The organism is Pseudomonas sp. P105, from assembly GCF_032614175.1.
Classification (GTDB): domain Bacteria; phylum Pseudomonadota; class Gammaproteobacteria; order Pseudomonadales; family Pseudomonadaceae; genus Aquipseudomonas; species Aquipseudomonas rhizophila.
Genome location: NZ_CP126693.1, coordinates 3,054,738 through 3,170,080 on the forward strand (window position 1 = coordinate 3,054,738; position 115,343 = coordinate 3,170,080).

Below are 115,343 nucleotides of genomic sequence, written 5' to 3' on the forward strand. Positions count from 1 at the left end.
CCTCCGGGGAATACACCACGTAACCGCTTTCAATCAGCGAACCACTGCCGGGTACTTCGGCCAGCAAGGTGACGATCTTGCCGGCGGTACAGGACTCGGCCGTCGTCAGGCGCAGCTCGTGTTCACGCAAGTAATCAACCAGGGAGCAAGCAATGGTCATGGCATACAGTCCTTCAGGGATGCTGATGGATTGACCCCGGCCGTATGGATTCATTCCCTCTGATCACGCCCCTCCTCAGGCACTCCAAATAAATGAACCCCCGACCGATCCTGTACCTCAAATCCGTATGGGCCTCACCAGAGGCTGTACTGATCAGGAGGTCGTCATGTCCGCCCCTTTCGTCAAACTGTTCACCCACCCCGAGTTTGCCTGGAAAGACATCCGCGAACAGGAACAAGCTCATCCGCGCCACTATCTGGCTCACCTGTTGTTGCTCGCCCTGATTCCCGTGGTGTGCCTGTTCATTGGGACCACCTGGACCGGCTGGAGCCTGGCTGAAAACGAAACGGTACGGCTCAGTACTGCCAGCGCACTTCAACTGAGTGTGCTGCTGTACCTGACCATCGTGGCCGGCGTGATGCTCATGGGGCTGTTCATCCGCTGGATGTCGCGCACCTTCGATGCCCGCCCTACGGTCAACCAGTGCATTGGTTTTGCCGCCTACACCGCCACGCCCTACTTCCTGGCCGGGATTTTCGGGCTCTACCCCAACCGCTGGCTGGCGGTGATCGCGCTGGCAATGGCGTCGGCCTACTCGACTTTTTTACTGTTTGTTGGCCTGCCCAAGTTCATGAATCTCAAGAAGGAACAAGGTCTGTTGTACTCGGCCAGCGTATGGGGCGTAGGGCTGTTGGTGCTGGTGACCATCCTGGTGGAAATGATTCTGCTGTGGTTCAACGTCCTGCAGCCGGAATATCTGCGCGTTCCGGTAAGTGGATGAGTCCGGGAGGCATCGAACCAAGCTATTTATCGGTCTTTTTCATACCAATGCGTCGACGCATGTCGGCGGTGATGCTTTGGCGGGTCTTCTTCAGGCCCGCCCAAGGCTCGTGACCCACTTGCGCCAAACGCTCATGGACGTTGTGCACGGTCCACAGGTTCGCGCCTTTGAGTTCGGCCACTTCCTCGCGAAAGATCGGCACCGACACCGGCAACCCTTCACGGGTACGGGCGGCATAGGCGCAGATGGTGGTGGCGCCCAGGCCGTTACGCAGGTAGTCGATGAAGATCCGCCCTACCCGGTTCTTTGGCCCGGAGACCGCCGAGAAGCGATCCGGCAACAGCTTGGCCATGTGGCTGACAATCGCATGACTGAAGCCCTTGACCTCGTCCCAACCCAACTTGCGGGTCAAGGGCACGACAATGTGGATGCCTTTGCCGCCGCTGGTCTTGAGAAACGCCTTGAGCCCTAGTTCATCGAGTACCGACAAGGTCAGATGCGTCGCTTCCACCATGCTTTTCCAAGGCAGGGCCGGATCCGGGTCAAGATCGAGAACAAAGCGATCAGGCTTGTCCAGGTTCACCGACGTGGCATTCCAGGTATGCAATTCCACCGTGCTCATCTGCACCGCGCCGATCAACGCTTCGGGATTGTTGATGATCATCACCGGCTGCCCGGTCAATGATTTGTCCAGGGTGGTGATACCAGGAATCGCCAGGCGCTCGGCGTTTTTCTGGAAAAACAACTCACCGGCAATGCCATCCGGTGCCCTGACCAGTGCCACCGGGCGGTCGGCCAGTTCCGGCAGGATGAACTCGGCGACGCTGGCGTAGTACTCGGCCAGTTGCAGCTTGGTCGTGCCGCTGCTGGGATCGATGACTCGCTCAGGGTGGGTGATGCGCACCTTACCGTCCATGGCTGGGGCCTGAGTGGTTTTGGTTTTGGTTTTGGCTTTGGTTTTTTCCGCAGTCTTTTTCACGGGTTTGGCCAGCTCCTGGGTGATCGCCTCGGCTGGTTTATCGTTGCGCAAACCATGAAACACGGCATGGCGCACCGAGCCTTCCTTGGTCATTTCGGCAAACGCCACTTCAGCCAGCAGCGTCGGTTCCAGCCAGTGCACACCTTTGGCGTCATATCCGGTGGGTGGGTTGACCACCGCAGCCTCTTTTCTTTCCAGGGGCAACAATTGCTGGTGAATGCTTGTGAGGGTTTGCTCGTTGAACCCTGTGCCGACCTTGCCGGCATAGCGCAGTTGCCCGCTGTCGGCATCGTGCAGCCCCAGCAACAAGGCGCCGAAGCCGTTGCGAGCACCCTTGGGCTCGCTGAAACCGACTACGACGAACTCCTGGCGATTCTTGCACTTGAGCTTGATCCAGTCGTTGCTGCGCCGGGAAACGTAGGCACTGCCCATCCGTTTGCCGATCAGTCCTTCCATCTGCATTTGGCAAGCACTGTTGAGCAAGGCTTCAGGGGTTTCTTCGAAGGCATCGGAGAAGCGCAACAGCGGATTCTTGTTGCTCGCAAGCACTGCCGCCAACGCGGCCCGCCGCTCTTGCACGGGCACTTCGCGCAGGTCCATGCCATTGAGGTAAGGCAGATCGAACAAGTAGTAGGCAATCTTGTTGCTGCTGCCGGCGTCGAAAGCGTTCTGCAGGGCCTGGAAGTCCGGTACGCCTTGCTCATTGGGCACCACCATTTCACCGTCCAGCCAGGCGGACTCCAGCCCTAATCCGGCCAGCGCTTCGGCCTGCTTGGGCAGCTTGTGGGTCCAGTCATGGCCATTGCGGGTGATCAGCCTGACATCGTCGTTTTCAATGCGGGCCATGACGCGGTAACCGTCGAACTTGATTTCATAGAGCCATTCGCCTTCAGGCGCGCGCTCTACCAACGTGGCCAATTCCGGTTTGAGCGTCTTGGGAATCGCCCCGGCCACCGCGCCGCTGAGGGTCGTGGTCGAAGTTTTTCTGGACGGTTTGGGCGTGGTGGCTTTTTTCGGTTGCTGCACTGCCTTGACCTGGGCGGCAGCCTTGCCACGGCGTTTGGGTACAAGGGTGCGCTCGCTGAGCACGCTGTCCGGCTCGGCCTGGACCACGTCGTACTCGCTTTCGGGACGTGCCGCTGCGTCCTGGTGCTTGATCAGGAACCACTGCTCCTGCTTGCCGGGCATGTGGGTGCGTACCAGGTTCCACAGGCCACTGAGTTTTTCCCCTTGCAGCTCGAACTTGAGCCGGCCTTTTTCATAGGCCTCATGGGCATCGCCCTGGGGAATCCACACGCCGCGGTCCCAGACAATGACGTCGCCAGCGCCATAATGGCCTTCGGGAATGCTGCCTTCGAAGGTCGCGTAATCCAGCGGATGGTCTTCGACATGCACCGCCAGGCGCTTGACCTTGGGGTCCAGGGACGGCCCCTTGGGCACCGCCCAACTCTTGAGCGCACCGTCCAGCTCCAGCCGGAAGTCATAATGCAGCCGTGAAGCGTCGTGCTTCTGAATGCAGAACTGCAAGGCATGGGCGGTTTTCGCCGATTTGCGTGAACGCTTGGCCGCCGGCTCCGGGGTGGCGGCGAAGTCACGCATCCGGTTGTAATCCTCCAGGGTCTTGCTGCTCATGGACCACCTGCCACTTGCAACAGTGACGGGTCGGCCACGGGCATCCCGGCGGTTTCCGCCAACAACTGATCAACCACCCTGCTCAAGGCGTGCTCGGTGGAGTCGCCCAGCAGCAGCCCTTGTTCGTACAGCACGATTTGCCGATCGGAACTGGTGCCTTCCTGGACGATACGACGTGCCTGCTTGAACACATCCTCAACGCCCAGTGCGGCGGCAGTCTCGCCGAAGGTCTGCTCCGCCAGCGTGATCCACTCACCGATCATCATCGGCTGCTCCTGCCCCTCCAGGATGAACTCGGCCAGGATTCCATGACGCTTGGCCCGCCAGCGATTTTCCTTGAGGATCCAGTGGGAGGTCAGGCTGAAGTGCGCGCCGGGCTTGGGTAGTGCAATAGCATGGGCCACCATCACCCGAAACAGCGAGACCAGGCACAGGACATCCTCAACACGCGGACAGGCATCGCATATTCGCAGCTCCAGCGTGGGATAACGCGACGAAGGCCGCATCACCCACCAGCAATCGCTGGGCTGGCGAATGGATCCGGTGCGCATGAGCATGTCCACGTAGCCGGCAAACGCCGACTCATCCTCGAAGAACTCCGGCACGCCCATGCGCGGCCATTCATCGCAAGCGACCTGACGGTAGCTGCTGAACCCGCTGTAGGCGCCGTTCCAGAACGGCGACGAAGCACTCAGCGCCAGGAACATCGGCAGCCAGGGCAGCACCTCGTTCATGACCCGGACACGGTCCTTATGGGCCGGCACCTCCACGTGCACATGCAGGCCCGAAAGCACGCTCCGTCTGGCCACCCGCTGGTAATCGTCGAACAGCTGCTGAAAGTGCAGTTCGTCGGTGGGCTGCAGACCCTGGGTCGCCATGGGATGCGAGCCGGCGCTGAGCAGGCCCAGGCCATGGGCGGCCAGGCGCTGGGTCAGGCCTGTGCGGACCTGGGCCAGGTAATCGGCCGCCTCGGGCAAGTTGCGGAAAATAGGCGACGCCATCTCGATCTGACACTGGAACATTTCATGGGCGAAATGCTTGCCCAGTAGCGCCTGGCACGCCGTGACAACCTCTGCTGAGGGTTGATCCGGCATACAACGGGTTTGCAGATCGGTGATGAAATACTCCTCTTCAATGCCGAACTTCAGTCGCCTGTTCATCGATAGTCCCTCCGATACCCGCGCCGATGCGGGTTACAACCAACGCCACCACGGCGATCCTTTCTACGTCCTGGTAACCCGGGGTGAGCAGTTCTTCACCAAACACGTCCGGGTCCAATTCCTTGTAAGTCCAGCCGAAGTCCGGCGAGTCGCGCCAAGGCTCAAGCGCCTCGAGAAACGGATCACGCCCATCGACCATCGCCACGCCGGTGTAGAGCACCAGCGAGCCACCGGGCGTGAGCCGTGGCAGGGCCTGTTCGACAATGCGCAGCGACAGCCCGGCGCCCAGTGCGCCACCGCCATGGCGGTAGGCCCGTTCGCTGGGGTCGGCCATGTACGGCGGATTGGCGACGATCAGGTCGAAGTCGCCCTCCACATCCTGGAGTACATCGCTGCGGGCGATCTCGACGTTGGACACCTCGGCCAGCGCCGCGTTGACCGCGCTCAGGCGCAGGGCCATCGGATTGATATCCACGGCCAGCACCTGTGCCTCGCGCCGGGCGCGGGCAATGACCAGCGCCCCGACACCGGCGCCACAGCCGATGTCCACGGCCCGATGTATTGCCGTGAAGTTCTGTTGCAGATAAGTATGGATCAGTTGGGCGAAACGATAGCTGTCGGGGCCGAAAAACACCGCGTCGTTGGCTTGGGTGGGAAATTGCGAATGAGCGAACAGCAGGCCGTCCAGGCTCGACCAGCGCACGCGGCTATGCAACAGGCCGTCGCGCGCTTGCAGCACCTCGGCTTCCTGCAACTGGCGCTGCTCATCGGCGCTGATCAGCCCCGGGGCAAACGGGCGCGACCAGCCGAACACATCCCTCAGGGTCCTGGAGCGTTCATTGCCAGGTCGTTGGTTGACGCGTTCGTGGGTCAGGGGTGTCGGGGTAATGAAGCGATAGCCGTCGGCTTGCAGGCGTCGGCCCAATTGCAATAGCGCCAGGTCAGTTTCGGATAGGCGTTCTTCCTGATTCATGCGGGCTCCTAGCGCAGCGCGGATTTGAGTTCGATGAAGCGACGAGTCGCCAGCAGTCCGGCCGGATGGCTGTGGCAGCGCGCCGAGAGCCAGGGCATCAGGGTCTGCATCTGCGCATCGGGCGTCTGGCCTCGCAGGGTCTGTTGCAGGCTCTGTACATCGGGGTCCTCGCTCGGCATCTGCGGCTCGCACGCTGCACCGTGGGCGCGGCGCGGGGTTTTCTTAGTGCCCTCCTGCGTCCAGTCACCGGCGATCCAGTCGTGCAGCAACTGTTTTTCATAGGGGCTGAACACCCCGAACATGGCCGCGCCCGCCCCTTCGATCAGTGTCCAGAACCGGCTGTTCTGCGGATCTTCATGGCGTTTGATCCAGCCCTTGTTTTGCAGGGCCGTCAGGAAGCCCTCCAGTTGTCCAGGCGCTGCCAGCCATTGATTGACGGTCTTGCCTTCGAACTTGCAGTAATCGGAATGCATGTGTTGGCCGAACGGACGTTTGCGTTCGAGCATGTCCAGCACTTCGCGATACAGGTCGAATGACTCGATGATGGTTCGGCTGCCTTGGCCCAGATCATTGAGGCGATAACCCAGGGTGACCCGGTGCCAGAACGCTTCGCGATCCGCCTCCATCGGCATCAGTTGCAGCAGCGACTGGATGGCCTTGTGGGCATGACCGGTGCTCGCGTTGTCAATCGTCACGTGGAGGGTGAAGTAATAAGGGTCGATGTCCAGCTCAGTCAGCTCATAAGCGCTGATCAACAGGTGCAGGGGCAGTTGTTCGTAACCCAGGTTGTAGCCGATCACTTCAGGCAGGTATTCATCGCCGCCATAGCCCAGGGCCAATTGCACGGCACCTTGCAGGTAGCGCTCGTCTTCAATGTCCGGCGCGTCCGACAGGTCGTGTTCGGCGAGCAGCTTGCGGTATATCACCACATGGTTTTGCGAGGGATTGCCGTCGCCCAACTCTTCCAGATAAGTGCTCAGCAGCCCTTCGAAACGGTGGTCGTGCCAATGCTTGAGCACGCCATACAGCCACGCGCCGTCCACCAGTTTGGTGGGCGCCACTGCCTGCAGGAAATACAAGGCGTGGGCCTTGCAAGTGAAAAACTCTCGTGGACCGGCGTTTTTGCGCCGCTCCAGATACTCGGCGTACTGGCGGGCTACACCGGCACTGTGTTGCTCGACCCAGGCTTGCAGAGCCGTGGGGGTGTCGGGCAGCTCCAGGGGCAGTGCCGCGGCCTGCCCCACGCATTGCTGAAGGAAGGCCTGGGCGACGGCTTGCTTGTCAGCATCGTCAGGGCCATGGAGCAGCCGTTCATAGCATTGGCGCACGCTCCCGGCATCCATGAATGAATGCACGGTGGCAGGCCGGGATTGGAGGGGTGTCAGCGCAGTCATAAGGGCCTCTTGGGTTCTCGGCAGGACGCTGAATCAACACGTCTCTACTTTGGCAGAGCGCCGGGAATGACGAAAAATTCCCTTGAGATGAAAGTCCTCCGGATAAACGGAGCCGTATCGCTTTGACGGAACCGGCGCTTGGCTCAGACCCTCGAATGAACGACAGGAGCCGGATACTGGCTTGACGGTGTCTGTTTCACTCGGGGCTGTGCCTGCGAGCTATGCCTACGAGCTATGCCTTCGAGCTATCCAAGGAGCAGCAATGATTTTCACAGTATGGGTAGCGGTGCTCGGCGCCGTATTGCTGACCTTGGCCCTGACGTCCTCCTACCTGCGCTGGATGCCGGTAACCACCTCGGCGATATGCCTGGGTTTGGGCGTTGCCATCGGGCCGGCGGGCCTGGAGTTGTTGAGGCTGGACATTGCCGATTCCTCAGCCTGGATGGAGCACCTCACCGAAGTCGCGGTAGTGTTTTCGCTGTTCGTCAGCGGCCTCAAGTTACGTTTGCCCCTCAAGGACCGTAGTTGGCGCGTGGCCTACACACTGGCCGGCCCGGTGATGATCCTGACCATCGCGGGCCTGACCTTGACCCTGCATTACCTGTTTGGTCTCGGTTGGGGCGTGTCGTTGTTGATTGGCGCAATCCTCGCGCCAACCGATCCGGTGCTCGCGGCGTTGGTGCAGGTCAACGATGCCCGGGATGATGACCAGGTACGGTTTGGCCTGTCGGGGGAAGCCGGCTTGAACGACGGCACGGCCTTCCCCTTTGTGATTCTGGGCTTGTTGTTGCTGCGCGAGGACGACCTTGGCTTTCTCGGTGACTGGATGCTGCAGGATGTGCTGTGGGCAGTGCCGGTCGGTTTGCTCACCGGTTACTGGATGGGCCGCGGTATCGGCTGGTTGACCCTGTCGATGCGCATCAAGAACGCCGACAGCACCCTTTCGCCCAACGATTACCTGGCCCTGGCGCTGATTGCCCTGGCCTACGTCGTGGCCGAAGCCCTCCAGGGTTATGGCTTTCTTTCGGTGTTTGCCGCTGGCCTGGGCCTGCGCCAGGCCGAGGTGCAATCGACGGATGAACACTCACTCCCGGCAGAACACCTGGTGCAACCGGTGGTGGGACACGAAGCGGTCACCCCCCGGGACGCGGTCCGGGGTGACGCCGAGACTATGGAAGAGGGTCAGGTGGCCGCGGGGGTCATGATGAGCGACATGCTCGCCTTCGGCAGTCTGGTGGAGCGTTCCATGGAAGTGTTTCTGGTGACGCTGTTGGGGGTGGCGCTTGCCACTCATTGGGACTGGCGGGCCTTGGTCATCGGTGGTCTGCTGTTTGCCGTGATTCGCCCGTTGAGCTTGCTGGTGATGCCTTGGGGACGGCTGCTGGACACGCCACAACGGTTGCTGATTGGCTGGTTCGGCATACGTGGCATCGGCAGTCTGTTTTATCTGTTCTATGCGGTGAACCATGATTTACAGCCAGAGATGGTCCAGTTGTGCATCAATATCACGCTGTCGGTGGTGGCCCTGAGCATTTTAGTCCATGGCTTGAGTACCCAACCCATACTGGCCTGGTATGAGCGCCACAAAAAATCGAGCTAAGGCTTCAGCCCCCTGGATCACTCACCTGGATATAAACCGAGTACGCCCCCAGCAAGACCCAGAACGCGGCAAAGATCCATGGCGTACGCACCGAAAACAGCAAGGACTTGCGATAGCCCTTGTGAGTCGATTCCTGCTCGCTGAATAGCGGGGATTCGTCGTAGGCCAGTCCCATCAACGGCTCTGCACGCAGCAACTCGCTTTGTTTGAAATGCCAATGATCGATGATCTCGTAAGCGGCGCGAATTCCTGGCCAGGCGTTGAGCGAGCTCAGGAAGCCCAGCAGAGCCAGGAACGGCGGGACGATCAATGTGAACAACTTGCCCCACTCCGGGTTCAGGTTGGCCATGCATGAGGCAAAGGCGATCACCAGGAAGGATTGGGCGGCCAGGTACGCATCGGTTCGATTGGCCAGGATGCTGGTTTCGTACTGGATCTCCCGGCGATAAAAATCCAGGCGTTCCTTGGGCGAGCCGAACAGCTTGGCATTGTGTTCCGTCAGTTCTTCATCCGGGGTATGGCTGGTGAGTATTCTGGGCATTGCGCAGGCTGCGCCTCGGGTGTGGGTTTGGGACTTGTTAGAAGAAATGAGGGACAGGCAAGTTCCGGCCACCGGACCAGAGGTGCGACCCGGGCTCAACGAAACGCTCACCGATCGTCACGGTCTCTAGATCACCGAAAGCTTTAGGAGGGCTCTGTGGATTATCTTGGATGGGTGCAATGGCCGGCGATGGTGGTGACGGTGCTGGCCGCCTGGCTGATCGGCTCACGTCAGCCCCGACGGCGGGTGGCCGGGTTCAGTTGTTTTATCGCGAGCAATATTCTATGGGTCATCTGGGGGCTGCATTCAGACGCCTATGCGTTGATCGTGCTGCAGTTCTGCCTGTGTGCGATGAACTTGCGAGGGTTCAGGAAAAATACTGAATGAACCTCTGGCAACGCCATGCCTGAAGTTACTTCATCGCCTGCCCAATGACCTGCACCAGGTCAATCTGCTTGAACGGCTTGGTCAGGCGCGGCAGTTGCGTGGCGAACCCTTCCAGGCGTTCGGCGTAGCCGGTGGCCAGGATGATGGGCAAGGTCGGATGACGATCACGCAACAGTTTCGCCAATTGCGCACCATCCATCTGCGGCATGGCCATGTCGGTGATCACCAGGTCGATGTCCGGATTGAGCTCATACATCTGTAGCGCCTGAGCCGCCGATGGGGCGCAAAGCACGCGGTGGCCCAGGTCTTCGATCAGCAGCCGGGTGCTGGTCAGTACCAGGCTGTCATCGTCCACGACCAACACCCGTAGCTCGTTCACCGAGGGTGTTGTCGTGGCCTGGGCCGGCACTTTGTCTGGCGCGGAGTTGTCGGCTATCGGCAACCACAGCTCAGCGGTAGTGCCCTCGCCTTTGCGGCTCTTGAGTATCAGGCGGCCACCCAATTGCTCGGCCAAGCCATGCACCATGGACAGGCCCAGGCCAGTGCCCTTGCCTACCCCTTTGGTGGTGAAAAACGGGTCCACGGCCGAAGCCAGCGTCGCCTCGTCCATGCCCTCGCCCTCGTCGGTGATGGACAGGCAAATGTATCGCCCGGGTGCCATCGGCGCGTCCTTGCCGGCCTCGGTATCGGAGCGTTCCTGGGCCGAGATCAGGATCCGCCCCCCCTGCGGCATGGCATCCCGAGCGTTGGTCGCCAGGTTCAGGATGGCCAGTTCCAGTTGGTTGACATCGGCCATCACCGGCGAAAGCGCCTGGGCAAAGTCGGTCTGAATGTGGATCGAAGGGCCGATGGAGCTTTGCAATAAACCACTGATGCCCTGCACCAGCGCCGACAGCTCGATCGATTCGGAGGACAGTTTCTGTCTGCGGGCGAACGCGAGCATCCGTTGCGTCAGCGAAACACCGCGCAGCGCGCCCTGGGTGGCGTTATCCAGCAATTGGATGAGTTTCGGATCGCTGGGCATGCGCTTGCGCACAATTTCCAGGTTGCCGAGGATCACCGTCAGCAGGTTATTGAAGTCATGGGCGATGCCACCGGTGAGCTGGCCGATGGCTTGCAGTTTCTGCGACTGGAACAGCGCTTCGCGAGCCTGTTCCAAGGCTTGTTGTGCTCGGGTGGCATCGGTGATGTCGCGGGTGATCTTGGCAAAACCCAGTAGCGCCCCCGTGTCGCTGCGAATCGCGTCAATGACCACGTGAGCCATGAAGCGGGTGCCATCCTTGCGTAACCGCCAGCCCCTTTTTTCAAAGCGCCCTTCACTGGCGGCGATGCTCAAGGCACGCTGAGGCTCACCGGCCTCACGGTCCTCAGGGGTATAGAACATCGAAAAATGCCGACCGATGGCTTCCGCCGGAAGATAGCCCTTGATCCGTTGCGCGCCCAGGTTCCAGTTGGTCACTTGGCCGTCTGGATCGAGCATGTAGATGGCGTAATCGGTGACGCTTTGCACCAACAGGCGAAACTGCTGTTCGCTTTGCTTGAGGGTTTCCTCGGCCATCTTGCGATCGGTCAGGTCCCGGGTGATCTTGGCAAAGCCAAGCAAGTCGCCGCTCTGGCTATCGATGATCGGGTCAATGACGACATGGGACCAGAACAACGTTCCATCCTTGCGCACCCGCCAGCCCTCGCCTTCGAAACGCCCCTCGCGCAAGGCCGTGTCCAGCGCCCGTTGCGGAAGACCGTCGGCGCGATCCTGGTCAGTGTAGAAGCGTGAGAAGTGCTGGCCTAGGATCTCGGATTCTTCATAGCCTTTGAAGCGCCTGGCACCGGAGTTCCAACTGGTAATGATGCCGGAGGGGTCGGTCATGTAGATGGCGTAGTCGACCACGGCGTCGATGAGCAGGCGAAAACGCTGTTCCTGATTGATGAGTGCGGTCTTGGGGGCGTCTTCGAGCATTTTTTTGGCCAAGGCATCCAGAAGGATTTTCGCGAAGTATGGAGCAAGTGCGGCATCGGAAATAGTGATTAAATCCGTGGGAATCAGCAGCTTGGTCGCGATATGAGATTCACCACAGATCCTTTGTGGGAGCAAGCTCAATCCCACAGCAGTTGTGCTGCTCTTGACTAACTGACCACCAACGCGGCAACAAGTGCTGCACCCTCGCCTCAGCAAATCGATCGTCGATCAACATCACCATCCCACGATCCTGCTGTGTACGAATGACACGCCCCGCAGCCTGCACCACTTTTTGCAGGCCGGGATACAGGTAAGTGTAGTCGTAGCCATCGCCGAAAATAGCCGCCATGCGCAGCTTCATCTGCTCGTTGACCGGGTTGAACTGCGCCAGCCCCAGGGTCGCGATGAACGCCCCGATCAGGCGCGAACCCGGTAAATCGATGCCCTCCCCGAATGCACCGCCCAACACCGCAAACCCAATCCCCTGGCTGTGTTCCATGAATCGTTCAAGGAACGCCTGCCGGGGTGCTTCGCCCATGCCGCGTGATTGCGACCAGGTGGCAATCTGCGGATGGCGCTCGGCAAACAGTCCGGCCACTTGCTGCAAGTAGTCAAAACTGCTGAAGAAGGCCAGGTAATTGCCCGGGCGCTCGCTGAACTGACGGGCCATCAACGCGACGATAGGTTCCAGGGACGCCTGGCGGTGGGCAAAGCGGGTGGAGATCCGGCTGACAACCTGTACATCAAGCTGTTGCGCCTGGAATGGCGACTCCACGTCGATCCAGACCGTGTCCGTCGGGGGGCCCAACAGGTCAGCATAATAATGCCGCGGGCTCAGGGTGGCGGAAAACAGCACGCTGCTGCGGGCCGCCGTCAGCCTGGGTCGCAGGAAAGCGGCCGGCACGACATTGCGCAGGCACAGGGTCGATGCGCTTCGCTGGCGGCCGTATTCACGCTTGTGTATGTCGAACAGAAAGTGCTCATCAAAGGACTCCGCCACCCGGGCAAACTGCAAGGCATCGAAGTAGAACGCCTGTAAAGCGCTGTCCAGGCCCTGGGGATGGTCATTGAGGTAGTCGCTGATAGCTGTGGTGCACAGCGACAGGGCCTGGAGCAGTTTCTCCGGTGGTTTTCCATACGCCTGATAGACCGCAACTTGGGGCTCATGCAGCGCGTTCCACTGGCGATTGACCCGCTGCAAGGCCTTCTTCAACGTCTCGGGCGCGGTTTTGCGCACTGCCGCCAAAGCGGACTGATCGAGGGTCGCGCTGTACATCTGCCGCCCTCGCTCCACCAGATTGTGGGCTTCGTCCACCAGGGTCGCGACGGTCCAGCCATTGGCCTGGGCCAGACCAAAGAGCAAGGCGCTGAAGTCAAAGTAATAGTTGTAGTCAGCGACCACCACGTCTGCCCAGCGGGCCATTTCCTGGCTCAGGTAGTACGGGCAGATATCATGGGCCAGAGCAATATCGCGCAACGCCGCCTGATCGAGCAGCGTGATCTGGCTCGCCGCCGCACGGGCGTGCGGCAGCCGATCGTAGAACCCGCGGGCCAACGGGCAGGCTTCGCCATGGCATGCCTTGTCCGGGTGCTCGCAGGCTTTGTCCCGGGCGATCATCTCCAGCACCCGCAACGGCATCGAGGGCGCGCTTTGGGTAATCACTCGGGCCGCATCCAGCGCCAGTTTGCGCCCTGGGGTCTTGGCCGTGAGGAAGAACACCTTGTCCAGTCGCTGTGGCGCCAGTGCCTTGAGCATCGGAAACAAGGTGCCAACGGTTTTGCCAATGCCGGTGGGCGCCTGGGCCATCAGGCAGCGGCCAGTGCTGATGGCCTTGAACACCGACTCAGCCAGGTGGCGTTGCCCGGTCCTGAAGCCGGCGTGAGGAAATGCCAGCGTCTGAGCGCCGAGGTTGCGCGCCTGTCGGTGAGCCATCTCCTGTTTGGCCCAGGCGAGGAACAGCGCGCACTGTTGTTCAAAGAAAACCTCAAGCTGCGCCGCTTCAAAGCTTTGCGTGAGGCAGGTTTCCTTTTCGCTGACGATGTCGAAGTAGACCAGCGCCACGTTGATCCGCGGCAGTTGCAACTTCTGGCACATCAGCCAGCCGTAGATTTTCGCCTGGGCCCAATGCAACTGGCGATGATTGGCCGGTTGCTTGTCCAGGTCGCCCCGGTAGGTCTTCACTTCTTCGATGCGGTTGCAGGCCGGGTCGTAGCCATCCGCCCGACCTTTGATCTTCAACGTCTGGTAGCGGCCCTCCAGGCTCACTTCGGCCTGGTAACCCTCGCTACGCCGCGAGGCCACGGTGCGATGGCCGACGATCCCTTCCATGGCCGTGGGTGACGGCGTGAAGCGCAGGTCCAGGTCGCCGGTCTTGGCGGTGAACTCGCACAGTGCCCGAACGGCGATGCTGTAGCCAGGTTCCTGGGTCATGCGCCCTGCTCCACCCACTGCACATAGCAGACGGCGACGGGCATCTGGTGTTCGTGACAGAACTCCAGCCAGCGCAGTTGATTGTCTTGCAGGCGGTCGCCGGGGCCTTTGACTTCGATCATGCGGTAGGTCTTGTGCTGCGGCCAGAACTGGATCAGGTCCGGCATGCCGGCGCGGTTGGCCTTGATATCCAGCAACAGGCGGCTGAACCAGTGCTTGAGGTGTTCGGCAGGCAGGCAGTCGAGGGCCTGATGGAGCAACTCTTCGGACAGCGCGCCCCAGAACACGAAAGGCGACTGCACGCCCCATTTTTCGGTGTAACGACGGACAATGGTGTCCCGGTAGCGGCCATCGTCGAGCTGCGCGAAACAGGCCGCGAACAGCTCGGCACGTCGGTGGTGAAAGTCTTCGTTGAGCAGGTCCACCGGCCCGCGCTGGAACGGGTGGAAAAACGCCCCCGGCAACGGCGCAAAAATCACCGGCCAGCACAGCAGGCCAAATAGCGAATTGATCAGGCTGTTCTCCACGTAGTGCACCGGCGCGGTTTCATCGTGCAGATGGGCCTGCACGTGATACTCCACCGACAAGGCCGGATCGACACGAGGCAGGTGCAGGTCCAGCCGCTCTACCTTGCGCGCCAGGGGCCGCGGCACCGGGGGGCCGCCCAACTTGCGGCGCAGCCGGGGCAGGATCCTGAGCAGAGCCTGGGTTTCGGCGGCGCTTTGCGGTGATTGTGCGGCCGCTTCACCCCATTCAAGGGCTTGGGCGTACTCGCCGATGCGCTCCAGCACCCGAATCATCCGCAGCCGTGCGCCGGGGTAGTTGCAATCCTGATAAATGCGCAAGGCCAGGGTGAAATCGCCGATGCGCTCAGCGTGCTGGCCGATCTGGAACAGCAGCTTGCCTCGGCGTCGCTCCAGCCACGGATTGTCCAGGCTCAGGGCATGGGCTTGGGCAACGATCTCTTCAAGAGGCTCGCCGGCTTCGAAACGCTGCTGACATTCGTGCAGGAAGAGGCAGGCATCCACATCCTGGCGGCTGCGCAGGCCACGGGATTGGGCACTGAACTCGACGGTTTCATAGGTGAAGATGCCCAGGTCCGCCAGCACGAACTCCGACCAGTCCTGATAGAGATTGCCGAAAAACAGCAACCGCAACCGATCGCAGAGGTTCATGATCGTCAGGCTGAAGAGTCGGTCTTCCAGCAACGGGCACCAGCTGCGAAAAGGCTGTGGTTGATTGAAATGATCCTGCAAGGACTCCAGCCACTGGCCCTTTGTCGCCTTGGGGTGTTCGATCAGGTGACCCAGGCACAGGATGATTTCCTGTTTGAGCAGCACCTCGAACAGCTCGCCAAGGCCAAGAGGCGCTTGATCCTCGACCCAGCCCCGCGCCAGCAACGGCTCGATGGCGCTGCCAATATCACCGATCTCAGGGTAATGCAGCTTGCTTTGGCGAAAATGCAGCCCCTTGCGCATCACCATGCGCACCAGCAATCCCTGGGATGCACGGGGCAAGCTGGCGAACTCGTCGATGAAGCGTTGCTCCTCAGGGCTGAGCACATCGGCATAGCGCGTTGCCAACCAGGCGAGCACCTGCTGAAAGTTGTTCAGGTAGTAGAAAGGGTCGTCGAGGGGGTTATTTGTCACGGAAAGAGGTGCCATGCCTGCTGGAATACTGGTTATGCGTACAGATATCAGCTGCGGCGGGCCCAGGCAACTGCAAAAGATGAGCGGTCGCCCGCATTCAGGAGGGAAATCCTGCAGTCGGCGATGAACTTTCCTACGGCAAGCGAGACCAATGGCGGTTAACTACAGTGATGGCGCGGTCTAATCAACTGAACCGCGTCTTTTTGATTGAGAGGTTACGGATATGAACATCAGGATTCTGGGTCTGCCCCTGGTCGCCGCTGCGTTCCTGGCTCTGGCCGGCTGCTCGTCACCCACGGTGGTGACCTTGCAGAACGGTACCCAGTATTTGACCAAGGATGCCCCTAACACCCGTACCGCCGACGGCTTCTACGAATTCGAAGACATTTCCGGCAAGAAAGTGCGGGTTCGCGCCGATGAAGTGGCGACAGTACGCAAGGAAGACTGAGTTTATTGAGGCCCTCTCCCTCGGAGAGGGCCTGATCTCATGTCATCGGCTCAATCCGATGTCCATCCCGGGTGTCGGACTACCCTCTTGGCAACTGATCAGCCCACCTTTTCGCCGCATCATCTGATCCCTCAATCGCAGGCAGCGGTTGTATTCCTGTTCAATAGCGTGATCGATGCTGATGTTTCCGGTCGTGGCCGGTTTGTTCACTTCCCCGAGACTCACCGATACCCAGGGCTTTTCTGCCTGCACGTCGAAGCGCGGTCGGGGCGACGTCGCCTCGACAGGGGCGCCTGCCTGGGCGGCGGGCAATTGCTCCGAGGTGACGCCGTAGCGGGTCAGAATCGATTGATCCGGCAATTCGGCCAAGGCGCCAGCCGAGGCCAGTCCCCACATCAGGCCGATGATTGAGGCTTGTTTACTGCTCACTGCTTCACTCCCTCTTGTGCCGAGGGGACACACGCATCCCCTCGGCACCACGTACTCAAAACAACCTTGGATCAGGCGAACACAAATTCGCCTCCTACCTGGCCCGGATTGACCCCCACCAGGGTCACGGAACTGTCACCGACCTCAAGCAGCGTGTCACTGCCGACCTGAGACAGGTGCTGGCGGTAGTCGAAACCTTCCCCGGCGCCCTGCACGCCAAGGAACACCAGTGTGTCGCCGGCATCATAACCGCTGATCTGGTCATGGCCGAACGCGCCATTGAAAACGAACGTGTCAGAGCCGCCGCCCGATTGCAGCCAGTCATTGCCCGAACCGCCGACAAAGGTGTCGTTACCCGCACCGCCCAACAGCACGTCGTTGCCGTCATGGCCGAACAGCCAGTCCCCCGATGATCGCGCGGTCAAGGTGTCGTCTGCCGAGGTGCCTGCGGTCGACGATGCATACGCCGTCAGCTTGTCCCCCGCCACCAAGCCGTTGGCCGTGACACTGTGGCTCACCTCGTCTTTGAGCAGGCCCCAGAACAAACCGGGCTCTTTGCTGACGAGCGTGTCGATGTCTCGGGTCATGCTGATTGCACCCTGGGCATCGCGCACGTACAAGGTCCCGGCGCCGTCCTGGACGAAGCTTGCATCTTTCACCGAGGACTGCAGCTGCAGGGTGTTGCTGCCCTGCCCGCCCAATATCACGTTGTACCCACCCTCGTCGCGAAAGGTGTCGTTGCCGGCGCGCCCCTCCAGATAGTCATTGCCCTGCCCGCCCTGGATCAGGTCATCACGCTCGCTGCCGATGATGAACGTGCTGCCGGTGTGGGTTTCAGCGTTGCGATTGAGGTCCTGGACCCACGTATTGCTGCGTGCGAGATCCGACAGGTTGGCGACGATGATGGTGGAGTCTTTCTCGGTGAGGTCGTAGAACGCCGAATCGAGGATCCGGCCCATGCCATCGCCGTAACCGGTGGGCAGGTGGGATATCCAGGTGGGAATGTTGAGGATGGAAAACGGCAACACGTTCCAGGCCGCCGAGGCATAGTGGTCGTTGAAGCTGACGATGTTGTTGGTAGCTGACTCCTGCGGAGCATCATGCACGCCCACCGACGCGGAGGTGAACGTGGAGCCGTCCAGGGCCCGGAACACCGGGTCGTTTTCATAACCGATGTTCAGCACTTTGTCGGTGCTGCTTTGGGTTGGCGAGGCATAGGCGATGTAATTGGCGCTGCTGTAGAACCCCGACCATTGGCTGGTGCTCAAGTCCGCCAGGCTGTTGACCGCCAGCCCACCGAGGCTGTGGCCACTGACCAGCACGTCCTGGCCCGTCAGGCCGTGGGCCTGGGCGAACGCCGCGACGTCCCCGAGCAAGTTGCCAAAAGCCTGGCCGACGTAGTTTTTCGCGTAGTCCTGGGGGCCGAAAGCCGCCATCAGATCGCTGATGACGTCACCAATGGAGTCGCTGATCAGCGTCTCCCGTGGGCCGCTGGTGCCACGAAACGACACCCCGATTTGCGTCAGCTGCCCATCGGCGTCGTACTTGCCGAGAATTTCCACCTGCGCGGTGGTGTAGCCGGCCTTCTCACCAAAAAACGTTCCACGCTCATCCACCTTGCCGGTGTAGCCCAGTTGCGATGCGCTGATCGGGGTCCAGCCGGCCTTTTGCACCGCCTCCAGGGCGAGTTGCTCCGAGTCGGGATTCCACGGCACACCGGGGATTACCCCTTGCGAATCGGTGCTGCCCAGCAGCGCCGTCACCAGCGTGGCGGGCAGTCCCGCGCCGAAGCCGTTCTGCTGGTAGCCGGCGGCAAAGCCGTGGTCCAGATTGTGGTAGGAATACAGCATGATCGCCATTGCATCGCTGACCAGCGCCTTGGACTCGGTGGTGCCGAGGTTTTTATAGTCGTAGATACCCATCGTGATGACCTCTTTTTTTGTTGTTGGAAAGGTTGTCGATACAGGCGAAGTTCTTGGGCACTGCCCGTCATTGCGTCAGCGCCGGGGCCACAAATGCCTCATCCACCTGGGCCAGGTCTTGCGCGCCCAAGGTGCCGGCGTAGTAGTGCAACTTTGTCCAGGCCATGAGGTAGTCATAACGGGCCTGGGCCAGGTCGCGTCGGGTGGTGTAGAGCTGTTCTTCGGCGTTCAGGGCATCGAGGTTGACCCGTTCGCCACCGAGGATGCTTTGCCGGGTCGACACCACCAGCGCCTCGGCAGCGCTGAGGGCTTTGCGGTATGCCCGCAATTTGTTCACCCCCGACAGGCAGGCGCTGAACTGTCGGCGCAGCTCGATCAGGGTTTCCCGGGTTTTGGCGTCCAGTTCATATTCGGCCCGCTCCATGTTGCGACTGGCCTGACGGGTCGACGCCGAGACCCCTCCACCGGCGTACAACGGCACGCTGATCTCAAGTCCAATGGTGTTGGTGTCGTAGCGCTGGTTGTAGGTGTTGCCGCTTTCCGACTCGTTCTGGCGCATCGTCGCGTAGGCGCTGACCTTGGGCAGGTGTCCGGCGCGGTTGCGTTCGACCTCGTAGCGCGCCACGTCCACGGCCTGGCGCTGGGATGCCAGGGTCGGGTTGTTGCTCACGGCCAGTTCGTGCCATGTCTGAAAACTGGCCGGTTGCAGGGTGAAGGTCTGGAACGTTTCGCTCAGGGGCGTCAGGTCGCCGATGTTCAGGGTCGGGACGCCAATCAACGAGCCAAGTTCGCGCAAGGATGCGTCCTGCTCGTTGCGGGCCTCGATCTCTTCGGCAATCGCCAACTCATAGCGCGACTCGGCTTCAAGGATGTCGGTGCGCGTACCTTCGCCTTGGGCAAACAGATGCTCGTTCTGATGAAACTGCTGTTCGAAAGCCTTCTTCCTGGCCTGGGCAATGTCGATCTGATCCTGGGCGAACAACGCCTGGGTGTAGGCGCTCAACACCCGCACCAGCAACTCCTGGCTCTTGCCACGAAAGTTTTCGTCGGCAAACAGCGCCTGGGCCACGCCTTTGCGATAGGCGGCGTAGGCCTCGTAGTCCAACAGCGGTTGTTGCAGGGTCAGGCTGGAGCCATAGCTGCTGTAGTTGCGGTCGTCATGCTGGCTGGCGCCGCGGTCGTTGAGGTAGGTGACCTTGGACTGGTTGCGGCCCTTGTTGTAGCTGTAGCCCAGGTGCGGCAGCAGCCCGGCGCGGCCAATGGCGCGGTTCTCCAGGCCGGCATCGCGCTCCTTGATCGCGCCCAGGTAGGCCGGGTCATTGCGCAGGGCTTGTTCATAGAACTCGAATGGGCCCATGGCCCAGGCACTGTTGCAGATAACCGCCGCTAGCGCGGCGAGCCAGTTACGTCCCTTCATACCCCCGAACATCCTCATTCTTCGGTCAACGCGGAGCCGGCTCGGTCGAGCAGCGGTTTGAACAGGTAGTTCATGAGCGAGCGCTCGCCGGTGCGCACGAACATTTGCGCCGGCATTCCGGGCTTGATCACCAGTCCGTTGAGTTTTTCCATCGCCACTTCGCTGACGCTGCTGCGCAGGACGTAATACGGCTCGGCGGTCTTGTCATCGATCATCTGGTCGGCGGAAATCAGGCTGACCTCCCCCGGCACCCTCGGCGTGCGGTTCTGGTTGAAGGCGGTGAAGAGGATGTCCACTGGCAAATGGGTGCCCACCTTGTCGATCAGGTTGACCGGCAGGCGCCCTTCCACTTCCAGTCGCGTGCCTTGGGGCACGATTTCCAGCAAGGTATCGCCTTGACGGACCACGGCGCCTTCGGTGTGTACGCCCAGGTTCACGGCGATGCCGTCGGCGGTGGCGAGGATCTCGCTGTGTTGCAGCTCGAACGCGGCAGACTTGAGTTGCTGTTGCAGGGTTTCGCTCTTGAGCTGCGCTTCGGCCAACTGACTGCGCACCTCCTTCTGGTATTCCTCGTTGTGTTGCTCAAGCGTGAGGCGGGACTCGACGATGCCCTGCTCCACCCGGCCGCTTTCGCCACTGTTCTGCGCCAGTTCCTGCTGCACTTGCGACAGTTGCCGTTGATAATCGAGCAGACGATTGCGCGGGATGTAGCCGTTGTCTGCCAACGGTTGCAGGTTGCTTAGCTGCTGGCGCAGGGACTGGGCCTGGGCATTGAGGTCATTGCGAGCCCGGCGCATGCCCGCCAGTTGCGCCGTGGCACCTTCGATATTGGCGCGCAACGCGGCCTGCTCCCGGGCCACCGCTTCGCGGCGGCTGCTGAACAACTGCCGCTGGCCTTCGAGCACCAGCGCCAGGCGCGGGTCGGGGTCGTGGCTCAGTTCGGCCGGAAAGCTGATCTGTGGGAGGTTGTCCCGCTCGCTTTGCCAACGTGCCAGGCTAGCCCAGGCCATGCGGTACTGGGCCTGCAGTGCTTGCACATCGGCGGCTGTCTGAGTCTGGTCCAGGCGGAACAGCGGCTGGCCCTGTTTCACTGCCTCGCCTTCACGCACCAGGATCCGGCTGATCACCCCGCTGCTCATCGATTGCACGGCCTTGCGCTTGCCGGACACCACCACGGTGCCTTGCACCGCAATACCTTGGTCCAGCGGCGCCAGGCTGGCCCAGGTGAAAAAACTGCCAGCGCCAATGAGCGCCAGTGTCCACCCCAGGCGGGTGAAGAAACGGGCATCGCGCTCGGGATGTTCGAGGTCTTGAGAGTGTTGCAGATTCATGTCGCTATCCTTGCTCATGCGCCGCTGGGTTTGCTGGCAGCCGAATACTGGCGACTCATGCTCAGTCCGTTGGGGGCTGCCTGGGGTTTGTCGCGTTGCGATGGCGGCAGGCCGGACAATGCCCGCAGCACCTCCTGACTTGGACCGAACGCTTGTAGGTGGCCTTCATTGAGCACCAGCAGCTTGTCGGCCTGAGCCAGCGCCGAGGAGCGATGGGTCACCAGCACGACCGTGGTGCCCTGGGCTTTCATCTGTGCGATGGCGCCGGCCAGTGCCGCTTCACCGACCGTGTCGAGATTGGAATTGGGTTCATCGAGCACCACCAGGCTCGGTTGGTCGTACATGGCCCGGGCCAGGGCGACGCGCTGTTTCTGGCCGCCGGACAAACCGCTGCCATCCTCTCCCAGCACGGTGTCGTAGCCTTGGGGCATGCGCAGGATCAGTTCATGCACGCCGGCCTGTTGCGCGGCGGCGACGACCTTTTGCGGATCGGCCTGGCGGAAACGGGCAATGTTCTCGGCAATGCTGCCGCTGAACAGCTCAATGTCCTGGGGCAGATAGCCGATGTGCGGGCCGAGCTGGTCGCGGTTCCAGCGATGGATGTCGGCCCCGTCGAGCCGCACTGTGCCTCCGAACGTAGGCCACACCCCCACCAGCACACGGGCCAGGGTCGATTTACCAGACCCCGACGCCCCCAGCACCCCGAGCACTTCCCCGGCGCTCAGGCTGAAACCGAGCTGATGCAGCGTCGCGTTGCGCTGCCCCGGCGGGCCGGCGCTGACCTGTTCGAAGCTCACCTGGCCCTTGGGCGACGGTAATGTCATCGCTTCGTCCTGGGCTGGGTAAGCCTGCAACAGCGCATCGAGACGGCGATAAGCCAGTTTGGCCCCGCTCCATTGCTTCCACACGGCGATCAACTGGTCGATGGGGCTTAGCACCCGGCCCATCAGGATCGAGCCGGCAATCATCATTCCGGCGGTCATGTCGCCCTTGATCACCAGCAACGCGCCCAACCCCAGCACCAGCGATTGCAGACACAGGCGCAGGGTCTTGCTCAGGGAACTGAGCACCGCGCCGGTATCACTGGCCTGGTTTTGCAGGCCGAGAAAGCGCGAATGCACGGCAAACCAGCGCCCGCGCAACGCGCCGAGCATGCCCATGGCCTGGATGGTCTCGGCGTTGTGCAAGTGGCTGGTCGCCAATTGGCTGGACTGTTGCGAGTAGACACTGGCCTGCCCCAGCGGTTTTTTGGTCATGGCTTCGTTCAGACAGGCCAAGCCAATGAGCAGCAAGGTGCCAACGCTGGCGAACACGCCGAGCCACACGTTGAACAGGTAGATCACCAGCAAATACACGGGAAACCACGGGGCGTCGAAGAATGCGAACAGCGCAGGTCCGGTGACGAACTGGCGGATGTGGGTAAGGTCACCCAGCGACTGCCCGGCGTTGCCCTCGCCCTGGCGCAGGTTGCGCTCGAACGCGGCCTTGTACACCTGAAGGTTCAAGCGCCTTTCCAGTTGGCTGCCGATACGGATGACAATGAAGCTGCGCACCATTTCCAGCAGCCCGATAAATACGAAGAAGCCCACCACCATCAACGACAACATCCACAGCGTGGTTTCGTTTTGTGATGACAGGCCCCGGTCATACACTTGGAGCATATAAATCGAAGGCGCCAACATCAGGACATTAATCAGTGCGGTAAAACAACCGACGCTGATCAGAATATTTTTATAGTCGCCCAGCGCTCTAAACAGCGGCACCGTCGCAGCGCGCCTTGTCATGTTCATGAAGATATCCTTGCTGTTGGCTTTGCCAGGTTATTCAACTTGCCAATCTTTAAATGATTTACATCGGGCCGCGGTGCGCTGCGCGCCTGTTTAAACAGGCGCGCCTGGGGCATTCGCAAACTGTACTAACGTGTTAAGGAATGGTTTGGGGTGGGCTCCGTTCGAGTGTCACTACCTGACCTGATTTCAAGGTGACTTGATAGTGTTGTTCTTGACGCAGTTGCAAGTGAATCCGGCTGTTCTGTTTGCCAATCAGTGACAGACCGTCTGGCTCGGTGAACCAATGGACCGGCTCATCGCCCAGCCACTGTCCCAGGCAGGCGGTTTGCCCGACCAGGGTTTGATCTGCCCTGAGCTCGACAAGGCAGATGCTGGACGGCGGGGTTTGCGCAGGCTCCTGCGGCCCCGACAGAACAGCCTGCCACTGACCGGCCAACTGGGAAGGTTCTGCTAACAACAGGCTGCGCGCCATGGCGGCTTCTCCGGTAAACATCATCAGCGTAGCGAGTAACCAGGCACTTGCCTGGACGCCTTGGGGCTGGGGATTTCTGCACATCTGTTCAATCCTGAAGGATCCCGCAAGAGCGCTGGCCGCTCCCACGGGATCGGGGACATCAGGCCACGATATCCGAGACAGCCGCCTGGCCGACGGTACTGACCAGGAAGTCAGCCACGCCGTGCCCGGAGAAGTCCACCGACAGCAGGCTGTTGCCACCCGATGTCGACAGCACCGCATCACCCGCCGCACCGGTGAACGCATTCACGAAGTGCAGGCCCGCGCCCTGGGTGATGCCGGTCAGGTCGATCTTGTCCAGACCGCTGACAAAATCGAGGATCTGATCGACCGCACCTGGTCGTGAGTCAGAACTGGCCGCGAACACGAAAGTGTCCGAGCCCGAACCGCCCCACAGTTTGTCGGCACCGCCCGCGCCCCAGAGGATGTCGTTGCCGGCGCCGCCCTTGAGTTCGTTGGCCACGGAGTTGCCGATGAGCAAGTCACTGCCCGAGCCGCCAATGGCATTCTCGATGGTCACCCCCTGAGCGATGGAAACGTTACCCACCATGCCGCCAACGTCGGAAAACGAGGCGCCATTGAGGTTGATCTTCTGGTTCTGCGTGAAGCCTGAAAAATCCAGGGTATCGCGGCCACCGGCGTCCCATACCGAGAACACCACTTTGTCCGAAGACGAGGATGCGCTGTAGAAGTCGCGACCGGTGTTGGAGTTGAAGCCGTAGGTCGAGTCGCCGGTCCGGGTGCTGGTGTTGGCACCGTAGAGCTTCTGAATGGCCGCAATGTCATCCATCAGCGGACCCGAGGCATAGGCTTCGACGCCGCCCTTGCTGAAGTCCTGGCTGGTGTTGGTTTCGCTCCAGTAACTCATGAGGCTGTAGCCACGGGTGTCCTGACCGTAGGTGGCGTCATCGTAGGTCGGGCTGCCTTCACCGGCGTTATAGTCGCCAGGATGCGCCAGGCCCAGGCTGTGACCGATTTCATGGGTCAGGGTCTGGCGGCCATAATTGTTCAGTTCCGGATTCTTGTTCTGGGTGTAGCGGCTGTTGATCAGGTACCAGGAGGTTCCGTCATAACCGGCGCCCGTGCCGGGCAGATAGGCAAATGCCGCGGCGCCGTCCTGGCCGCTGCTGTAGTTGCCGAAGGTCATGTGGCCGTCGCCACCGCTGGCCCTTTCAGTGAACGTGACATTGGCCACGTCCGCCCAGGACTGCATGGCCAGGACCGCCTGGCCTTTCTGTTGCGCGCTGAACTGGCTGAAACCGCTGATGCCGTGCTTGTTCATGGTGCTCGAGGAGGCAGAGGTCAGGAACGTGTAGGTCAGCTCGATCTTGCCGCTGGCGTCCCGGTCCTGGTAAGCCGCACCGTCGCGCAGCAACTGGGTGGCAGCTTCGTCCACCGAGTACGACGGTTTGCCATTGACGGTCAGGTTGCCACCCCGATCGTATTGGTGGCTGAAACTATTGATCTGATTGAATGCACTGCTGGCCGCCGCCAGTGACTGCGGCGCCCAGAGCATTTGTTCGGCAGAATCAATAGCGCTGGTTTTGACTTTCGACATAAACACACTTCCTTGTTTGCAATGGAACAGTTTTTGTCAGATAGAACAATCTCTGGCGAGAGCGTCCTATCACTCGCCCAATTGAGGACGCAAGAAAACTGACACAATTGGAAATCAAACGTCCAGCGAATTTTTTTGACCCTTTTACACACTCTCGCCTTCAACAACGGCAAAAGATACACGGCGCCCCGTTAGTACAGGTATTTCGCCGGCGACATTAAAGATTGTAGGACAAAACTCTATTTAAATATTAAATGAGGTTATCCACCTATTTGCCAATCACGTCGCACTTTTAGCAACTAAGTGCCAGCGAAACGCTACTAATTAATGGCCTCTAAATCTCTACGGTTTTGCCGGAACACACTTCCCGCAGACAACCACGAAACCAGCGGTGCACAGGATCTGCATCCATTCGGGGGTGCCAAAGCATGGAAATCGTGAATGTCGGCACCGCAAACGGCAGCGCAAAGCTGTGCATGCCGGCACGCAGGCGGGTGGTATAGCGCTCAGGCACGCTGGCGATCAGGTCGCTGGACCGGGCAAGGCCCAGCGCAGTGGAGAAGCCCGGGACGGTGATCGCGATCTGCCGTGTCAGGTTCAAGGACCGCAAGGCTTGATCGAGGGCGCTGTGGTCCAGGCCCCGCAAGGAAACGCCGATGTGCTCGCCCGCTGCATAACCGGCGGCACACACCTCGGCCTGGCTCAGCGGGTGATCCGCGCGCACCACGCCAATGAGGCGATCAGTGAACAACGCCTGGGTTCGTAGCTCCGGGCTGGTGTCCTTGTCCACGACCGCCGTTTCCAGGTCCACGGTGCCCTCTCGCAACGCCGTACTGTCCTTGTCGGCCTTGTCCAGGAAATGCAGGCGTACACCGGGCGCCTGTTCGCTGATACGGGCAATCAAGTCGATGGCGAAGTTTTCAACAAACCCTTCCCGGGTGCGCAGCGTGAAGGTGCGGCTCAGCCGGCGCAGATCCGGCACCTGGGACGGCCGCAGCGCCGCTTGGGCATCCTGCACCAGTTGGCTGACCTGCTCGCGTAACGCCAAGGCGCGGGGTGTGGGCACCAGGCCGCGCCCAGCCCGAACCAGCAGTGGATCACCCGTGGTTTCGCGCAACCGCGCCAGCGCCCGGCTCATGGCCGAGGGGCTGAGTCGCAGTCGCCGAGCGGCTCGGGCCACGCTGCCTTCCGCCAGCAAGACGTCGAGGGTAATCAGCAGATTGAGGTCGGGTGTGGACATGGCGCAGTCCTGGATTGGAATAGGTGGCGCTGCATGCAGTTATAAAGTGCAATCCATGCGTCTTCCGCCATGTTATGCCCGGGCGTACCGTTCTGACAGCTCCATTTTCAGAGCGTCAGAGTCAGGGGACATGATGAAACCAGCCAATACCCAATCCAGCCTGTCGAGCGCGACGGGCACCCAGCGGGTCTTTTCACCGCGCTGGGCCTTGGCCAGCCTGTCACTGTCGACCTTGCTGGCCTCCTTGGGCGCCAGCGTGGTGACGGTCGGTTTGCCGACGCTGGCCCATGCGTTCGAGGCCTCCTTCCAGCAGGTTCAGTGGGTCGTTCTCGCCTATTTACTGGCGATTACCACCTTGATTGTCAGCCTCGGAAAATTGGGCGATTTGCTCGGGCGTGGAAGGTTGCTATTGGCCGGGATCGTGCTGTTCACCCTCGCGTCGGCGTTTTGCGGCATGGCGCCCTCGCTTTGGCTGTTGGTCGCTGGTCGGGCGTTACAGGGCTTGGGAGCGGCGATCATGATGACGCTGACTTTGGCCCTGGTGGGTGAAACCGTCAGCGAGGAAAAGACCGGTAGCGCGATGGGGCTGTTGGGCACCCTATCTGCGGTGGGCACCGCCCTTGGCCCCTCTCTGGGTGGTGCACTTATCAGCGGTTTCGGTTGGCAGGCGCTATTTTTGATTAACGTTCCGCTTGGACTGCTGGCGTTCGGACTGGCCAGGCGTTCACTGCCGGCTCGGCAACCGGAGGGATCGGTCGCGCGCCCCCGCTTCGACACCCTGGGTACGCTGTTATTGGCGGCGACGCTTGCTGCCTATGCATTGGCCACGACGTTGGGCCGAGGCGACTTCGGCTGGCCGAACATTGCGCTGTTGCTGATGGCGATCCTGGGCGGCGGTCTGTTTGTCATGGCCCAACGGTGGGTCGCGTCGCCGTTGATTCCCTTGGGGGTGTTTGGGGACCGGTCGCTGGTTGCCGGGCTGGTGACCAGTGCTCTGGTGGCAACGGTCATGATGGCGACGCTGCTGGTGGGGCCTTTTTATCTATCCGTCGCCCTTGGGCTGCCTGCCGCGCTGGTGGGGTTGGTGTTGGCGGCAGGACCGTCGGTCGCTGCCCTGACGGGGGTGCCTGCCGGGCGCCTGGTGGACCGCTTTGGCGTGCGCCCCGTGCGACTCGTTGGGCTGCTGATCATGATTCTCGGCTGCCTGATGCTGTCGTTGATGTCACCGACCCTCGGTGTGGGCGGCTATGTCGCCGCTATCGCGGTAACGACCCTTGGCTATGCGCTGTTCCAGACGGCCAACAACACAACGGTGATGGCGGACGTGCCCGCGGGCAAGCGCGGCGTCATCTCAGGGCTGCTCAATCTGTCGCGTAATCTGGGTTTCTTTACCGGAGCATCGGCGCTCGGTGCGGTGTTTGCGCTCTCTGTACCGACGAATGGTATCGCCCAGGCAGCTCCCGAAGCAGTGGTAAATGGCTTGCATCTCACCTTCATCGTTGCCACGTGTTTGATGTTGCTGGCTTGGGTCGTTGTCTTGAAATGCCGTGAACCAGAGCCTCTGGATGGGCGTGATGACATCTTCGCCCATAGAAAGTGAGGCCAGGATCAAAACGGCATAAGTCGTGATGCAGATCAAAAAAAGTGAACCAATCGCCAAACGACCTGAAAAAAGCCACATGACATTCATTTTCAGGTGCTATTTTTAGTTCTCACTGGTAGAGCCATGATGGCTCTTCCTTCCTGACTATGAGCAAACGGAAGCGCTTGATGAAGAAGGTGGGCAACAGATGAATAGAGGATCTTTCAGCAAGGTTACGTTTCCCAACGCCTGCCAGTTGATGCGCTGGCATTTTCATCCCATGGGATTCGAGGCCAGCATGGACGCACCGGGCAGTATGGTCGCCCGGCTGTTTGACCGTGCCAGCGGCGAGACTATGATCGCGATTGCGGGCATCCCCTGCGCGACAGTGATGAACGCCCCTGACGTGGAGCGAATAATCGAAGCGGTGGAAGCCGAGCTGGAAGCTTTCGTGCCACCAGTTGGCTTGCGACGATTTGCCTCCTGAAAAATGAAGCCCACAGCAGTGGGCTTCTTTTTGCTTGACAGTTTTGTTCGTGCCCCGAAGTTCTCAACTGCGGGCGCGGCGATGATCGACAAAGAACGGTTTGCCGGTCCCTATCCGATCCGACGCCTTGGGCGCCTTGTTGACCTGGGTGTCCTGCCCATCGACATACCAATAGCAATGCTGCACCGCCCGGGTAATGCCGACATAGGCCAGGCGCAGAATCTCGTCTTTCTGTGCCGTGTCGTACGGCTCGGCATCGCCCTCCTGGCCAAGCCCGGCCATTCGGTAGACCTGATTCTTGTAGGGGGAACTGGTGGAGTGCTGGCAGTCACCGAGCAAAAACACCGCGTCGGCCTGAAGCCCCTTGGCGCTATGGTAGGTCATCTGCCGGAGGCGTCTCGCCGGGTATGGCAAGCTAGAATCCACATTAACTGTTGGTTGAATATGTTTTTCAATCAATAGCTTATCGCTGCTTTTTCGATAGAGCATCAAGATTGAATCGCCCTTGCGGTAGTGCTCGTCCAGGCGCTTGGCCAAGCCTTCGTCGTCTCTGTCCAACACATTGACCGGGCTCAAGGTTCGAGGCGTGCCGCTGGCCTTGGCCTTTTTGCCGGGAATCGCCGCAGCCGCACGCACCACGTGTTCGGCGGCGTCAATGATGTGCTGGTGGCTGCGGTAGTTATCGGTGAGCATGACCCGGGTGTTTGCCGGTGAAGGAAACTGTTTGTTGAACGCCATGAAATAACTGGGTGAACTGCCGCGCCAGCCATAGATCGATTGCCAGTCATCACCCACGCACAGCAAGGAGGAACGCTGGGCGCCTCGGCCGACATGCATGGCAGGGCCGCGGCTGCGCACTTCCCGCAGGCTGGCGCGAAGCCAGGAAACAATCTGCGGCGAGACATCCTGAAACTCGTCGATCATCAAGTGCGACAGAGGACGCAATGTCGCATCGCTCAGCAGCTTGAAGTTCTCGGGGGAGTGCTCACTGAACAACGCGAACATTCGGTTATAGGTCATGACGGGCGGCGACTGGTCAAGCAGGTGGTCTTCAAATGCTCGCCAGTAGCGACTCAGGGCCTCAAAGAAATAACGATCCGGGTCATCCTGGGCAAAACACATCCGGCCCACGGCGTCCGGGACGTCCAGACCCAGGTTCTCGATAAAGCCGGCAGCCGCAACGAAACAATCCAGCAACGGTGCCGAAGCCAGTTCGCCTTTTACCTTGTAGTCGAACCCAGGGCCTGCGCTGGCATCCCCGGCCAACACGCTCAGTACACGCTTTGACGCCTCATAACTATCTAGCCATATCAATGGCTTAGAGCAGAAAGCTTGAAACAGGGTGCGCTTTACTGCCCACTCTGCGCGGATACTCAGCTTGGCGCCGGGCCGGCTGATCCGGGCATCTTCCCGCGGGTCGAAACCCAGCATCACCCAGGCGTCCAGAGTTGGAACGTAGCCGTGGCAATGAAACGTCGCACCGTTGATCTGGAAGGTCTGACGCTTTGGCTCGATGCCCTTGATCGGCCAGGCACCGGCGCGAAACCACAGGTCTTCGATCGCATCGCACAACTCTTCATCGCGCTGGGCGGCCAGTTCGGTCACGGCCACCCGTTTCTGCACATCGGGATGGTCGCGTTCCAGCTCCCTGAGCTGCAAGGCGTGCCGGGACATCGGTTTGATCAGTTCGCGAAAACGCTCATCGCGTTGATAAAGACCGTGATAGCAGGCATTGAGCTGTTGGCGCTGAGCATCGTTGATGCGCAGCTCAAAGGGATTGCCCTGGGCGTCATCATCAGCCGTCTCGTTACGATGGCTCAGGGTTTCAAACGCCTGGAGCCGCTCAAACCCGGGCAGACTGCGCACCATGGGCAAGATGCGTGAATGGAAGGTCCGCACCAGATCGCGAGCTTCCTTGAGGCTGATTGTCCGCCCCCACAGGGCAAAAACTTCAATGAGCTTGTGAATGAAGTCCTTGCGCGATTCCCGCGTGAAGGTCACCACGGTCATCGAATCCAACTCAAAACCCAGGTAGTGGGACAGCAGCACAAGGCGTAGCACCAGGGTTGTGGATTTCCCGGCGCCTGCGCCCGCGACGACCGAGGTAGACGGCGTATCGCTCAGGATCATTTTCCACTGCGCGGCGCTCGGCTGGGCGTGAGCGGGAAGCAATCGGGCAACATCGGCCTTGATGCGCTTCTTGAGTTCGGCGGTCAACGGCAGGCGCCAGTCATCGAACAACAGCTCATCGGCTTTCGGTGCCGGGTGCTCGGTGCTTCGGAAATCTCGGATCAGCAGGACCTGCCGGCCCTCTTCCAGTCCATCGGCTTTGCCTTCCTTATAGCCGTAGTCAAAACCGGCGCTATGCCCGCTGCGAAAGCCATCGGCCTGGCCGTGTAGCCAGGAAGCCCGATGCTGGGCTCGAAGTCGCGTCAGGCCATGACCCAGAAAACGCGCGGCCAGGCGCTTGAGCAAAGGCATCTGGGCCAGGGGCAGAAGTTCGGGGGGAAGATCGGGAGTGTGTTGCGACACGCTGGGGGACTCCGGTGTTCAGAACCATGGCGGCTATGGTGTCTGTATTTGCCAGCGGATTCCACTCAAAAGCTTTTAAGTCATGGATTTAGGCGATGAAGTGAAAGTGCTGTCGCACATGGCCATCAGTGTCGCCCGACCCACCTTAAGCAGGCTCGCTCCCACAGAGGTCGGCGTGCACCGTAGCGCCAATGTGGGGCGAGCCTGCTCGCGATGGGTTTTGAATCACTGACTGGAAATGGCTCCATCGACCAATGCCTGCGCCTCGACCACCAATTGCTTGAGGTGCTCATCACCGATGAAGCTTTCGGCGTAGATCTTGTAGATGTCTTCAGTGCCTGATGGCCGCGCGGCGAACCAGCCGTTTTCAGTCATGACCTTCAGGCCGCCAATGGCCTGGTCATTGCCCGGTGCATGGCTGAGGATGTTCTGGATGGTCTCCCCGGCCAACTCAGTGGAGGCAACCTGCTCCGGTGCCAGCTTGCTCAGCAGCGCCTTTTGTTGCGGGCTGGCCTTGGCATCGACGCGCACGGAGAACGGCTCACCCAGTTCATCGGTCAGGGCACGGTAGGCCTGGCTTGGGTCGCGACCGGTGCGCGCGGTCATTTCGGCCGCCAGCAACGCCGGGATCAGGCCGTCCTTGTCGGTACTCCACACACCGCCGTCCTTGCGCAGGAACGAGGCGCCGGCGCTTTCTTCGCCACCAAAGCCCAAGGAACCGTCGAACAAGCCGTCGGCAAACCACTTGAAGCCTACCGGCACTTCATACAGACGCCGCCCCAGGCGCTGGGCCACGCGATCGATCAGACCACTGCTGACCACCGTCTTGCCCACGGCGGCATCGGCGCGCCACTGTGGCCGGTTCTGGAACAGGTAGTCGATGGACACCGCCAGATAGTTGTTCGGCGCCAGCAAGCCGCCGGACGGCGTCACGATGCCGTGGCGATCATGGTCCGGGTCGCAGGCGAAGGCCACATCGAAACGCTCTTTGAGGCCAATCAACCCCTGCATGGCATGGCTGGAGGACGGGTCCATGCGGATCTGTCCGTCCCAGTCGACGGTCATGAAGCGGAAGGTGGAATCCACCTGGGTGTTGACCACGTCCAGGTCCAGGCGGTAATGCTCGGCAATGGCGGGCCAGTAGCGCACCCCCGCTCCGCCCAGCGGGTCCACGCCCAGGCGCAAGCCGGCAGCGCGAATGGCATCGAAGTCGATGACATTGATCAGGTCCGCCACGTAGGTGTTGACGTAGTCGTGACGGTGAGTGGTGTCGGCCTTCAGGGCCTGCTCATAGCTGATGCGCTTAACGCCGGCCAACTGGCTTGCCAGCAGCTCGTTGGCCTTGGCTTCGATCCATTTGGTGATATGGGTATCGGCCGGGCCGCCGTTGGTGGGGTTGTACTTGTAGCCACCACTCTGCGGCGGATTGTGGGACGGGGTGATGACGATGCCGTCTGCCAGGCCGGTGGTGCGCCCACGGTTGTAGCAAAGAATGGCGTGGGAGATCGCCGGCGTGGGCGTGTATTCATCTGCCTCGGCGATCATCACTGTGACCCCGTTGGCAGCGAATACCTCCAGCGCGCTGGCGCCTGCCGGGGTAGACAGCGCATGGGTATCGATCCCCAGGAACAAGGGGCCGTTGATGCCCTGGGCTTCACGGTACAGGCAGATCGCTTGACTGATAGCCAGCACATGCCATTCGTTGAACCCCAGGTCGAAGGAACTGCCACGGTGACCGGAGGTGCCGAAAGCCACCCGTTGGGTCGAAACCGAGGCGTCGGGCCGGCCGGTGTAATAGGCCGTCACCAGTCGCGGGATATCGATCAACAACTCTGCCGGTGCCGGCTTGCCCGCAAATGGACTGACTGTCATGCAAAACCTCTGAATGGAGTGGCTCGATAAAATGGATGCAGTTTACTGACAGTTCGACCGTGGTGCGATGGGTTCGATCCATCGCCCTCCATTACGATTGCTCAAGTCTCAAGGCATCGGCCAGCGCACAGAGTGCAGTATCCAGATCGTGTGAACCGCTCAAGGCGTGGGTCAGGCGCAGATGTTGTGCGTACAGCCCTTGCAAACTGAACAGTTCCCCCGGCGCAATGACGATTCGTTGCGCAAGCAGCCGCTGGAACACCCGTCGCAGATCGACGCGTCGCGAAGATCGGGTCCAGATCGTTGCGCCCCCTTGGGGCTCCAGCCATTGCAGGCTGTCCCCCAGCCGCTCGCGCAGCATTTGCGTTGTCGAGAGCGCACCTTCACGCAACAATCGTCGCAGCACCAGCAAGTGCTGATCGATCCGTCCGTTGCTGTACAAACGGGCAATGGCCTTCTGGCGAATCGGTGACAGACGAAACGCGCGTAGCAGGAAATGTCGCTGCAACTCCAGCGTCAGCTGTCGCGACAACACATAGCCGTAGGGGGCCTCGGGGCCGATGGTTTTTTCGAAAGTGGAATAGACGATCAGCCGGTCCGGGTCGAGCAAGTCTCGAAAAGGCGTCACCCCGGCTTCGAACGCCAGGTCTGTATAGCTGTCGTTCTCCAGCACCCATGTGCCGTGCAGATCCAGCAAGCGCGCGACGGCGCGACGGTTGTTTTCAGGAACGAGCGTGCCCCTGGGCATGTTCAGGACCGAGGACAGGATGACCAGGCGGACCGCTTTACTCGTCAGTAATTGTTCCAGTTGCTCGACATTGATCTCCCCATCCGCCAGCAGTGGCAGTTCGATTACGTCGATATCGGCCGCCTGCAGCAAGCGCAGGACGGTCCAGTCGCAGGGTGATTCGATCAGCACCGTGGCGCCCTTGAGCGCCAGCACGGCGATCAGAATCTCCAATACACCGCGCAGATCAGCGCCGATATAAACATCGTCGGCGTTCCAGCACCGGGCCGGCGAAGACGTGTAGCGAGCCGCCAGCGCGGTGCGCAGTTCCAGCTCGCCCCAAGGCTGCGAGGGCATTTGTGAGGAGCGCGGATACTGACGCAGCAGCTCACGCTCCAGTAACAACAGCGGGCTGTCCAGCGGTTGCATCGACGCAGGCTCGTCAGCGCTGAGTACCAGCATTCCCGGTCGTCGTGCATTGACATACAGGGTCTCGAGCAAATCATCACCGCCGCCCAGCGTCGCGACGCAGGGTACTGGCAACGCGTAATAACCGGATTTGGCGACCGAATAGACCCGCCCTTCCTTCTCCAGCAACGAATAAGCGTACTGGATGGTAGAGATCGACACGTTCAGGCGCTCGGCCAGTTGCCGTAACGACGGCAAACGCACTCGGGCGTCGGCGCCCAGTTCGTTGATCAGGGTGGTGAGGTAACGATAAACCGCCTGATACGCGAAGTCTGTTTCCCGGCAACCTTTCATGGGGTTGGGCCAGGCGACGTGGCGAATGAATCCGTCAAATCCTGCCCCTCAATGCCGTGCCGCACGTTCGCGCATGGCATCGTCGCCCTGCCCGGCTTCTTCAATGTCGATGTCATCGACAGGTTGCTGCGCATCCATCCCCGACGCCTGCTCCTGCTCCGGCGGCGTGATACTCGCCCGATACAGCTTGCCGAGCATATCGATGGACAGGCCACTGACGTCGACCATCCATTGCGCCACCTGATCGGCAATGGCCGCGCCCTGCATGGCCTTGTGCAGATCGGGCATCGCCACCAGCATGCCGGGATGACAGCAGCGCAGGAAGTGCTCCAGGCCAGCGCCTTGCTCCACGAAGGGCGCGAACAACATGCACACCAGTTGCGTTTCGTTGAGCCCCAGGGTCTTGTGCGCGTCGCTGGCGGCCTGGGCGCGCCGCTCGGGGATGGCCGTGGGTGGGCCGAACAGCATGCGTGCCTGCTCGCAGACGTGCTCGGGCAACTGCTTGCGATGCATGATCATGATCGCCCGTTGTACATAGTCGCCATAACCTGCCTCATAGCTGCGCCCCTGCAGATAGCAGGCCTGCAGGCCATGCAGGTGAGCTGACAGCAGTGGGCTCAGGTATTCGTTTTCCGGCGCCGATGCGACGAGTTCATCGGTCCGCACCCGAAGGAATTCACTGAACAGCGGCCAGTTGGTTTCTTGCGAACTGTCGACGATCAGGTCGTCGATACCGATGTGACTCACGCGCCGACACGCCTCGAAGTGCCCCTCGGGTTTCCACGCGCCCTCGTGGTCCTGACCATAGAAGCCCAGGTAGGGACTAGCGCCCAAGGTATCGAGTTGCGCGAAGAGACTGTCGAAACCGCTGGACGGGTCAGTCGCCAGGCCGACCTTGCGAGCGGCACGTCGAAGGCCCGACATGAACTGTTTTTGCTCGCGAGGCGTATCACTGCTGACTAACGAGTCCACGCCGCGCTCCCAGCGAGCCATATGCCGATAGAACTCCGCCATCGCCAGGTAACCGTGATCGCCTACTTCCAAGGGGCTGTCGATCGAGCGAAGGTGGCCCAGAACCAGCGTGTCCATGCGATTGGCCTCATGCCCGGCCGCCGACAATGGCTGCTTGTGATTGAACGGCACCACCTCGCGGTTATCCGCCATCAGCAGTTCCACCCGGGGGTCGTCGTAGACGAACAGCGCGCTGTAACAGCGGTGGATGTTTTCCAGGGTCGCCTGGGTGGTTTCGCTCAGGCGTGGCGTGGCGACACGCAAGTCGAAGGTCACCGGATGCCTGCCGGCGATGCTCAACTGTGCGGCCCGCAAGGCGGTCAGGACATAAAAACTGTCCCGGCTGCCGTTCTGGACCGTCAACACACGATAGTCGCCGATCCGGTCGATGCCGCCAGCGGCGACAATTAAACGCTGGATCAAAAGCTGCAACGCCGTCCGTTCCGCGCGGGAATAAAAACCTGACAGTCGCTGCAATATCTGTTGATACACGTGATTCATTGCCTGCTCATGAATTGAACTCATAGCCATATACCTGGAAATTCAAATATCGGCGTCGCACTGGCATAGCGTGACCGGGCGACGGGTTGATCTGGAAGGTTGTTCTAGTACTGCAAAGAGTATTGGTAATACGCTCAAGCTTTGCTTGTCGTAATTATTTGATACATAAGCTGGGGAGTTCGCCCGCTTCGCCTCGGTACGTGTCTGCAAGCCGCTGAGGCATTGGGTTTCAGCGATTCCGCCCTGCGTCCTAGGAAGATTCCGACAGCATCCTTCAGACAATGAGTACGAAAAACAAAGAACATGCCTAACTTCAATTGTCCCCCTGCCCCAGTCAGTTTTTCCCACAGTCGATTGATGGCGTTAAAACAATTAACGCTTGATGCACCTTTGCCCGAAGGATGACGATTCTCTAGAAACTTGTACTGCGCCACGACTTCTTCCTTGAGATGGAAATCAGCGTTCAATTATCAGGACTTAAATAACGATTAGAAGATACAGATTGAGGGCAAAAACCAGTTCAGTTCTCTGGGGATTAAACGCTTTTTGGGTGTTGAGTGAACTGGACCGCCCAGGCGAAGGCGTGATTGCCGCGCACCAGGGCGTCATTGCCGAACGGAGCGGCAATGGCAGAAGAAAGGAAGGAAAGCAGGTTCAGGCCGAAGGCAGCGCAAGAGTCGCCATGCTGACTCTTGCGCGGAGGAGGAATCAGGCGGGGTCGACTACCTGAAGGGCAACGCGTTCACGGCAGGGGCATTCGCCCATGTAACGGTGGGCTTCGACAAACTCGGAGAATGGAAACACCCGGGTCTTGAGCGGCAACAGCACGCGATCGGCGGTCAGTTGATTGATATCACGCAGCGCCCGCTGCAATGCAACCTGATCCTGGATGATGCCCAGTTCCGGCTTGCCGGTAAAATTGCCGATGCAGTGCACAAAGAACTGAATGTTCTTCTGGAACGCCGCACAGGCCGGGAACGGCGTCTGGTTGCCGCCTTGCAAGCCATACAGCACCAGGCTGCCCCGCGGCGCCAGCACATCACCGAGCAGCGACATTTGCGGCCCGCCGAGGCCATCGAACACCACATCGACGCCACGGTTATCAGTGAGCTTGTTGATTTGCATCAGCAAGTCCTGCTCTTCGGTGACGATGACTTTTTCGGCGCCGAGCGACAGCAGGTACTCACGCTCATCAGCGGTCTTGGTGGCCGCGATCACCCGTACACCCAAGGCCTTGCCCAGTTGCACGAAGGATGGTCCGGCGCAATGACTGGCATCAGTGACCAGGGCAAACTGCCCCGGCTTGACCCGTGCCAGGTCCACGTAGGCGAAATAGGCGATCAGCAGTGGCGTGTAGTGCACAGCGGCTTCGATCGGGGTGAGCACGTCGGGATAACGGGTCAGCGCGGTACGCGGCAACACGATGATCTCACCGTACACCGGGTAATCGTTAGGGCTCTCGGCAGGGAAACTGGCAACTTTGTCGCCTAGAGCCAGGTCGTCGACACCGTCTCCGACAGCCGTCACCACCCCAGCCATTTCATGACCAAGGCCCGACGGCAGGCGCGCCTGGGACGACGCCAGATTCTGGCGCCACAGGGTGTCATACCAGCTGATGCCGATCGCTTCGACACGGACCTGCACTTCTCCTGGCGCAGGAAGAGCCGCCGCATGCTCTTCGCATTTGAGCACCTCGGCACCACCAAACTTGTGAAAACGGATCGTGCGGGACATCGCAAACCTCGTCAAAGTAACCTCTAATGCCATGAACTCTATCCGGGCTTTGTACCCAAGACCATCAGTGGCTATTAATAGTCGACATGCCTGTCATTGATTCCGCAGCAAGAAAATGAACCCAGTCTTGTAGGGCCTATCCCTAAGAAAAAGCAATTAGCCGGTGCAGAGTACCAGTCTTTCCCCGTAAGATTCATGCCGGTCATTGTTCTCATATGGCCGCTCACGTCAAGCTTGCTGAATCTGCCAGGACCCCAGATGAATCGTAATGACCTGCGTCGTGTCGACCTGAACCTGTTGATCGTGTTCGAAACATTGATGCATGAACGCAGTGTGACCCGAGCCGCCGAGAAGCTGTTCCTCGGCCAGCCAGCCATCAGTGCCGCGCTGTCACGCCTGCGCAACCTGTTTGATGACCCGCTGTTCGTGCGCACCGGTCGCAGCATGGAACCGTCGGCCCGGGCGGTCGAAATCTTCGCCCTGCTCTCCCCAGCCTTGGATTCGATCTCCACGGCGGTCAGCCGCGCGGCGGAGTTCGACCCGGCCACCAGCACCTCGGTGTTCCGCATCGGCCTGTCGGACGACGCCGAGTTCGCGCTGTTGCCGATGCTGCTCAAGCGCCTGCGGGCCGAAGCTCCGGGGATTGTCCTGGTCGTGCGCCGGGTCAACTACATTCTGATGCCGGGCTTGCTGGCGTCCGGTGAAATCTCCATCGGCGTCAGCTACACCGAGGATCTGCCGGCCAACGCCAAGCGTAAAGTCTTGCGGCGCAGCATGCCCAAAGTGCTGCGGGCCGACACCGCGCCGGGCCGGCTGACCCTGGACGAATTCTGTGCCCGGCCCCATGCGCTGGTGTCCTTCGCCGGGGACCTGAGCGGTTTCATCGATGAAGAACTGGAGAAACTGGACCGCAAGCGTCACGTGGTATTGGCCGTACCGCAGTTCAATGGCCTGAGCACGTTGCTGGCGGGCACTGACATTATCGCCATCGTGCCCGACTACACCGCCGACGCACTGACCGCCGCTGGCGGCGTTCGCGCCGAAGATCCACCGATTCCGGTGCGCAGCTTCGAACTGCACATGGCCTGGCGCGGCTCCCAGGACAACGACCCGGGTGAGCGCTGGTTGCGTTCGCGGATTCAGATGTTTTTTGGCGATCCGGATAGCTTGTAGAAACTCCGGGCTGCTGTCACCACCCAGTCCCTCACAGGCACTCGCCATAGACCAACCAATCCTGACCTGTGCCCGCTCGACCTGCCCTTCTCATGCCTGGGAAACAGAAGCAAGGCGCACGTGATCAAAGCGGCAATACCGGGGGCATCTCGAATCCAGCTTCAGAAGACGCCCCCGTCCAACTAGAACCAGGTTTCCATCTGTATGCCGTATTGCCACACGCCGCCTGCGTTGAAGTCAGCCTTGCCGAAGGAGTCGGAGGCGCTGTATCTGTCCAGATCCGAGGACCAGTTCATGACGCTGGCGAACACCCGCAGTTCGGGGCGTGTGAGAAGGTCTCCAAAATCAGGTTTGAAGGTCGGGGCGACCGTGAACTTCCAGAAGTTGCCGTCGACTGCATTGCGTTGCAGGTAACCCTTGGGATCGAGGTCCATGGTTTGCCAGCTCATCTCGTAGGCCATCTCGAAATTGCTGTTGATTTCATTGGCCAGGCGCACGTTCAGCGTCATCCAGCGGTAGTCGTCGCCCTTGACGTACCGGTCCTTGCTCTGTTCGGCCAGTAGACTGGGACCGATGCGCCAGCCGGGAGCGATGGGCGTCTCACCATAGAGCGCCAGACGCAAAGCGCGGGCGTCGTCGATCAGTTCGCCGTCCGAGCCGATGTTCTTGACCTCTGCCCCCAGGCCTTGCCCATAGAGCAACGCCGTTTTGAAGAAGCCTTCCCTGCCGAAAAAGTTCTTCTGGTGATTGGCCACCATGCTGTGCAGGCCGGAGTCCGCAGGTGTCAGGCCCACCTCATTGTTGCGGGTGCCGATGTCGTTTTCTTTAGCGCCAATGGCGTTGAACATCCACTGCCACTGCCCATTGTCGAAGAACTGGTTGGAGGTCAGGATGTAGCTTTCAACATCGGCATTGACGCCGCCGTCACTGAACTCCCCGTAATTTCGCCCGATCAACGAGTAATTCGAGCGCCAGTTCTTGTTCATCTGCACGTCGTAGATGCCACCGCCGGTGCCAGCCAGGTAGACGACGTCCGAGTCCAACCAGTGGATATCGAAATTGTCCCGGTCAAACCGCTTGCCTGCCCAGAGGGTGGAATTCTCAAACACCGAGTTCCCCTTGAACGCCGCAATGTGGTCCAGTTCGGTAAACACCTGGCGCACGTTCAGGTTGCTTTCGTCGGCCGTCCAGTCGTTGGAGCTTTCTACGCCATCGGCAATGGACACGGTGAATTTTGAGCGGGTGCCGTTCTGCGCGTATTGCTCTTTCGACAGGTCGATCCGCATATAGGTGTCGTCCTCGTTACCGAGTCGCCCCACGGCACCGCCGACGGAACCGGCCGGGGTTGTATAAGGGCCGCCACGACCACCACCCAGACCGTCATTGACCAGCAACCCCGAGCGGGCGTAGCCCTTGAAGCTGAATCCGTCTGTGAGGGATGCGCCACTGTCTTGTTTTTCCAGGCTTTGTTGCCGGGCTTCGAGTTTTGCCAGCCGCGTGTCCAGCGTCGGCGTGGCAACGTTTGCAGTGGATGCCACCGGTTGGAGCGCGGGAGCGGCGAGTTTGAGTTGTTGCAGTTCCCTGGCCAGGGCCTGGGTTTGCTGTTCGGCAGCCGCAGCGCGTTTTTCCGCGGCGCTGGCACGGGCCTCGAACGCAGCCATGCGTTCTTCCAGCGTCGCAGCGTGAGAGGTGGCCGCCGCGGTGCCGAGCACGCCTGCGAGAAGCCAGCTTGATGCTTTCTGCATGTGGATTTCCCTGTTTTGTTTTTATTTTTGTGTTCGCGCAATGGTCTTTTTTCTTCGGCTTTTGAATTGTCAAAAACCGTGAAAAAAAGGATGCCTCATCGCTAATACGCTGCTACATTTGGCAATGTTAACGTTAACTTTTCTAAAAACAAAAATAAAGAGGGCTTTATGAAACAGCTCAAATCGCTCCTTCCTGCTGCGCTGCTCGGCCTTTGTGTCGGGCTTCCATCCCTCTCGACTGCCGCCAATCTGACGATCTCCTGCGGTGCGGTGGGTGCTGAATTGCAGCTGTGCAAGGAGGCTGTCGAAGCGTGGTCCAAGCAGACCGGCAACAGCGTCGAAGTGGTTTCCACGCCTAACTCGGCCACCGAAAGATTGTCGTTCTACCAACAAATCCTGAGTGCCCGATCCAGCGACATCGACATCATTCAAATCGATATGGTATGGCCGGGGATGCTGGCCAACCATCTGATGGACCTGCGCGAGGTGCTCCCTGCCAACGCGACCGAGGGCTACTTCCAGGCCCAGGTGGATAACGCCACGGTGAACGGCCGGCTGGTGACGATGCCCTGGTTCACCGATTCGGGGCTGCTGTATTACCGCAAGGACTTGCTCGAGAAGTACCACAAACAGGTGCCGCAGACCTGGGCGCAAATGACTGCAACCGCCCGGGAAGTCCAACAGGCTGAGCGCAGCGCCGGGAACGCCAATGCCTGGGGGTACGTCTTTCAGGGCCGCGCCTACGAAGGTCTGACGTGTAATGCACTGGAGTGGATCAGCAGCCAGCCGCAAGGTGGGTTGGTCAACCCACAGGGTGACATCGTGGTCAACAGTCCGGCCGCAAGAACCGCGCTGACGTTGGCCAAGAGCTGGGTAGGAGACATCTCCCCACGTGGCGTACTCAACTACACCGAGGAAGAAGGACGAGGTGTATTCCAGTCGGGCAATGCGCTGTTCATGCGTAACTGGCCGTATGTCTGGGCCCTGGTACAAAGCCCGGACAGTGTCGTAAAAGACAAGGTCGGCGTGGCGCCCCTGCCCCGCGGTGGCGAGACCGGCACCCACGCCTCCACCCTGGGTGGCTGGGGCCTGGCGGTGTCGCGTTACAGCGCCAATCCAAAGCTTGCCGCGCAGCTGGTGAGCTACCTGAGCAGTGCTCAGCAGCAGAAACATCGTGCCCTGGTCGGCGCCTATAACCCGGTGATCGAGTCACTTTATCAAGACCCCGAGCTGCTCGCGGCGATGCCTTATTACAGTCAACTGCGCAGCATTCTCAAGGATGGGGTCATGCGCCCCGCCTCGATTACCGCCGATCGCTATCCACGTGTCTCCAATGCCTTCTTCGATCAAGTGCATGGCGTGCTGGCCGGCGAGGTGCCGGTCGATCAGGCGCTGGCGGAGCTGGAAAGCGAACTGACACGCATCAAGCGCCGGAACTGGTAAGCCACAAGGAAGGAAATTCACCATGTCTGTCTCCACTACCCTGGCGTCCGGTGACGAGCTGCTGCCCGCCCTGGAAACGCCGGTACAACGCCGCCGGGTTCGCGCCGCCTGGCTGTTCCTGACTCCGATGCTGCTGTGTCTGGCCCTGGTGGCGGCCTGGCCGCTGCTGCGTACATTCTGGTTCAGCCTGACCGACGCCAGCCTGGCGGACACCGGTGACGCAAGTTTTATCGGCCTGAGCAATTATCTGCTGCACAGCAGCACCGGTTGGTCAGGCATCCTGGTCGATCCACAATGGTGGAACGCGGTGCGCAACACCCTGCATTTCACTGTGGTCTCAGTGGGGTTGGAAATGGTGCTGGGGCTGTTGGTGGCGCTGCTGCTGAACGTCAAGTTCACCGGGCGCGCCTTGGTGCGGGCATTGATTCTGATTCCCTGGGCGATCCCCACCATTGTCTCGGCGAAAATCTGGTCTTGGATGCTCAACGACCAGTTCGGCATCATCAATCATCTGATGCTGGGTGTCGGCCTGATTGACGCGCCCCTGGCCTGGACGGCAGACGCCGACTTGTCGATGTGGGCCGTGATCATCGTCGACGTCTGGAAGACCGTCCCGTTCGTCACGCTGCTGATGCTGGCGGCCTTGCAGATGTTGCCGGGCGATTGCTACGAAGCCGCCCGCGTCGATGGCATTCACCCGCTGAAGGTGTTCTGGCGAGTCACCCTGCCGCTGCTGATGCCTGCGCTGCTGGTGGCGGCGATTTTCCGCATCCTCGATTCGTTGCGGGTGTTTGACGTCATCTATGTGCTGACCTCCAACTCGTCGAGCACCATGAGCATGTCGGTGTACGCCCGCCAGCATCTGATGGAGTTTCAGGACGTCGGCTACGGCAGCGCGGCCTCGACCTTGCTGTTTCTGGTCGTCGCAGTCATCGCCATGATTTATCTGTACCTCGGACGCCGTAAAATGGAGGTTCGCTCATGAGCCCGCGCCTACTGAAAAAAGCGCTGTTGCGCGTCGGATTCTGGTGCCTGATCGCGATTTTGCTGCTGTATGCGGTGTTCCCTTTCTACTACGCCATCGTGACGTCGCTGAAGCCGTCCAGTGCCTTGTTCCAGGTGAGCTACTGGGTCGACAACCCCGACTTCTCCAACTATGCCGCCGTGCTCCACCAGGCCTCGTTCCTGCGGGCAATCGGTAACTCGCTGGTGGTTGCCCTGAGTGTGGTCGCGCTGGCGCTGTTCCTCAGCCTGACCGCCGCCTATGCCTTGGGCCGGGTGAAGTTTCGTGGACGCGGCGCGGTGTTGATAATGGTTCTGGGCGTGTCGATGTTTCCCCAGGTCGCGGTGCTGTCAGGGCTGTTCGAGGTGATCCGTGCCCTGGGCCTGTACAACACGCCCTGGGCGCTGATCCTGAGCTACACGATCTTCACCCTGCCCTTCACCGTCTGGGTGCTGACCACGTTCATGGGCCAACTGCCCCATGAGCTGGAGGAGGCGGCGATCATGGACGGTGCTTCGCCCTGGGTCACCCTGACCCGCGTGTTATTGCCGCTGCTCTGGCCTGCGCTGGTCACCACCGGCCTGCTGGCTTTCATTGCTGCGTGGAACGAGTTCCTGTTTGCCCTGACCTTCACCCTCACCGACACGCAGCGCACGGTGCCGGTAGCCATCGCCCTGATTTCCGGCGGCAGCTCCCATGAGTTGCCTTGGGGGCTGTTGATGGCCGCTTCGGTGCTGGTCACCGTCCCACTGGTGATTCTGGTGCTGATCTTCCAGCGCCGAATCGTTTCCGGTCTCACTACCGGTGCGTTAAAGGGTTGATGCCCAACAAAGACAAGGAACAGCATCGTGATCAAGTTGAAGCTAGACAACGTGAACAAACAATTGGGCGGCATGCGCATTCTTCGCGACGTCAGCCTGGAAATCGCCGCCGGTGAATTCGTGGTGTTCGTCGGCCCCTCGGGCTGCGGAAAATCCACCCTGTTGCGACTGATCGCCGGGCTGGATTCCATCTGCGCCGGCGACCTGTTGATCGACGGGCGCCGGGTCAATGACCTGGAGCCGCGCGAGCGTGGCGTCGGCATGGTGTTTCAGTCCTATGCCCTCTACCCGCACATGAACGTCTACGACAACATCAGTTTTGGTCTCAAGTTGGCCAAGACCGAAAAAACCAGCCTGCGCGAGCGCGTGCTGAAAACCGCGCAAATCCTGCAGTTGGACAAACTGCTGCAACGCAAACCCAAGGAATTATCGGGTGGCCAACGTCAGCGGGTGGCCATGGGCAGGGCTATGGCACGGGAACCGGACATCTTGTTGTTCGATGAGCCGCTGTCCAATCTGGACGCCTCTTTGCGCGTGCAAATGCGCAATGAAATCGCCAGGCTGCATGCCCGACTGGGCACGACCATGATCTACGTGACCCACGATCAGGTTGAAGCGATGACCCTGGCCGACAAGATTGTCGTGCTCAATGGCGGACGTATCGAGCAGGTTGGCTCGCCGCGAGAACTCTACGAACGCCCGGCGACTCGTTTTGTCGCCGGTTTCCTCGGCTCGCCAAGGATGAACTTTCTTGCAGCGTTCCTGCATACGCCAGGCGCAAGCAGCCTGGTGGAAAGCCTGGTATTGGGCAGGACCACCCTGCCCTTTGACAGCTCAAGCCTGGCGGCGAACAGCCAACTGAGCCTGGGGATTCGACCGGAACATGTAGCACTCAAGGCGGCACAGGGCACAGCCGGCATCGCCGTGATCGGGGTCGAATACCTGGGCAGCGAAACCTATGTGCACCTCGATACCGGTCAGGATGAGCCGATGATCTGTCGCTGTGAGGTCCACGCCGGGTGGCGAGTGGGTGATCGGGTCGAACTGCAGGTAGAGATCGACAATCTGCACCTGTTCGATGCCGACGGCACGGCCTTGAGGCGCCACCCACAATCCCTCGAAACCCCGTTGGATGACATTGCCCAGCGCTCGGTACGAGCAGGCGCCCTATGACCGTGTGTGTGAATCCCATGAACGCTCCAATGTCCGCGACCCTTGAGCTTGCACAACAGGCGCTGAGCGCCGGCCTGTCTCGCGTCACCGATGACTATCGCCCCGACTATCATCTTGCCCCGCCCGCAGGCTGGATGAACGACCCTAACGGAGTGGTGTACTTTCGCGGCGAGTATCACGTGTTTTATCAACATCACCCCTTCGACGCGAAATGGGGCCCGATGTATTGGGGGCATGCCAAGAGTGCTGACCTGGTCCATTGGCAGCACCTGCCCATCGCACTGGCGCCAGGCGATGACTTTGACCGCGACGGGTGTTTTTCCGGCAGTGCGGTGGTGTGTGGCGACACGTTGGCGTTGATCTACACCGGGCACACCTGGCTGGGGGAAGTGGGTGACGAACGCCAGATTCGCCAGGTCCAGTGTCTTGCCACCAGCGTCGACGGCGTCCGGTTCGTCAAGCAGGGTGTCGTCATCGAGACCGCACCGCAAGACACGATCATGCATTTTCGTGATCCCAAGGTCTGGAAGGACAACGACTATTGGTACCTGATTGCCGGCGCACGCCTGGGCGATACGCCTTTACTCCCCTTGTACCGCTCCATCGATCTGCGCGCCTGGGAGTTCCTTGACTATGTAGCCCGCGGCAACGAGGGCGATGGCTATATGTGGGAGTGCCCGGACCTGTTTCGCCTCGATGGGCGCGACGTGCTGCTGTACTCCCCCCAGGGCATGCGCCCCGAGGGTTACGAGCGGCTCAACAAGTACCAGACCGGTTATCGCGTGGGGCAACTCGACAGCCAATGGCACTTCAGCGGCGACCCGTTTATCGAGCTGGATAACGGCCATGACTTCTATGCTGCGCAAACGCTGGTGGCTGCTGACGGTCGGCGCCTGGTGTGGGCGTGGCTCGACATGTGGGAAAGTCCGATGCCGAGCCAGGCCCATCACTGGTGCGGCATGCTCGGCCTACCCCGGGAACTGCAGTTGCATGCCGACCGCCTCAGGGTGTTTCCGGCCCGGGAATTGACCGCTTTACGCAAGGCACCGCTGCCGCACACCTCTGCGTGGGTTGGACCGGGCTACGAATGGGTGCCACAGGTCAATGGCGACAGGCTCGAGCTCCATGTGCATCTGGATTTGCTCGGCTGCGCCGAAGGTCACCTGGGTATCGCCTTGCGTTGCAGTGCCGAGGGCGACGAACAAACCCTGCTCTATTACGACGCTTCGCTGCAGCGCCTGGTACTGGATCGCAGTCGTTCGGGCGCGCAGGTGAGCGGTCAGCGCAGCGTGGCGATAGACCACGCCCAGAAGTCCTTGCACCTGCGGGTGTTTCTGGATCGTTCGTCCATCGAGGTGTTTGAGCAAGACGGCCGCTTCAGCCTCAGCAGCCGCGTCTATCCGCGGCCCGACAGCCTGGGGGTAAAACTATTGGCAAGCGGGGCTGGCGGACGCGTCTCCATTGGTAATGCATGGCCGCTGGCTTCCGCATGGCTATGAGCAATGTCATTCGAGTCGCGACAAGCGCGGAGCCTGTGTCATGATTCGGCGTCAACCTGACTGGCCGCACCTCGCATGACTTCAGTGAAAGACGTTGCACAGCTGGCCGGCGTGTCCCTGATGACGGTTTCTCGAGCGCTCAACAATCCGGAAAAACTGAGCCCCGAAACCCTTCAGCGGGTGCGTCGCGCCATTGACGAACTGCAATTCGTACCGAGCCTTTCGGCGCGCAGGATGCGCGGGGACAATCTCCAGGCGCGAACCATCGGTGTGTTCGCACTGGATACCGCGACCACACCTTTCGCAGTCGAGCTGTTGCTGTCCATCGAGCAGACCGCGCAGCAAGCCGGTTGGAATGTGTTTATCCTCAACCTGTTGAGCAACCCGCCCACCGACCAGAACATCGACCTGATGATGTCGCACCGTCCCGACGGGTTGATCTTCAGTGCCATGGGATTGCGCCAGGTGAGCATCCCCGAGCGCCTGAAAAGCAAACCACTGGTACTCGCCAATTGCCTGGCCGATGACACTCGCCTGGTCAGCTATGTGCCCGACGATGAAACGGGGCAGCATCGAGCGGTGCATCACGCCTTGAGCCAAGGCTATCGGCGCCCTCTGTGTATCAATCTGCCAAAACAGAGCCTTGCCTGGAGCCTGCGACAAGAAGGTTTGCAACGTGCCTGCCAGGCCTTTGGGCTGGCGCCTGAAGCACTTCTGCAATACGACCTTTCCGATCACGATGCCTACGGTGAAACCGCAGCCATTCTCGACCGGCACATCATCGAGGGGCGTCCGCAGTTCGACATTCTGATCTGCGGTAACGACCGTATCGCCTTCTGTGCCTATCAGTTGTTGTTGGGCCGTGGCCTGAAGATTCCCAGCGATGTTGCGGTGCTCGGCTATGACAACATGATCGGCATCGCCGAGCTGTTCATGCCGCCACTGACCACGGTCCAACTGCCGTACTACGAGATCGGTCGCAGGGCTGCCCGGCACCTGATCGAGAACCTCGATGTGTCGGGCGCCCAGCCGGTAGATTGCCCATTGGTGATCAGAGCGTCGTTATAGACTCAGTAGGAAAATCTCACCTCGGGCCTTTACTTCTATCACTTGGCAAAGAGCTGGCTCATATCCTTGAACGCCTTGAATTCAAGCGCGTTACCGCAAGGGTCGAACAGGAACATCGTCGCCTGCTCACCCACCTGCCCCTTGAAGCGAATGTAGGGTTCAATCACAAACTGGGTACCGAAGGACTTCAAGCGTTCGGCCAGTGCTTCCCATTCCTCCCAGCCCAAAATAACGCCGAAATGAGGAACAGGTACGTCATGGCCGTCCACCGGGTTGCTGTGAACGCTTTCCTGAGCCGCGGTTTTTGGCTGCTCATGGATCACCAACTGGTGGCCGTAAAAGTTGAAATCGACCCACTGGGCGCTGGAGCGCCCCTCTTGCAGTCCAAACACTTCACCATAAAAGGTGCGTGCGCCAGCGAGGTCGTAAACCGGGATTGCCAAGTGGAAGGGAGAGAGGTTCATCAGGACTCCTTTTTTGTGCTTTTTGGGTGAGGCCATCGTAGAGCGGCGCTACAGGCGGAAAAATCAATATATATTGCTTAGAAACACAATTAATATTTGTGAATGATTAAAGAACTCAAGACGCTCCTCGCCGTCGCACGGGAAGGCACTTTCGCTGCGGCCGGGAACAGGATCGGCCTCACACAGGCCGCCGTGAGCGCGCAAATCCAGCGTCTGGAGGCGCAGCTTGGCTTCGAAATATTCGACAGGAAAGGACGCTCGGCGCACCTCAACCGCAAGGGGCACCAAGTGCTCTTGCAGGCACAAGAGTTGCTGCGCCTCTACGACAATCTGGGCTGTGGCACCGCCGAACTTGCGACCAATGTCCTGGTGAACATCGGCGCCATTGCGTCCGTTCAGCGTTCCTATTTGCCGGACGCTTTGGCCAGGTTCCATCAGCAATGCCCTCAGTGCCGTACTCGGGTGCTGCCGGGGCTGTCGATGGAGCTGGTCAATCTGGTGGACGCTGGCGAAATCGACATGGCGGCCATCATCCGTCCGCCCTTCTCGCTTCAGAGCGACCTGCGCTGGACGACCCTGACACTTGAGCCGTATCGATTGATCGTTGCCCGCGAAGTGCCGGGGGAAGATTGGGCGACACTCCTTTCCAGCCTTCCATTCATTCGATATGACCGTGCTTCATTCGGTGGCCGGCAGGTGGATCGTTTCCTGCGGCAAATGCATTTCACCGTGCGCGAGGTGTGTGAACTGGATGAACTGGAGGCCATCATCAAGCTGGTTGAAAACGGTGTGGGAGTGGCATTGGTCCCGCAAACATCGGCCCATGACTGGCCGGCGGGTGTCAGAGCCCTGGACCTTGGTCAGCACACCTTCCATCGGGATATCGGACTGGTGCATCGGTCGGGACAAAGCCTCACCGAACCGGTGCGGACTTTGGCTCAACTGATTGCCGAACAAGCCAGTACCGGTTCTGAGTAAAAAAGCTTTTGTCGACCGAATGATCTATACCTTCAGATACACGCAGTCAGGCCGACAGCGTTGATAGGCAATAATAAAAAAGCCGTGGTGAACATCGCAGGATGATGTTTCTGGCGCCGTGGGTTTGGAATGGCGCATCACTTTCAATGCCTGAAGTATCGATCATGAGCCGGATCAAACGCGTATTGGAAGGCCGTACCAAAGCACTCTCGCGCCTATGCCTGGTGCTGCCGACGCTGATTGTCTGTAGCGCCTACGCCGCACCTTTGACGATTGAACTGCACATTCTGGACGCGCCGCCGTTGACGTTTGTCGATGACCCCAAGGGGCACGGAATTGTCGGCGATGTTGCTGTAGCGGCCATGACCAAGGCCGGGTATACCGTGCAGTTCCATATCCTTCCCTGGGCCCGCTCACAGAAGCACGTCAGCGAACAGCGCAATCACCTGATCGCGCCCCTGTCGCGCACGCCGGAACGCGAGGATCGCTTTACCTGGATCGCTTCGGTCATGCCCATGGAACGCGCCTTCTTCACCCTCGACCGGCAAGTGAGCAGTTTCGCCGAAGCCCGGCAAACGTACCGCAAGATTGGCGTCGGCCTGGGAAGTGCGCAGCAGGAGATCCTGCGCACCGAAGGGTTCAGCGATGAGCAGATCTACCCGCTGGTCATTGGCGACAACCCCGCCCAGATGCTCTTGATGGGACGTATCGACGCTTGGTTCAACGGCGTCCCTGAGAGTCGGTATATCTGGCCCAAGGTGTCCAAGCGCGAACTGCTCATGAGCCCGGTCAATAGCAGTGCCGATCTCTATCTGGCCTGCTCCAAACGGTGCTCCCCGAAAATGGTCAAGAAGCTGCGGGCGGCCGTTGAAAGCCTTCGCGCCAGCGGCGAAATCCAGCGCATCCATGACCGCTATCTGCCGCAGTAGCGTTCTTCACGCAGGTAATTCGGTGCATCTGGCAACCTGAAGGGACATCAACGCAATTGATAGCCGCCTAACGAAAGCCCTCAGCTAGAGCGCTGGGCGATGTCTTATATCATTCCGAATGATAGTTACCTTTGCTTCATTCGATTCGTGCCTCACCGCCTCCCCACGCATCATCCGCCCATCTCAATACTCTTGGCGGATGCTATCCATGGAATATTCACTTTCAAAATTGCGCTTTCCCCTGGCACTGATGGCGGTGCTGGTGATGAGTGCATGCGGCAAGACCCCAGATACGGCGGCTTCCATGCCGGCGGCCAAAGTCAGTGTGGCCAAGGTGCTGGAGCAGCCGGTCAACGAGTGGGACGAATTCACCGGGCGCCTCGAGGCACCTGAAACCGTTGAGATCCGACCCCGCGTTTCAGGACAGATCGATAACGTAGCGTTCACCGAAGGCGCTCTGGTCAAGAAAGGCGACCTGTTGTTCCAGATCGATCCGCGTCCCTTCCAGGCTGAAGTGCGTCGCCTCGAAGCCCAGTTGTCCCAGGCCCGAGCGACGGCTACCCGTAGCGAGAACGAAGCCAAGCGTGGCGAGCGCCTGCGCTTGAGCAATGCCATTTCCGCCGAGCTGGCAGATTCGCGTACCAGTGCTGCCCAGGAAGCCCGCGCTGCCGCTGCGGCGATCCAGGCACAACTGGACCTGGCCAAACTGAACCTGAGCTTCACCCGGGTCACTTCGCCTATCAGCGGTCGCGTCAGCCGGGCGGACATCACCGCCGGCAACCTGGTGACCGCCGATGTCACGCCGCTCACCAGCGTGGTGTCCACCGACAAGGTCTACGCCTACTTCGATGCCGACGAGCGCGTCTTCCTCAAGTACACCCGCCTCGCCCGCGAAGGCCAGCGTGGTCAGGCCACTCCGGTCTACATGGGCCTGTCCAACGAGGAAGGTAATCCGCACCTGGGCCATATGAATTTCATCGACAACCAGGTCAATCCACAGACCGGTACCATTCGTGGTCGCGCGGTGTTCGACAACAAGGATGGCGCCTACACCCCTGGGCTGTATGCCCGGCTGAAACTGGTGGGCAGCGGCACTTACTCGGCCGTGCTGATCAACGACGAAGCCGTCGGCACCGACCTTGGCAAGAAATTCGTGCTGGTGATGGACGCCGACAATAAGCCGGCCTACCGCGCTGTCGAGCTGGGACCGAAGATCGAAGGCCTGCGCATCGTGCGCAACGGCTTGAGCAAGGACGACACCATCATCGTCAAGGGCCTGCAACGCGCTCGCCCCGGTACACCGGTCACGCCTGAAACCGTGCCGATGGCCAGCGAAGAAACCATTGCCGCCCTGGCACAACAACGAAAAGCGCTCGAAGCCAGCAACCTGCCCCAAGTCGCGCCTGCCAAGGCTGCTTCCGGATCGGCAGGCAAACTGGCCGCAGCGACCCCACGCGGTTAAGGGACTGAACTCAAGATGAAATTTTCCCAGTTCTTCATTTCGCGGCCGATCTTCGCAGCGGTGCTTTCGCTGCTGATCCTGATCGCCGGCGCCATCTCACTGTTCCAGTTGCCGATCAGCGAGTACCCGGAAGTCGTGCCGCCGACTGTAGTCGTGCGCGCCAACTTCCCGGGTGCCAACCCCAAGGTCATCGGCGAAACCGTAGCCGCGCCCCTGGAGCAAGCCATCACCGGCGTCGAGAACATGCTGTACATGTCCTCGCAATCCACCGCCGATGGCAAGATCACCCTGACCATCACCTTCGCGCTGGGCACCGACCTGGACAACGCCCAAGTGCAGGTGCAGAACCGCGTCACGCGGACTGAACCCAAGTTGCCGGAAGAAGTCACCCGGATCGGCATCACGGTGGATAAGGCATCGCCCGACCTGACCATGGTTGTGCACTTGACCTCGCCGGACCAGCGCTACGACATGCTTTACCTGTCCAACTATGCCCTGCTCAATATCAAGGATGAGCTGGCGCGCCTGGGCGGTGTGGGTGATGTGCAGCTATTCGGCATGGGGGACTATTCCCTGCGGGTCTGGCTTGATCCGAACAAGACTGCTTCGCGCAACCTGACCGCCACCGACGTGGTCACCGCCATCCGCGAACAGAACCGTCAGGTCGCCGCCGGGGCCCTGGGCGCGCCTCCGGCACCCAATGCCCAGGCATTCCAGCTCTCGATCAACACCCAGGGACGCCTGGTGAATGAGGAAGAGTTCGAAAACATCATCATCCGTTCCGGCGAGAACGGTGAAATCACCCGTCTCAAAGACATCGCACGAGTGGAGTTGGGCTCCAGTCAATACGCCCTGCGCTCATTGCTCGACAACCAGCCGGCGGTGGCGATCCCTATCTTCCAGCGCCCCGGCTCCAACGCCATCCAGATTTCCAACGATGTTCGCGCCAAGATGGACGAACTCAAGCAGAACTTCCCTGCGGGGATGGACTACAGCATCGTCTATGACCCGACGATCTTCGTGCGCGGCTCCATCGAGGCGGTGGTTCACACCCTCTTCGAAGCGCTGATCCTCGTGGTGCTGGTGGTGATCCTGTTCCTGCAGACCTGGCGCGCCTCGATCATTCCGCTGGTGGCCGTGCCGGTGTCGCTTATCGGTACGTTTGCCGTGATGCATCTGTTCGGCTTCTCGCTGAACGCGCTCTCGCTGTTCGGGCTGGTACTGGCGATCGGTATCGTGGTGGACGACGCCATCGTGGTGGTGGAGAACGTCGAACGCAACATCGGCTTGGGACTGACTCCGGTGGAAGCCACCAAACGCGCCATGGGCGAAGTGACCGGCCCGATCATCGCTACCGCCCTGGTGTTGTGCGCGGTATTCGTACCGGCGGCGTTCATCAGTGGCTTGACCGGGCAGTTCTATAAGCAGTTTGCTTTGACCATTGCCATTTCCACGGTGATCTCGGCATTCAACTCCCTGACCCTGTCGCCAGCCCTGGCCGCAGTGCTGCTCAAGAGTCATGACGCGCCCAAGGACCGTTTTTCCAGGTTTCTGGACAAGATATTCGGTGGCTGGCTGTTCCGTCCGTTCAACCGCTTCTTCGACCGTGCCAGTCACAGCTACGTGGGCACAGTTGGCCGCGTGATCCGCAGCAGCGGTATCGCCCTGCTGGTGTACGCAGGCCTGATGGTGCTGACGTTCTTCGGATTCTCCAACACCCCGACCGGTTTCGTACCCGGCCAGGACAAGCAATACCTGGTGGCCTTTGCCCAACTGCCGGATGCCGCGAGCCTGGACCGCACCGAAGACGTGATCAAGCGCATGTCGGACATGGCCCTCAAGCAGCCGGGCGTCGAAAGCGCTGTGGCCTTTCCTGGCCTGTCGATCAACGGCTTCACCAATAGCCCGAACGCCGGCATCGTGTTCGTGACCCTCAAGCCCTTCGACGAGCGCAAGGACCCCAGCATGTCTGCCGGGGCCATTGCCGGGGCCTTGAACGGCCAGTACTCGGAAATCCAGGAAGCCTACATGGCGATCTTCCCGCCGCCGCCGGTACAGGGCCTGGGCACGATCGGTGGTTTCCGTCTGCAAATCGAAGACCGGGGCAACCTGGGCTACGACGAGCTGTACAAAGAAACCATGAACATCATCACCAAGAGCCACAACGTGCCGGAACTGGCCGGGCTGTTCACCAGCTACACGGTGAACGTGCCGCAGGTCGATGCCGCCATCGATCGTGAAAAAGCCAAGACCCACGGCGTGGCCGTCAGTGACATCTTCGACACCCTGCAGATCTACCTGGGCTCGCTGTATGCCAACGACTTCAACCGCTTTGGCCGCACCTATCAGGTCAACGTTCAGGCCGAGCAACAGTTCCGCCTGGAGTCGGACCAGATTGGCCAGCTCAAGGTGCGCAACAACCGTGGCGAGATGATCCCGCTGGCGACCTTCATCAAGGTCAGCGACACCTCGGGACCTGACCGCGTAATGCACTACAACGGCTTCATCACTGCGGAAATCAACGGTGCCGCTGCCCCGGGCTACAGTTCCGGCCAGGCTGAAAAAGCCATCGAGAAACTGCTCAAGGACGAATTGCCCAACGGCATGACTTACGAGTGGACCGACCTGACGTACCAGCAGATTCTCTCGGGCAACACCGCGCTGTTCGTGTTCCCGCTCTGTGTCCTGCTGGCGTTCCTGGTGCTGGCGGCACAGTACGAAAGCTGGAGCTTGCCGCTGGCGGTGATCCTGATCGTACCGATGACCCTGCTGTCGGCCATTACCGGGGTAATTCTTTCCGGCGGCGACAACAACATCTTTACCCAGATCGGATTGATCGTACTGGTGGGGCTTGCCTGTAAGAACGCCATTCTGATCGTTGAGTTCGCCAAGGATAAACAGCTTGAGGGCATGAACCCCCTGGCTGCGGTGCTGGAGGCCTGCCGCCTGCGTCTGCGGCCGATCCTGATGACCTCCTTCGCGTTCATCATGGGCGTGGTGCCGTTGGTCTTCTCCAGCGGTGCAGGTGCTGAAATGCGCCATGCCATGGGTGTCGCGGTGTTCTCGGGCATGCTCGGGGTGACCTTCTTCGGTCTGCTGCTCACGCCAGTGTTCTATGTACTGATCCGCAACTTCGTCGAGCGCAGCGAGGCCCGCAAAGCGGCCCGGGCGTTGAAACTGGAGGCGCAACAATGAGTTTGAAAGTGTTTGTGCCGAGCCTGCTGGTACTGGCCTTGAGTGCTTGCGCCGTAGGCCCGGACTACAAGGCACCGCAAACGGAGGCGGCGAACATCACCACCGCCACCGACGGTGCCGCCGGCCAGAAGAATTTCGACCGTGCCCGTTTCGAAGGGATCTGGTGGCAGCAGTTCGAAGACCCGACGCTCAACGCACTGGTCACCCGTTCCCTGGAGGGCAACCGCGAGTTACGCGTGGCGTTCGCCCGTTTGCGAGCAGCCCGAGCGATACGCGACGACGCCAGCAATGACGTCATGCCGACCATCACCAGCCGCGCCAGCAGCAACCTGGGCAAAGGCCAGATTCCGGGGCAGACCACCGACCGGGTCAGCACCGAACGCTATGACCTGGGCCTGGACATGGCCTGGGAGCTGGATCTGTTCGGACGCATCCAGCGCAACCTGGAAGCCACCGATGCCGATCAGCAGGCGGTCGAAGCCGATCTCTATCAGTTGCAGGTGACAATGATCGCCGAACTGGTGGACGCCTACGGTCAACTGCGCGGCGCCCAACTGCGGGAAAAAATCGCCCTGGCGAACCTTGAGAACCAGCAGGCGTCGCGCAAGATCACCGAAAGCCTGCGCGATGCCGGCGTCGGCGACCAGCTCGACGTGGTCCGCGCCGATGCGCGCCTGGCCTCGGTCGAAGCCAGCGTGCCGCAGTTGCAGGCCGAACAGGTACGCCAGCGCAACCGCATCGCTACCTTGCTGGGTGAGCGCCCGGACAAACTGAGTGTGGACCTGAGTCCCAAACAGCTGCCGGCCATCGCCAAGGCCCTGCCGATTGGCGATCCGGGTGAACTGTTGCAACGTCGCCCGGACATTCTCAGCGCCGAGCGCCAACTCGCTGCCGCCACCGCGCGCATTGGCGTGGCCAAGGCCGATCTGTTCCCACGGGTCAGCCTCAGCGGTTTCCTGGGCTTTACCGCCGGGCGCGGTTCGCAGATCGGCTCATCGGCGGCCAATGCCTGGGCGCTGGGGCCAAGCATTACCTGGGCTGCCTTCGATTTGGGCAGTGTGCGGGCGCGTCTGCGCGGTGCCGACGCTGAGGCGGACGGCGCCTTGGCGACCTACGAACAGCAAGTGCTGCTGGCCCTGGAGGAATCGGAAAATGCCTTCAGCGACTACGGCAAGCGCCAACAACGCCTGATTTCGCTGATCCGGCAGAGCGAATCGAGTCGAGCCGCCGCTGACTTGGCCGAAATCCGCTACCGCGAAGGCACAGAGGATTTCCTCGTCCTGTTGGATGCCCAACGTGAGCGCCTGGCCGCCGAGGACACTCAGGCCCAGGCCGAAGTGGACCTGTATCGCGGCATTGTCGCGATCTACAAGGCCCTGGGCGGCGGCTGGCAACCGGAAGCCGTAGCCAGCAACTGACCGACCTTATTCAACCGAGCTCCTTTGGTTGGCCGCAACCAACCAAATTTTCGCCCCGCCTCCCATGTTGGACGCGGGGCTTTTTTTGCCTGCCGCAAACGCCTGGTGGGAGCGAGCCTGCTCGCGATGGCGCTGGGTCAGTCAACTCAAATGCCAACTGATATACCGCTATCGCGAGCAGGCTCGCTCCCACCGCGTTATCTGCAGATTCTTTCAAGGTTTGACTCAAGCCCGCACCTGACCGAAGCTTGCGGCATTTCACGCTTCCTGGTTATGGACTACCTGCATGCCCTCGCCTCGCCGCTATCTGTTGCTCAGCCTGTCTGTCCTGTTGGTAATCGGTCTAGTCGCAATGTGGCTACGCAGCACCACGCCGCAAATTCCCGAGGCAATCAAGCGTGGCTACAGTGAAGCCCTTGAGCACGCACGCAATGGGCAGCCAGGGGCGGCGCGGATGCTCTATCAGCAATTGGGTCGCCCGGACCTGTCGCCCAAGCGCCGGGTATGGCTGCACGCAGAGCTGGCGAACTACCCAAGCCCCCAAGCCCTGAAACTGGCGGACGCGGACCTGCACAGCGAGTCGCCGGATGTGCGTCGAGCGGCCATTGGCAGCATCAGCGGGCTGGTGCCAACCGGCCAACGCAGCCTGTTGCTGGGGCCGTTGCTCGAAGATCAAGACCCAAGCGTCCGCTTCGCCGCAGTGAACGCGTTGCTGGGCTTATCGCCCGATGAGCTTGGTTTGTACTTCGGGCCTATGCAGCTTGTCATCGGCATGTGGGAGCAGATGCTTGAAGACGGTCCACCAACCGCCGAGTCCCACTATCAGCTGGCCCGGCTGCACCTGCATAACGCCGAACTGAAAAAGGCTCAGTTGGCGCTGGAACAAGTCCTGCGCCTGCAACCGGACAACCTGCCAGCGCTGGTCATGCAGATCGACGTGCTGGACAAACAGGGCCAGGCCGACGCTGCACGTCAGTTGCTTGCCCAACAGTTGAAAAACCAGCCGGAGTCGGCTTATCTGCAACATGCATTGGGTCTGTGGCTGCTGCACCATGGCCAGGCGGAGTACGCGCTGCTTGGTTTGGCAAAAGCCGTGGAGCTTGAGCCCGAAAACCGACATTACCGTTATGACCTGGCAACCACCTTGTATGCCGAACAGGAACTGGAAGCGGCGCAGAAACAGTTACAGGAAATCGTCCAGCGCTACCCGGCTGATCGCAGGGCGCGGGTGCTGCTGATCAACTACTGGAAGGAGTCCGGGCAGTTGCAGAATGTGCAGATCCTGTTGGCGCAACTGGAGCAACTCAACCCCGATGATCCGGCGCTGCAGCAAGGCCTGTAGGCGTTTCCCCGATGCCAGAAAATTGAGCAGTACACCTCGTTTTATCAACGAAAGCGGAACCGTGATCACGGCAAAAGGTCAAGTGTTCAGGCAGTTCATTTTCAGGCGTACTCCAGCCTGCTGCCCACTTCCCTAGTCATGAGAGGGCTTTTTTTGTCTACATCTAACGAGTTGATCAGCGCTAAAGCCGCCACCGGTATCGAAGGGCTGGATGACATCCTTTCCGGTGGCTTGTCCCGCGGCCATGTGTTCCTGCTGGAAGGGGAACCCGGGACCGGCAAGACCACGGTCGCGTTGCAATTCCTCTTGGCCGGTGCCCAGGCCGGCGAACGTTCGTTGTACATCACCCTGTCGGAAACCGAGCGTGAGTTGCGCCAGGGCGCGGCGTCCCACGGTTGGATGATCGACGAAAACGTGCATATCTTCGAGCTTACCCCTCCTGAGAGCCTGCTCAACGCCGAGCATCAGCAAAGCCTGCTGTACTCCTCGGACCTGGAGCTGGGGGAAGCGACCCGGCAGATTTTCGAGGTGGTCGAGCGGGTCAAGCCGACCCGGGTGGTGCTCGACAGCCTGTCGGAGATCCGCCTGCTGGCGCAAAGCTCACTGCGCTATCGCCGGCAGATCCTGGCGATCAAGCATTACTTTGTGCGCTACGACGCCACGGTGCTGCTGCTTGATGACCTGACCACCGAATCCCTGGACAAGACCGTGCACAGCGTCGCCCATGGGGTGATTCGCCTGGAAGAACTGACACCCAATTATGGCGCCGAGCGGCGACGCATTCGGGTGGTCAAGTATCGCGGGCAGAAATACCGTGGCGGCTTTCACGACTTCACCATCATGGGCGACGGCATTCATGTCTTCCCACGCCTGGTAGCCGCCGAACACCGCGGGCAATACCTGCGCCAACAACTGTCCAGCGGCCTCGATGGCGTGGACGCCTTGCTGGGCGGCGGCATCGAGACAGGCTCCAGCACTTTGATCCTGGGCCCGGCCGGCACCGGCAAGTCGCTGATTTCGATGATTTTCGCTGCAGCCGCCGTGCAGCGTGGCGAAAAAGCCGCGCTGTTCATCTTCGATGAAGAATTGGGCTTGCTGTTCGAGCGCATGAGGAACGTCGGTATCGACCTGGAAGCGCTGAGACGAACCGGCAACCTGGTGATCGAACAGGTGGACGCCGCTGAGCTGTCTCCCGGTGAGTTCTCCCATCGGGTACGCCGTTGCGTCGATGAAGGTAACATCAAGACGGTCGTGATCGACAGTATCAATGGCTACCAGGCCGCCATGCCGGAAGAAAACGCCTTGGTGCTGCACGTACATGAACTGCTGCTCTACCTGAACCGCAGGGGCGCTGCGACCTTCATGACCGTTGCGCAACACGGTCTGGTGGGCGATATGCAGGCCCCGGTGGACATTACCTACCTGGCCGACACGGTGATTCTGTTGCGTTATTTCGAAGCGCTGGGCAAAGTTCGTCGAGCGATCTCCATCATCAAGAAACGCACCGGCAGCCATGAATCCACTATTCGCGAATACCGCATCAGCAGCGAGGGCATGACCATCGGCGAGCCGCTGGAAGCATTCCAGGGGGTATTGCGTGGGGTGCCGAACTATATGGGAGCGGATAATCCGTTGCTCAAGGATGATCAACAGTGACGCTGGTCGAGCCCCTGTCGGAGCGGGCGTTGATCCTCGCACCGCTGGGGCGCGACAGCCAGATCGCCCTGATGATCCTGCGCGAAGCCGGCTTCGGCGGCCTTATCTGCCAGCATCTGGGCCACTTGTGCGAAGAGCTGGAGCACGGCGCCGGCCTGTTGGTGATTTCCTCCGAAGCCCTGGTCGGGCCGGAGCTGGAAACGCTGTTGTCACATATCGAAGAGCAACCGGCCTGGTCGGATTTGCCAATCGTATTGTTGACCCACCACGGCGGGCCGGAACAGAACCCGGCGGCGCGTATCGGCACTCAGTTGGGCAACGTAACGTTCCTCGAGCGCCCTTTTCACCCGATAACCCTGGTCAGCGTGGTCACCACCGCCCTGCGGGGCCGGCGCAGGCAATATGAAGCACGAGACCGGCTGATCGACCTGAGCAACAGCGAGCTGCGCCTGCAAACCACCCTGGAGACCCTTGAGCAACAAGTGGAAGAACGCACGGCCCAACTGCGCCACAACGAAGAGGCCTTGCGCCAGTCGCAAAAAATGGAGGCGGTCGGGCAACTCACGGGGGGGATCGCCCATGACTTCAACAACATGCTCACCGGGATCATCGGCAGCCTCGAACTGTTGCGCCGGCGCCTGGCCCGAGGCCGCACCGAAGATCTGGACAGCCTGATCGACCTGGGGGTGACATCGGCCAATCGCGCAGCCGGCCTGACGCATCGTTTGCTGGCCTTCTCCCGCCGCCAATCGCTGGACTCAAAAGCGGTGCAGATGAATACCCTGGTGCTGTCCATGGGCGAGCTGCTGCAGCGCAGCCTCAACGAGAGTATCCGGCTGGACATGGAACTGGACGACCAGCTCTGGATCGCCGAAGCCGACCCAAACCAACTGGAAAGCGCCCTACTCAACCTGGTACTCAATGCTCGGGACGCAATGCCCGACGGTGGGCAACTGGTGGTCAAGACGCTCAATCAACACCTGGATGCCGACTTCACCCAGGCTTATACCAACCTGGAGCCGGGCGATTACGTCGTGCTGAGTGTGCAGGATTCCGGTTGCGGAATGCCCGAAGCGGTCATCAATCGTGCGTTCGACCCGTTTTTCACCACCAAGCCGATCGGCCAGGGCACCGGGCTGGGCTTGTCGATGATCTATGGGTTCAGCAAGCAGTCGCGTGGTCACGTGACGATTGACAGTGAAGTCGGCAAAGGCACAACCGTGAGCCTTTATCTGCCGCGTTTCGTCGGTGAAGAGGTTCACGAACCACGGGTCGATACACAACACGCCCCGGACGCACAAGACGGTGAGACCGTGCTGATCGTCGAGGACGACCCGGCGGTGCGGGTGCTGGTCAGCGCCGTACTGAGCGAGCTGGGTTATGCCTTCGTCGAGGCAGCCGATGCTGACGGCGCGGTGCCGATCCTTCAGTCAAGCCAGCGCATCGATCTGCTGATCAGTGACGTGGGCCTGCCAGGGATGAACGGCAGGCAACTGGCGGAAATCGGCCGGCAGATCCGCCCGGACCTGCGGGTACTGTTCATCACCGGGTATGCTGAGCATGCGGCGGTGCGCGGCGGCTTCCTGGACCCAGGCATGCAGATGATCACCAAACCGTTCACTTTTGACCTATTGACGGCCAAGGTGCGGGAGATGATCAAGGTTTGAGGCAATGCCCGGATATCAGCCGACCGTGCGCCCGTGATCAAGGATTTTGTGGCAGCAAAGCCTGCTCCCACAAAATCCCGGCCTGCACCCTGCTTTTACAGGCCTAGGACAACATCGTCCGCATCATGTCCTGCAACACATCCAGGTCGAACGGTTTGCCCAGGATCGGCGCCTTGCGGGTGATGGGGCTGTCGGTGTCGCGCACTTCCTGAGCATAACCGCTGATAAAGATGACTTTCAGGTCGGGTCGCAACCGGACCGCCGGTTCAGCGATCTGCACGCCGGTGATACCACCGGGCAGGCGGAAGTCGGTGATCATCATGTCCAGGTGGGGCTTGCTGGCGAGGATCTCGAACGCCTGCTCACCGTTTTCGGCCTGCAGCACTCGATACCCCTCGCCCGACAGGTAGGCCGACAATACCATCAGGATCGACGGGTCATCCTCGACGATCAGTACAACGTCTTGCGCATCTTCACTCATGAGAAGCCTTTGTTCGATCAATAGCTGCTGATACGACCGTAGGGTCACTCAGAGGTTGCGTCTGTTCGACGGTTTTGACCAGGACCGTTTTCTGCAAAGGCAGGCAGACGCGAAACAACGCCCCTTCATTGAGGCGGCTATTGACCGTAATAGTACCGCCATGGGCGGTCACAATCTGCTCGGAGATGAATAGCCCCAGGCCCAGACCGGATGCGACTGCTTTGGACGACACCCGCTCGAACTGCTGGAAGATGCGCTGCTGGTTTTCCTCGCTGATGCCGATACCGTGATCCTGGACTTCGACGCAAGCATGGTCAGGCGTTTTGTAGACGCGCACCTCGATCGGGCTTTTCCCGCCGTAGCGCAAGGCGTTGGTCAGCAGGTTCGACACCACTTGTTCGATACGAAACTCATCCCATTGTCCCTCCACCGACGGCTCGGTCGAGCACGTCAATGTGCATTCGGCCGCCGCGATCTGCGGCTGGAAGTTGCGCAGCAGGTTTTCAACCAGTGTCGTCAGGTTGAAGCGGCTTGGTCGAATGGACAATTTGCCAGTACGAATCCGCGACACGTCGAGCATGTCCTCGATCAGCCGGATCAGGCTCTTGATCTGGCGCTCGTCGCGCTCGACCATCGCTTGCACCTTATCCAGGCTGAAGGCGGCGGCGTTGTCCCGGGCCAGGTGCATCTTGCGCAGTTGCGTCTCGAGAATCAGGCCGTTGAGAGGCGTACGGACCTCGTGGGCAACGATCGACATGAAGTCATCACGCATGCGAACCGCCTGTTCCAGCTCGCTGCGAGTAGCCTGCAACTGCTGCAACAAGGCCTCCTGCTCGCGGCGGCTCTCCTGCAATGCAATGACCTGCTCCTTCATCGCCTTTCTCTGGCGATACAGCTCGACGAACACATTGACCTTGCTTTTGACGGCGTGGTTGTCCAGCGGCTTGTGCAGGAAGTCCACCGCGCCACTTTCATAGCCGGTGAAGGCATAGTTGCGCTCACGGCCGGCGGCGCTGACAAAGATGATAGGAATGCTACGGGTCTTCTCCGTGCCGCGCATCAGCTCGGCCAGTTCAAAGCCGTTCATTCCCGGCATCTGTACATCGATGATGGCCAGGGCAAAGTCGTGTTGCAGCAGCAAGGACAGCGCCTCATCGGCCGACAGCGCTTTGAAAACCTGGCGGCCGTCGAGTTTGATCAGCGCTTCCAGGGCCAACAGATTTTCTGGCAGATCGTCGACGATCAGCAGTTTGGCTTGAATATCTCTTGGCATGTGGTTCATTCCAGAGCGGCCAACAATTGGCCGATGCCTTGCAAAGTGAGGATATGGTCGGGCTCTTGCAGGGCAAGTGCTGCTTCGGGCATGGTCGAAACCTGGGCTTCGCCGGGGTCCTGGACCACCGTAATTCCACCCAGCTCCCGGACCTTGGCCAGGCCCTGGGCACCGTCGTTGTTGGCGCCGGTCAGCACGACCGCCAGCAGGTTCGGACCGAAGGCGTCGGCGGCGGATTCGAACAGCACATCTATCGACGGCCGCGAATGGTGCACCGGTTCCTCCAGGCTCAACGAAAGACTGCGGTCGGCCTCGACCGACAGGTGATAGCCGGGTGTGGCTACATACAAAGTGCCCGGTTGAATGTTCTGCTTGTCCTGAGCTTCCTGCACCGGTATCGCCAGACGATGGCCGAAGACCTGGGCCATCTGGCTGTCACGCTCATCGGGCAGATGCAACACGACCAGAATGGGTACGCCGAAGCCCTTTGGCAGTTGCCCGAAGACTTTGAGCAGCGCTTCGACGCCGCCGGCGGATGCACCGACGACAATGGCTTGAATGGGCGATCTGGATCTGTGCATCGTCTGATTCATAACTTGCGATAGATCCGTTCCTGTTTGACCAACGGCTCGAATTGCTTGCCGAAAGACGAAAAATCCAGTGTCTCTTTACTGCCCAGTACCAGGAAACCACGGTGACAGAGGGACTCATGGAACAATCCGAACGCGCGATCTTGCAGCTTTTTGTTAAAATATATCAAGACGTTACGACATGAAATTAACTGAGTTTCTGAGAATACGCTATCAGTCGCCAGGCTGTGATCGGCAAAGGTCACGTTCTCGCGCAGGGTTTTGTCGAACATCGCGTAATCGTAGGCGGCGGTGTAGTAATCGGCAAATGATCGCCGCCCTCCCGCGCGCTGATAATTCTGGGTGTAGGCCCGTACGTTCTCGAGCGAAAAAATGCCCTGCTTGGCTTTTTCCAGGGACCGCGGATTGATGTCGGTGGCATAAATCAGCGTGCGGTCCAGCAGCCCTTCCTCGCGCAGCAGGATCGCCATGGAATAGACCTCCTCCCCGGTGCTGCAACCAGCGATCCAGATTTTGATCGAAGGATAGGTCTTGAGCAGCGGCACCACTTCTTCGCGGATCGCCAGGAAATGCAACGGGTCGCGAAACATCTCACTGACAGGGATCGTCAACAGTTGCAGCAGTTGCATGAACATGCCCGGGTCGTGCAACACGCGCTCCTGCAGTGCCGAGATGGTCTTGCACTCGAACTGGCTCAGCGCGTGCTGGACCCGACGCTTGATGGAGGCGCCGGAATAGTCCCGAAAATCGTAGCTGTACTTGAGGTAGATCGCGTCGATCAACAAACGGATTTCAATGTCAGTGTTACGTTCCACTAAATTCTTTCCATATTCGGCAACCACACGCGAATCAGCGAGAACAGACGATCCAGATCGATCGGCTTGGCCAGGTAATCGTTGGAACCGGCCGCCAGGCAGCGCTCCTGATCATCCTTCATGGCCTTGGCCGTCACGGCAATGATGGGCAGCTTGCGCCAGCGCGGGTCCTTGCGGATCAGCGCGGTGGCCTCGAAACCGTCCATCTCCGGCATCATCACATCCATCAGCACCAGGTCGATGTCGTCGACTTCGTTCAGACGCTCGATCGCTTCATAGCCGTTACGGCCGATGACGACGATCGCCCCCTTGGCCTCCAGGGCACTGGTCAGGGCGAAAATGTTGCGCACATCATCGTCCACCAGCAGCACTTTACGGCCCTCGAAAACCTTGTCGCGGCTGCGGGCGGTCCTGAGCATCCGCTGCCGTTCATGGGACAACCGGGATTCGACTTTGTGCAGAAAAAGTGTCACTTCGTCCAGCAACCGCTCCGGCGAACGGGCGCCCTTGATGATGATCGAGCGTGAATACTTGCGCAGTTCGGCTTCTTCATCGCGGGTCAGGTTGCGTCCGGTGTAGACGATCACGGGCGGGAATGAGCAGATATCTTCGGTGGACATGCGCTTGAGCAGGTCATTGCCCAGCATGTCAGGCAGCTTCAGGTCGATGATCATGCAGTCGTAGGCGTTGCTTCGCAGCAGGTCCAGGGCTTGCTGCGCCAGGCCGACAGCGGTGATCTCGATGTCATCGTCACCGATCAGCCGGGTGATGCTGTCGCGTTGCAAATCATCGTCCTCCACCAGCAGCACCCGCTTGACCTTCTGGGTCAGCTTGGCTTCCAGGCGGGCGAATACCTCCTTGAGTTCTTCGCGAGAGGTCGGCTTGACCGCATAGCCGACGGCGCCCATGTGCATCGCGGCTTCTACACGATCCTCGACGGAAATCACGTGTACCGGGATGTGCCGGGTTCCAGGTTGCTCCTTGAGCCGCTGCAACACCGTCAATCCGGAGTGATCCGGCAGGCGCATGTCCAGCAGGATTGCATCGGGGCTCAATTGCGAAGCCAGGTCGAAGCCTTCATCGGCACCTTGGGCCACCAGGCATTGGTAACCGAGTTCGTGGGCCAGGTCGAACAGGATCCGGGCAAAGCTGGGCTCGTCTTCGATCACCAGAATGCAGCGGGTGTTGAACGGTGCCTTGTCGCGGTCATCGGCGAAGGGGGCGACGGGCACATCGACCTGGGCGATCAGCGGAGCGCTGACGGGTTCAGGGGGCGCGGGTGGCGCCATTGTGGTGGTCGCAGTGAATATCCCCGGTTCTACCAGCGGCTCACCCGACTCGACATAGCGTTCTGGCAATACCAGCGTAAACACACTGCCCTGCCCCGGTTCGCTGGAGACAGAAATCGAGCCGCCGAGCAAGGTGGCCAGGTCACGGGAAATCGACAGGCCCAAACCGGTCCCACCGTACCGGCGATTCGTAGTGCCATCGGCCTGGCGGAAGGCTTCAAAGATGCTTTGTTGCTGATCGGCGGCGATGCCGATTCCTGAGTCCCGCACCATGAACGCGATGCCCGCCCCGGCCTGGCCGGCCACCGTCAGGCATACCGTGCCTTTCTCGGTGAACTTGATGGCGTTGGACAGCAGGTTCTTGAGTACCTGTTCCAGGCGCTGACGGTCGGTGTACAGCATGGCCGGGGCGTCGGGCAGCAGTTGCACCTCGAAGCTCAGGCCTTTTTCCGTCGCCAGGGGCATGAACATGTCACGCAAGCCTTCCACCAGGCGCGTCACGCCGGTGTTCTCCGGACGCACTTCCAGTTTCCCGGCCTCGACCTTGGAAATGTCGAGAATGTCATTGATCAAGTTCAGCAGATCGTTACCGGCGGAATAGATCGACTCGGCAAATTTCACCTGTTCTTCGTTGAGGTTCTGCTGCGGATTCTCCGCCAGCAGCTTGGACAGGATCAGTGAGCTGTTGAGCGGTGTACGCAGTTCATGGGACATGTTCGCCAGGAACTCGGACTTGTATTTGCTCGAACGCTGCAACTCTTCGGCGCGTTCCTGCAACTGGATCTGCGCCAGGTTCAGCTCGCTGTTCTTCTGGTCCATGGCATCGCGTTGTTCAGCCAGTTGCTCGTTGGTCTGCTCCAGTTCCTGTTGTTGGGCTTCCAGATGCGCCTGGGACTCCTTGAGGATGCGTGACTGCTCTTCCAGCTCTTCGTTGGCGGTCCGGAGTTCTTCCTGCTGAACTTGCAGCTCTTCGTTCAGCTGCTGGGTTTCGGCGAGGACTTCCTGCAAACGCTGCCGGTAACGGGCCGCTTCGATGGAGGTGCCAATATTGCCGGCCACCAGTTCCAGCAGTTCGATATCGCGATCGGTCACAGGTCGCAGGAAGCCCAGTTCGACAACGCCGTTGATCCGGTCATCGTCACTGGTGGGCATGACCAGTACGCTGTTGGGCAACCCCTGGCCCAACCCCGAACTGACTTTCAGGTAGTCGTCGGGCACGTCATCCAGGCGGATGAGTCGCGCCTGTTGGACCGCCTGGCCAGCGATGCCTTCGCCGACAACGATCACCTGTTGCTGTTGCTCTTCGTCCTCTCGGGACATGCCGTAGGTGGCGACACGCCTGAGCAGGCCGCTTTCTTCCCGCGCATACAGTGCGGCCACGACAGCGCCCATGTATTGGGCACAGAACTGCAGGATGTTGCGTCCCAGCAGGTTCAACGTCAGTTGCCCCAGAACCTGCTCGGCCAGTAGCGTCTGGCCATTGCGCAGCCAGGCCTGTTTTTCCAGATGCAAAGCACTCTGCTGCTGGACCTTCAGGCTGGCGCTGTAATTGTTGGACAGCCCCAACAGATCCCGGCGCCCGACATAGGCCAGCAAGCCGCTGACGGCGGCCACGAACAACAGGTACAGAGCGATGCTCCAGAGGGTGGTGGTGCGCACCTGGTCGTTGCGTTCTGCGCGCAGCTGCTGCTCGGATTCGACGATATCCTCGTAGGTCTTGCGTATTTCATCGGTCAAGCGCTTGCCACGCCCGGCCTTCACCGCTCCCCGGTAATCGCCACTGCTGCGTTGCAGGTCGATCATGCTTTGCGCGTAGTTGGCCCACTCCACCTGGAGCGCTTGCACTTTATGCAGGCGGTCGGTCTGGATCGGGTTGTCGGCTGTCAATTCCAACAATGTCTCCAGGGCGACGGCGATACGCGGCTTGGCCACTTCATAAGGGTCGAGGAAATGCTCGTCGCCCGTCAGGAGGTAGCCGCGCATGCCGGTTTCCAGATCCACGCTCAGCTTGAGCGCTTCATTGGCATTATTGATCACCCGATCGGTATGCCCGACCCATTGGATCACCGACAGGAGATAGGTGATCAGCACAATGAAAAACACCGCGCTGAGGGCGCCCATGCCCAGTGGCAGGCTGATATTGCGGCTCAGGAGCTTGCGAAAACTTTGCTCGTCAACCGAAGACGAAGGAGTCATGGAATAAGCCTTGGTGGACAGTTGAAAACCGTGGAGTTTGCCGAAAAATACCGGTTGGATCCACATTCTGACGGGGCAAAGGCGCAAACTCCACGAAAAGCCTGAGGAAGCGACGATCCTTGTCAGCTCTTGTACTATAGATCCTTTCTTGTACAACCCAGGGAACTTGTGCCCCCTCGCTACTTACTCATGCATAAGGCCGTTTTTTGGCACACCTCCCCAACCCAATCCCCTGAGAATGTCTACCATGCACAACCCCGCTCCTGATACCCAGCCAACCATTCTGGTAGTCGAAGACGACGACATCGTACGTATGTTGATTGTCGACGTGCTGGAAGAGCTGGAATACCAGGTACTGGAAGCGGACGGCTGCGAACAGGCCTTGGCGTATCTGCGTAACGATGCGCAGCCCATCGCCCTGATGATGACCGATGTCGGCCTGCCGGTGATGGACGGTCGCGAGCTGGCCAAGCAGGCCCGATCGGCTCGGCCTCAGCTACCCATTCTGTTTGCCAGCGGTTACGCCGAAAGCATCGATGTGCCGGAAGGCATGGCGGTGATTGGCAAGCCTTTTTCCATCGATCAGTTGCGCGACAAGGTCAACGGCATTCTTTCTTGAGCCTGACGCAATTGTTGGTCACTATCGGCGCCCCGCGCTGATAGCGCCCACGTCGATTCGTTCCAAGGAAGCACCCGCTCATGCGTCAACCCACCGCCACCAAGGTCCTGGTTATCGGCTATGTCTGGCCCGAGCCGCGTTCATCGGCTGCCAGCGGGCACGTCATGCAGATCCTCGAAGCCTTCCTTGGGCAAGGGTGGGACATCACCTTCAGCAGTCCCGCGGGCCCTGGCGAGAACCGTGCCGACCTGATCGCGCTGGGGATCGGCGAAGTGCCGATCGAGCTCAACAGCAGCAGTTTCGATACATTCATCGCTGAACTGGCCCCGGATATCGTGTTGTTCGACCAGTTCATGATGGAAGAACAGTTCGGCTGGCGGGTCGAGAAACACTGCCCCGGCGCCCTTCGGGTGCTGGAGACGTCCGATTTGCAAAGCCTGCGCCACGCCCGGCATCAGCGGCTCAAGGATCGGTTGAAGAAGGATGACGTTTCCCAGGATTTCAGCGATCTGTTTGCGCAGGACCTGCCTCAAGCGTTCGAGTTGATGGCCGGCACCGACCTGGCCAAGCGGGAAATCGCCGCCCTGTACCGGTGCGACCTGAGCCTGATGGTGTCCGAAGTCGAGATCGAGTTGCTGGTAGAGCACTTCAAACTGCCCCGCAACCTCTTGCATTGGTGCCCACTGATGCTGGACCTGCCGAGCGAAGCACGCGTGCCGTTCGCAGACCGGGCGCATTTCCTCAGCATCGGCAATTTCCGCCACGCGCCGAACTGGGACGCCGTGCTCTGGATGAAAAACGCCATTTGGCCATTGATCCGCCAACAGCTGCCTGATGCGCAACTGCACCTGTATGGCGCCTACACCCCGCCTAAGGCTGCGGCGCTGCACAACGCGGCCCAAGGGTTTCACATCATGAATTGGGCCGAGGATGCGCTGCAGGTCATGTCGGCGGCACGTGTCTGTCTGGCGCCGTTGCGTTTCGGTGCCGGCATCAAGGGCAAGCTGATCGATGCCATGCTGTGCGGCACACCCAATGTCACCACACCCATCGGCGCAGAAGCCATGCACGGTGAAATGCCCTGGCCCGGAGCGATTGCCCAAAGCGCCGAAGATATCGCCCACGCCGCTGTGCAGTTGTACCGCGAGCAGAGCCTTTGGACCCGCGCCCGGGATAACGGCCTGGCGCTGCTGGCGGACCGTTACCGCCGACAGGTCCACGCCCAGGCGCTGATCGATTGCCTCGAAGCCTGTCGCGCCGACCTTGAGCAACGGCGCCGGGATAACTTCACCGGCAGCATGTTGCGTCATCACCAGCACAAGAGCACTCAATACATGTCCCAGTGGATTGAGGAGAAGAACCGCAACAGTCAGGCCGGAAGCGTTACGGGGTAGCACCCGTGCGGCGAAGGGGGCATTATCCAGCGGCAATAACAATAAAAGCGCCAGGCCATGACCCGAACTGCAAGAGTCACCGACCCTTCCTATGAGCTGATGGACGACCATAACGGGCTGTCCATCATCTATCGCCAGCACGGTTTCCCGTGCCCGCTGGTGCGCTGGCATTTCCATAAGGAATACGAGTTGCACCTGATCGTCGCCAGCTCCGGCAAGGTATTCATCGGTGACTATATCGGCAACTTTTACCCGCAATCGCTGTTTCTCACCGGCCCCAACCTGCCCCACAACTGGATCAGCCAGGTCGCCGAGGACGAAGTGGTGCCCAAGCGTGACATGCTGGTGAATTTTACCGACGAGCTGTTCGAGAGCGGCCATCAGGTGTTTGCCGAGCTCAAGACCGTCGCGCCATTGCTGGAGCGCGCCCAGTACGGCATCGAATTTCGCTGCAAGCGCACTATCCGCCAGGCCATGATCCTGATGCAGCGCATCGCCGATTCCCAAGGCATGAGCCGCCTGGGGCATTTTTTCATCCTGATGGAGCTGCTGGCCGCAACCGATGACTATCAGTTGCTTTCCGGGGCCACCGCTGCGCAACCGGCGGACGAGCACAGCGTTGACCGTACCAACCGCGCGGTGGATTACATCTTTGCCCATTACGCACGGGAACTGTCCCTGGAAGAAGTGGCCGAACATCTGGGCATGAAACCGACGTACTTCAGCCGCGTCTTCAAACAAGCCACCGGCCGCTGTTTCATCGAGTTCGTCAATCGCCTGCGTATCAGCAAGTCCTGCGAGTTGTTGGCCGACGGCGACAAACCGGTGACGGACGTGTGTTTTGAATCGGGCTTCAACAACATATCCAACTTCAACCGGCGCTTTCAGCAGCTCAAGGGCATGACCCCTTCCCATTACCGGCGCCTGGCGGTGCAGCGGTTGACCGAACAGAACCAGGGCTGACAATCCCAGGTTATCCTTGTGGCGGGAATTTATGTGGGAGCAAAGCTTGCTCGCGATGCAGGCGCCTCGGTTCTCCGGAAGACCGCGTCATCCTCATCGCGGGCAAGCTTTGCTCCCACACAGCGGGGATAAATCCCCTCGCCACAGCTAACCCCTTCTCAGACCAAATCCCATCCAGTGCAAAAAAGTATCAGCGCAAGTGCGACGGATGATTTGTCTCGCCGGCGATTGAGGGCTGTAATCAGCGCACATTCTTCCCTTCATCCGGAAGACACAAAAACAATAACTGTCCTTCCGCAGCCCTTGGGGGCGGAAAAGGAGTGCGCGATGAAACCTTCGGTAAAAGCTCTGCTTGTCTCCACCTGCATGACCCTCAGCAGCGTCAGTTTCGGCGCACAGACCCTCACCATTGCCACCGTCAACAACAGCGACATGATCCGCATGCAAAAGCTCTCGAAGACCTTCGAGGCTGAGCACCCGGACATCAAGCTCAATTGGGTGGTGCTCGAAGAAAACGTCCTGCGCCAGCGCTTGACCACCGACATCGCCACCCAGGGCGGGCAGTTCGACGTGCTGACCATCGGCATGTACGAAGCCGCACTCTGGGGGGCCAAGGGTTGGCTGGAGCCGATGAAGGATTTGCCGGCCAGTTATGCCCTGGATGATATTTTTCCGTCCGTGCGTGAAGGCCTATCGGTCAAGGGCACGCTCTACGCCCTGCCGTTCTATGCCGAAAGCTCGATCACCTACTACCGCACCGACCTGTTCAAGGACGCCGGGCTGACCATGCCCGAACACCCGACCTGGACCCAGATCGGTGAGTTCGCGGAAAAACTCACTGACAAGACCAAGGAGCAATATGGCCTGTGTCTGCGAGGCAAGGCTGGTTGGGGCGAAAACATGGCGCTGATCACGACCCTGGCCAACGGTTTTGGCGCGCGCTGGTTCGATGAGAAGTGGCAGCCGCAGTTCAATGGCCCCGAGTGGAAGAATGCCCTGAACTTCTACGTCGACAACATGAAGAAATCCGGCCCGCCGGGCGCTTCCAGCAACGGTTTCAACGAGAACCTGGCGCTGTTCAACAGCGGCAAATGTGCAATCTGGGTCGATGCCAGCGTCGCCGGTTCGTTCGTCACCGATAAGACCCAAAGCAAGGTGGCCGATCACGTCGGATTCACCTTCGCCCCCCATGAAACGACTGACAAAGGCACCTCGTGGATGTACTCCTGGTCGCTGGCCATCCCCGCCAGTTCCAAAGCCAAGGAAGCGGCCAAGGTCTTTACCATGTGGGCGACGTCCAAGGAATACAGCCAATTGGTCGCCAAGACCGATGGCGTTGCCAACGTACCGCCAGGCACACGTACCTCGACCTATAGCGACGACTACATGAAGGCCGCGCCGTTTGCCAAGGTGACCCTGGAGTCGTTGAAAGTCGCTGACCCGAAAGCCCCCACTCTCAAGCCTGTGCCCTATATCGGTATCCAGTTGGTGACCATTCCTGAGTTCCAGGCCATCGGCACCCAGGTCGGCAAGTTCTTTTCGGGCGCGTTGACCGGCCAGCAGACCGTGGACCAGGCGTTGACCGCAGCGCAGTCCACCACGGAACGCGAGATGAAACGCGCAGGTTATCCCAAGTAACCCCGACGTCAATGTGGGAGCGAGCCTGCTCGCGATGAGGCCGGCACATTCAACATCTATGTTGCCTGACCCTGCGCTATCGCGAGCAGGCTCGCTCCCACAATGGATTTTTGTAGGCCCGCACAAATCGGTTCAATGCCATGAATAGTTCAACGACAACCGCCAAAGCACCCAGTGAGATTGCCCCACCGGTTCGCAAAAGCCGCTTGGCCAATCCAGGCTGGTTTCTGGTCAGCCCCTCGGTGGGGTTGCTGCTGCTGTGGATGATCGTGCCACTGGGCATGACCGTCTACTTCTCGCTGATCCGCTACAACCTGCTTTACCCCGGCGAGAACGAATTTGTCGGGCTGGAGAATTTCACTTACTTCCTGACCGATTCGGGCTTCGTCCCCGGGGCGACCAACACTCTGCTGCTGGTGGGCAGCGTGTTGCTGATCAGCATCGTGTTCGGGGTGTTGATCAGTGCGCTGCTGGAGGCCAGCGAGTTTTTCGGCCGGGGCATCGTGCGGGTATTGCTGATTTCACCGTTCTTCATCATGCCCACGGTGGGCGCGCTGATCTGGAAGAACCTGATTTTCCACCCGGTCTCGGGAATTCTCGCCTCGGTGTGGAAACTGTTCGGCGCGCAGCCGGTGGACTGGCTGGCCCATTACCCGCTGCTGTCGATCATCATCATTGTGTCCTGGCAATGGTTGCCCTTCGCGATCCTGATCCTGATGACGGCCATGCAGTCCCTCGATCAGGAACAGAAAGAAGCCGCCCGCCTGGATGGCGCGGGGCCCATCGCGATTTTCTGGCATCTGACCCTGCCCCATCTGGCGCGCCCGATTGCGGTGGTGCTGATGATTGAAACCATTTTCCTGCTGTCGGTGTTCGCCGAGATTTTCACCACGACCAACGGCGGCCCCGGCTACGCCTCGACCAACCTCGCCTACCTGATCTACAACCAGGCGCTGGTGCAGTTCGACGTCGGCATGGCTTCGGCCGGCGGCTTGATTGCCGTGGTGATTGCCAATATCGCCGCCATCATCCTGGTCCGGATGATCGGCAAAAACCTCACCGACAAGAACTGAGGCCGCAGCCATGACACTTCAACAATCCCGTCGCCTGCAAAGCCTGCTGCTGGGGACGCTGGCCTGGGCCATCGCGATCCTGATCTTCTTCCCGATCTTCTGGATGGTGCTGACCAGCTTCAAGACCGAAATCGACGCGTTCGCCACGCCGCCGCAGTTCATCTTCGCGCCGACGCTGGAGAACTACCTGCACATCAACGAGCGCAGCAACTACTTCAGCTTCGCCTGGAACTCGGTGGTGATTTCCTTCAGCGCCACCGCCCTTTGCCTGCTGATTGCGGTGCCGGCGGCCTACTCCATGGCGTTCTATGAAACCCAGCGCACCAAGGGCACGTTGCTGTGGATGCTCTCCACCAAAATGTTGCCACCGGTGGGCGTGCTGATGCCGATCTACCTGCTGGCCAAGAGCTTTGGCCTGCTGGACACGCGGACTGCGTTGATCATCATCTACACGCTGATCAACCTGCCGATCGTGGTCTGGATGATTTACACCTACTTCAAGGACATTCCCCGCGACATCCTTGAAGCCGCGCGTCTGGATGGCGCCACGCTGTGGCAGGAAATGGTTCGCGTCCTGTTGCCCATCGCCAAGGGTGGCCTGGCCTCCACCGTACTGCTGTCGCTGATCCTGTGCTGGAACGAGGCGTTCTGGTCGCTGAACCTCACCTCGTCCAAAGCCGCGCCGCTGACGGCCCTGATCGCGTCCTACTCCAGCCCCGAAGGCTTGTTCTGGGCCAAGTTGTCGGCCGTATCGACCCTGGCCTGCGCACCGATCCTGATTTTTGGCTGGATCAGCCAGAAACAGCTGGTACGCGGTTTGTCCTTCGGCGCCGTGAAATAACGCGCCTTACACCATTATCAGAAGTGGAGGCCCATCATCATGGCCAACCTGAAAATCAAGAATCTGCAAAAAGGCTTCGAAGGTTTCTCCATCATCAAGGGCATCGACCTTGAAGTGAACGACCGTGAGTTCGTGGTCTTTGTCGGCCCGTCGGGTTGTGGCAAGTCCACGCTGCTGCGGTTGATCGCCGGCCTGGAAGAAGTCAGCGACGGCACCATCGAACTGGACGGCCGGGACATCACCGAAGTCAGTCCGGCCAAGCGCGACCTGGCGATGGTGTTCCAGACCTACGCGCTTTACCCGCACATGAGTGTGCGCAAGAACATGTCCTTCGCCCTGGACCTGGCCGGCGTGCCCAAGGCCGAGGTCGAGAAAAAGGTCAACGAAGCGGCGCGCATCCTCGAATTGGGGCCGATGCTTGAACGCAAGCCCAAGCAGTTGTCCGGCGGCCAGCGCCAGCGTGTGGCGATTGGCCGGGCCATCGTGCGCAACCCGAAGATTTTCCTGTTCGACGAGCCGCTGTCCAACCTCGACGCCGCCCTGCGCGTGCAGATGCGCCTGGAGCTGGCGCGCCTGCACAAGGAGCTGCAGGCAACGATGATCTACGTCACCCACGATCAGGTCGAAGCCATGACCCTGGCCGACAAGGTGGTGGTGCTCAACAGCGGGCGCGTCGAACAGATCGGCTCGCCGCTGGAGCTGTATCACCAGCCGGCCAACCTGTTTGTCGCCGGGTTCCTCGGTACGCCAAAAATGGGCTTTCTCAAAGGCAAAGTCACACGGCTGGAGAACCAGGGTTGTGAGGTCCTGCTGGACGCCGGCACCCGGATCAGCCTGCCCCTGAGTGGGGCCAGCCTGAGCGTCGGCGGCGCGGTGACCCTGGGGATTCGCCCGGAGCATTTGAACCTGGCACAACCGGGCGATTGCACGCTGCAAGTCACCGCCGATGTCAGCGAACGTCTGGGCAGCGACACCTTCTGTCACGTCGTCACCGCCTCCGGTGAAGCCTTGACCATGCGCGTGCGCGGCGACCTGGCGAGCCGTTTCGGTGAGCAACTGAACCTGCACCTGGATGCTGAACACTGCCACTTATTCGATGCCGAGGGCGTGGCGGTCACCCGTGCGCTGCGCATCGCCGCCTGATTACCGAGACTTGTGATGAAACTCAATCGACAGAACCTGCACAACCTCAGCCCTGAGGTCGCCCTGCCCGCTTATTCCTTGAGCGAGATCAGCCAGGGCATCGCCCACATCGGCGTCGGCGGCTTCCACCGCGCGCACCAGGCTTACTACACTGATGCGCTGATGAACACCGGCACCGACCTGGACTGGGCCATCTGCGGCGTGGGCTTGCGGGCCGAAGATCGCCGCGCCCGGGATGACCTGGCCAGCCAGGACTACCTGTTTACCCTGTACGAGCTGGGGGACACCGACGACACCGAAATCCGGGTGATCGGAGCCATCAATGACATGCTGCTGGCCGAAGACGGCGCCCAGGCCCTGATCGACAAACTGGCCGACCCGCAAATCCGCATCGTCTCGCTGACCATTACCGAGGGCGGCTATTGCATCGACGACAGTAACGGCGAGTTCATGGCCCACCTGCCGCAGGTCCAGCACGATCTGGCCCATCCTGACGAGCCGAAAACCGTCTTCGGTTTCCTTTGCGCAGCCTTGGCCAAGCGCCGGGCCGCCGGCACCCCGGCGTTCACCCTGATGTCCTGCGATAACCTGCCGCACAACGGTGCCGTGACCCGCAAGGCGCTGCTGGCATTCGCCGCGTTGCGCGACGCCGAGCTGGGCCAATGGATCGATCGCCACGTGAGCTTCCCCAACGCCATGGTTGACCGCATCACGCCCATGACCAGCGTCGCCCACCGGCTGCAACTGCATGACGAGCATGGGGTCGACGATGCCTGGCCGGTGGTCTGCGAGCCTTTCGTGCAGTGGGTCCTGGAAGACAAATTCGTCAACGGTCGCCCGGCCTGGGAAAAGGTCGGCGTGCAGTTCACCGATGACGTCTCGCCCTATGAAGAAATGAAAATCAAATTGCTCAACGGCAGTCACCTGGCGCTGACCTACCTGGGTTTTCTCAAGGGTTATCGCTTCGTCCACGAAACCATGAACGACCCGCTGTTCGTGCGTTACATGCGTGCCTACATGGACCTGGACGTGACCCCGCAACTGGCACCCGTGCCAGGGATCGACCTGACCGACTACAAGAACACGCTGGTGGAGCGTTTTTCCAACCAGGCAATTGCCGACCAGTTGGAGCGGGTGTGTTCGGACGGCTCGTCGAAGTTTCCCAAATTCACCGTGCCGACGATCAACCGCTTGATTGCCGACGGCGGCCAAACCCGTCGCGCGGCGCTGGTGGTGGCGGCCTGGGCCGTGTACCTGAAGGGCGTGGATGAGAACGGCGTGACGTATTCGATCCCGGACCCGCGGGCGGCGTTCTGCCAGGCGCTGGTGGCCGACGATGCGTTGGTGACCCAGCGCCTGCTGGAGGTCGAAGAGATTTTCGGTACGGCCATTCCCCACTCGCCCGAGTTCGTGGCAGCCTTCGAGTGGTGCTGCAACAGCTTGCGCGAACACGGGGTCACGCGGACGCTTGAGCGAGTGTTGGCTGACGCGGACTAAACTGCGCACGCAATCCGCTTCTGTGACGAGGGGATTTAGCGAAACGTCGCACCGCCCCGTTGGGTCGCGAAGCGGCCCCCAGACGTGCTGCCTACACCGAAGCCGCAGATACATTGGGCCCGCTTCGCAGCCCAGCGGGGATAAATCCCCTCGCCACAGGTATTCCCTGGCCACAAGTTCTGTGTTTTGTTCTTTGATCCGAGGGTTTTTATGGCAAACCAACAACTGTTCCTGGGCATCGACTGCGGCACCCAAGGCACCAAGGCACTGATCCTGGATACGCTCAGCGGCCAGGTGCTCGGCCAGGGTGCCGCTGCCCACAGCATGATCAGCGGGGCCAACGGTCGCCGTGAACAAGACACCCAGCAATGGCTCGATGCATTCACCCAGGCGACTCACCAAGCCCTGGCCGCCGCCGGGGTCGATGGCCAGGCGATCCTCGGCATCGGCGTGTCCGGCCAGCAACACGGCTTGGTGCTGCTTGACGACCAGGGCCAGGTCTTGCGCCCGGCCAAGCTGTGGTGCGACACCGAGACGACGCCGGAAAACGATCGGCTTTTGGCCTACCTGGGGGGTGAAGACGGCAGTCTCGCACGCCTCGGCGTGGTGATCGCGCCGGGCTACACGGTTTCCAAACTGCTCTGGACGCGGGAGCAGCATCCCCAGGTTTTCGAACGCATCGCCAGCATCCTGCTGCCCCACGACTTTCTCAATCACTGGCTCACCGGCCGCCATTGCAGCGAATACGGCGACGCCTCGGGCACCGGCTATTTCAACGTACGCACCCGTCAATGGGACGCGCGGTTGCTGCAGCACATCGATCCCAGCGGTCGGCTGCAATCGGCATTACCGGAGCTGATCGAGGCCCATCAGCCGGTCGGGCGGATCCTGCCGGCCGTTGCCGCGCACCTGGGCATCAATCCCGACGCGCTGGTGGCCAGCGGAGGTGGCGACAACATGATGGGCGCTATCGGCACCGGCAACATCCAGCCCGGCGTGATCACCATGAGCCTGGGCTCCTCCGGCACGGTCTACGCCTATGCCGCCGAACCTGCGGTCAGTCCGCAGCCGTCGGTGGCAACCTTCTGCTCATCCAGCGGCGGCTGGCTGCCGCTGATCTGCACCATGAACCTGACCAACGCCACCGGGGCCATGCGCGAGCTGCTGGAGCTGGACATCGACGCCTTCAACGCCTTGGTGGCAAGGGCCCCGATAGGCGCCGAAGGCGTGTGCATGCTGCCGTTTCTCAACGGCGAGCGAGTTCCCGCCCTGCCCCATGCCACCGGCAGCCTTTTCGGGCTGACCACCACCAACCTGACCCGGGCCAATCTGTGCCGGGCGGTGGTCGAAGGCACCACCTTCGGTTTGCGCTATGGCCTGGACCTGCTGCGCGCCAACGGGCTCGAGGCCCAGAGCATCCGCTTGATCGGCGGTGGTTCGAAAAGCCCGGTTTGGCGGCAGATCGTCGCCGACATCATGGATACCACGGTCATTTGCACTGAACAGAGCGAAGCGGCCGCCCTGGGTGCGGCGATTCAGGCGGCGTGGTGCCATGCAGGCTCACAGCAAAGCCTGGCCGATCTGTGCGAGCGCTGTGTCAAGCTCGACCCAGCCAGCGAAACCCGGCCCATTACCGAGCAGGTCGCAGCATCGCAAAAAGCTTATGCCAACTATCAAGAACGTATCGCAACCCTTTGAGATAAAAGAACTATGTATTTGGTATGTGGTGAAGCACTGTTTGATTTTTTCAGCGAAAACGAGATGGGCGGTCAGGCGTCGCAGGTCAACTTCAAAGCCATCGCGGGCGGCTCGCCGTTCAACGTGGCAGTCGGGTTGCGACGCCTGGGCGTGGAATCGGCACTGTTTGGCGGGCTGTCCACGGACTACCTGGGCCGACGCTTGCATCAGGTCCTGGCTGCCGAAGGTGTCAGCACCGAGTACGCACTGGACTTCGACGCGCCTACGACCCTGGCAATGGTGGCGGTCGGTGCCAACGGTTCGCCCCACTATAGCTTTCGCGGTGAAGGATGCGCGGACCGGCAACTAGGCCTGGACCACCTACCGGTGCTCGGTGAGCACGTACGGGGGCTGCATGTCGGCTCCTTCTCTCTTGTGGTGCAGCCGATTGCCGACACCCTACTGGCCTTGGTGCGACGCGAGAGCGGTAAACGCCTGGTCAGCCTGGATCCGAACGTGCGACTCAACCCGCAACCGGACATCGAACTGTGGCGCTCGCGAATCGCAACGCTGGTCGAATATGCCGATTTGATCAAAGTCAGCGACGAAGACCTGAGTCTTCTTTATCCCGACCAACCGCCACAGACCATCATCGAGCGTTGGATGGAGCACCGTTGCCAATTGGTGTTCCTTACCCGTGGCAGTCAAGGCGCGACGGTATTCAGCCGCCAGCACGGTTCCTGGTCAATGCCGGCATGTTCGGTGCAGATCGCCGATACCGTGGGCGCAGGAGACACTTTCCAGGCGGCGTTGATTACCTGGCTGACCGAGCACCAACTGGATTCGGTGGAAGGCCTGCATACCCTGACCCGTGAGCAGGTGAGCGAGATGCTCGCTTTTGCCATGCGCGCAGCTGCGCTGACATGCGGCCGGACCGGACCGGATCTGCCTTACCGGCAACAATTGGATTGAGCTGTTTGGGAAAAAGCACGGCACCGGGTTCGGACAATGACCGAACCCGGAGGTGATTCCTGGGAAGACAAGGCCGTGATCAGCGCCCGGTCATGCGGTGTTGCTGATGGAAGTGATTACCGGTGTGGTGATTTTGGTCGAGTTCGGAGCGCAACTCGGCGATCAGGTCGTTGATTGCCCGGCAGCCATTGAGTTTATTGGCATCGATATCGGTTTTGATCAATGCCACACGATCGGTTTCATGATCGTCATAGATCTTGATTGTCATCGACAAATCAGGTGACAACGTGCATTGCGAGCGCTTGGGCAGCAAGCTGCTTTCAATGATGTTTCGCATTTCGAGGGCAGATAAAAACATGGCGACTCTCTCCTGTTGAGGCGGCCAATTTATGTTCACGACGGCGGTATTTTCGTCCGTTCTTCCCTGCGGACTGGGACTACGAATGCCGTGCCGTTCGTTCGTTCTTGGCGTTTTCTAATTAATGAGCCCGTGCAGCGACTCCCTAATCATCCCGCAAAAAATATGCCTGCTTTAAAGAAAATCCCGATTGATCCAAATCAACTACTTAGCGTCCAGGACTGTGAGAGCGCGCGTGCAAATTGCAAGGAAGCGGGATTTTCCTCATGCAAACTGCAATCGCCAGTGATCCTGTCGCAAGCTAGATTAGACCCTATTGCGCAGGGGTGAGTGGGCACCCGTCGGCTGCTTCGAAAAAAGTGTGACGTCGCGTAAAAAACGTCAAATGACTTCGGCGCCAGCCCGCTCTGCCACATGGCGCAGGCTATCGAAGTTGATATTCGCGCCGGAATCGATTGCCACCAGTGTTTGGCCTCGCGCGCCGGTCTGGGCGACGTACTGCTTGATGCCGGCGACCGCCAAGGCGCCCGAGGGCTCGGTTATCGACCGGGTATCGTCATAGATGTCTCGGATGGCTGCGCACAATTGGTCGTCAGTGACGGTGATCACGTCATCAACGCAGAAACGGCAGATGTCGAAGCCGTAGGCCCCTATTTGTGCGACAGCCACGCCATCGGCAAAGGTTCCCACGCTCGCCAGACTGACCCGTTCACCGACTGCCAGCGCCGCCTGGAGACAGGCGGAATGTTGTGACTCCACCCCGACAATGCGAACCTCCGGGCGCAGGTACTTGACGTAGGCCGCGACCCCGGCAATCAGCCCCCCGCCACCGACCGGGACAAAAATCGCGTCCAGGCTGCCTGGGTGTTGACGCAGGATTTCCATGGCGACGGTGCCCTGCCCGGCGATCACGTCCGGATCATCGAAGGGCGAAACGAACTCTCGTCCGGTCTGTCGGGCCAGCTCCAGTGCGTATTCCAAGGCAAAGGGAAAGCTCTCCCCGTGCAGCACTGCTTCGGCGCCCCGGTTGCGCACGCCCAGCACCTTGAGCTGCGGTGTGGTGAGTGGCATGACGATGCTGGCCGATATGCCCAGCTCCCGCGCGGCCAGCGCCACGCCCTGGGCATGATTGCCCGCTGAAGCGGTGATGACACCGCGAGCCCGTTGCTCGGCGGTCAGTTGCACCAGTTTGTTGTAGGCGCCACGGATCTTGAAAGAAAAAGTCGGCTGCAGGTCTTCACGCTTGAGAAGGATCCGGTTGCCCAAGGCTTCGGACAGTCCGGTGGCCGCTTGCAACGGCGTGCGTACGGCCAGTTCGTACACCGGCGCGGCCAGGATCTTCTTGACGTAATGTTCTAGCAGGGCTTGCTCGGGGCGGGTGGTAGGCATGGCGGTCTCCTGGTTTGGACAAAACTCCGGAGACAGAAAGAAAAAACCCGCCTCGGAGGCGGGTTGGGTGCAGTCGTCAGCTAGCCCGCCAAATAAGGAATGGCGGTAATAATGCTTGGCTGGCTACGCAATACGGTGCTGGTCATGCCTGGAAATTAGCCTGCCGCTGGCTGGCAAGTCAATGGGCACTGTTGCGAATCACTTGAGCCCGACTTTATAGAGCGCCCCATCGTCATCATCTGTCAGTACGTACAGGAAACCATCCGGCCCCTGGCGCACGTCGCGGATGCGCTCGCCAAGCTCACCCAGCAGGCGTTCTTCGTGCACGACCTTGTCACCCTCCAGTTCCAGGCGGATCAGATTCCGGGACACCAGCGCACCGATGAACACGCTGTGTTGCCAGGCCTTGAAGCGGTCACTGTCATAGAACGCCATGCCGCTCAGCCCGGGTGACACTTCCCATACATGAAAAGGGCCAAGCGTGCCTTCGGCGGTCTTGCCGCCGGCTTCCGGGATCGGCGCCCCAGAGTAGTTGATGCCGTGAGTCGCCAGCGGCCAGCCGTAATTTTTGCTGCGTTCGATGATATTCAGCTCATCGCCGCCCCTGGGACCGTGCTCGTTCTCCCACAACGTACCGTTCCAGGGATTGAGCGCCGCCCCTTGGGGGTTGCGAACGCCGTAGGACCAGATCTCGGGGCGTACGTTTGCCTGACCGACAAACGGATTATCGTCCGGCACCTTGCCGTCGGGGTAGATGCGCACGATCTTGCCCTGGAGCTTGTCCAGGTCCTGGGCCGTGGGCCGCTCGTTGTTTTCCCCCAGGGTGATGAACAGATAGCCGTCCCGGTCGAACACCAGGCGCGACCCAAAGTGGTTCCCGGTGGAAAGCTTGGGCTGCTGGCGGAAAATCACATTGAAATTCTTCAGGCTCTGCAGGTCTTCGGACAATTGCCCACGGCCCACGGCGGTGCCTGCCTTGCCGTCATCGCCGGCCTCGGCGTAAGACAGGTAGACCGTGCGGTCCTGCTTGAAGTCCGGCGACAGCACGACGTCCAGCAAACCGCCCTGGCCTCTGGCCCAGACCTCAGGTACGCCGTTCAATGGTGCCGAGAGCTGGCCGTCAGGGCTGACCCGACGCAGGTTGCCCGCTCGCTCTGTCACCAACATGCCCTGTTGATCAGGCAGGAAAGCCACGGACCAGGGATGTTCGAGCCCCTTGACCACGGTGGTCACCTCCACCGTGCCCTCCTCGCTCTTGAGTTGCCGGCTTTGCGCGGCAGACGCCGGGGTGGCGAGAGTCAGTACAGCGCTGGCGCAGAATGCGGCCAGGAGTGTTTTACGCAACATGCACACTTCCTTCTGTGGTGTGAATAAAGACTGCCAGGGCTCGGCACTCAGCGAATGTCGTTTGAGGTGTCCCTCGGCGGTGGATTGGGCTTGATGGTAGGCCGTGGCGAGCCGGCAGGCTGACCGGAACGGGGATACCCGTTGCCGATACCGCCATTTTCCAGCGTGGGTGGCCGGGGAACGGGAACGGTCGGGTTGTTATGGATCATCGGCACGTTGGGCCGGGTGCCCTGCATGCTGTTGGGATTGGCCCGGCGGATCGGGCTGTTATAGGGATTGTTGTTACCTGGCAGGTTCTGGGCCAGGACCATGGCCCCGCAGTCGGGCGTTGCCGAGTGGGCGGCGGTGGTCAGCAACAGCGTCATGAGAGCGAGTAGCAGCCTGTTCATCGGAGCACCTCTTGGATTCAGGCATATCGAAAGCACGCTACGCCGCCGGTTCGCCGTTGTTAAGGGAAATGTCCGTCCGAAGATGTAACCAAGCGTCTCGAAGGCAATGCGGGGCGGTCAACCGGCGCTCCATGGAAACTTTTGCGAACGCCGCAAGGTCACCTGAATGACTCATTCATCGGCAAGGAAACCCCTCCATGGCACGGGCAATCTGGAAAGGCGCAATCAGCTTCGGACTGGTCCACATTCCTGTGGCGCTGGTGTCGGCCACGTCCTCCCAGGGGGTGGATTTCGACTGGCTGGACAAGCGCAGCATGGACCCGGTTGGCTATAAGCGAGTGAACAAGGTCACCGGCAAGGAGGTGACCAAGGAAAATATCGTCAAGGGTGTGCAATACCAGAAGGGCCAATACGTCCTGCTGAGCGAAGAGGAGATTCGCTCTGCCCACCCCAAGTCCACCCAGACCATCGATATTTTTTCTTTCGTCGACAGCGACAAAATTCCCCTGCAAAACATCGACACGCCCTACTTCCTGGCGCCAGACAAACGCGGCGGCAAGGTCTACGCCCTGCTGCGCGAAACCCTGATCAAGACCAACAAGGTGGCGCTGGCCCATGTCGTGCTGCATACCCGCCAGCATCTGGCAGCGCTGATGCCGCTGGAGTCTGCGCTGGTGCTGGTGATGCTGCGCTGGCCCGCCGAAGTGCGCGAACTCGACATCCTGGAACTGGGCGATGAAGTCATCAAGCCAACCCTGGCCAAGGGGGAGCTGGAAATGGCCAAGCGGCTGGTGCAGGACATGAGCGCCGATTGGGAACCGCAAGAGTACCGGGACAGCTTCGAAGACAAGATCATGGAACTGGTGGAGAAAAAGGCCAAAGAAGGCCGCCTGGAGGCGGTGGAAACCGATCCGGGTGAAGAGCAACGCAAGAGCGCCGATGTCATCGACCTTACCGAACTGCTCAAACGCAGCCTGGGCGGCAAGGGCAAGGCGCCAGAAAAGCCTGCCGGAAAAACCGCTGCAAAGCCCGCAAAGACCAGCAAGTCCGCTCCCGCGAAAAAAGCCACCAAGGCCTCCCGGGGCTAATCCCCGGGCGCCAGCAATACAAGGGAATCCGTCATGGCCAAGGCCGAGAGTGAATACGCCCGTTTGTCCGGTGCCGAGCCGGAGCACAAGCACAGCCGCAAGCGCACCCGGCAGAGCCAGACCGGTAGCAGTGCCCTTCCCGAGCGCTTGTTGCCGCAACGCGCCACCCCCGTTGAGCAGCCCCCGGCCGGTGAATGGCGTTATGAAGTCCAGTTCGATGGCTATCGCCTGATGGCCCGCATTGAAGCGGGTCAAGTGCGATTGCTCAGCCGCAATCAACAGGACTGGACCGACCGACTGCAATTGCACGCCGATGCGTTGTCTGAGCTGAATCTGGGTGACAGCTGGCTCGACGGCGGCCTCGTTTCGCTCGATAACGACGGCCACTCTGACTTTGTGGCCCTGCGACAGTCGTTCGAGATTGGCCGCACGGTAGACCTGGTGTACGTCCTGTTTGATGCGCCTTTTTTAAATGGCGTCGATCTGCGCCAGGCGCCGGTTGAAAAACGCCGGGCAGCCCTCAAGAAGGCGCTGAAGAACAATGCCAGCAAGCGCCTGCGCTTCTCTGAGTCGTTTTCCGCCAACCAGCACGACATTTTTGAAAGTGCCAACGCCCTCGCACTCGATGGCGTGATCGGCAAACGCCTGGGCAGCCCCTATGTGTCGCGCCGCAGCGCCGACTGGATCAAACTCAAGTGCCGTCTGCGCCAGCCGTTCGTGATCGTCGGCTTCACCCGCCCCAAAGGTCGGCGCAATGGTTTCGGTGCACTGTTGCTGGCGGTCAACGGGCCCGAGGGATTGATGTATGCCGGCCGTGTCGGCACAGGGTTCGCACAAGCCCGGCTCAAACAACTGCACGAGCAACTCTGTAGCCTGGAGCGGGACGATTCGCCACTGGTCGCACCGGTCAGCAGCGCGCAAAGCCGCGGCGTGCATTGGGTAGAGCCAACCGAGGTCTGTGAAGTCGAGTTCGCTGATTGGACCCGCGACGGCCTGGTGCGCCAGGCGGTGTTCCTGGATCTACAGAACGACATACCGGCAAGCAAGGTTGTGCGTCAGCAGCCAGTTCCGATAAAACCCCTGTCCGCCAAAACCACGCCTCGCGGCAAAGCCCGTAGCGTACAGGTCTCAGGGGTGGAGATTTCCCACCCTGAGCGCGTCATCGACAGTGTCAGCGGCGTGCAGAAAGTCGAACTGGCGCAGTACTACGAGGACATCGCTCCCTGGATTCTGCCGCACCTGAAGCAGCGCCCGGTTGCCCTGCTCAGGGCGCCAGAGGGAATCGGCGAAGAGCAGTTCTTTCAGAAACACGCCGATCGCCTGGACATTCCCCACATCAAACAGCTGGATCCGCGACTGGATCCCGGGCATGCCGCGCTGATGGAAATCGACAGTGTGCAGTCGCTGGTCAGCGCGGCCCAAATGGGCACGGTGGAGTTGCACACATGGGCCGCCACGCATGATCGGATCGAGACGCCGGACCTGTTCGTTCTTGATCTGGACCCCGACCCGTCGCTGCCCTGGAGCGCGATGATCGAGGCGACTCGCCTGACCCTCTCGGTGCTCGACGAACTGGGTTTGCAGGCCTTCCTCAAAACCAGCGGAGGCAAAGGCATGCATGTCATCGTGCCGCTGGCGCGCAGTGAAGGCTGGGACATTACCAAGGCTTTCGCCAAGGCCATCTCCCTGTTCATGACCCGGCAGATGCCGCAGCGGATCACCGCGACCATGGGGCCGAAGAATCGTGTCGGGAAGATATTTGTCGACTACCTGCGTAACGCCCGGGGCGCCAGCACCGTCAGCGCCTATTCCGTGCGCGCTCGGCCAGGTCTGCCGGTATCCGTGCCGATTGCCCGGGCCGAGCTTGACGGTCTGCGTAACGCCCAGCAGTGGGACATCTATACGGCCCTGGAACGGGCCAGAAACCTGGGCGCCGATCCTTGGGAGGGGTACAACCATCGCCAGCGAATCACGGCCAGGATGTGGGAGCAACTGGATGCGCAAAAACCTGGGGAATGACGCAGGTACGGAGAGTCACCCGCTCATATCCAGATGAAGACCGCCAGCAGACCGCCGAAGAACGCCCACTTCTGCAAGTAATACAGCTTGCGGTTGCGCTTCTTCAGCGCCTTGCCTTGCAGGCGAATCCTGTAAAGCCTGGAAAACGCCCGGTTCAGGCCGCCGGTTTTGTCTCCGGCGTCATTGGGCGCTCCGGCGGCCGCCATCACGGTGCGGCTGAACCAGCGGTTGAAGGCACTGGCCCAGCGAAATCTCATGGGGCGTTCCACGTCGCAAAAGAGAATGATGCGATTGTGAGGCGTGGTGTTCTGGGCGTAATGAATGAACGTCTCGTCGAATATCACCGCCTCGCCATCACGCCAATGGTAATGCTCACCATCGACATTGATGTAGCAGCCGGCATCGTTGGGCGTTTCCAGACCCAGGTGATACCGGTAGGACCCGGCATACGGGTCGCGATGACGAACCAGCTTGGAGCCCGGTGGCAGTTCGGCGAACATCGCCGCCTTGATTGAACCGATGCTCTGCACCAGTTCAGTGGTGCGCGGACACAGCTTCATGGCCGAGGGATGACTGTCGGCGTACCACTTCAGGTAGAAACGCTTCCAGCCGGTCTTGAAGAACGAATTGAAGCCCACATCGTCGTACTGGTTGGAACGCTTGATCTCCCCCGCTCGCAGCAAATTCAGGCCTTCGGCACGGATCTCCTGCCAATGGGCCTGCAACGGGCTCAGGTCGGGAAACTGCGCCGGGTTCAGGAAAGGCTTGTTGGGCAGTTTCGAGCATAGGTAAAGCAGGCAGTTGATCGGCGCAAGGAAGGACGAGTGGTCGCTCAACTGGCGTCCGAGCTTGTGCCGAACGCGCCCGCGCAGGTGCACATAACCGATAGAGAGAAGATAGATCGCGGCAATGATGAGTTTCACAGTATCCGCACACATCAAAAGTGGACAGGCTGCCACTTCCCGCACAGCCGAACAGCGTGGGGAATGGCGTAAGTGAGACGGCAATTTAGCCACAACTCGTAACCAAAGGTTATCCCTGCGTTGTGAAAAACTGTCTTGCCTGGGTTACACCCTATCGTTAACGCGGCCAGATCAGTACAATTGCCGCCAAACATTACGCGCCCCCTTTTTGGCCGATACCGGATTCCGGCTTCGGCGTACGTCTATTTGGGTCAAGCGCTCCGTATGCTGCTGTCCTCTTATGCCGGATGGACCCTTGCGCTTGCGACCGCGAAGCTTTCGCGCGGTCGGGACCTGCGCAAACAGGTACTGAACAGGTACTGCCGCACCCTTAGCTACTCTGAATGTTCCGCAGGATAAACCTTTGATCTCTACAGCTAACATCACGATGCAGTTCGGCGCCAAGCCACTGTTCGAAAACGTCTCTGTCAAGTTCGGCGCGGGTAACCGCTACGGTCTGATTGGCGCCAACGGTTGCGGCAAGTCGACCTTCATGAAGATCCTCGGCGGCGACCTCGAACCGTCCGGCGGCCAGGTCATGCTTGAGCCGAACGTGCGCCTGGGTAAATTGCGCCAGGACCAGTTCGCCTACGAAGAATTCACCGTGATCGACACCGTGATCATGGGCCACGAAGAGTTGTGGAAGGTCAAGGCCGAGCGCGACCGCATCTATTCGCTGCCGGAAATGACCGAAGAAGACGGCATGGCCGTGGCCGAGCTGGAAACCGAATTCGCCGAGATGGACGGCTACACCGCCGAGTCCCGTGCCGGTGAACTGCTGCTGGGCCTGGGAATTGGCATCGAGCAGCATTTCGGCCCGATGAGCGAAGTGTCGCCCGGCTGGAAACTGCGGGTACTGCTGGCCCAGGCGTTGTTCTCCGACCCGGAAGTGCTGCTGCTGGACGAGCCGACCAACCACCTGGATATCAACACCATCCGCTGGCTGGAAAACGTGCTGACCCAGCGTTCGAGCCTGATGATCATCATCTCCCACGACCGTCACTTCCTGAACAGTGTCTGCACCCACATGGCGGACCTGGACTACGGCGAGCTGCGCCTGTTCCCGGGCAACTACGACGAGTACATGACCGTGGCGACCCAGTCCCGCGAGCAACTGCTGTCGGACAACGCCAAGAAGAAAGCGCAAATTTCCGAACTGCAATCGTTCGTCAGCCGCTTCTCGGCCAACGCCTCGAAGGCCAAGCAAGCCACCTCCCGTGCCAAGCAGATCGACAAGATCCAATTGGCCGAGGTCAAGCCATCGAGCCGTGTCAGCCCGTTCATTCGCTTCGAACAGACCAAGAAGCTGCACCGTCAGGCGGTCATTGTCGAAGGCATGGCCAAAGGGTTTGACGGCAAGCCGTTGTTCAAGGACTTCAGCTTCACCGTCGAAGCCGGCGAGCGCGTGGCGATCATTGGCCCGAACGGCATCGGCAAGACCACGTTGCTGCGCACCCTGGTCAATGAACTGGAGCCGGACGCCGGTACTGTGAAATGGACCGACGCCGCGGAACTGGGTTACTACGCCCAGGACCACGCCCACGACTTCGAAGACGACGTCAACCTGTTCGACTGGATGGGCCAGTGGACCCAGGGCGGCGAACAACTGGTTCGTGGCACCTTGGGCCGCATGCTGTTTTCCAACGACGAGATCCTCAAGTCGGTCAAAGTCATTTCCGGTGGTGAACAGGGTCGCATGCTGTTCGGCAAGCTGATCCTGCAAAAGCCGAACGTGCTGGTGATGGACGAACCGACCAACCACTTGGACATGGAATCCATCGAGGCGCTGAACCTGGCGCTGGAAAACTACCCGGGCACGCTGATCTTCGTCAGCCACGACCGTGAGTTCGTATCGTCCCTGGCCACCCGCATCATCGAGTTGAGCGCCGATGGCGTGATCGACTTCAGCGGCACCTATGACGATTACCTGCGCAGCCAGGGTGTGCTGATTTAAGAGCAGCGTCGAGTTGTAAGCTTCAAGCTGCAAGTGAAAAGCCCTGTCCGTTGTGACGGGGCTTTTTGTTTTCAAGGTAGAACCGCTTGTGGGAGCACAGCTTGCTTGCGATTTGGCCGTTTCAGTCGACTTGGTATTGGCCGACCTACCGTCATCGCGAGCAGGCTCGCTCCCACAAGGAACCGATGTTCTTCCAAGCCCTGCGGCCAGTGTGGGAGCGAGCCTGCTCGCGATAGCGTCGGCACTATCACCACCCGGGCAAACCGTTAGCCTGCTTTCTTTTATTCCCGCCGCGCGCCATGATGAGCCCCTCTTACCGCTGCCCGCGAACGAGCCTCATGCCAACACACCCATCCACCCCCAGTTCCCTGTCGATCACCTGGCAGATCATCTCCATCGTCTTCTATACCTTCATCGCCTTTCTCTGCATCGGCCTGCCGATTGCCGTGTTGCCGGGCTATGTCCACGAACAGTTGGGCTTCAGTGCCGTGGTGGCCGGGCTGACCATCGGCTCCCAGTATCTGGCGACGCTGCTCAGTCGGCCCATGGCCGGGCGGCTGTCGGACAGTATCGGCACCAAGCGGGCGATCGTTTATGGGCTGTACGGGATCGTCCTCAGTGGTTTGCTGACGTTGCTTTCGACGCTGCTGCAAAGCTTTCCACTGCTGAGCCTGTTGATCCTGATCGCCGGGCGTTTGCTGCTCGGGGTGGCTCAGGGCCTGATTGGCGTGGGCACCATCAGTTGGTGCATGGGCCAGGTGGGGGTCGAACACACGGCCCGCTCGATCTCATGGAACGGCATCGCGTCTTATGGGGCCATTGCCATCGGCGCGCCGCTGGGAGTGGTAATGGTCAGTGAGCTGGGCTTTGTCAGCCTGGGGATCGCCTTGTCGCTGCTGGCCGGCGCGGCGCTGCTGTTGATACGCAACAAGCCATCGGTGCCGGTCATTCGTGGCGAGCGCCTGCCCTTTTGGGCGGTGTTCGGGCGTATTGCACCGTACGGGACGAGCCTGTGCCTGGCGTCGATCGGCTACGGTACGCTCACCACCTTCATCACGTTGTTTTATGTCAGTCGCGGCTGGACGGGTGCAGCCTGGTGCCTGACGGTGTTTGGCGTCTGTTTCATCCTGTCGCGCTTGTTGTTCATTTCCAGCATCGCCCGCTTCGGAGGCTTCAGGACGGCCATTGCCTGTATGTGTATAGAAACCCTGGGGCTGGTGTTGCTATGGCTGGCGCCTTCTACCGCGTTCGCGCTGATTGGCGCGGGGCTGGCCGGTTTCGGGCTGTCGCTGGTGTATCCGGCGTTGGGTGTGGAAGCCATCAAACAAGTACCGAATACCAGCCGTGGCGCAGGACTGAGCGCCTATGCGGTGTTCTTCGATCTGGCGCTGGCGATTGCCGGCCCCTTGATGGGCGCGGTGGCGTTGAATCTGGGGTATTCCTCGATCTTTTTCAGTGCGGCACTGCTGTCGATCATCGGACTGGGGCTGACTTTACTGCTGCGGCGCCGTACCGAAACAGCCGCTTATTGATCGACCTTGTGCAAACCCACCAGGCCGGTTCGCCCAGGCCTGGTGTTTTTTGCGCGGTCTTTAAGCTGCGGCGAATTGCTCGCTGATCTGCAGCTTGGCTTCGCTTATGGCTTTGCTGCGCATTTCGTCACCGTAAGCCAGGCCCTCGGCGCGAACGAACTCGATGTCGGTAATGCCGAGGAAACCGAACATGACCTTCAGATACTCCTCATGCGCCACGCCGCTTGGCTGGCCGGCATGCAGGCCACCAGAGGTGGAAACGATCACCAGTTTCTTGCCACCACACAGGCCTTCGGGGCCGGCTTCGGTGTAGCGGAAGGTTTGGCCGGCCACGGCGATACGGTCGATCCAGGCCTTGAGTTGAGTCGGAATGGTGAAGTTATACATCGGCGCTGCGATGACCACCGCGTCCGCCGCCAGGAATTCGGCCATGGTCGAGGCGCTGAGGTCAGTCTCGTGCTTCTGGGCGGCGTCGCGCAGTTCAGCGCTGGTGCCGGCGGCGATCAGGGTCTGGGCGGAAAAGTGGCTGATGGCATCGGCCGCCAGGTCGCGGTAGGTCACGACGACGTCCGCTTCGGCAGCTTTCCAGGCCTCAACCACGTCACGGCTCAGTTGGCGGGACGCGGAATTGTCGCCCAGGATGCTCGAGTCGATGTGCAACAGTTTCATATGAGTGCTCTCCAAGTGAGGATCGCGACCAAGCGATCAATTGAGAACAATCCTATCGATGAAGCCAATAGCCGATAAGTCAGTATTAATGCGATAGTTCGTTCCACTGACAGGACAATAGAACTCGATATGCAAGACCTCAATGATCTGTACTACTTCGCCAAAGTGGTCGAAGCCGGTGGTTTCGCCGCGGCCGGACGCCTGTTGGGTATTCCCAAGTCGCGGCTGTCACGGCGTATCGCTGAACTGGAAGAGCGCCTTGGCGCCCGACTGCTGCAACGTACCACCCGCCAGTTGAAGCTCACGGCCGTTGGCGAGCGTTATCTGCGCCATTGCCAAGCCATGCTGCTGGAAGCCGAGATGGCCGATGAAGCCGTGGCGAGCATGTCCACTGAGCCACGCGGGCGCCTGCGGGTTTCCAGTCCGGTGGGTTTGGCTCATCAGATGCTGGGCGGGGTGATCGCCAGCTTTCTGGAAAAATTCCCTCAAGTGCAGCTGGAAATGATGCTGGTCAATCGGCGGGTAGACCTGGTGAGCGAAGGCATCGACGTGGCATTGCGCGTGCGCGATCTGGGGGACGAAGACCCGCTGCTGATGACGCGACGGCTGCGTCAGGCGCGGCTGATCATGGTCGCCAGCCCAGCGTTCGTCGCAGGACGGCAGATCAATACCCCGGAGGATCTCAAGAAACTGCCGATACTCGGGGCGCTGGACGCCGATCGCCTGGTCCATCTGCGCCTGCTCAAGGCCAACGCAGAGCCCGTCGAACTGGCCCTGGAAGCCCGGCTGGGCATCGACGACTTCATTGTGCGCCGCGCCTGCGTCCTCGCCGGCCTGGGTTTCACCTTGTTGCCGAGCATGTATTGCGAGGAGGAACTGCAGGACGGCACACTGGTGGAATTGTTGCCCGAGTGGTCGCTGCCGGACGGCTGGCTGCAGGCAGTCTATCCGCATCGACGCGGCATGTTGCCAGCGGTGCGCGCGTGGATCGACCACTTGGTAGAAGCATTCGATGGCTGTGGAGATAGAAAAATATGAGCTTGAGCGAAGAGGATGTCGCGCAGTTCTGCCTGGGTTTGCCGGGCGCCAGGGAGGACTACAAATGGGGCGGCGTGCGGGTATTTTCCATTGCCGGCAACAAGATGTTCGCCCTGCAGAACCTGCGGGGCGAATCACTGGCGTTCAAGGTGGACAAGGATCTGTTCCTGGGGCATTGCGACCGCCCGGGGATCCACCCGGCGCCCTATCTGGCGCGGGCTCAGTGGGTCATCATGCAGACGCCCTACCCGCTGGGCGCCGATGAACTGCGTGGCCTGCTGCAGCGCTCCCACCAACTGGTGGTGAGCAAGCTGCCCAAGCGCACCCAGGTGGGTTTGCTGCTGTCGTGAAGCTCAGAAAAGCATCAGCAGATGACTGCCCAGGAATAACTGGTCGATCCAGAACACCTGGTGCAGCAACACGATGAACCAGAACACCACCTGAAACGACACCTTGCGAGTCTTGTGGCGAAACACTTGCTGAGCCAACAACGCCCCGGGCCAGCCCCCGGCCAGCTCCACGGCGTGCAATACGTTTTCCGGGGTGCGCCAGGCGTCAGCGCGGGCCTTGCGCTTGTCGCTCCAGTACAACAGAAACGCCACCACGCTGACGAGCCCGTAGGCCGTCAGCGGCACCCAGGACACCGCACGCAACCCGAGCAAAAGTGACCCGAGCAGCGGCAAGGCGCACACCAGCGCAAATACCACGAGCTTGAGCCGCAAACTCTGCACGGCTGGGCCCGGCTCACGGCCTGGACGGCTCATGGCTGGGCCGCCGTCCAGTCCACCCAACCGAATTGCCAGGTGGCCAGGATCAACAGGCCGAAAGCGATCCGGTACCAGGCAAATACGGCGTAACTGTGGCTGGCGATGAACAGCAACAAGCCCCTGACCGCGATCATGGCGAAAATGAACGCCGTGACGAAGCCGATGGCGAACACCGGAAAATCCGCCGGCACAAACAGCTCGCGATATTTATAGCCGGAGTAGACCGCCGCGCCGACCATGGTTGGCATCGCCAGGAAGAATGAAAACTCGGTCGCGGTCTTGCGCGACAGCCCGAACAGCAAGCCACCGATGATGGTCGAACCTGAGCGGGAGGTGCCGGGAATCATCGCAAGGCACTGGGCGAAGCCGACTTTTAGTGCATCCTTCCAGGTGATGTCGTCTACCGTTTCGGCGTGCACTGTGTGCTGGCGCTTCTCGGCCCAGAGCATCACGAAACCGCCCAGCACCAACGCCATGGCCACCGTGATCGGGTTGAACAGGTATTCATGGATCAGGTCTGCAAACAACACGCCCAATACCACAGCGGGCATGAAGGCAATCAGCAGGTTGGCCGTAAACCGACGAGCGCTGGGCTGGGTGCGCAAACCCAGTACCACGTCGAAGATCTTGCGCCGAAACTCCCACACCACCGCCAGGATCGCCCCGAGCTGGATGATGATGTTGAACGCCATCGCGCGCTCGCCGCCGAACTCGAGCAAGTCCGCGACAATGATCTGGTGCCCCGTACTGGAGATCGGCAGGAACTCCGTCAAGCCTTCTACCACGCCAAGAATCAGTGCCTGAAAGGCGGTCCACAAATCCATTCATCCCCCAAAAGACTATGCTTGCGCACGTCTCATCAAAATTTAAGCGTTATGCAGGTGTAAACAGCAGGCGCACGGTGACTGCGATTTCTCAAAAAAACCAATGAAAAAACCGGAACAGGCTCAGGTTTTGCGCCGCGGGGCCGAAATCCTATCAGACAAGCCCTGATAACGCTGCCGCGTTATGACTCAGGACACAAAGGCATACCCGCCTGACGCCAGACTCAGGCGGTCGCAGATGACAAGAATAAGAAACCGGAGTGACAGCGTATGAATAGCTTGCGCAGTGTGTCGATCAGCCGACGCTTGTGGCTCATCTTGGTCGTGTCCATCGTGATGTTGTTCACGTTAGGCGCGTTCATGCTTAAGCAGATCCACACCGACCTGTATCAGGCCAAGGTGCAGAAAACCCAGCATGTGGTCCAGACTGCCAGCGGCGTGCTGAGCTACTACCATGGTCTGGAAACGGCTGGCACCCTGACTCGCGAGGTTGCGCAGAAGCAGGCCCTTAGCGCGGTGCGCGGCTTGCGCTATGACCAGAGTGATTACTTCTGGATCAATGACCTGACGCCTGTGATGGTCATGCACCCGACCAACCCGAAACTCGAAGGTCAGAACCTCTCGGCGATTCGCGACCCGAATGGTTTTGCGCTGTTCAACGAGATGGTCGCCATTGCCAAGGCCAAGGGCGCCGGGATGGTGGATTACCTCTGGCCGAAACCGGGCGCCGAGGCGCCGGTGGCGAAAACCTCTTACGTCAAACTGTTCGAGCCGTGGGGCTGGATCATCGGTTCAGGCGTGTATGTGGATGACGTGGAGGCCGAATTCCGCTCTCAAGTGATCAAGGCTTCGCTGATCGGCCTGGCGATCACCCTGCTCATGGGCCTGCTCCTGACCCTGATCGTGCGCAGCATCGTTCGGCCGCTGCAGGAAACGGTCAATGCCATGGCCAACATTGCCAGCGGTGAAAGCGACCTGACCCGCACCCTCGACACCCACGGCCAGGATGAAGTGACGCAACTGGCCCGGCATTTCAATGCCTTTACCGCCAAACTGCGCGAAGTAGTCAGCCAGTTGCAGGACTCGGCCAGGGCCCTGGGGCAATCGTCCAACGACCTGGGTAACGACGCCGCCCAAGCCCAGGAGCGCAGCCAGCAACAATCGCAACAGATGGAACTGGTGGCGACTGCGATCAACGAAGTGACCTACGGCGTGCAAGACGTCGCCAAGAATGCCGAACACGCCGCCAGCGAAATGCGCGACGCCGAATCCCAGGCCCAGCAGGGCCAGGTGAATATCGATGGCAGCTTGCAGCAGATTGACCGACTGTCCCAGACCATTGATCAGGCGGTCGAGGTGATTCGTACCCTGGCCAGCGAAAGCACCCAGATCGGCAGTGTGCTGGAGGTGATCCGCTCCATTGCCGAGCAGACCAACCTGCTGGCCCTCAACGCCGCGATCGAAGCGGCCCGCGCCGGTGAACAAGGTCGGGGCTTTGCCGTGGTGGCCGATGAAGTGCGGCTGCTGGCCCAGCGTACGCAGAAGTCCACCGCCGAGATCCAGGCGATGATCGAACGCTTGCAGAACCACTCCGAAGCGGCGGTGAAAGTCATCAGCGACAGCAGCCGTGCTTCGCAATTGACCATTGAGCAAGCCGGGCTGGCCGGCGCCAGCCTCAACGCCATCGGCCAGGCCCTGCGCAATCTCAACAGCCTGAACGCCTCCATCGCCAGCGCCACGCTGCAACAGGCCCATGTGGTGGAAGACATCAACCAGAACGTGACCCAGGCCGCCGGCCTCTCCCACAGCACCGCCCTGGCGGCTGAACAATCGAGCCTGGCGAGTACCCGTCTCAAGTCGCTGAGTGAGCAATTGAACGGGTTGCTGAAGCAGTTCAGGGTCTAGTGGCCTGGCCACTAGCGCCTGATCGATACTCGCTGGGCGTCTGGTGCATCTCGATGCGAAAGTGCCGATTGAAGTTGGACAGGTTGTTGTAACCCACCTCAAAACAGATATCGGTCACCGGCATTTCACTGTGCAACAGCAACCGGCAGGCTCGCTGGACTCGGAGCTTGCGCATCAGGTCAATGAAACCGTGTCCGGTGATGCGTTTGAAGAAACGCGAAAAACCGGGCTCGCTCATGCCCAGTTGCCGAGCAATCACCGACAGGCGCAGGTCACCCGTGAGTTCAGTCTGCAGGTACTCGAAGGCCTTGTGGATGCGTTCGGAACTGCGGGCATCCAGGCTGGGTGCATAACAAGGGCTGGCCAGGCATTGGGCCTGCTCCTGCGGGGCGAGATTGAGTGTGTTGAGCAGTTGGAGAAACAATGCCAGCCGCCCGAGTCCCTGGGCCGGGCCGATGCTCTCCAACAGCCTTGCGGCGTTCACCGCGGTGTCGTCGCTGAAGACCAGACCTCGTCGTGCCCTTTCGAACAGCGGCTGTAAATCCCCGAGTTCAGGTAGCGTCCGGCGCAGGCTCAACAGCGTTGCGCCATCGAATTGCAGCACCACGTCCCTTCCAGCCAAGTACTCGCCCGGGGCCAGGTCGCCCATCCAATCGTGGGGCAAGCCCGGGCCGATCATCGCCACGTGGCCGGGGCCGAATGGACCAATATAATCGCCCGCCAGCAATTTACCGCTGCCCCGACGAATGAGATGGATCTCGAATTCGGGATGGTGGTTCCAGCGCGCCAGCGGATACGGATAGTCGTGCTCATACCAGCGAAAACTGTGCTCGGGCTCAGGCAGGATGACTTCAAGTTCGGCGGGTGGCTGCTCGAACAGGGGCGTTGGGTGATCAGGCATGTCGCGCGTCTCTATCGCTGTAGGCAGCACCTTACGCTCGGCGCGCGTCGGTTCACCAGCCCTGACCTGATCGTCCACCGATACTTTTTTAACCCGGCCAAGGGACACGTCACGGCGTTAAAAAAGTACCAGCCGATGATCCCTCCCGCGTTTGTCCGGCGCCAATGGCGCTGCTGTAATCGGCACGTCATTGATGGTGAGCCGCGCTCCCCTGCTGTTTATTTTGTCATTCGAGACAGGACAACCCATGAAACGACTGGAAGGAAAAAGCGCGCTGGTCACCGGTGCTGCCCGTGGTATTGGCAGAACGTTCGCCCAGGCCTATATCAACGAAGGGGCTACTGTGGCGATTGCCGATATCGATCTTGGAAGCGCCCAAGCCACCGCCGCCGAACTGGGCGACAGCGCCTACGCGGTCAAAATGGACGTCACTGAACAAGCTTCGATTGACCAGGCCATCGAGGCGGTCGTGGCCCGGACGGGCAAGCTCGATATCCTCGTCAATAACGCAGCGCTTTTCGACCTGGCGCCTATCGTGGAGATTACGCGCCAAAGCTACGAACGGCTGTTTTGCATCAATGTCGCCGGCACACTGTTCACGCTGCAGGCCGCCGCCCGGCAGATGATCCGCCAGGGGCATGGCGGCAAAATCATCAACATGGCCAGCCAGGCCGGCCGGCGTGGAGAAGCCCTGGTGGCGGTGTATTGCGCCACCAAGGCTGCGGTGATCAGTCTGACCCAGTCGGCCGGCCTTGATTTGATCAAGCATCGAATCAACGTCAACGCCATTGCCCCTGGTGTGGTGGAGGGTGAGCACTGGGATGGTGTGGATGCGCTGTTCGCCCATCATGAAAACCTGCCCCTGGGAGAGAAAAAGCGTCAGGTCGGCGCGCAAGTGCCCTATGGCCGGATGGGCACCGCGCAGGATCTGGTGGGGATGGCGATATTCCTGGCCTCGGCGGAGAGCGAATATGTGGTAGCACAGACTTATAACGTCGATGGCGGGAACTGGATGAGCTGATAATTCGCAAGTTTTGCCCTTGAATCGACGGAGATGGACTTATTTGCCTGAAAATTGATCCCACTACTTGAGGATTGTCCCAAACGGTACCCAACGGTGCCGTTGCAAGGGATTTCAAGAGAGCGTGAATACCGTTGCCCCAGCCGGGCAAAAATTGCGCATCATAGGCGCCGTCCGCTCAAGGGAGATTTACATGCGTGCCATTTCATCCGTCATGCGTCTTATCGGGCTGTCGCTGGGGCTGGCCTTCGCCACCAGTGTCCTGGCCACCGAAGAGACGCAACTGGTCGAGTCCATCAACCTTTATCGCAGTCAGTCGCAAAGTTGTGCGGATCAGGCCTCTCTGGAGCTACCGCCGCTGGCCATGGATTCGCGGCTGATCCTGTCGGCCAACGGCATTGGTGACCTGCAGCAGGCGTTGGCCCGCACGGCCTACCCGATGGTCAACGTACAGGCCATCAGCCTGTCCGGGCCACGGGACGCGCAAGCCGCGATGAAGGCCGTGCAGGAAAGCTTCTGCCAGGTGGTGCTGGATCCACAGTTCGTCGACATCGGCGTCAGTCGCCTGGATCGCGAATGGCGCATCGTGTTGGCGCGCCCGCTATTGTCGGCGCGTCTGGGAGACTGGCAAGCCGAAGGTCAGAAGCTACTGAAGCTGATCAACAGTGCGCGTGCCCAACCGCGCCGCTGCGGCACCGAAGCCTTCACGGCGACGACGCCGCTGGCCTGGAACGCTACGTTGGCCCTGGCCGCCGTGAACCACACTCGGGCCATGGCCAACAACAACTTCTTTGACCACAAGGATCGCGACAGCCGTATGCCGGGCGACCGCGCCGAGTTGGCCGGTTACCTCGGCCAATTGATCGGTGAGAACATCGCCGCCGGACAGGATACGGCCCTCAAAGTGGTGGACGGCTGGCTGGCAAGCCCCGGTCATTGCGCCAATCTGATGAACCCGCAGTTCAAGGAACTGGGCGCCGGCTATGCGGTGGATCCGAAGAGCGATGCGGGGATTTATTGGACCGCGATGTTTGGCACCCAATAGCGTTTGATCAGATCGCTTGGCACTGGCGGCAATCCCGCTATCGCGAGCAGGCTCGCTCCCACAAGGGTTCTACACACTGTGGGAGCGAGCCTGCTCGCGATGACCATGGAACTGTCATTGCTGACGCAGCGTCTGCCGCAAATGCTGCATGAACTGGCTCAACGACGGCGACTGGGCCACTGGCTTGCGTTGCAACAGGCCGATCGAACGCTTGCCGGGCTGGTCGATGGCAATCACCTCGCATTGCTCGCCAATATTGAACACCGCCGTGCAACTGGCCGGCAGCAGGGAAAATCCCAACCCTTCGCGTACAAGCGCAGTGGCGGTACTCATGTGCGCCACCTCCCAAGCCGGCTCAGGCTCGACATTCAGGTAGCGCAACGCTGCGTCGGCCAAGGGCCGGATGCTCGTGTCGGGAGTCAGGGCAATGTAGGGCCTGCGTTTCCAGTCGTCCAGACTGTCGCGCTGATGATCCTTGTGGGTCAGCAACACCAGATTGTCATCCAACAGGCGCACGAAGCTCAGCCCGGACAGGTCGTCGGGTAACGAGGTAATGCCCGCGTCCACCTCACCGCGCTGCACCCACCCCATGATCTCCCCGGCCCGACCATCCAGTACGCTCACCCTTACACCCGGGTGTTTGCGCTGGAACGAAGCGATGACCACAGGCAGGAACGAAGCGGCGGCCGTGGGCAGTGCCGCCAGGCGAAGGGAGCCACGACTCAGGCTGAGGGTGTCACGGGCGTCCCGTACGGCATCGTCCATGTCCCTGAGCATGCGCCTGGCCTGGGGCAGAAAGTGTTCGCCGGCCAGCGTCAGCTCGACACTGCGGGTGTTACGCGCCAGCAACTGCAGACCCATGGTCTCCTCCAGTTTGCGGATGCTGTAGCTCAGCGCTGGCTGGGACAGGTGAAGCTGTTCAGCAGTGCGCGTGAAGCTTGAGGTTTCAGCGATCAGGATAAAGGCACGAAGCTGTCGGAAAGAAACGTTCATGGCCGCACTTATAAAGATAATGGATCAATTGATTCTACCTTTAAAATTCACAGAACAATCCATGGCCGCCACTATGGGCCATCCCATCAGTGGAAACGGACATGACAAAAACAATTCTCGTCGGATGCGGCGCCGGTTTTGCCAATGATCGCCCGGACGCCGCCTTGCGCCTGGCCCAGGACCTGGCGCAACGAAACGGCCAGCGCTACATCATGCTGGAGTTGCTGGCCGAACGGACGCTGGCCGAAGCGCAACTGCGCAGGGGCCTCGATCCTCAAGCCGGATACGCCTCTCGCCTGTTCGATTTCCTCGAGCCGATGCTGGATGTGTGTATCGACGCCGGCATCCCCATCATTACCAATGGGGGGGCAGCCAATCCCAGAGCCGCCGCGCAGCGCCTGCGAGCAACACTGGCAGGACGCTATCCGAGTTTGAAAATTGCCTGCGTACTGGGCGATGACCTGCTGGAAGAATCCACACCGCGCTTCAAGCAATGGCTGCCCGTGGCCCCGGCAGACGTGGTTTCGGTCAACGTCTACACCGGTGCCGACGGCATTCATACGGCGCTGCAAGAAGGTGCCGGTATCGTGCTGTGCGGGCGAGTGGCCGACCCTTCGCTGGCGGTGGGCGCGATTCGCCATGGGCTGGGCTGGGCCGCCGACGATTGGCAGAAAATGGCCATCGCCACCGCGACTGGGCATTTGCTGGAGTGCTGCACCCAGGTCACCGGCGGGTACTTTGCCCACCCTGGGATCAAAGAGATCCCGGCCCCGGCGAACCTCGGTTGCCCCATTGCCGAAATCCATGAGGATGGGCGTTTGATCATCGGCAAAACCCAGGGCTGCGGGGGCCGCGTCAGCGAGCAAACGGTCAAGGAACAATTGCTTTACGAGGTGCATGATCCGCGCCGCTACCTGACCCCGGACGTGGTGCTGGACCTGGGGCAGGCCCGCGTCCGGGACCTGGGTGAAGACCGCGTTGAGATCAGCGGCCTGCTGGGCCATCCGCGCCCCGATACGCTCAAGGGCCTGGCCGGTGTGCGTGGGCTCTGGTTCGGCGAGGCGGAAATTTCCTATGCCGGCCCCGGTGCCGTGGCCCGTGCCGCCCTGGCCCGGGAAATTCTGCTGCAACGTTTTGACCGATTGGCGCCAGGCGTACAGCCCTGGATCGATTTGTCGGGTGTCGCCAGTCTGTTCAATGATCACGGTGGCCGCTATCTGCAACAACGACTGGCCCTGGCGCCGGCCCTTGATGATGTGCGTGTGCGCGTCGGCCTGACCCATACCGACCAGGCAACAGTCCAGATCCTGTTGGCTGAGGTGGAGTCGCTTTACACCAACGGTCCGGCCGGCGGTGGCGGCGTGCGCCGGCACCTCGCTGAAGCCGTCACCACCCGCAGCTTCCTGCTGCCGCGCAGCGAAATCCACACGACCCTGGAGTGGTACTGATGAACCTGGTCACCCTCGCCGACTTCGCCCACGCTCGTGCCGGAGACAAAGGCAACATCCTCAGCATTGCGGTATTCCCCCTCGATCCGGCGCACTACCCATGGTTGCTGCGCGAACTGACTTGCGAACGAGTCGCCGAACAATTCGCCACGCGCCGGCCTGCCAAGGTGCATCGCTATGAACTGCCGAACCTGCATGCGCTGAATTTCGTCCTCGAAGACGCCCTGGAAGGCGGCGTAAACCTCAGTTGCGGCCTGGACCGCCACGGCAAGAGTTTGAGTTATCTGCTGCTGTCCCTGCGCCTGCCCCAACCACAGGGCTGAAGGATTCACGCGCCCGTACCGTCGACAACAATAAAAAGAGAGGCTGCACCATGATTACAACGTTGGGTTTTTTGATGATGCTGGTCATCATCGGGCTGATATTGCTGCGCAGGATCAGCCCCGTCGTCGCCTTCACCACCCTCCCCGTCGCCGCTTGCCTGCTGGCCGGTTTCAACCCCGGACAGATCGGCGAGTTCATCAAGGCCGGGCTGATCACCGTGGCGCCCACCGCCGCGCTGTTTCTGTTTGCCATTCTGTTCTTCGGGATCATGCGTGATCGCGGGCTGTTCGACCCGCTGGTCAACCTGCTGATCCGCAGTACCGGTGGCAAGCCGCTGGCTGTGGCGCTGGTCACGGTGCTGGTGACGTCAGTGGTGCATCTGGACGGGGTGGGCGCCGCGACATTTTTACTGACCATTCCGGCGCTGTTGCCGTTGTACAAGCGCCTGAACATGAGCCCGGCCATGCTGTTGTGCCTGGTGGGCACCACCGCCGGGGTCATCAACATGGTGCCTTGGGGTGGCACCACCGCTCGGGCTGCCGCAGTTTCCGGGCTGGACGCCACGGAGCTTTGGCTAGGTTTACTGCCGGTGCAGTTGGTGGGGCTGGTCTGCATGTTGCTGGTGGCCACCGTGCTGGGCTCGCGAGCCCAGCGTCGCCGGCCAATGTCACTGGGAGCGGCCGCCAGCGTCGATCTGGACAGTCTGTCCACCGAAGGTCGCGAGTTCGGCCTCTCGCCCCGCAACCTGCGGTACTGGCTGAACGTGGCCCTGACCGGCGCGATCCTGGCTTGCCTGTTCACCGGTATCTTTCCGCTCTATGCCTGTTTCATGGTGGGATTGGGCATTGCCCTGCCGCTGAACTTCCCTTCCCTGGATACCCAGGCCGAACGTCTCAAGGCCCACGCATCCGATGCCCTGCAAATGGTGCTGGTGATGATGGCCGCCGCCGTGTTGCTGGGGGTGCTGTCCGGGGCAAAAATGTCCGACGGCATGGCCTTGGCGCTGATCGACTTTCTGCCTGGCGGATCCGCTCAGTACCTGCATGTGATCGTCGGATTCTTTGGCGTTCCCCTGGGGATGATCTTTTCGCCGGACGCCTACTACTTTGCCCTGTTGCCGGTGATCAGGGATGTGGCCGCCGCCGCGGGCGTTCCCCTGGAAGCGGTGGCCCGGGCCATGCTGATCGGTGAAAACACCGGTTTCTCCATCAGCCCGGTGGTGCCCAGCGTGTATCTGGCCCTGGCGTTGTCCGGCGTCGAGTTGCGCAAACACATGGCCTACACCTTTTTCTGGGCCTGGGGCGTCAGCCTGGTGATGCTCGCCTTCGCCGTGGCGACCGGGGCGGTACAGGTTTAGGGTTCAGCGCGGGGATCGGGTTTTCAGTGTGCGCCGAAGATCAACGATCGGTGCACGCCCGATCCCGCCCGCACACCATCGCCCACCGACAGTGCCACCGAGCCGAACGGCATGGCCGCATCACCACAGGCAAACACTCCCGGCACGCTGGTTTCGCGGGTCATGTCAGTCTGGATGAAGGCACCGAGCGGGCCGTCCTCGAACTCACACCCCAGAGATGCGGCCAACGAGCTGCCCACGCGGGTACGGGGCAAGACGAACAGACCATCGATGGCAACTACGCGCCCCCCTTCCAGGACCACATTGGCCCGCTCGCCTTCAATGCGTTCGACCGGTTCGGCTACCAGCGTCACCCCACGTAGTTCCAGGCTGGCCCGCTGCTCCGGGTCGGGCTCGAATACGCCATTGGTGAAGAACGTCGTCGGCCCCCAGTCGGGAAGCATCAAGGCGTGGTGCAGCGACATTGGCGACGTCGCCAGCACGCCTATCGGCCCTTGGTCCAACTCATAGCCGTGGCAGTAAGGACAGTGGAAAACGCTTTTGCCCCAGCGCTCAGCCAGGCCTTGCACCGCCGGCAAATCATCGACCACTCCGGTGGCCAGCAGCAGGCGTTGGGCTTGGAAATGTTGCCCACGGGCAGTTTCCAGGGTGAAGCCGCCCTCCTCCTTGCGCGCCTGGACCACGGTGTCCGACACCCACTCCACCGTCGGATAAGCCATGAGCTGGGCGCGGGCATCCTCGGCGATGTCAGCGGGTGCGCGGCCATCCTGGCCAAGAAACCCATGGGAAGTCGCGGCGAACCGGTTACGGCGTTGCCCCCCATCGATCACCAGCACCTTTCGCCGAGCCCGTGCCAGTTGAAGTCCTGCCGACATACCCGCGTAGCTGCCGCCTGTAATGATGACGTCGTAGCCCATGATCTTTCTCCAAGGGTGGTTTTCGAAGGACCGCTAAAGTCTCGACACATCGTAAGTTCCTTGAAAAGCGCCTGTCAACGATCTCGTAACTTTTGCAATTACAGGCGATACTCCACCCCGTCTCAACCACAGAACAACGCCGTTACCATGAGAAACGACACGCGCCTGTCCCGCATGCTTCATGTACTCATCCACATGGACCGTCACCAGCAATCCGCCACCTCCGACACCATCGCGCAGATGCTCGGCACCAACCCAGTGGTGGTGCGCCGGACCATGGCGCTGCTCAAGGAACAGGGCTATGTCACGTCAGAGAAAGGCCATCGCGGCGGCTGGACGTTGAGCAAATCCCTGGCAGAGATGACCCTGCTCGACATCCATCAGGCCTTGGGTAGCACGTCGATTTTTGCCATCGGCCTGTCCACCGATCACCCGCAGTGCCTGGTGGAACAAGCGGTGAATGCGGCGCTGACGGATGCGTTCGATGAGGCTCAGGCGTTGCTGCTCAAGCGTTTGGGCAGCATCACTCTGGCGCAGTTAGCGGAGGATTTTGATCAGCGTTTTAGGGAGGGGCACGGCTGAGTGGTGGGAAGCGGGCCTGATCAGGCATCGAGATCGGCATTCCATCGACGCTGGATGTGCCGTGCTTGGAACCGGCCCGCTTCACTTTATTGAGACATCGCCGTCTTCAACGACGACAGGCGTTCACCGCAGGCACCCGGCCACGCCACGGCTGGGCGCGTTCCAATTGCGCGGCCAGGGCCAGCAGGGTGCTTTCTTCGCCAAAGCGACCGGCGAAGTGCGCGCCCATCGGCAGGCCGTTGCTGCTCCAGGACAACGGCACGGACATCGCCGGCTGACCGCTGGCATTGAACAGCGCGGTGAATGGCGAGTAGCTGTGGTAACGCTCCAGCAGTTGATCGAGGCTCATGCACACGTCCTCAACGTCCAGCTCGCCAATCGGTACCGGTTCACGGGTCAGGACCGGGGTGAGGATCAGGTCGTAATCGTGCATGAACGTCGCCAGTTGCCGGCCCAGGGTATGAATCCACTCCACTGCAGCCGCGTACTGGGCGCCGCTGACGTTGCCCTTGTCCCGCAGGATGATCCGGGTGCGCACCTCCAGCTCCTCGGCCTGTACCGCGAACCCGCGCATCTGGCCCAACAGGTCAACGTAATGGCGAGTGCTTGCGCCGATGATGGTGAAGACCTGATCGAGAAACTCCGGTAATACCACCGGCAGGTTTACTGGTTCGACACGGTGGCCGAGGGACTCACACAACCGCGCCGCCTCGCCTACGGCCTGCAGGCTCTGTGGCGATGTTGGCCAGGGACCGAGTTGCTCCACCAGGGCAATGCGAAACGGTTGCGGATCGCGCTGCAACGCCGTCACATAGGGCAACGTCTGGACCGGCGCGGCATAGGGCGCTCCCAGGTCCATTCCGGCGGTGGCGTCCAACAGTGCGGCGCTGTCGCGCACCGACAAGGTGATCGCATGGGGCGTGCCCATCCCCGCCCACCCCTCGCCGATCATCGGCCCTGACGGCAGCAGGCCACGGCTTGGCTTGAACCCGAAGACGCCACAGCAAGACGCCGGCACGCGCAACGACCCGCCGCCATCGTTGCCGTGGGCGAACGGCACGACCCGGGCCGCCACCAGCGCTGCCGCGCCACCGCTGGAACCACCGGCGCTATGCCGGGTGCTCCAAGGGTTTCGGGTGGCGCCAAACCGCGAAGATTCGGTGGAGTACGACGTGCCAAACTCCGGTGAAGTGCTGGTGCCCATTACCTGACACCCCGCACGGCGCAAGCGGGTGACGACTTCGGATTCGAAATCCGCGCGAAAATCGCCCAATGAGCGTGAACCGTTGGTCATTGCCGCCCCCGCAACGGGCGAAAACAGGTCCTTGATCAACGTCGGCACGCCCGCCAACAGACCTTGCCCGACCTCAGGCGTGTCGGCCGCTTCCCGCGCCGAATCGTATAACCGCTCGGCCACCGCATTGAGCTGCGGTTCGACCCGTTCAAGACGTTCGATGGCCGCCTCCAGCAGTTCGCCGGGGCGGATCTCGCCGCGCCTGACCCACTCGGCCAGTGCGCTGGCGTCTTCGTTGTCCATCAAGTGATGGATGTCTTGCATGCCCATGCTTCAGATTCCTTGTTTCATGACGATTGACGGGAGCCGAGAGTGGTCGCCTGACCATGGCCTCGAGTACGCAGACCGACAGCGATCCACAGCAGCGCGGCGGCAAAACTGGCGACTGCCAGCCATTGGATCGACTGGCGCAGATCGCTGGCGAAGGCGCCCACAGAGGCCACCACCAGCGGACTGACGAACTGGCCGATATACAGAAACGAGGTGAACCCACCCAGACCACGGCCGCGGGTGCTGGCAGTCAAGGCATTCATCACGGGAGCCATCACGTTGGGCACCAGCAATCCGGAACCCAGGCCCTGAATGAAGACCGCCACCAGCACGGCGTTGTAGCTCTGGGCGCGCATCAGCAGCCAGAGCCCAAGCCCTATCAGACTCAGCAACAGCGCGTTGCAACCGGCAATGCCGAAGCGACGGCGCAGCAAGGGCCACATCAACGAACCGCCCAGGGTCGCCAGCAGACTCAAGCCTGCCGCCATGCCGATCAGCGTGCTGGAGGTGATGCCCAGGCTGACCAACAGCGTCGGCGCCTGGATCGGCACGATGAAGGTCAGCACCATGCCGCCCAGAATCATCAGGTAACCGATCACCAGCGACCGTACCGCGACCTTGGCCGGACCCGATTCGTCCGCTTGCTGCTCGGCCCTTGGCCGCTTGGCCATCGACGGCTCCCACAGCACCTTCATCATGGCGGGCACCAGCAACAATGGCAGCAGGTACAAAAGGAACGGCGAGCGCCACGAATGCTCCCCGAGCGCCCCACCCACCACAAAAAACAGCGCTCCCACCAGGCCGATGGTCACCACTTGCCGGTTGACGTAGCGCAAGCGCTCTTCGCCGTGCCAGTAGTCAGCAATGAGGGCCGCGCAACAGGTCATTACCGCCGCTTCGGCGCAGCCGAACAGCAGCCGGGTGCCGACAATCGCCGGCAGGTTATCGAGCATCGCCGGCAGCGCGCCGAGCACTGCGTAGAGCAACGTGGCAATCACCAGCAGCGCCTTGCGCCCGACCCGGTCCGCCAGCCAACCGGCCAACGGCGCGCACAGGGCAATGGTCAGGGCCGGCCCGGTGATCGCCAGCGGCACCAGCAGATCGGCTCGCGGCTCCATGGGACCGAATTCGGCGCCCAAACGGGGCAAGATGGGTGCGACCATCACTGAGCCCATGATGGTCAGGCTGCTGCCGAGCATCAGCACCAGCCCTTCACGCCGACCCGTGGCCTGGCGTGACGGGGCTGCGGCCGTTGATACGGAACTTGATTGGTTCATGGGAGCCCCTTTAGAAACTGTGAGAAATGCGCAGCGCCGTGGTGTAGCCCTCGGCACGGTTACGCGCGTCGAACTCCTTGTAGACGTGCAGCCATACCGGCGGCATCCCGGGCTTGAAGTAGCTCACCGCCGGCCCGACGGCCATCACCCGGGCGCGATTGCCCGATTGCAGCCCTGGCGCATCGTCATCGCTGAACTGGCGGTAGTAATACCCGCCCACGCCCACCGTCCAGGGCCCGACGTGTTGGCCCACCGCGAATTCGTGGCGGTACTCGACGCCGCTCTTGTAATCAGTGGCCGGGTTGCGTGTGTTGATGTCGACTTCGAAACTGGAAGACACTTCGAAGCCGCTGTCGGAGATGTAAGTGGCGTTGAGGATCGGCGAAAAGGTCCAGTGGTTGAGCCCCGGTGAAATCAGCCGGTTCTTGTCATAGTCGCCAGTCGGTGCCTGGATCTGGAACTGGGTGTTGACGAACAGGTTGGGCGAGAGGGTCCATTGCAGGATCAGCGGCAACAACTGGATGTCGGCCATGCGAAACGGATCGGCCGCAAGGTCCAGCGGACCGATTGGCGTCTGCACCTGTACCGAAGCGTCCATCTGGAAGAACGGCACCACGGCGCCGAAGCCATATTTGGCGCCCAGCACGGTGTAATCGGTCATGCGCATATAGGCGACGCCGATGGACAGCACATCCAGAGAGAAATTGTTGTCCACGGACTTGCCGTGGCGGTCCTTCTGCACGTTGGCCGAATAGAACGCGGTGCGCAGGCCGACGGTGCCAAAGGGCGTGGCCGGCGGCATCATGCCCGCGCCGAAATCATAGACCCCGACCGCCGTGGTCGGCGCACCGTTTTCGGTGCCATGGGCAGCGCCCCCCATACCGATCAGCCCCAAGGTCAACCAAGTACAGCGCCAGGCGTTTGCTTTTTTATTTTGATTCATCGAATGCCCCTCCAACCTTGTGGTGTTGGGGTCATCCTAGGGAGCCGGCCGGTCAGCCGTTATCCGTTTTCAGCACAGATGCGTGCGACGCAGGGTTTGGGAAGGTGTCTCGCCGAACAGCACCCGATAATCGCTGGAAAAGCGGCTCAAGTGCCAGAAGCCCCAGCGTGCCGCCACCTCCTGGACGCCCAGGGCCTGATCCCCGTTGCGCAGTTCACGGCGCACGGCATTGAGGCGCAACGCTCGTAAATAGGCCACCGGATTGATACCCAGGGTTTCCTGGAAGCAATACTGCAGTTTGCGTCGGCTGGCCCCGATGTGGTTGCACAGGTCGAGGATCGACAGCGGCTCATCGACATGGGTCAAGGCGTACTCCCGGGCGCGGTCGACCATGCGCTTGCGCGCCGTGGGGCTGAGCGGCGGCGCCTCGTCCGGTGCCACCAGTTCCAGTATGTGCAGCATCACCGTGTCACGCAGGCCACGACGAATCGACTCGTAACCCAGCAACGAGTCACGCCCCTGCTCGCCCCCTTCAAGCTCATCGAATAACGCCGCAAGCTCGGCGGGCAGCGTCGAGTTGCCGAGACGGTAACACTTGGGAAGATCGGTAATTCGAAAGCGGCTGCCTTGACGTTCCAGCACATGCTCCAACGCCTGCTCGTCGATGGCGACACCGAGCAGATCCAGATGTTGGGGCGTGCGCAGCTCGGGCAGGTTATGCCCACGGGCGACCAACAGGCTGGGCTCGACAATCGGGTGCCCGGAACAAAAGACCGGCCCGTCCGCACTCAGCGGCACGCTGAAGGTGATGGCGCCCTCCCAGGCCGTGCCTTGCTTGGTCAGGGCCTGATTAGAGCGGTCGCGCACCAGTTGCATCCACTCCGAGCGGAACTCGATCAACTCGCCGTCGAAGCGCCCGGGGGTCAACTGGTCGTAGCAAACCTGCCAACCGCCCATGTTCCGGGCGTGCTCGTCGATGTCTGTGGTGCGGAACCGATTGATCGGCAGCATCGGCAGTCCCTCCGACGAGACCGCTGGTTGCGCCATGTTGTCATTGTTCATTGACCCGACCTTTGATGATTCCAGGGCTTATGGATCAAAGCTCAGGCAAGTTCCATTCCGCTGGGTAGGCCATTCGTTCAATTGTGCCGAAAACGGATAGACTCTTTCACCGGCCCTGACAAACACCCCGCGCGAAACGATCATGAACGAGATGACCCTGGATGTCGGCCTCGCCGCCGAGTCCATTTCCCAACCGCGCACCCTGGTATTCCTGGCCTATCCGCAAATGGGCTTGCTGGACCTGACCGGCGCCCAAACAGTGTTCTGGGCGGCCACCAAGGCCATGACCGAACGCGGCCTGCCCGGCTACGCCATGCACACCGCCAGTCTGGCAGGCGGATTGATGCAAAGCGCCGAAGGCCTGGTCGTGGATACCCGTGCCCTGCGGGAGCTCGACGGGACGCTCATCGATACGCTGATTGTCCCCGGCGCACCGGACATTCGGCAGGCGATGATCGACTGTGTCGATCTGGTGCAATGGCTGCGCATTGCCTCGGTCCAGGCCAGGCGCACCGCATCGGTGTGCAGCGGCACTTTCCTCATGGCCCAGGCCGGCTTGCTGGACGGACGCCGGGCCGCCACCCATTGGGCCATGTGCGAGATGCTCAAGAGTGGTTTCCCGTCGGTTGAGGTGGATCTTGATGCGATCTTCATCCAGCAGGACAACGTCTGGACCTCGGCCGGTGTCAGCGCGGGCATCGACATGGCCCTGGCATTGGTCGAAGCCGATTGCGGTCGCGACGTGGCCCTGCAGGTGGCCCGTGAGCTGGTGGTGTTTCTCAAACGCCCCGGCGGTCAGGCGCAGTTCAGCCAACTGTTGCAATTGCAGATGCAGGAGAGCGCCGGCTTCGATGAACTGCACGTGTGGATTTGCGCACATCTGGACGACAACAACCTCACCGTCGAGCGACTGGCCCGCGAGGCCAGGATGAGCCCGCGCAATTTTGCCCGGGTCTACAAACGCCAGACCGGCCGCACCCCGGCCAAAGCCATCGAGATGTTCCGCCTTGAGGCGGCGCGGCGAATGCTGGAAGACTCTCAGCGCAACATCGACCAGATCGCCCGCGCCTGCGGTTTCGGTGACGAGGAACGAATGCGTCACACATTTCAGCGTCACCTGTCGATTTCCCCCCGCGAGTATCGCAGCCGGTTTTCCCGTTAAGCGCGAAACTTGCGCTACTGGCCTGTCAGGCCACTTTCCAGGATCGCGCCTGCGAGTCGCCCTGCTCAGCCAGGAGTGCGCTGCAACGGGAGCGCAGCCAACGCTCCCCCGGATCATTGTGCGAAGCACCGCGCCAGACCATGGAAAGCTCGTGCTGGGGCAAACAGATCGGGGCCGCTTGAGCCCGCATGCCAGCCAGCACGGCCATCGCCAGGGCAACGTAATCCGGCACGATAGCAATCATGTCGCTCCCGGCCAACAGCACGGGCAAGGCGCTGAACTGCGGCACGGTCAACACCACCCGGCGCTGTCGGCCCATCAGGCATAACGCCCGGTCCGAATCATCGATGACATTGCCCATGGACGACACGACGGCATGGGGCCGACGGCAGAATTCATCCAGGGTCAGTTCGCCGGGCTGCGAATCGGCGCGCAGCAGCATCGGTCGAATCGGCCGCAGCGTCTTGCGCCGGGCATTGGCCGGCAGCTCCAGGGTCGGGCTGATGCCCAGGGATATCTCGCCGCTGGTCAACAGCTGGGACACCTGCCATTGATCGGCCCGGCGCACCACCAAGGTGGTGCCCGGTGCCTCGATCCGCAGGCGCCGCAACAACTCCGGCAGCAGTGCGTACTCGACGTCATCGCAAAGGCCGATATGGAAGGTCGCCTCGCTGGTGGCTGGCTCGAACGCCTGGCAGCGGCTCAAGGCTGCGGCGATGCCGTCCAGCGCCGGTGACAGATTGGAGAAGATTTCCCGCGCCCGGGAGGTCGGCTCCATCAGCCGCCCCGAACGGATGAACAAGGGATCATCGAACATCAACCGCAGGCGTGCCAAGGCACTGCTGATCGTTGGCTGGCCGAGGAACAGCTTTTCGCTGACGCGGGTCACGTTTCGCTCGTGCATCATGGTTTCGAAGACCACCAGCAAATTGATGTCAGCACGACGCAGGTCATTTCTGTTCATCATCGTCGTCGCCCCAGGCGCCAGGCCATTGAGTCAGGAGTGGACAAGATCATCGCCTGCGCCCTCCATCAAGGCCTACGGCGACGAGGTGTTGAAAGCGTAATCCCCGAGGCAAGCCAGTGTCTGTTGTACGTGGGGACACTCCACCCACCCTTTGGGCGGCTTCATCGATACTTCGGTATATACCAAGCCCTGTGGCGAACACTGCCTTTGTGGCGAGGGGATTTATCCCCGTTGGGCTGCGCAGCAGCCCTAAAGCAGTGAACTCAATCTTCCTGGCACACCGAGTTGCCTGGTTTGGGGGCCGCTGCGCAGCCCAGCGGGGATAAATCCCCTCGCCACAAATAAAGTATTGGCACGGCCTGGCGGAATTTCAGGGTTTTATGTCCTACCTCAGCCCAAGCGGCGCTTCTAAGATACGAACCGATGCTCTGTTCCCCGACATCCCAGAGCGAGACCACGTAAAAACAAAAGGTCTGCCAGCGTGCCCCTACCCTCCGCGATGCTCAAGAACGTCTATGACAGCCTGCGATACACCCCGTGCCAGAGGAGGCCGCGACTGTCGATGGGAATCAGTACCCATCCGCTGGTCAACGCCCTCGGCTGGCTGGTAGGCCTGGTGGTGGCTTGCGGGATTGTCATCATCAACTCCGAGACCCATTCCGACCTGGCGCCGACCCTGCTGTACATCACCTTGTTATTGATGGCTGCCAACCTGTTCTCCATCAATCTGGTGATCACCGTCGCGCTGATGTGCATGGGCTTGCTCACCGCGATGTTCTTGTACAACGGCGGCTATCACCGCTGGGAATCGACCACCGGTTTCTTCCGCTGCCTGACCGCGCTGTCCGCCATTGCGTTCCTGGCGCTGCGCAGCAAGCAGGCTTCCGACAGCCTGCGGCACAACGAGGCTTACCTGATCGGCGCCCAGCGCCTGAGCCAGACCGGCAGCGTGGGCTTTCGCGGCGATCGACAAGCGTTGAGCTGGTCAGAGGAATCGGCACGGATTTTCGAGTACTCGCCCAACAAGACACCGACGGTGTCGATGATGCTGGCGCGCACTCACCCTGAAGACCTGGAGTTGGCACGCGGGGTTTTCCAACAGGCCGCCGCTGGTGAACCGCAGATCGAGGTCAAGCTGCGCCTGCTGATGCCTGATGGGCGCATCAAGCACATCCACATGAACGCCAGCCCCCTGCTCGTCCAGCATGGCCGTTTCCAGTACTTGGGCGCGCTCATGGACGTCACCGCCAGCAAGCAGGCCGAAGACGCATTGTTCCGCGCCCAGAGCCAATTGGCCCACGTCACGCGCTTGACCTCCCTGGGGGAAATGGCTGCGTCCATCGCCCACGAGGTCAATCAGCCACTGACGGCCATCACCAGCAGTGGCGAGGCCTGCCGCCGCTGGCTCAAACGTCCGGAGCCCGATCTCGGGGAAGCCCTGGATTGCCTCGACCGAATCGTCGCCAACGGCTGTCGCGCCAGCGAGGTCATCAGCGGTATCAGGGCGCTGTCGCGCAAATGCGACCCGGTGCGCCAGCCCGAGCGGCTGGACGACATCGTCCGCGAGACCCTGAACCTGGTCCAGCAGCAGTTGGCTCATCATAAAGTCCGGGCGAAGGTGGAGCTGGCAGCGACCGACAGCCAGGTCAGCGCAGACCGGGTGCAACTGCAGCAAGTGATCATCAACCTGATCATCAATGCCTGTCACGCCATGGACGCAGTCAAGGCACACGAACGAACCCTGCACATACGCACCTGGATGGAGGATGACGAAGTGCTGCTGGAGGTGACTGACCACGGAACCGGCATTGCCCCCGAGGTCCTGCCGTCCTTGTTCAATGCGTTTTTTACCACCAAGGAAAACGGCCTGGGCATGGGCCTTTCCATCTGCCGGTCCATCATCGACTTCCATGACGGCAGGATCTGGGCAACCAGCGAGGCCGGCCAAGGCACCTCGTTCAGGTTCGCGCTGCCGCGGCTCACGGGCACCGCTGTGTCGGGGAGCGGGCAATGAACGCCATGCAGCCCACGAAACCGGTCCTCGGCAACGAGCCCATCGTCTATATCGTTGACGACGACGCACCGCTGCGCCAAGCCCTCGGCAGTCTCCTGCGCTCCATCGGCCTGCAGGTGCATCTGTTCGATTCGGTCGCAAAGTTCATGAACCATTCCAGGCCCGACCTGCCCAGTTGCCTGGTTCTGGATGTACGGCTGCAAGGCATCAGCGGCCTGGAGTGCCAACGGGCGCTGGCCGCGGCCAACGTCCATCTGCCCATCGTGTTCATGACCGGTCACGGTGATATCGCCATGACCGTGCGGGCGATGAAGGCCGGTGCCGTGGATTTCCTCGCCAAGCCGTTTCGCGAACAAGACCTGATCGACGCCGTGACCGCCGCCCATCAACAGGACTGCCAGCGGCGCGACGCCGAACGCAGCCATCAGCAAGTGCTTGGCCGTTACGCCACATTGACCCCGCGCGAGCAACAGGTCATGGCGCTGGCGGCGTCAGGCCTGATGAACAAGCAGATCGCTGGGGAACTGGGCTTGAGCGAAATCACGGTCAAGATTCACCGCGGCCAAGCCATGCGCAAAATGTGCGCAGGCTCGTTTGCCGATCTGGTCCGCATGGCCCAGGTGCTGGAATGGCGTGGCGAGCAGTAGAAAGTTCATACACACGTATACTTGGCGGGACTATTGGACGGCGTATCTTGCAGTGATACAGGCGCCTTTATGGCTACCTGATATCACCTCCGGGTATCGACATGTCCAATACCGCAACTATTTCAATTGTTGATGATGACGAGTCAGTTCGAATTGCACTGGATGGCTTGTTACGTTCCCACGGATATCGGGTTACAACATACGCGGGCGCCTTGGACTTTTTATCTTCCTGTGAACTTGAAAACACAGCGTGCCTGATATCGGATATTCAAATGCCTGGCATGACCGGTATTCAGCTGTACGATCGACTGTCGACCCTGGGCATTCATATCCCGATCATTTTCATTAGCGGATACCCTGGCGTGCCACCCCGTGTCAGCGCCGGTGCGCCCGAGCCGGTGGCGTTCTTCCCGAAGCCCTTCGACTGCGCTCAATTGATCGCCTGCATCGAGTCGGTAGTTGGCCGGCCTTCCTGATGCCGCGCCATCGTCGCGACCTCATACCTTTGTATAGATCCCCCCTACCCAGGCATAGGCCGGATGACCTTATGTAGAAGTGTTAAACACAGGCCCTGCCAATAAGCTTCCCTACAGCGAACTGAAATTGAATGTGCTCGATGGCAACTCATTGCAGCCAGGCGCTTTTGGAGTAGTTCGCGACACGGTCACGCTGAAACAGTTAAACAATTCAACGTATCGATTTTGTCTTCGGGAGCTCATCATGAAACAACATATTCTGGTTGTTGGCGCAGGTTTCGGCGGGGTCTGGAGCGCATTGAGCGCCGCCCGGCTGCTGGACCAACACGATCGTAATGACGTGCAGATCAGCGTCCTGGCCCCCCAGGCTGAGCTGCGCATCCGTCCTCGTTTCTATGAGCCGGACGTCCACACCATGGCCGCCCCGCTGGGTAGTCTGTTCGACGCGGTGGGCGTGAAATTCGTACAAGGTTCGGCGAGCCGTATCGATGTCGACAACAAACAGGTTGGCTACGTGGATGTGTTCGGCACCGAGGGCAGCCTGGGCTACGACCGTCTGGTGCTCGCGGCGGGCAGCCAACTGGTCCGCCCAGACCTTGAAGGCATGATCGAGCATGCCTTCGACGTTGATGAAATCGAACAGGCAACCCGCCTCGAAGCCCATATCAAGTCCCTGCAAAATCTTCCGGACAGCGCGGCCCGCAACACCGTGGTGGTGGCTGGCGGCGGCTTTACCGGGATCGAAACCGCCACCGAAATGCCCGCGCGCCTGCGCGCGGTCCTGGGTGAAGACGCTAACATCCGGGTCATCGTGGTGGATCGCGGGTCGCAGATCGGCGTAGCGTTGGGCGACGGCATTCGTCCGTCCATTGTCCAAGCGTCCGAGCATCTGGGTATCGAGTGGATCGTCAACGACTCGGTCGAATCGGTGGATGCCGGTGGCGTCACCCTGTCGAGCGGCCAGCGTATCGAGTCCCATACCGTGATCTGGACCGTGGGGTTCCGCGCCAGTCCGTTGACCCAACAGATACCCGGCACTCGCGATCGCCAGGGTCGCCTGCACGTCGATGCCAACCTGAAAGTCCTGGGCCAGAACGACATATTTGCCAGCGGCGACGTGGCCTATGCCGCCACCGACACCCTGGGTAACTACGCGGCCATGTCCTGCCAGCACGCCATAGCCCTGGGCCGCTATGCCGGCAACAACGTCGCGGCCGACTTGTTGGGCGTCGCGCCGATGGCCTATAGCCAACCCAAGTACGTGACCTGTCTGGACCTGGGTGCCTGGGGCGCGGTGTATACCGAAGGTTGGGATCGCCAGCTCAAGTTGGTCGGGCAGGAAGCCAAGGAGCTCAAGACCCAGATCAACACCGTGTGGATCTATCCGCCCGCGGCTGATCGCGC

94 protein-coding genes (2 of these 94 cut by a window edge) are annotated in these 115,343 nt (G+C 60.6%); 49 read left to right on the forward strand and 45 right to left on the reverse strand.

What is annotated here, in order from left to right:
* Positions 1–160: the beginning of a CinA family protein gene (locus QOM08_RS13800; protein ID WP_316913190.1), read on the reverse strand. 341 nt of this gene lie to the left of the window's left edge; 160 of the gene's 501 nt are visible here — the first part of the coding sequence; its start codon is at positions 158–160; its stop codon lies off the left edge, out of view.
* Positions 161–326: 166 nt separating this feature from the next.
* On the opposite strand from QOM08_RS13800, the gene QOM08_RS13805 reads away from it, so the two are divergent.
* Positions 327–941, forward strand: a complete 615-nt coding sequence (locus QOM08_RS13805) for a Yip1 family protein (RefSeq protein ID WP_047226457.1) — start codon at positions 327–329, stop codon at positions 939–941.
* Positions 942–963: 22 nt separating this feature from the next.
* On the opposite strand, the gene ligD (QOM08_RS13810) is transcribed toward QOM08_RS13805, so the two are convergent.
* The 4 genes from ligD (QOM08_RS13810) to QOM08_RS13825 are packed head-to-tail and all read right to left on the reverse strand — an operon-like array spanning position 964 to position 7,079.
* The gene (gene ligD / locus QOM08_RS13810) at positions 964–3,552 is read right to left on the reverse strand and encodes a DNA ligase D (protein ID WP_173406958.1); all 2,589 of its coding nucleotides are present in this window, start codon (positions 3,550–3,552) and stop codon (positions 964–966) included.
* Positions 3,549–4,712 carry a carboxylate-amine ligase gene (locus QOM08_RS13815; protein ID WP_107322477.1) on the reverse strand — a complete coding sequence of 388 codons (1,164 nt, stop codon included), beginning with the start codon at positions 4,710–4,712 and terminating at the stop codon, positions 3,549–3,551. Before QOM08_RS13815 ends, ligD (QOM08_RS13810) begins: the two co-directional genes overlap by 4 nt.
* The gene (locus QOM08_RS13820; protein ID WP_047226454.1) at positions 4,684–5,685 is read right to left on the reverse strand and encodes a methyltransferase; all 1,002 of its coding nucleotides are present in this window, start codon (positions 5,683–5,685) and stop codon (positions 4,684–4,686) included. The genes QOM08_RS13815 and QOM08_RS13820 overlap by 29 nt, the downstream gene beginning before the upstream one ends.
* Before the next feature lie 8 nt (positions 5,686–5,693).
* Positions 5,694–7,079, reverse strand: coding sequence for an iron-containing redox enzyme family protein (locus QOM08_RS13825; protein WP_274090453.1), 1,386 nt, complete (start codon positions 7,077–7,079; stop codon positions 5,694–5,696).
* 262 nt (positions 7,080–7,341) lie between these two features.
* Between QOM08_RS13825 and QOM08_RS13830 the strand changes: the two genes are divergently transcribed.
* On the forward strand, positions 7,342–8,679 hold the full coding sequence (locus QOM08_RS13830) for a cation:proton antiporter (RefSeq protein WP_047226452.1): 1,338 nt from the start codon (positions 7,342–7,344) through the stop codon (positions 8,677–8,679).
* Positions 8,680–8,683: 4 nt separating this feature from the next.
* Here the strand turns inward: QOM08_RS13830 and QOM08_RS13835 are convergent, their stop codons facing one another.
* Positions 8,684–9,220 (reverse strand): hypothetical protein, encoded by a 537-nt coding sequence (locus QOM08_RS13835; protein ID WP_076384659.1) that lies wholly within the window; start codon positions 9,218–9,220, stop codon positions 8,684–8,686.
* A 156-nt stretch (positions 9,221–9,376) separates the two neighbouring features.
* Between QOM08_RS13835 and QOM08_RS13840 the strand changes: the two genes are divergently transcribed.
* Positions 9,377–9,607: a hypothetical protein gene (locus tag QOM08_RS13840; RefSeq protein ID WP_047226450.1), complete on the forward strand. Its 231-nt coding sequence runs from the start codon at positions 9,377–9,379 to the stop codon at positions 9,605–9,607.
* Between the two features lie 25 nt (positions 9,608–9,632).
* Here the strand turns inward: QOM08_RS13840 and QOM08_RS13845 are convergent, their stop codons facing one another.
* From QOM08_RS13845 to QOM08_RS13855, 3 genes are all read right to left on the reverse strand, one after another.
* Positions 9,633–11,564: a PAS domain-containing sensor histidine kinase gene (locus QOM08_RS13845; protein ID WP_188250868.1), complete on the reverse strand. Its 1,932-nt coding sequence runs from the start codon at positions 11,562–11,564 to the stop codon at positions 9,633–9,635.
* Between the two features lie 109 nt (positions 11,565–11,673).
* Positions 11,674–13,995 (reverse strand): ATP-dependent DNA helicase, encoded by a 2,322-nt coding sequence (locus tag QOM08_RS13850; RefSeq protein WP_316913191.1) that lies wholly within the window; start codon positions 13,993–13,995, stop codon positions 11,674–11,676.
* Positions 13,992–15,659, reverse strand: a complete 1,668-nt coding sequence (locus QOM08_RS13855) for a VRR-NUC domain-containing protein (protein WP_316913192.1) — start codon at positions 15,657–15,659, stop codon at positions 13,992–13,994. The genes QOM08_RS13850 and QOM08_RS13855 overlap by 4 nt, the downstream gene beginning before the upstream one ends.
* Positions 15,660–15,867: 208 nt before the next feature.
* Here QOM08_RS13855 and QOM08_RS13860 point away from each other — a divergent pair, with 208 nt between their 5' ends.
* A complete protein-coding gene (locus tag QOM08_RS13860) occupies positions 15,868–16,092 on the forward strand; it encodes a YgdI/YgdR family lipoprotein (protein WP_047226447.1) in 225 nt (74 codons plus the stop codon).
* Between the two features lie 42 nt (positions 16,093–16,134).
* Here QOM08_RS13860 and QOM08_RS13865 read toward each other — a convergent pair whose 3' ends face one another.
* From QOM08_RS13865 to QOM08_RS13900, 8 genes are all read right to left on the reverse strand, one after another.
* Positions 16,135–16,521: a hypothetical protein gene (locus QOM08_RS13865; protein ID WP_316913193.1), complete on the reverse strand. Its 387-nt coding sequence runs from the start codon at positions 16,519–16,521 to the stop codon at positions 16,135–16,137.
* A gap of 71 nt (positions 16,522–16,592) precedes the next feature.
* Positions 16,593–18,443 carry a polyurethanase gene (locus QOM08_RS13870; RefSeq protein ID WP_316913194.1) on the reverse strand — a complete coding sequence of 617 codons (1,851 nt, stop codon included), beginning with the start codon at positions 18,441–18,443 and terminating at the stop codon, positions 16,593–16,595.
* A 67-nt stretch (positions 18,444–18,510) separates the two neighbouring features.
* Positions 18,511–19,860: a TolC family outer membrane protein gene (locus QOM08_RS13875; RefSeq protein ID WP_305468434.1), complete on the reverse strand. Its 1,350-nt coding sequence runs from the start codon at positions 19,858–19,860 to the stop codon at positions 18,511–18,513.
* Positions 19,861–19,874: 14 nt separating this feature from the next.
* Positions 19,875–21,209 carry an HlyD family type I secretion periplasmic adaptor subunit gene (locus QOM08_RS13880; RefSeq protein ID WP_316913195.1) on the reverse strand — a complete coding sequence of 445 codons (1,335 nt, stop codon included), beginning with the start codon at positions 21,207–21,209 and terminating at the stop codon, positions 19,875–19,877.
* Complete coding sequence (locus QOM08_RS13885; protein WP_316913196.1) at positions 21,206–22,981, reverse strand: type I secretion system permease/ATPase; 1,776 nt, start codon at positions 22,979–22,981, stop codon at positions 21,206–21,208. The genes QOM08_RS13880 and QOM08_RS13885 overlap by 4 nt, the downstream gene beginning before the upstream one ends.
* 133 nt (positions 22,982–23,114) lie before the next feature.
* The gene (locus QOM08_RS13890) at positions 23,115–23,537 is read right to left on the reverse strand and encodes an AprI/Inh family metalloprotease inhibitor (RefSeq protein WP_080962867.1); all 423 of its coding nucleotides are present in this window, start codon (positions 23,535–23,537) and stop codon (positions 23,115–23,117) included.
* A gap of 58 nt (positions 23,538–23,595) precedes the next feature.
* The gene (locus QOM08_RS13895) at positions 23,596–25,053 is read right to left on the reverse strand and encodes a serralysin family metalloprotease (RefSeq protein ID WP_076384645.1); all 1,458 of its coding nucleotides are present in this window, start codon (positions 25,051–25,053) and stop codon (positions 23,596–23,598) included.
* Positions 25,054–25,387: 334 nt separating this feature from the next.
* Positions 25,388–26,293 carry a LysR family transcriptional regulator gene (locus tag QOM08_RS13900; RefSeq protein ID WP_139050296.1) on the reverse strand — a complete coding sequence of 302 codons (906 nt, stop codon included), beginning with the start codon at positions 26,291–26,293 and terminating at the stop codon, positions 25,388–25,390.
* 133 nt (positions 26,294–26,426) lie between these two features.
* Here QOM08_RS13900 and QOM08_RS13905 point away from each other — a divergent pair, with 133 nt between their 5' ends.
* Together QOM08_RS13905 and QOM08_RS13910 are read left to right on the forward strand one after the other, a co-directional pair.
* A complete protein-coding gene (locus QOM08_RS13905; protein WP_316913235.1) occupies positions 26,427–27,893 on the forward strand; it encodes an MFS transporter in 1,467 nt (488 codons plus the stop codon).
* Positions 27,894–28,083: 190 nt separating this feature from the next.
* The gene (locus QOM08_RS13910) at positions 28,084–28,362 is read left to right on the forward strand and encodes a DUF1652 domain-containing protein (protein ID WP_047226440.1); all 279 of its coding nucleotides are present in this window, start codon (positions 28,084–28,086) and stop codon (positions 28,360–28,362) included.
* 63 nt (positions 28,363–28,425) lie between these two features.
* Here the strand turns inward: QOM08_RS13910 and QOM08_RS13915 are convergent, their stop codons facing one another.
* The 5 genes from QOM08_RS13915 to QOM08_RS13935 form a co-directional block, all read right to left on the reverse strand.
* Entirely contained in the window at positions 28,426–30,894 is a 2,469-nt protein-coding gene (locus tag QOM08_RS13915; protein WP_316913197.1) for a UvrD-helicase domain-containing protein, read from the reverse strand.
* A gap of 225 nt (positions 30,895–31,119) precedes the next feature.
* Positions 31,120–32,766, reverse strand: coding sequence for a phosphoglucomutase (alpha-D-glucose-1,6-bisphosphate-dependent) (gene pgm / locus QOM08_RS13920; protein ID WP_281459220.1), 1,647 nt, complete (start codon positions 32,764–32,766; stop codon positions 31,120–31,122).
* A gap of 91 nt (positions 32,767–32,857) precedes the next feature.
* Entirely contained in the window at positions 32,858–34,255 is a 1,398-nt protein-coding gene (locus tag QOM08_RS13925; RefSeq protein WP_281459219.1) for a PLP-dependent aminotransferase family protein, read from the reverse strand.
* A 48-nt stretch (positions 34,256–34,303) separates the two neighbouring features.
* Positions 34,304–35,791, reverse strand: coding sequence for a hypothetical protein (locus QOM08_RS13930; protein ID WP_316913198.1), 1,488 nt, complete (start codon positions 35,789–35,791; stop codon positions 34,304–34,306).
* Between the two features lie 684 nt (positions 35,792–36,475).
* Positions 36,476–37,501 carry a zinc-dependent alcohol dehydrogenase family protein gene (locus QOM08_RS13935; protein WP_316913199.1) on the reverse strand — a complete coding sequence of 342 codons (1,026 nt, stop codon included), beginning with the start codon at positions 37,499–37,501 and terminating at the stop codon, positions 36,476–36,478.
* 258 nt (positions 37,502–37,759) lie between these two features.
* Here QOM08_RS13935 and QOM08_RS13940 point away from each other — a divergent pair, with 258 nt between their 5' ends.
* Complete coding sequence (locus tag QOM08_RS13940; RefSeq protein ID WP_076384631.1) at positions 37,760–38,674, forward strand: LysR family transcriptional regulator; 915 nt, start codon at positions 37,760–37,762, stop codon at positions 38,672–38,674.
* 182 nt (positions 38,675–38,856) lie between these two features.
* On the opposite strand, the gene QOM08_RS13945 is transcribed toward QOM08_RS13940, so the two are convergent.
* Positions 38,857–40,419 (reverse strand): carbohydrate porin, encoded by a 1,563-nt coding sequence (locus QOM08_RS13945; RefSeq protein WP_316913200.1) that lies wholly within the window; start codon positions 40,417–40,419, stop codon positions 38,857–38,859.
* A 168-nt stretch (positions 40,420–40,587) separates the two neighbouring features.
* Here QOM08_RS13945 and QOM08_RS13950 point away from each other — a divergent pair, with 168 nt between their 5' ends.
* The 6 genes from QOM08_RS13950 to QOM08_RS13975 all read left to right on the forward strand — a co-directional run bounded on the left by QOM08_RS13950 (position 40,588) and on the right by QOM08_RS13975 (position 47,426).
* The gene (locus QOM08_RS13950) at positions 40,588–41,862 is read left to right on the forward strand and encodes an ABC transporter substrate-binding protein (RefSeq protein ID WP_316913201.1); all 1,275 of its coding nucleotides are present in this window, start codon (positions 40,588–40,590) and stop codon (positions 41,860–41,862) included.
* A gap of 22 nt (positions 41,863–41,884) precedes the next feature.
* On the forward strand, positions 41,885–42,847 hold the full coding sequence (locus tag QOM08_RS13955) for a sugar ABC transporter permease (protein ID WP_316913202.1): 963 nt from the start codon (positions 41,885–41,887) through the stop codon (positions 42,845–42,847).
* Complete coding sequence (locus QOM08_RS13960) at positions 42,844–43,686, forward strand: carbohydrate ABC transporter permease (protein WP_047226425.1); 843 nt, start codon at positions 42,844–42,846, stop codon at positions 43,684–43,686. Before QOM08_RS13955 ends, QOM08_RS13960 begins: the two co-directional genes overlap by 4 nt.
* Before the next feature lie 27 nt (positions 43,687–43,713).
* Positions 43,714–44,859 carry an ABC transporter ATP-binding protein gene (locus tag QOM08_RS13965; protein ID WP_173406945.1) on the forward strand — a complete coding sequence of 382 codons (1,146 nt, stop codon included), beginning with the start codon at positions 43,714–43,716 and terminating at the stop codon, positions 44,857–44,859.
* Entirely contained in the window at positions 44,856–46,358 is a 1,503-nt protein-coding gene (locus QOM08_RS13970; RefSeq protein WP_173406944.1) for a glycoside hydrolase family 32 protein, read from the forward strand. Before QOM08_RS13965 ends, QOM08_RS13970 begins: the two co-directional genes overlap by 4 nt.
* Positions 46,359–46,433: 75 nt before the next feature.
* Entirely contained in the window at positions 46,434–47,426 is a 993-nt protein-coding gene (locus QOM08_RS13975) for a LacI family DNA-binding transcriptional regulator (RefSeq protein ID WP_316913203.1), read from the forward strand.
* A gap of 38 nt (positions 47,427–47,464) precedes the next feature.
* Here the strand turns inward: QOM08_RS13975 and QOM08_RS13980 are convergent, their stop codons facing one another.
* Positions 47,465–47,890, reverse strand: a complete 426-nt coding sequence (locus QOM08_RS13980; RefSeq protein ID WP_316913204.1) for a VOC family protein — start codon at positions 47,888–47,890, stop codon at positions 47,465–47,467.
* Between the two features lie 102 nt (positions 47,891–47,992).
* Here QOM08_RS13980 and QOM08_RS13985 point away from each other — a divergent pair, with 102 nt between their 5' ends.
* The 8 genes from QOM08_RS13985 to QOM08_RS14020 all read left to right on the forward strand — a co-directional run bounded on the left by QOM08_RS13985 (position 47,993) and on the right by QOM08_RS14020 (position 60,537).
* Entirely contained in the window at positions 47,993–48,868 is an 876-nt protein-coding gene (locus QOM08_RS13985; protein WP_047229095.1) for a LysR family transcriptional regulator, read from the forward strand.
* A 164-nt stretch (positions 48,869–49,032) separates the two neighbouring features.
* Positions 49,033–49,797 (forward strand): substrate-binding periplasmic protein, encoded by a 765-nt coding sequence (locus QOM08_RS13990; protein WP_107323274.1) that lies wholly within the window; start codon positions 49,033–49,035, stop codon positions 49,795–49,797.
* Between the two features lie 208 nt (positions 49,798–50,005).
* Positions 50,006–51,259 carry a multidrug efflux RND transporter periplasmic adaptor subunit MexE gene (mexE, locus tag QOM08_RS13995; protein WP_076384609.1) on the forward strand — a complete coding sequence of 418 codons (1,254 nt, stop codon included), beginning with the start codon at positions 50,006–50,008 and terminating at the stop codon, positions 51,257–51,259.
* Positions 51,260–51,274: 15 nt separating this feature from the next.
* Positions 51,275–54,454, forward strand: a complete 3,180-nt coding sequence (locus tag QOM08_RS14000; protein ID WP_139050054.1) for an efflux RND transporter permease subunit — start codon at positions 51,275–51,277, stop codon at positions 54,452–54,454.
* Positions 54,451–55,872 carry an efflux transporter outer membrane subunit gene (locus QOM08_RS14005; RefSeq protein ID WP_139050053.1) on the forward strand — a complete coding sequence of 474 codons (1,422 nt, stop codon included), beginning with the start codon at positions 54,451–54,453 and terminating at the stop codon, positions 55,870–55,872. Before QOM08_RS14000 ends, QOM08_RS14005 begins: the two co-directional genes overlap by 4 nt.
* A gap of 286 nt (positions 55,873–56,158) precedes the next feature.
* Complete coding sequence (locus QOM08_RS14010) at positions 56,159–57,214, forward strand: HEAT repeat domain-containing protein (protein WP_139050051.1); 1,056 nt, start codon at positions 56,159–56,161, stop codon at positions 57,212–57,214.
* A gap of 153 nt (positions 57,215–57,367) precedes the next feature.
* The gene (locus QOM08_RS14015) at positions 57,368–58,870 is read left to right on the forward strand and encodes an ATPase domain-containing protein (RefSeq protein ID WP_076384603.1); all 1,503 of its coding nucleotides are present in this window, start codon (positions 57,368–57,370) and stop codon (positions 58,868–58,870) included.
* On the forward strand, positions 58,867–60,537 hold the full coding sequence (locus QOM08_RS14020) for a response regulator (protein WP_316913205.1): 1,671 nt from the start codon (positions 58,867–58,869) through the stop codon (positions 60,535–60,537). The genes QOM08_RS14015 and QOM08_RS14020 overlap by 4 nt, the downstream gene beginning before the upstream one ends.
* 103 nt (positions 60,538–60,640) lie before the next feature.
* On the opposite strand, the gene QOM08_RS14025 is transcribed toward QOM08_RS14020, so the two are convergent.
* From QOM08_RS14025 to QOM08_RS14045, 5 genes are read right to left on the reverse strand one after another with little or no spacing between them, the layout of a single operon-like run.
* Positions 60,641–61,018 carry a response regulator gene (locus tag QOM08_RS14025; RefSeq protein WP_047229102.1) on the reverse strand — a complete coding sequence of 126 codons (378 nt, stop codon included), beginning with the start codon at positions 61,016–61,018 and terminating at the stop codon, positions 60,641–60,643.
* Positions 61,011–62,291 (reverse strand): hybrid sensor histidine kinase/response regulator, encoded by a 1,281-nt coding sequence (locus tag QOM08_RS14030; RefSeq protein ID WP_305468458.1) that lies wholly within the window; start codon positions 62,289–62,291, stop codon positions 61,011–61,013. The genes QOM08_RS14025 and QOM08_RS14030 overlap by 8 nt, the downstream gene beginning before the upstream one ends.
* A gap of 5 nt (positions 62,292–62,296) precedes the next feature.
* On the reverse strand, positions 62,297–62,884 hold the full coding sequence (locus QOM08_RS14035; protein WP_047229104.1) for a chemotaxis protein CheB: 588 nt from the start codon (positions 62,882–62,884) through the stop codon (positions 62,297–62,299).
* Positions 62,881–63,696 (reverse strand): CheR family methyltransferase, encoded by an 816-nt coding sequence (locus tag QOM08_RS14040; RefSeq protein WP_281459213.1) that lies wholly within the window; start codon positions 63,694–63,696, stop codon positions 62,881–62,883. Before QOM08_RS14040 ends, QOM08_RS14035 begins: the two co-directional genes overlap by 4 nt.
* A complete protein-coding gene (locus QOM08_RS14045; protein ID WP_316913206.1) occupies positions 63,696–67,181 on the reverse strand; it encodes a response regulator in 3,486 nt (1,161 codons plus the stop codon). The genes QOM08_RS14040 and QOM08_RS14045 overlap by 1 nt, the downstream gene beginning before the upstream one ends.
* A 247-nt stretch (positions 67,182–67,428) precedes the next feature.
* Here QOM08_RS14045 and QOM08_RS14050 point away from each other — a divergent pair, with 247 nt between their 5' ends.
* The 10 genes from QOM08_RS14050 to QOM08_RS14095 all read left to right on the forward strand — a co-directional run bounded on the left by QOM08_RS14050 (position 67,429) and on the right by QOM08_RS14095 (position 78,998).
* The gene (locus QOM08_RS14050) at positions 67,429–67,800 is read left to right on the forward strand and encodes a response regulator (protein ID WP_047229106.1); all 372 of its coding nucleotides are present in this window, start codon (positions 67,429–67,431) and stop codon (positions 67,798–67,800) included.
* A gap of 80 nt (positions 67,801–67,880) precedes the next feature.
* Complete coding sequence (locus QOM08_RS14055; RefSeq protein ID WP_047229107.1) at positions 67,881–69,194, forward strand: glycosyltransferase; 1,314 nt, start codon at positions 67,881–67,883, stop codon at positions 69,192–69,194.
* A gap of 57 nt (positions 69,195–69,251) precedes the next feature.
* Positions 69,252–70,157, forward strand: coding sequence for an AraC family transcriptional regulator (locus QOM08_RS14060; RefSeq protein WP_160892371.1), 906 nt, complete (start codon positions 69,252–69,254; stop codon positions 70,155–70,157).
* 327 nt (positions 70,158–70,484) lie between these two features.
* Positions 70,485–71,795: an ABC transporter substrate-binding protein gene (locus QOM08_RS14065; RefSeq protein WP_047229109.1), complete on the forward strand. Its 1,311-nt coding sequence runs from the start codon at positions 70,485–70,487 to the stop codon at positions 71,793–71,795.
* Between the two features lie 140 nt (positions 71,796–71,935).
* Positions 71,936–72,868 carry a carbohydrate ABC transporter permease gene (locus QOM08_RS14070; protein ID WP_188250845.1) on the forward strand — a complete coding sequence of 311 codons (933 nt, stop codon included), beginning with the start codon at positions 71,936–71,938 and terminating at the stop codon, positions 72,866–72,868.
* A gap of 10 nt (positions 72,869–72,878) precedes the next feature.
* Positions 72,879–73,709 carry a carbohydrate ABC transporter permease gene (locus QOM08_RS14075; protein WP_173406940.1) on the forward strand — a complete coding sequence of 277 codons (831 nt, stop codon included), beginning with the start codon at positions 72,879–72,881 and terminating at the stop codon, positions 73,707–73,709.
* 39 nt (positions 73,710–73,748) lie between these two features.
* Positions 73,749–74,852 carry an ABC transporter ATP-binding protein gene (locus QOM08_RS14080; RefSeq protein WP_047229112.1) on the forward strand — a complete coding sequence of 368 codons (1,104 nt, stop codon included), beginning with the start codon at positions 73,749–73,751 and terminating at the stop codon, positions 74,850–74,852.
* A gap of 15 nt (positions 74,853–74,867) precedes the next feature.
* Positions 74,868–76,349 (forward strand): mannitol dehydrogenase family protein, encoded by a 1,482-nt coding sequence (locus QOM08_RS14085; protein ID WP_076384597.1) that lies wholly within the window; start codon positions 74,868–74,870, stop codon positions 76,347–76,349.
* A gap of 210 nt (positions 76,350–76,559) precedes the next feature.
* Positions 76,560–78,047: a xylulokinase gene (gene xylB, locus QOM08_RS14090; RefSeq protein WP_316913207.1), complete on the forward strand. Its 1,488-nt coding sequence runs from the start codon at positions 76,560–76,562 to the stop codon at positions 78,045–78,047.
* A 12-nt stretch (positions 78,048–78,059) separates the two neighbouring features.
* Entirely contained in the window at positions 78,060–78,998 is a 939-nt protein-coding gene (locus QOM08_RS14095; RefSeq protein ID WP_316913208.1) for a carbohydrate kinase, read from the forward strand.
* A gap of 79 nt (positions 78,999–79,077) precedes the next feature.
* On the opposite strand, the gene QOM08_RS14100 is transcribed toward QOM08_RS14095, so the two are convergent.
* From QOM08_RS14100 to QOM08_RS14115, 4 genes are all read right to left on the reverse strand, one after another.
* Positions 79,078–79,356 carry a DUF1652 domain-containing protein gene (locus QOM08_RS14100; protein ID WP_047229116.1) on the reverse strand — a complete coding sequence of 93 codons (279 nt, stop codon included), beginning with the start codon at positions 79,354–79,356 and terminating at the stop codon, positions 79,078–79,080.
* Between the two features lie 381 nt (positions 79,357–79,737).
* Complete coding sequence (ilvA, locus tag QOM08_RS14105; RefSeq protein ID WP_080962918.1) at positions 79,738–80,745, reverse strand: threonine ammonia-lyase, biosynthetic; 1,008 nt, start codon at positions 80,743–80,745, stop codon at positions 79,738–79,740.
* Between the two features lie 198 nt (positions 80,746–80,943).
* Positions 80,944–82,092 carry a PQQ-dependent sugar dehydrogenase gene (locus QOM08_RS14110; RefSeq protein WP_305468466.1) on the reverse strand — a complete coding sequence of 383 codons (1,149 nt, stop codon included), beginning with the start codon at positions 82,090–82,092 and terminating at the stop codon, positions 80,944–80,946.
* A 47-nt stretch (positions 82,093–82,139) separates the two neighbouring features.
* Positions 82,140–82,481, reverse strand: coding sequence for a hypothetical protein (locus QOM08_RS14115; protein ID WP_188250837.1), 342 nt, complete (start codon positions 82,479–82,481; stop codon positions 82,140–82,142).
* A 197-nt stretch (positions 82,482–82,678) separates the two neighbouring features.
* On the opposite strand from QOM08_RS14115, the gene QOM08_RS14120 reads away from it, so the two are divergent.
* The gene (locus tag QOM08_RS14120; RefSeq protein WP_076384587.1) at positions 82,679–83,569 is read left to right on the forward strand and encodes a Ku protein; all 891 of its coding nucleotides are present in this window, start codon (positions 82,679–82,681) and stop codon (positions 83,567–83,569) included.
* Between the two features lie 33 nt (positions 83,570–83,602).
* On the forward strand, positions 83,603–85,588 hold the full coding sequence (gene ligD, locus QOM08_RS14125; protein ID WP_173406937.1) for a DNA ligase D: 1,986 nt from the start codon (positions 83,603–83,605) through the stop codon (positions 85,586–85,588).
* A 23-nt stretch (positions 85,589–85,611) separates the two neighbouring features.
* Here ligD (QOM08_RS14125) and lpxO read toward each other — a convergent pair whose 3' ends face one another.
* The gene (gene lpxO, locus QOM08_RS14130; protein ID WP_076386642.1) at positions 85,612–86,511 is read right to left on the reverse strand and encodes a lipid A hydroxylase LpxO; all 900 of its coding nucleotides are present in this window, start codon (positions 86,509–86,511) and stop codon (positions 85,612–85,614) included.
* 403 nt (positions 86,512–86,914) lie between these two features.
* On the opposite strand from lpxO, the gene QOM08_RS14135 reads away from it, so the two are divergent.
* Positions 86,915–88,504: an ABC-F family ATPase gene (locus QOM08_RS14135; RefSeq protein ID WP_076384583.1), complete on the forward strand. Its 1,590-nt coding sequence runs from the start codon at positions 86,915–86,917 to the stop codon at positions 88,502–88,504.
* A 338-nt stretch (positions 88,505–88,842) separates the two neighbouring features.
* The gene (locus QOM08_RS14140) at positions 88,843–90,036 is read left to right on the forward strand and encodes an MFS transporter (protein WP_047229121.1); all 1,194 of its coding nucleotides are present in this window, start codon (positions 88,843–88,845) and stop codon (positions 90,034–90,036) included.
* A 60-nt stretch (positions 90,037–90,096) separates the two neighbouring features.
* Here QOM08_RS14140 and QOM08_RS14145 read toward each other — a convergent pair whose 3' ends face one another.
* Positions 90,097–90,705: an FMN-dependent NADH-azoreductase gene (locus QOM08_RS14145; RefSeq protein WP_047229122.1), complete on the reverse strand. Its 609-nt coding sequence runs from the start codon at positions 90,703–90,705 to the stop codon at positions 90,097–90,099.
* A 129-nt stretch (positions 90,706–90,834) separates the two neighbouring features.
* On the opposite strand from QOM08_RS14145, the gene QOM08_RS14150 reads away from it, so the two are divergent.
* Complete coding sequence (locus QOM08_RS14150; RefSeq protein ID WP_316911771.1) at positions 90,835–91,743, forward strand: LysR substrate-binding domain-containing protein; 909 nt, start codon at positions 90,835–90,837, stop codon at positions 91,741–91,743.
* Positions 91,740–92,093: an MmcQ/YjbR family DNA-binding protein gene (locus tag QOM08_RS14155; RefSeq protein ID WP_047229124.1), complete on the forward strand. Its 354-nt coding sequence runs from the start codon at positions 91,740–91,742 to the stop codon at positions 92,091–92,093. Before QOM08_RS14150 ends, QOM08_RS14155 begins: the two co-directional genes overlap by 4 nt.
* Positions 92,094–92,096: 3 nt before the next feature.
* On the opposite strand, the gene QOM08_RS14160 is transcribed toward QOM08_RS14155, so the two are convergent.
* Both QOM08_RS14160 and QOM08_RS14165 read right to left on the reverse strand, forming a co-directional pair.
* Positions 92,097–92,507, reverse strand: coding sequence for a DUF1294 domain-containing protein (locus QOM08_RS14160; protein WP_047229125.1), 411 nt, complete (start codon positions 92,505–92,507; stop codon positions 92,097–92,099).
* The gene (locus QOM08_RS14165; RefSeq protein ID WP_047229126.1) at positions 92,504–93,334 is read right to left on the reverse strand and encodes an undecaprenyl-diphosphate phosphatase; all 831 of its coding nucleotides are present in this window, start codon (positions 93,332–93,334) and stop codon (positions 92,504–92,506) included. The genes QOM08_RS14160 and QOM08_RS14165 overlap by 4 nt, the downstream gene beginning before the upstream one ends.
* Before the next feature lie 270 nt (positions 93,335–93,604).
* On the opposite strand from QOM08_RS14165, the gene QOM08_RS14170 reads away from it, so the two are divergent.
* Entirely contained in the window at positions 93,605–95,239 is a 1,635-nt protein-coding gene (locus tag QOM08_RS14170) for a methyl-accepting chemotaxis protein (RefSeq protein ID WP_047229127.1), read from the forward strand.
* Here QOM08_RS14170 and QOM08_RS14175 read toward each other — a convergent pair.
* On the reverse strand, positions 95,229–96,140 hold the full coding sequence (locus QOM08_RS14175) for an AraC family transcriptional regulator (RefSeq protein ID WP_076384577.1): 912 nt from the start codon (positions 96,138–96,140) through the stop codon (positions 95,229–95,231). The genes QOM08_RS14170 and QOM08_RS14175 overlap by 11 nt on opposite strands.
* Positions 96,141–96,387: 247 nt before the next feature.
* Here QOM08_RS14175 and QOM08_RS14180 point away from each other — a divergent pair, with 247 nt between their 5' ends.
* Positions 96,388–97,161 carry an L-iditol 2-dehydrogenase gene (locus QOM08_RS14180; RefSeq protein ID WP_047229129.1) on the forward strand — a complete coding sequence of 258 codons (774 nt, stop codon included), beginning with the start codon at positions 96,388–96,390 and terminating at the stop codon, positions 97,159–97,161.
* A 193-nt stretch (positions 97,162–97,354) separates the two neighbouring features.
* A complete protein-coding gene (locus QOM08_RS14185) occupies positions 97,355–98,206 on the forward strand; it encodes a CAP domain-containing protein (protein WP_047229130.1) in 852 nt (283 codons plus the stop codon).
* A 114-nt stretch (positions 98,207–98,320) separates the two neighbouring features.
* On the opposite strand, the gene QOM08_RS14190 is transcribed toward QOM08_RS14185, so the two are convergent.
* Positions 98,321–99,199: a LysR family transcriptional regulator gene (locus QOM08_RS14190; RefSeq protein WP_076384573.1), complete on the reverse strand. Its 879-nt coding sequence runs from the start codon at positions 99,197–99,199 to the stop codon at positions 98,321–98,323.
* 101 nt (positions 99,200–99,300) lie between these two features.
* Here QOM08_RS14190 and QOM08_RS14195 point away from each other — a divergent pair, with 101 nt between their 5' ends.
* From QOM08_RS14195 to QOM08_RS14205, 3 genes are read left to right on the forward strand one after another with little or no spacing between them, the layout of a single operon-like run.
* Entirely contained in the window at positions 99,301–100,647 is a 1,347-nt protein-coding gene (locus tag QOM08_RS14195; protein WP_188250835.1) for an acyclic terpene utilization AtuA family protein, read from the forward strand.
* A complete protein-coding gene (locus QOM08_RS14200; RefSeq protein ID WP_171061361.1) occupies positions 100,647–100,970 on the forward strand; it encodes a hypothetical protein in 324 nt (107 codons plus the stop codon). The genes QOM08_RS14195 and QOM08_RS14200 overlap by 1 nt, the downstream gene beginning before the upstream one ends.
* A gap of 50 nt (positions 100,971–101,020) precedes the next feature.
* Positions 101,021–102,328: a CitMHS family transporter gene (locus QOM08_RS14205; protein ID WP_173406934.1), complete on the forward strand. Its 1,308-nt coding sequence runs from the start codon at positions 101,021–101,023 to the stop codon at positions 102,326–102,328.
* Positions 102,329–102,351: 23 nt separating this feature from the next.
* Here the strand turns inward: QOM08_RS14205 and QOM08_RS14210 are convergent, their stop codons facing one another.
* On the reverse strand, positions 102,352–103,245 hold the full coding sequence (locus QOM08_RS14210; RefSeq protein ID WP_173406933.1) for an NAD(P)/FAD-dependent oxidoreductase: 894 nt from the start codon (positions 103,243–103,245) through the stop codon (positions 102,352–102,354).
* Positions 103,246–103,392: 147 nt separating this feature from the next.
* Between QOM08_RS14210 and QOM08_RS14215 the strand changes: the two genes are divergently transcribed.
* The gene (locus QOM08_RS14215; RefSeq protein WP_047229136.1) at positions 103,393–103,827 is read left to right on the forward strand and encodes an Rrf2 family transcriptional regulator; all 435 of its coding nucleotides are present in this window, start codon (positions 103,393–103,395) and stop codon (positions 103,825–103,827) included.
* Between the two features lie 106 nt (positions 103,828–103,933).
* On the opposite strand, the gene QOM08_RS14220 is transcribed toward QOM08_RS14215, so the two are convergent.
* From QOM08_RS14220 to QOM08_RS14235, 4 genes are all read right to left on the reverse strand, one after another.
* Complete coding sequence (locus QOM08_RS14220; RefSeq protein ID WP_188250834.1) at positions 103,934–105,391, reverse strand: amidase; 1,458 nt, start codon at positions 105,389–105,391, stop codon at positions 103,934–103,936.
* Between the two features lie 17 nt (positions 105,392–105,408).
* Positions 105,409–106,668, reverse strand: a complete 1,260-nt coding sequence (locus QOM08_RS14225; RefSeq protein WP_139050027.1) for an MFS transporter — start codon at positions 106,666–106,668, stop codon at positions 105,409–105,411.
* Positions 106,669–106,678: 10 nt separating this feature from the next.
* A complete protein-coding gene (locus QOM08_RS14230; RefSeq protein ID WP_076384567.1) occupies positions 106,679–107,611 on the reverse strand; it encodes a transporter in 933 nt (310 codons plus the stop codon).
* 69 nt (positions 107,612–107,680) lie between these two features.
* Complete coding sequence (locus QOM08_RS14235) at positions 107,681–108,673, reverse strand: helix-turn-helix domain-containing protein (protein ID WP_188250833.1); 993 nt, start codon at positions 108,671–108,673, stop codon at positions 107,681–107,683.
* A 151-nt stretch (positions 108,674–108,824) separates the two neighbouring features.
* On the opposite strand from QOM08_RS14235, the gene QOM08_RS14240 reads away from it, so the two are divergent.
* Positions 108,825–109,835, forward strand: a complete 1,011-nt coding sequence (locus QOM08_RS14240) for a GlxA family transcriptional regulator (protein WP_047229184.1) — start codon at positions 108,825–108,827, stop codon at positions 109,833–109,835.
* Between the two features lie 25 nt (positions 109,836–109,860).
* Here QOM08_RS14240 and QOM08_RS14245 read toward each other — a convergent pair whose 3' ends face one another.
* A complete protein-coding gene (locus QOM08_RS14245) occupies positions 109,861–110,802 on the reverse strand; it encodes a LysR substrate-binding domain-containing protein (RefSeq protein ID WP_316911772.1) in 942 nt (313 codons plus the stop codon).
* A gap of 562 nt (positions 110,803–111,364) precedes the next feature.
* Here QOM08_RS14245 and QOM08_RS14250 point away from each other — a divergent pair.
* The 4 genes from QOM08_RS14250 to QOM08_RS14265 all read left to right on the forward strand — a co-directional run.
* A complete protein-coding gene (locus QOM08_RS14250) occupies positions 111,365–112,816 on the forward strand; it encodes an ATP-binding protein (RefSeq protein ID WP_410479145.1) in 1,452 nt (483 codons plus the stop codon).
* A complete protein-coding gene (locus tag QOM08_RS14255) occupies positions 112,813–113,463 on the forward strand; it encodes a response regulator transcription factor (RefSeq protein ID WP_188250832.1) in 651 nt (216 codons plus the stop codon). The genes QOM08_RS14250 and QOM08_RS14255 overlap by 4 nt, the downstream gene beginning before the upstream one ends.
* A gap of 101 nt (positions 113,464–113,564) precedes the next feature.
* Complete coding sequence (locus tag QOM08_RS14260; protein ID WP_316911774.1) at positions 113,565–113,939, forward strand: response regulator transcription factor; 375 nt, start codon at positions 113,565–113,567, stop codon at positions 113,937–113,939.
* Between the two features lie 244 nt (positions 113,940–114,183).
* A protein-coding gene (locus tag QOM08_RS14265; RefSeq protein ID WP_316911775.1) for an NAD(P)/FAD-dependent oxidoreductase crosses the window boundary here: on the forward strand, positions 114,184–115,343 show its 5' portion. Its footprint extends 43 nt past the window's final position; 1,160 of the gene's 1,203 nt are visible here — the first part of the coding sequence; its start codon is at positions 114,184–114,186; the stop codon falls past the right edge of the window.

What these genes read in the sequence shown, in the direction of transcription:
- QOM08_RS13805 (WP_047226457.1), top strand. Translation starts at nt 327, where the DNA reads ATGTCCGCCCCTTTCGTCAAACTGTTCACCCACCCCGAGTTTGCCTGG.
- ligD (WP_173406958.1), bottom strand. Translation starts at nt 3,552, where the DNA reads ATGAGCAGCAAGACCCTGGAGGATTACAACCGGATGCGTGACTTCGCC.
- QOM08_RS13815 (WP_107322477.1), bottom strand. Translation starts at nt 4,712, where the DNA reads ATGAACAGGCGACTGAAGTTCGGCATTGAAGAGGAGTATTTCATCACC.
- QOM08_RS13820 (WP_047226454.1), bottom strand. Translation starts at nt 5,685, where the DNA reads ATGAATCAGGAAGAACGCCTATCCGAAACTGACCTGGCGCTATTGCAA.
- QOM08_RS13825 (WP_274090453.1), bottom strand. Translation starts at nt 7,079, where the DNA reads ATGACTGCGCTGACACCCCTCCAATCCCGGCCTGCCACCGTGCATTCA.
- QOM08_RS13830 (WP_047226452.1), top strand. Translation starts at nt 7,342, where the DNA reads ATGATTTTCACAGTATGGGTAGCGGTGCTCGGCGCCGTATTGCTGACC.
- QOM08_RS13835 (WP_076384659.1), bottom strand. Translation starts at nt 9,220, where the DNA reads ATGCCCAGAATACTCACCAGCCATACCCCGGATGAAGAACTGACGGAA.
- QOM08_RS13845 (WP_188250868.1), bottom strand. Translation starts at nt 11,564, where the DNA reads ATGCTCGAAGACGCCCCCAAGACCGCACTCATCAATCAGGAACAGCGT.
- QOM08_RS13850 (WP_316913191.1), bottom strand. Translation starts at nt 13,995, where the DNA reads ATGACCCAGGAACCTGGCTACAGCATCGCCGTTCGGGCACTGTGCGAG.
- QOM08_RS13855 (WP_316913192.1), bottom strand. Translation starts at nt 15,659, where the DNA reads ATGGCACCTCTTTCCGTGACAAATAACCCCCTCGACGACCCTTTCTAC.
- QOM08_RS13860 (WP_047226447.1), top strand. Translation starts at nt 15,868, where the DNA reads ATGAACATCAGGATTCTGGGTCTGCCCCTGGTCGCCGCTGCGTTCCTG.
- QOM08_RS13870 (WP_316913194.1), bottom strand. Translation starts at nt 18,443, where the DNA reads ATGGGTATCTACGACTATAAAAACCTCGGCACCACCGAGTCCAAGGCG.
- QOM08_RS13875 (WP_305468434.1), bottom strand. Translation starts at nt 19,860, where the DNA reads ATGAAGGGACGTAACTGGCTCGCCGCGCTAGCGGCGGTTATCTGCAAC.
- QOM08_RS13880 (WP_316913195.1), bottom strand. Translation starts at nt 21,209, where the DNA reads ATGAGCAAGGATAGCGACATGAATCTGCAACACTCTCAAGACCTCGAA.
- QOM08_RS13885 (WP_316913196.1), bottom strand. Translation starts at nt 22,981, where the DNA reads ATGAACATGACAAGGCGCGCTGCGACGGTGCCGCTGTTTAGAGCGCTG.
- QOM08_RS13890 (WP_080962867.1), bottom strand. Translation starts at nt 23,537, where the DNA reads ATGTGCAGAAATCCCCAGCCCCAAGGCGTCCAGGCAAGTGCCTGGTTA.
- QOM08_RS13895 (WP_076384645.1), bottom strand. Translation starts at nt 25,053, where the DNA reads ATGTCGAAAGTCAAAACCAGCGCTATTGATTCTGCCGAACAAATGCTC.
- QOM08_RS13900 (WP_139050296.1), bottom strand. Translation starts at nt 26,293, where the DNA reads ATGTCCACACCCGACCTCAATCTGCTGATTACCCTCGACGTCTTGCTG.
- QOM08_RS13905 (WP_316913235.1), top strand. Translation starts at nt 26,427, where the DNA reads ATGAAACCAGCCAATACCCAATCCAGCCTGTCGAGCGCGACGGGCACC.
- QOM08_RS13910 (WP_047226440.1), top strand. Translation starts at nt 28,084, where the DNA reads ATGAATAGAGGATCTTTCAGCAAGGTTACGTTTCCCAACGCCTGCCAG.
- pgm (WP_281459220.1), bottom strand. Translation starts at nt 32,766, where the DNA reads ATGACAGTCAGTCCATTTGCGGGCAAGCCGGCACCGGCAGAGTTGTTG.
- QOM08_RS13925 (WP_281459219.1), bottom strand. Translation starts at nt 34,255, where the DNA reads ATGAAAGGTTGCCGGGAAACAGACTTCGCGTATCAGGCGGTTTATCGT.
- QOM08_RS13930 (WP_316913198.1), bottom strand. Translation starts at nt 35,791, where the DNA reads ATGAGTTCAATTCATGAGCAGGCAATGAATCACGTGTATCAACAGATA.
- QOM08_RS13935 (WP_316913199.1), bottom strand. Translation starts at nt 37,501, where the DNA reads ATGTCCCGCACGATCCGTTTTCACAAGTTTGGTGGTGCCGAGGTGCTC.
- QOM08_RS13940 (WP_076384631.1), top strand. Translation starts at nt 37,760, where the DNA reads ATGAATCGTAATGACCTGCGTCGTGTCGACCTGAACCTGTTGATCGTG.
- QOM08_RS13945 (WP_316913200.1), bottom strand. Translation starts at nt 40,419, where the DNA reads ATGCAGAAAGCATCAAGCTGGCTTCTCGCAGGCGTGCTCGGCACCGCG.
- QOM08_RS13950 (WP_316913201.1), top strand. Translation starts at nt 40,588, where the DNA reads ATGAAACAGCTCAAATCGCTCCTTCCTGCTGCGCTGCTCGGCCTTTGT.
- QOM08_RS13955 (WP_316913202.1), top strand. Translation starts at nt 41,885, where the DNA reads ATGTCTGTCTCCACTACCCTGGCGTCCGGTGACGAGCTGCTGCCCGCC.
- QOM08_RS13960 (WP_047226425.1), top strand. Translation starts at nt 42,844, where the DNA reads ATGAGCCCGCGCCTACTGAAAAAAGCGCTGTTGCGCGTCGGATTCTGG.
- QOM08_RS13970 (WP_173406944.1), top strand. Translation starts at nt 44,856, where the DNA reads ATGACCGTGTGTGTGAATCCCATGAACGCTCCAATGTCCGCGACCCTT.
- QOM08_RS13975 (WP_316913203.1), top strand. Translation starts at nt 46,434, where the DNA reads ATGACTTCAGTGAAAGACGTTGCACAGCTGGCCGGCGTGTCCCTGATG.
- QOM08_RS13980 (WP_316913204.1), bottom strand. Translation starts at nt 47,890, where the DNA reads ATGAACCTCTCTCCCTTCCACTTGGCAATCCCGGTTTACGACCTCGCT.
- QOM08_RS13985 (WP_047229095.1), top strand. Translation starts at nt 47,993, where the DNA reads ATGATTAAAGAACTCAAGACGCTCCTCGCCGTCGCACGGGAAGGCACT.
- QOM08_RS13990 (WP_107323274.1), top strand. Translation starts at nt 49,033, where the DNA reads ATGAGCCGGATCAAACGCGTATTGGAAGGCCGTACCAAAGCACTCTCG.
- mexE (WP_076384609.1), top strand. Translation starts at nt 50,006, where the DNA reads ATGGAATATTCACTTTCAAAATTGCGCTTTCCCCTGGCACTGATGGCG.
- QOM08_RS14000 (WP_139050054.1), top strand. Translation starts at nt 51,275, where the DNA reads ATGAAATTTTCCCAGTTCTTCATTTCGCGGCCGATCTTCGCAGCGGTG.
- QOM08_RS14005 (WP_139050053.1), top strand. Translation starts at nt 54,451, where the DNA reads ATGAGTTTGAAAGTGTTTGTGCCGAGCCTGCTGGTACTGGCCTTGAGT.
- QOM08_RS14010 (WP_139050051.1), top strand. Translation starts at nt 56,159, where the DNA reads ATGCCCTCGCCTCGCCGCTATCTGTTGCTCAGCCTGTCTGTCCTGTTG.
- QOM08_RS14025 (WP_047229102.1), bottom strand. Translation starts at nt 61,018, where the DNA reads ATGAGTGAAGATGCGCAAGACGTTGTACTGATCGTCGAGGATGACCCG.
- QOM08_RS14030 (WP_305468458.1), bottom strand. Translation starts at nt 62,291, where the DNA reads ATGCCAAGAGATATTCAAGCCAAACTGCTGATCGTCGACGATCTGCCA.
- QOM08_RS14035 (WP_047229104.1), bottom strand. Translation starts at nt 62,884, where the DNA reads ATGAATCAGACGATGCACAGATCCAGATCGCCCATTCAAGCCATTGTC.
- QOM08_RS14045 (WP_316913206.1), bottom strand. Translation starts at nt 67,181, where the DNA reads ATGACTCCTTCGTCTTCGGTTGACGAGCAAAGTTTTCGCAAGCTCCTG.
- QOM08_RS14050 (WP_047229106.1), top strand. Translation starts at nt 67,429, where the DNA reads ATGCACAACCCCGCTCCTGATACCCAGCCAACCATTCTGGTAGTCGAA.
- QOM08_RS14055 (WP_047229107.1), top strand. Translation starts at nt 67,881, where the DNA reads ATGCGTCAACCCACCGCCACCAAGGTCCTGGTTATCGGCTATGTCTGG.
- QOM08_RS14060 (WP_160892371.1), top strand. Translation starts at nt 69,252, where the DNA reads ATGACCCGAACTGCAAGAGTCACCGACCCTTCCTATGAGCTGATGGAC.
- QOM08_RS14065 (WP_047229109.1), top strand. Translation starts at nt 70,485, where the DNA reads ATGAAACCTTCGGTAAAAGCTCTGCTTGTCTCCACCTGCATGACCCTC.
- QOM08_RS14070 (WP_188250845.1), top strand. Translation starts at nt 71,936, where the DNA reads ATGAATAGTTCAACGACAACCGCCAAAGCACCCAGTGAGATTGCCCCA.
- QOM08_RS14075 (WP_173406940.1), top strand. Translation starts at nt 72,879, where the DNA reads ATGACACTTCAACAATCCCGTCGCCTGCAAAGCCTGCTGCTGGGGACG.
- QOM08_RS14080 (WP_047229112.1), top strand. Translation starts at nt 73,749, where the DNA reads ATGGCCAACCTGAAAATCAAGAATCTGCAAAAAGGCTTCGAAGGTTTC.
- QOM08_RS14085 (WP_076384597.1), top strand. Translation starts at nt 74,868, where the DNA reads ATGAAACTCAATCGACAGAACCTGCACAACCTCAGCCCTGAGGTCGCC.
- xylB (WP_316913207.1), top strand. Translation starts at nt 76,560, where the DNA reads ATGGCAAACCAACAACTGTTCCTGGGCATCGACTGCGGCACCCAAGGC.
- QOM08_RS14095 (WP_316913208.1), top strand. Translation starts at nt 78,060, where the DNA reads ATGTATTTGGTATGTGGTGAAGCACTGTTTGATTTTTTCAGCGAAAAC.
- QOM08_RS14100 (WP_047229116.1), bottom strand. Translation starts at nt 79,356, where the DNA reads ATGTTTTTATCTGCCCTCGAAATGCGAAACATCATTGAAAGCAGCTTG.
- ilvA (WP_080962918.1), bottom strand. Translation starts at nt 80,745, where the DNA reads ATGCCTACCACCCGCCCCGAGCAAGCCCTGCTAGAACATTACGTCAAG.
- QOM08_RS14110 (WP_305468466.1), bottom strand. Translation starts at nt 82,092, where the DNA reads ATGTTGCGTAAAACACTCCTGGCCGCATTCTGCGCCAGCGCTGTACTG.
- QOM08_RS14115 (WP_188250837.1), bottom strand. Translation starts at nt 82,481, where the DNA reads ATGAACAGGCTGCTACTCGCTCTCATGACGCTGTTGCTGACCACCGCC.
- QOM08_RS14120 (WP_076384587.1), top strand. Translation starts at nt 82,679, where the DNA reads ATGGCACGGGCAATCTGGAAAGGCGCAATCAGCTTCGGACTGGTCCAC.
- ligD (WP_173406937.1), top strand. Translation starts at nt 83,603, where the DNA reads ATGGCCAAGGCCGAGAGTGAATACGCCCGTTTGTCCGGTGCCGAGCCG.
- QOM08_RS14140 (WP_047229121.1), top strand. Translation starts at nt 88,843, where the DNA reads ATGCCAACACACCCATCCACCCCCAGTTCCCTGTCGATCACCTGGCAG.
- QOM08_RS14145 (WP_047229122.1), bottom strand. Translation starts at nt 90,705, where the DNA reads ATGAAACTGTTGCACATCGACTCGAGCATCCTGGGCGACAATTCCGCG.
- QOM08_RS14150 (WP_316911771.1), top strand. Translation starts at nt 90,835, where the DNA reads ATGCAAGACCTCAATGATCTGTACTACTTCGCCAAAGTGGTCGAAGCC.
- QOM08_RS14155 (WP_047229124.1), top strand. Translation starts at nt 91,740, where the DNA reads ATGAGCTTGAGCGAAGAGGATGTCGCGCAGTTCTGCCTGGGTTTGCCG.
- QOM08_RS14160 (WP_047229125.1), bottom strand. Translation starts at nt 92,507, where the DNA reads ATGAGCCGTCCAGGCCGTGAGCCGGGCCCAGCCGTGCAGAGTTTGCGG.
- QOM08_RS14165 (WP_047229126.1), bottom strand. Translation starts at nt 93,334, where the DNA reads ATGGATTTGTGGACCGCCTTTCAGGCACTGATTCTTGGCGTGGTAGAA.
- QOM08_RS14170 (WP_047229127.1), top strand. Translation starts at nt 93,605, where the DNA reads ATGAATAGCTTGCGCAGTGTGTCGATCAGCCGACGCTTGTGGCTCATC.
- QOM08_RS14175 (WP_076384577.1), bottom strand. Translation starts at nt 96,140, where the DNA reads ATGCCTGATCACCCAACGCCCCTGTTCGAGCAGCCACCCGCCGAACTT.
- QOM08_RS14180 (WP_047229129.1), top strand. Translation starts at nt 96,388, where the DNA reads ATGAAACGACTGGAAGGAAAAAGCGCGCTGGTCACCGGTGCTGCCCGT.
- QOM08_RS14185 (WP_047229130.1), top strand. Translation starts at nt 97,355, where the DNA reads ATGCGTGCCATTTCATCCGTCATGCGTCTTATCGGGCTGTCGCTGGGG.
- QOM08_RS14190 (WP_076384573.1), bottom strand. Translation starts at nt 99,199, where the DNA reads ATGAACGTTTCTTTCCGACAGCTTCGTGCCTTTATCCTGATCGCTGAA.
- QOM08_RS14195 (WP_188250835.1), top strand. Translation starts at nt 99,301, where the DNA reads ATGACAAAAACAATTCTCGTCGGATGCGGCGCCGGTTTTGCCAATGAT.
- QOM08_RS14200 (WP_171061361.1), top strand. Translation starts at nt 100,647, where the DNA reads ATGAACCTGGTCACCCTCGCCGACTTCGCCCACGCTCGTGCCGGAGAC.
- QOM08_RS14205 (WP_173406934.1), top strand. Translation starts at nt 101,021, where the DNA reads ATGATTACAACGTTGGGTTTTTTGATGATGCTGGTCATCATCGGGCTG.
- QOM08_RS14210 (WP_173406933.1), bottom strand. Translation starts at nt 103,245, where the DNA reads ATGGGCTACGACGTCATCATTACAGGCGGCAGCTACGCGGGTATGTCG.
- QOM08_RS14215 (WP_047229136.1), top strand. Translation starts at nt 103,393, where the DNA reads ATGAGAAACGACACGCGCCTGTCCCGCATGCTTCATGTACTCATCCAC.
- QOM08_RS14220 (WP_188250834.1), bottom strand. Translation starts at nt 105,391, where the DNA reads ATGGGCATGCAAGACATCCATCACTTGATGGACAACGAAGACGCCAGC.
- QOM08_RS14225 (WP_139050027.1), bottom strand. Translation starts at nt 106,668, where the DNA reads ATGAACCAATCAAGTTCCGTATCAACGGCCGCAGCCCCGTCACGCCAG.
- QOM08_RS14230 (WP_076384567.1), bottom strand. Translation starts at nt 107,611, where the DNA reads ATGAATCAAAATAAAAAAGCAAACGCCTGGCGCTGTACTTGGTTGACC.
- QOM08_RS14235 (WP_188250833.1), bottom strand. Translation starts at nt 108,673, where the DNA reads ATGAACAATGACAACATGGCGCAACCAGCGGTCTCGTCGGAGGGACTG.
- QOM08_RS14240 (WP_047229184.1), top strand. Translation starts at nt 108,825, where the DNA reads ATGACCCTGGATGTCGGCCTCGCCGCCGAGTCCATTTCCCAACCGCGC.
- QOM08_RS14245 (WP_316911772.1), bottom strand. Translation starts at nt 110,802, where the DNA reads ATGATGAACAGAAATGACCTGCGTCGTGCTGACATCAATTTGCTGGTG.
- QOM08_RS14250 (WP_410479145.1), top strand. Translation starts at nt 111,365, where the DNA reads ATGGGAATCAGTACCCATCCGCTGGTCAACGCCCTCGGCTGGCTGGTA.
- QOM08_RS14255 (WP_188250832.1), top strand. Translation starts at nt 112,813, where the DNA reads ATGAACGCCATGCAGCCCACGAAACCGGTCCTCGGCAACGAGCCCATC.
- QOM08_RS14260 (WP_316911774.1), top strand. Translation starts at nt 113,565, where the DNA reads ATGTCCAATACCGCAACTATTTCAATTGTTGATGATGACGAGTCAGTT.